At 68.8% G+C, this 108,997-nt stretch carries 113 protein-coding genes, 3 tRNA genes, 1 other RNA gene and 2 pseudogenes (1 of these 119 only partly in view); 51 read left to right on the top strand and 68 right to left on the bottom strand.

Annotated elements, in window-relative coordinates:
• Together IFJ75_RS15285 and IFJ75_RS15280 are read left to right on the top strand one after the other, a co-directional pair.
• A protein-coding gene (locus IFJ75_RS15285; protein ID WP_207869127.1) for a phosphatase PAP2 family protein crosses the window boundary here: on the top strand, window positions 1-343 show its 3' portion. 323 nt of this gene lie to the left of the window's left edge; 343 of the gene's 666 nt are visible here — the last part of the coding sequence; its start codon lies beyond the left edge, outside the window; its stop codon occupies window positions 341-343.
• Window positions 344-611: 268 nt separating this feature from the next.
• Complete coding sequence (locus IFJ75_RS15280) at window positions 612-1,331, top strand: right-handed parallel beta-helix repeat-containing protein (RefSeq protein ID WP_225896855.1); 720 nt, start codon at window positions 612-614, stop codon at window positions 1,329-1,331.
• A 4-nt stretch (window positions 1,332-1,335) separates the two neighbouring features.
• Here IFJ75_RS15280 and IFJ75_RS20230 read toward each other — a convergent pair.
• The 4 genes and pseudogenes from IFJ75_RS20230 to IFJ75_RS15260 form a co-directional block, all read right to left on the bottom strand.
• A pseudogene (locus IFJ75_RS20230) lies at window positions 1,336-2,347 on the bottom strand (cation diffusion facilitator family transporter).
• Between the two features lie 696 nt (window positions 2,348-3,043).
• The gene (locus IFJ75_RS15265; RefSeq protein WP_225896854.1) at window positions 3,044-4,081 is read right to left on the bottom strand and encodes an alpha/beta hydrolase; all 1,038 of its coding nucleotides are present in this window, start codon (window positions 4,079-4,081) and stop codon (window positions 3,044-3,046) included.
• Window positions 4,057-4,197: a hypothetical protein gene (locus IFJ75_RS19785; RefSeq protein WP_225896853.1), complete on the bottom strand. Its 141-nt coding sequence runs from the start codon at window positions 4,195-4,197 to the stop codon at window positions 4,057-4,059. The genes IFJ75_RS15265 and IFJ75_RS19785 overlap by 25 nt, the downstream gene beginning before the upstream one ends.
• A 368-nt stretch (window positions 4,198-4,565) precedes the next feature.
• Window positions 4,566-5,999: an SAM-dependent methyltransferase gene (locus IFJ75_RS15260; RefSeq protein ID WP_207869125.1), complete on the bottom strand. Its 1,434-nt coding sequence runs from the start codon at window positions 5,997-5,999 to the stop codon at window positions 4,566-4,568.
• A 237-nt stretch (window positions 6,000-6,236) separates the two neighbouring features.
• Here IFJ75_RS15260 and rplU point away from each other — a divergent pair, with 237 nt between their 5' ends.
• The 3 genes from rplU to IFJ75_RS15245 all read left to right on the top strand — a co-directional run bounded on the left by rplU (window position 6,237) and on the right by IFJ75_RS15245 (window position 7,912).
• Window positions 6,237-6,782 (top strand): 50S ribosomal protein L21, encoded by a 546-nt coding sequence (gene rplU, locus IFJ75_RS15255; protein WP_207869123.1) that lies wholly within the window; start codon window positions 6,237-6,239, stop codon window positions 6,780-6,782.
• 87 nt (window positions 6,783-6,869) lie between these two features.
• Complete coding sequence (rpmA, locus tag IFJ75_RS15250) at window positions 6,870-7,151, top strand: 50S ribosomal protein L27 (RefSeq protein ID WP_207869121.1); 282 nt, start codon at window positions 6,870-6,872, stop codon at window positions 7,149-7,151.
• A gap of 227 nt (window positions 7,152-7,378) precedes the next feature.
• The gene (locus tag IFJ75_RS15245; protein WP_207932637.1) at window positions 7,379-7,912 is read left to right on the top strand and encodes a GNAT family N-acetyltransferase; all 534 of its coding nucleotides are present in this window, start codon (window positions 7,379-7,381) and stop codon (window positions 7,910-7,912) included.
• Window positions 7,913-7,960: 48 nt separating this feature from the next.
• Here IFJ75_RS15245 and IFJ75_RS15240 read toward each other — a convergent pair whose 3' ends face one another.
• The 3 genes from IFJ75_RS15240 to IFJ75_RS19780 form a co-directional block, all read right to left on the bottom strand.
• Window positions 7,961-8,158 carry a hypothetical protein gene (locus tag IFJ75_RS15240; protein WP_207869119.1) on the bottom strand — a complete coding sequence of 66 codons (198 nt, stop codon included), beginning with the start codon at window positions 8,156-8,158 and terminating at the stop codon, window positions 7,961-7,963.
• A 150-nt stretch (window positions 8,159-8,308) separates the two neighbouring features.
• Complete coding sequence (locus IFJ75_RS15235) at window positions 8,309-8,899, bottom strand: BA14K family protein (protein WP_207869117.1); 591 nt, start codon at window positions 8,897-8,899, stop codon at window positions 8,309-8,311.
• Window positions 8,900-8,962: 63 nt separating this feature from the next.
• Window positions 8,963-9,172 carry a hypothetical protein gene (locus tag IFJ75_RS19780; RefSeq protein ID WP_225896851.1) on the bottom strand — a complete coding sequence of 70 codons (210 nt, stop codon included), beginning with the start codon at window positions 9,170-9,172 and terminating at the stop codon, window positions 8,963-8,965.
• A 445-nt stretch (window positions 9,173-9,617) separates the two neighbouring features.
• Between IFJ75_RS19780 and IFJ75_RS15225 the strand changes: the two genes are divergently transcribed.
• Together IFJ75_RS15225 and IFJ75_RS19775 are read left to right on the top strand one after the other, a co-directional pair.
• Window positions 9,618-10,820, top strand: a complete 1,203-nt coding sequence (locus IFJ75_RS15225; RefSeq protein ID WP_207869115.1) for a threonine ammonia-lyase — start codon at window positions 9,618-9,620, stop codon at window positions 10,818-10,820.
• Window positions 10,821-10,928: 108 nt separating this feature from the next.
• Window positions 10,929-11,504, top strand: coding sequence for an FKBP-type peptidyl-prolyl cis-trans isomerase (locus IFJ75_RS19775; protein ID WP_263972990.1), 576 nt, complete (start codon window positions 10,929-10,931; stop codon window positions 11,502-11,504).
• Here the strand turns inward: IFJ75_RS19775 and queG are convergent.
• The 3 genes from queG to IFJ75_RS15205 form a co-directional block, all read right to left on the bottom strand.
• Window positions 11,389-12,621 (bottom strand): tRNA epoxyqueuosine(34) reductase QueG, encoded by a 1,233-nt coding sequence (gene queG, locus IFJ75_RS15215; RefSeq protein ID WP_207869113.1) that lies wholly within the window; start codon window positions 12,619-12,621, stop codon window positions 11,389-11,391. The two genes, IFJ75_RS19775 and queG, sit on opposite strands and share 116 nt — an antisense overlap.
• A 354-nt stretch (window positions 12,622-12,975) precedes the next feature.
• Window positions 12,976-14,949, bottom strand: coding sequence for a M1 family metallopeptidase (locus IFJ75_RS15210; protein ID WP_207869111.1), 1,974 nt, complete (start codon window positions 14,947-14,949; stop codon window positions 12,976-12,978).
• An 87-nt stretch (window positions 14,950-15,036) separates the two neighbouring features.
• Window positions 15,037-16,323 (bottom strand): multidrug effflux MFS transporter, encoded by a 1,287-nt coding sequence (locus IFJ75_RS15205; protein ID WP_207869109.1) that lies wholly within the window; start codon window positions 16,321-16,323, stop codon window positions 15,037-15,039.
• Between the two features lie 144 nt (window positions 16,324-16,467).
• Here IFJ75_RS15205 and IFJ75_RS15200 point away from each other — a divergent pair, with 144 nt between their 5' ends.
• The 4 genes from IFJ75_RS15200 to IFJ75_RS15185 all read left to right on the top strand — a co-directional run bounded on the left by IFJ75_RS15200 (window position 16,468) and on the right by IFJ75_RS15185 (window position 20,197).
• The gene (locus tag IFJ75_RS15200; protein WP_207869107.1) at window positions 16,468-16,638 is read left to right on the top strand and encodes a hypothetical protein; all 171 of its coding nucleotides are present in this window, start codon (window positions 16,468-16,470) and stop codon (window positions 16,636-16,638) included.
• Window positions 16,639-16,855: 217 nt separating this feature from the next.
• A complete protein-coding gene (locus IFJ75_RS15195) occupies window positions 16,856-17,986 on the top strand; it encodes an HlyD family secretion protein (RefSeq protein WP_207869105.1) in 1,131 nt (376 codons plus the stop codon).
• The gene (locus IFJ75_RS15190) at window positions 17,983-19,602 is read left to right on the top strand and encodes a DHA2 family efflux MFS transporter permease subunit (RefSeq protein WP_225896850.1); all 1,620 of its coding nucleotides are present in this window, start codon (window positions 17,983-17,985) and stop codon (window positions 19,600-19,602) included. The genes IFJ75_RS15195 and IFJ75_RS15190 overlap by 4 nt, the downstream gene beginning before the upstream one ends.
• 1 nt (window position 19,603) lies before the next feature.
• Window positions 19,604-20,197 (top strand): TetR/AcrR family transcriptional regulator, encoded by a 594-nt coding sequence (locus tag IFJ75_RS15185; RefSeq protein WP_207869103.1) that lies wholly within the window; start codon window positions 19,604-19,606, stop codon window positions 20,195-20,197.
• Between the two features lie 7 nt (window positions 20,198-20,204).
• Here the strand turns inward: IFJ75_RS15185 and IFJ75_RS15180 are convergent.
• The 4 genes from IFJ75_RS15180 to IFJ75_RS15165 form a co-directional block, all read right to left on the bottom strand.
• Window positions 20,205-20,289, bottom strand: a tRNA-Leu gene (locus tag IFJ75_RS15180).
• Window positions 20,290-20,356: 67 nt separating this feature from the next.
• Entirely contained in the window at window positions 20,357-21,511 is a 1,155-nt protein-coding gene (locus tag IFJ75_RS15175) for a metallophosphoesterase family protein (protein WP_225896849.1), read from the bottom strand.
• An 80-nt stretch (window positions 21,512-21,591) separates the two neighbouring features.
• The gene (locus tag IFJ75_RS15170; RefSeq protein ID WP_207869101.1) at window positions 21,592-23,958 is read right to left on the bottom strand and encodes a TonB-dependent receptor; all 2,367 of its coding nucleotides are present in this window, start codon (window positions 23,956-23,958) and stop codon (window positions 21,592-21,594) included.
• Window positions 23,959-24,099: 141 nt separating this feature from the next.
• Entirely contained in the window at window positions 24,100-25,641 is a 1,542-nt protein-coding gene (locus IFJ75_RS15165; RefSeq protein WP_207869099.1) for a S41 family peptidase, read from the bottom strand.
• A gap of 97 nt (window positions 25,642-25,738) precedes the next feature.
• Here IFJ75_RS15165 and IFJ75_RS15160 point away from each other — a divergent pair, with 97 nt between their 5' ends.
• From IFJ75_RS15160 to IFJ75_RS15150, 3 genes are all read left to right on the top strand, one after another.
• Window positions 25,739-26,908, top strand: coding sequence for a winged helix-turn-helix domain-containing protein (locus IFJ75_RS15160; protein WP_207869097.1), 1,170 nt, complete (start codon window positions 25,739-25,741; stop codon window positions 26,906-26,908).
• Window positions 26,909-26,971: 63 nt separating this feature from the next.
• The gene (locus IFJ75_RS15155) at window positions 26,972-27,922 is read left to right on the top strand and encodes an ATP-grasp domain-containing protein (RefSeq protein WP_225896848.1); all 951 of its coding nucleotides are present in this window, start codon (window positions 26,972-26,974) and stop codon (window positions 27,920-27,922) included.
• On the top strand, window positions 27,919-28,962 hold the full coding sequence (locus IFJ75_RS15150) for an LLM class flavin-dependent oxidoreductase (protein ID WP_207869095.1): 1,044 nt from the start codon (window positions 27,919-27,921) through the stop codon (window positions 28,960-28,962). Before IFJ75_RS15155 ends, IFJ75_RS15150 begins: the two co-directional genes overlap by 4 nt.
• Window positions 28,963-28,988: 26 nt before the next feature.
• On the opposite strand, the gene IFJ75_RS15145 is transcribed toward IFJ75_RS15150, so the two are convergent.
• The 9 genes from IFJ75_RS15145 to hppD all read right to left on the bottom strand — a co-directional run bounded on the left by IFJ75_RS15145 (window position 28,989) and on the right by hppD (window position 35,567).
• Window positions 28,989-29,795 carry an energy transducer TonB gene (locus IFJ75_RS15145; RefSeq protein WP_225896847.1) on the bottom strand — a complete coding sequence of 269 codons (807 nt, stop codon included), beginning with the start codon at window positions 29,793-29,795 and terminating at the stop codon, window positions 28,989-28,991.
• The gene (locus IFJ75_RS15140; protein WP_207869093.1) at window positions 29,792-30,328 is read right to left on the bottom strand and encodes a CcdC protein domain-containing protein; all 537 of its coding nucleotides are present in this window, start codon (window positions 30,326-30,328) and stop codon (window positions 29,792-29,794) included. The genes IFJ75_RS15145 and IFJ75_RS15140 overlap by 4 nt, the downstream gene beginning before the upstream one ends.
• A 72-nt stretch (window positions 30,329-30,400) precedes the next feature.
• Window positions 30,401-31,408: a fumarylacetoacetate hydrolase family protein gene (locus tag IFJ75_RS15135; RefSeq protein ID WP_207869091.1), complete on the bottom strand. Its 1,008-nt coding sequence runs from the start codon at window positions 31,406-31,408 to the stop codon at window positions 30,401-30,403.
• A 68-nt stretch (window positions 31,409-31,476) separates the two neighbouring features.
• Window positions 31,477-32,223, bottom strand: coding sequence for a hypothetical protein (locus IFJ75_RS15130; RefSeq protein WP_207869089.1), 747 nt, complete (start codon window positions 32,221-32,223; stop codon window positions 31,477-31,479).
• Between the two features lie 134 nt (window positions 32,224-32,357).
• Window positions 32,358-32,624, bottom strand: a complete 267-nt coding sequence (locus tag IFJ75_RS15125; RefSeq protein ID WP_207869087.1) for a hypothetical protein — start codon at window positions 32,622-32,624, stop codon at window positions 32,358-32,360.
• Window positions 32,625-32,658: 34 nt separating this feature from the next.
• Window positions 32,659-32,940 (bottom strand): hypothetical protein, encoded by a 282-nt coding sequence (locus IFJ75_RS15120; RefSeq protein WP_207869085.1) that lies wholly within the window; start codon window positions 32,938-32,940, stop codon window positions 32,659-32,661.
• Window positions 32,941-33,014: 74 nt separating this feature from the next.
• On the bottom strand, window positions 33,015-34,133 hold the full coding sequence (locus tag IFJ75_RS15115) for an isoaspartyl peptidase/L-asparaginase family protein (protein ID WP_225896846.1): 1,119 nt from the start codon (window positions 34,131-34,133) through the stop codon (window positions 33,015-33,017).
• A gap of 137 nt (window positions 34,134-34,270) precedes the next feature.
• Entirely contained in the window at window positions 34,271-34,402 is a 132-nt protein-coding gene (locus IFJ75_RS20020; RefSeq protein ID WP_263972987.1) for a hypothetical protein, read from the bottom strand.
• Window positions 34,403-34,457: 55 nt separating this feature from the next.
• Window positions 34,458-35,567, bottom strand: coding sequence for a 4-hydroxyphenylpyruvate dioxygenase (hppD, locus tag IFJ75_RS15105; RefSeq protein ID WP_207869083.1), 1,110 nt, complete (start codon window positions 35,565-35,567; stop codon window positions 34,458-34,460).
• A gap of 181 nt (window positions 35,568-35,748) precedes the next feature.
• Between hppD and IFJ75_RS15100 the strand changes: the two genes are divergently transcribed.
• From IFJ75_RS15100 to IFJ75_RS15080, 5 genes are all read left to right on the top strand, one after another.
• Window positions 35,749-36,330: a YqaA family protein gene (locus IFJ75_RS15100; protein WP_207869081.1), complete on the top strand. Its 582-nt coding sequence runs from the start codon at window positions 35,749-35,751 to the stop codon at window positions 36,328-36,330.
• 58 nt (window positions 36,331-36,388) lie between these two features.
• On the top strand, window positions 36,389-36,952 hold the full coding sequence (locus tag IFJ75_RS15095) for a disulfide bond formation protein B (RefSeq protein ID WP_207869079.1): 564 nt from the start codon (window positions 36,389-36,391) through the stop codon (window positions 36,950-36,952).
• A 3-nt stretch (window positions 36,953-36,955) separates the two neighbouring features.
• Window positions 36,956-37,537: a demethoxyubiquinone hydroxylase family protein gene (locus tag IFJ75_RS15090; protein ID WP_207869077.1), complete on the top strand. Its 582-nt coding sequence runs from the start codon at window positions 36,956-36,958 to the stop codon at window positions 37,535-37,537.
• Between the two features lie 79 nt (window positions 37,538-37,616).
• Window positions 37,617-37,913 carry a hypothetical protein gene (locus tag IFJ75_RS15085; protein WP_207869075.1) on the top strand — a complete coding sequence of 99 codons (297 nt, stop codon included), beginning with the start codon at window positions 37,617-37,619 and terminating at the stop codon, window positions 37,911-37,913.
• A 120-nt stretch (window positions 37,914-38,033) separates the two neighbouring features.
• Complete coding sequence (locus IFJ75_RS15080; RefSeq protein ID WP_207869073.1) at window positions 38,034-38,342, top strand: hypothetical protein; 309 nt, start codon at window positions 38,034-38,036, stop codon at window positions 38,340-38,342.
• A gap of 14 nt (window positions 38,343-38,356) precedes the next feature.
• Here IFJ75_RS15080 and IFJ75_RS15075 read toward each other — a convergent pair whose 3' ends face one another.
• The gene (locus tag IFJ75_RS15075; protein WP_225896845.1) at window positions 38,357-39,352 is read right to left on the bottom strand and encodes an esterase-like activity of phytase family protein; all 996 of its coding nucleotides are present in this window, start codon (window positions 39,350-39,352) and stop codon (window positions 38,357-38,359) included.
• A gap of 8 nt (window positions 39,353-39,360) precedes the next feature.
• Entirely contained in the window at window positions 39,361-41,256 is a 1,896-nt protein-coding gene (gene cobT / locus IFJ75_RS15070; RefSeq protein ID WP_207869069.1) for a cobaltochelatase subunit CobT, read from the bottom strand.
• A gap of 102 nt (window positions 41,257-41,358) precedes the next feature.
• Between cobT and IFJ75_RS15065 the strand changes: the two genes are divergently transcribed.
• The gene (locus IFJ75_RS15065) at window positions 41,359-44,253 is read left to right on the top strand and encodes an ATP-dependent DNA helicase (protein WP_207869067.1); all 2,895 of its coding nucleotides are present in this window, start codon (window positions 41,359-41,361) and stop codon (window positions 44,251-44,253) included.
• A 105-nt stretch (window positions 44,254-44,358) separates the two neighbouring features.
• On the opposite strand, the gene IFJ75_RS15060 is transcribed toward IFJ75_RS15065, so the two are convergent.
• The 3 genes from IFJ75_RS15060 to IFJ75_RS15055 all read right to left on the bottom strand — a co-directional run bounded on the left by IFJ75_RS15060 (window position 44,359) and on the right by IFJ75_RS15055 (window position 45,403).
• On the bottom strand, window positions 44,359-44,796 hold the full coding sequence (locus tag IFJ75_RS15060; protein WP_207869066.1) for a VOC family protein: 438 nt from the start codon (window positions 44,794-44,796) through the stop codon (window positions 44,359-44,361).
• 74 nt (window positions 44,797-44,870) lie between these two features.
• Complete coding sequence (locus tag IFJ75_RS20015) at window positions 44,871-44,999, bottom strand: hypothetical protein (protein WP_263972986.1); 129 nt, start codon at window positions 44,997-44,999, stop codon at window positions 44,871-44,873.
• Window positions 44,996-45,403, bottom strand: coding sequence for a hypothetical protein (locus IFJ75_RS15055; protein WP_207869065.1), 408 nt, complete (start codon window positions 45,401-45,403; stop codon window positions 44,996-44,998). The genes IFJ75_RS20015 and IFJ75_RS15055 overlap by 4 nt, the downstream gene beginning before the upstream one ends.
• Window positions 45,404-45,552: 149 nt before the next feature.
• Between IFJ75_RS15055 and IFJ75_RS15050 the strand changes: the two genes are divergently transcribed.
• From IFJ75_RS15050 to hisC, 3 genes are read left to right on the top strand one after another with little or no spacing between them, the layout of a single operon-like run.
• The gene (locus IFJ75_RS15050) at window positions 45,553-46,623 is read left to right on the top strand and encodes a DUF2125 domain-containing protein (RefSeq protein ID WP_207869063.1); all 1,071 of its coding nucleotides are present in this window, start codon (window positions 45,553-45,555) and stop codon (window positions 46,621-46,623) included.
• A gap of 15 nt (window positions 46,624-46,638) precedes the next feature.
• Entirely contained in the window at window positions 46,639-47,325 is a 687-nt protein-coding gene (locus IFJ75_RS15045) for a hypothetical protein (protein ID WP_207869062.1), read from the top strand.
• A 10-nt stretch (window positions 47,326-47,335) separates the two neighbouring features.
• Window positions 47,336-48,433: a histidinol-phosphate transaminase gene (hisC, locus tag IFJ75_RS15040; RefSeq protein WP_207869060.1), complete on the top strand. Its 1,098-nt coding sequence runs from the start codon at window positions 47,336-47,338 to the stop codon at window positions 48,431-48,433.
• A 90-nt stretch (window positions 48,434-48,523) separates the two neighbouring features.
• Here hisC and IFJ75_RS15035 read toward each other — a convergent pair whose 3' ends face one another.
• From IFJ75_RS15035 to IFJ75_RS15020, 4 genes are read right to left on the bottom strand one after another with little or no spacing between them, the layout of a single operon-like run.
• Window positions 48,524-49,237 (bottom strand): lysophospholipid acyltransferase family protein, encoded by a 714-nt coding sequence (locus IFJ75_RS15035; protein ID WP_207869058.1) that lies wholly within the window; start codon window positions 49,235-49,237, stop codon window positions 48,524-48,526.
• Window positions 49,234-49,890 carry a YdcF family protein gene (locus IFJ75_RS15030; RefSeq protein ID WP_207869056.1) on the bottom strand — a complete coding sequence of 219 codons (657 nt, stop codon included), beginning with the start codon at window positions 49,888-49,890 and terminating at the stop codon, window positions 49,234-49,236. Before IFJ75_RS15030 ends, IFJ75_RS15035 begins: the two co-directional genes overlap by 4 nt.
• Window positions 49,887-50,837 carry a cell division protein FtsX gene (locus IFJ75_RS15025; protein ID WP_225896844.1) on the bottom strand — a complete coding sequence of 317 codons (951 nt, stop codon included), beginning with the start codon at window positions 50,835-50,837 and terminating at the stop codon, window positions 49,887-49,889. The genes IFJ75_RS15030 and IFJ75_RS15025 overlap by 4 nt, the downstream gene beginning before the upstream one ends.
• Entirely contained in the window at window positions 50,834-51,544 is a 711-nt protein-coding gene (locus IFJ75_RS15020; RefSeq protein ID WP_207869054.1) for a cell division ATP-binding protein FtsE, read from the bottom strand. Before IFJ75_RS15020 ends, IFJ75_RS15025 begins: the two co-directional genes overlap by 4 nt.
• A 71-nt stretch (window positions 51,545-51,615) precedes the next feature.
• Here IFJ75_RS15020 and IFJ75_RS15015 point away from each other — a divergent pair, with 71 nt between their 5' ends.
• Window positions 51,616-52,662 carry an MJ0042-type zinc finger domain-containing protein gene (locus IFJ75_RS15015; protein ID WP_207869051.1) on the top strand — a complete coding sequence of 349 codons (1,047 nt, stop codon included), beginning with the start codon at window positions 51,616-51,618 and terminating at the stop codon, window positions 52,660-52,662.
• Window positions 52,655-53,200 (top strand): phosphoribosyltransferase, encoded by a 546-nt coding sequence (locus IFJ75_RS15010; protein ID WP_207869049.1) that lies wholly within the window; start codon window positions 52,655-52,657, stop codon window positions 53,198-53,200. Before IFJ75_RS15015 ends, IFJ75_RS15010 begins: the two co-directional genes overlap by 8 nt.
• 4 nt (window positions 53,201-53,204) lie before the next feature.
• Here the strand turns inward: IFJ75_RS15010 and lysA are convergent, their stop codons facing one another.
• From lysA to argH, 3 genes are read right to left on the bottom strand one after another with little or no spacing between them, the layout of a single operon-like run.
• Complete coding sequence (gene lysA / locus IFJ75_RS15005; RefSeq protein ID WP_207869047.1) at window positions 53,205-54,491, bottom strand: diaminopimelate decarboxylase; 1,287 nt, start codon at window positions 54,489-54,491, stop codon at window positions 53,205-53,207.
• A 7-nt stretch (window positions 54,492-54,498) separates the two neighbouring features.
• Complete coding sequence (locus tag IFJ75_RS15000) at window positions 54,499-54,738, bottom strand: hypothetical protein (protein WP_207869045.1); 240 nt, start codon at window positions 54,736-54,738, stop codon at window positions 54,499-54,501.
• Entirely contained in the window at window positions 54,735-56,165 is a 1,431-nt protein-coding gene (gene argH, locus IFJ75_RS14995; protein ID WP_207869043.1) for an argininosuccinate lyase, read from the bottom strand. Before argH ends, IFJ75_RS15000 begins: the two co-directional genes overlap by 4 nt.
• Between argH and IFJ75_RS14990 the strand changes: the two genes are divergently transcribed.
• A complete protein-coding gene (locus IFJ75_RS14990; protein WP_207869041.1) occupies window positions 56,164-56,784 on the top strand; it encodes a TlpA family protein disulfide reductase in 621 nt (206 codons plus the stop codon). The two genes, argH and IFJ75_RS14990, sit on opposite strands and share 2 nt — an antisense overlap.
• Before the next feature lie 492 nt (window positions 56,785-57,276).
• Here the strand turns inward: IFJ75_RS14990 and IFJ75_RS14985 are convergent, their stop codons facing one another.
• Together IFJ75_RS14985 and IFJ75_RS14980 are read right to left on the bottom strand one after the other, a co-directional pair.
• Window positions 57,277-57,624, bottom strand: coding sequence for a hypothetical protein (locus tag IFJ75_RS14985; protein ID WP_207869039.1), 348 nt, complete (start codon window positions 57,622-57,624; stop codon window positions 57,277-57,279).
• A gap of 87 nt (window positions 57,625-57,711) precedes the next feature.
• Window positions 57,712-57,788 (bottom strand) — tRNA-Met (locus IFJ75_RS14980).
• A gap of 218 nt (window positions 57,789-58,006) precedes the next feature.
• Between IFJ75_RS14980 and IFJ75_RS14975 the strand changes: the two genes are divergently transcribed.
• Entirely contained in the window at window positions 58,007-59,242 is a 1,236-nt protein-coding gene (locus IFJ75_RS14975) for a PQQ-dependent sugar dehydrogenase (RefSeq protein WP_207869037.1), read from the top strand.
• Window positions 59,243-59,249: 7 nt separating this feature from the next.
• On the opposite strand, the gene IFJ75_RS14970 is transcribed toward IFJ75_RS14975, so the two are convergent.
• From IFJ75_RS14970 to IFJ75_RS14955, 4 genes are all read right to left on the bottom strand, one after another.
• Window positions 59,250-59,326, bottom strand: a tRNA-Ala gene (locus IFJ75_RS14970).
• Window positions 59,327-59,429: 103 nt separating this feature from the next.
• Window positions 59,430-60,293, bottom strand: coding sequence for a TIGR02186 family protein (locus IFJ75_RS14965; protein WP_207869036.1), 864 nt, complete (start codon window positions 60,291-60,293; stop codon window positions 59,430-59,432).
• Window positions 60,290-61,216, bottom strand: a complete 927-nt coding sequence (locus IFJ75_RS14960) for a sulfite exporter TauE/SafE family protein (protein WP_207869035.1) — start codon at window positions 61,214-61,216, stop codon at window positions 60,290-60,292. Before IFJ75_RS14960 ends, IFJ75_RS14965 begins: the two co-directional genes overlap by 4 nt.
• A 119-nt stretch (window positions 61,217-61,335) precedes the next feature.
• Window positions 61,336-64,494: a hypothetical protein gene (locus tag IFJ75_RS14955; RefSeq protein ID WP_225896843.1), complete on the bottom strand. Its 3,159-nt coding sequence runs from the start codon at window positions 64,492-64,494 to the stop codon at window positions 61,336-61,338.
• Between the two features lie 229 nt (window positions 64,495-64,723).
• On the opposite strand from IFJ75_RS14955, the gene IFJ75_RS14950 reads away from it, so the two are divergent.
• From IFJ75_RS14950 to IFJ75_RS14935, 4 genes are all read left to right on the top strand, one after another.
• Window positions 64,724-64,930 carry a hypothetical protein gene (locus IFJ75_RS14950; protein WP_207869033.1) on the top strand — a complete coding sequence of 69 codons (207 nt, stop codon included), beginning with the start codon at window positions 64,724-64,726 and terminating at the stop codon, window positions 64,928-64,930.
• 78 nt (window positions 64,931-65,008) lie between these two features.
• On the top strand, window positions 65,009-65,509 hold the full coding sequence (locus IFJ75_RS14945; RefSeq protein ID WP_207869031.1) for a pyridoxamine 5'-phosphate oxidase family protein: 501 nt from the start codon (window positions 65,009-65,011) through the stop codon (window positions 65,507-65,509).
• Between the two features lie 37 nt (window positions 65,510-65,546).
• Window positions 65,547-65,900, top strand: coding sequence for an MmcQ/YjbR family DNA-binding protein (locus tag IFJ75_RS14940; RefSeq protein ID WP_207869029.1), 354 nt, complete (start codon window positions 65,547-65,549; stop codon window positions 65,898-65,900).
• Window positions 65,897-66,277 carry a glyoxalase superfamily protein gene (locus IFJ75_RS14935; protein ID WP_207869027.1) on the top strand — a complete coding sequence of 127 codons (381 nt, stop codon included), beginning with the start codon at window positions 65,897-65,899 and terminating at the stop codon, window positions 66,275-66,277. Before IFJ75_RS14940 ends, IFJ75_RS14935 begins: the two co-directional genes overlap by 4 nt.
• Here IFJ75_RS14935 and argF read toward each other — a convergent pair.
• The 3 genes from argF to IFJ75_RS14920 form a co-directional block, all read right to left on the bottom strand.
• On the bottom strand, window positions 66,274-67,197 hold the full coding sequence (argF, locus tag IFJ75_RS14930) for an ornithine carbamoyltransferase (RefSeq protein WP_207869025.1): 924 nt from the start codon (window positions 67,195-67,197) through the stop codon (window positions 66,274-66,276). The two genes, IFJ75_RS14935 and argF, sit on opposite strands and share 4 nt — an antisense overlap.
• Window positions 67,197-68,378: an aspartate aminotransferase family protein gene (locus tag IFJ75_RS14925; protein ID WP_207869023.1), complete on the bottom strand. Its 1,182-nt coding sequence runs from the start codon at window positions 68,376-68,378 to the stop codon at window positions 67,197-67,199. Before IFJ75_RS14925 ends, argF begins: the two co-directional genes overlap by 1 nt.
• 170 nt (window positions 68,379-68,548) lie before the next feature.
• Window positions 68,549-69,094: a hemerythrin domain-containing protein gene (locus tag IFJ75_RS14920; protein ID WP_207869021.1), complete on the bottom strand. Its 546-nt coding sequence runs from the start codon at window positions 69,092-69,094 to the stop codon at window positions 68,549-68,551.
• A 186-nt stretch (window positions 69,095-69,280) separates the two neighbouring features.
• Here IFJ75_RS14920 and IFJ75_RS14915 point away from each other — a divergent pair, with 186 nt between their 5' ends.
• Window positions 69,281-69,682: a VOC family protein gene (locus IFJ75_RS14915; protein ID WP_207869019.1), complete on the top strand. Its 402-nt coding sequence runs from the start codon at window positions 69,281-69,283 to the stop codon at window positions 69,680-69,682.
• Here IFJ75_RS14915 and IFJ75_RS14910 read toward each other — a convergent pair.
• On the bottom strand, window positions 69,673-69,891 hold the full coding sequence (locus tag IFJ75_RS14910) for a hypothetical protein (protein WP_207869017.1): 219 nt from the start codon (window positions 69,889-69,891) through the stop codon (window positions 69,673-69,675). The genes IFJ75_RS14915 and IFJ75_RS14910 overlap by 10 nt on opposite strands.
• Window positions 69,892-70,139: 248 nt before the next feature.
• On the opposite strand from IFJ75_RS14910, the gene IFJ75_RS14905 reads away from it, so the two are divergent.
• Both IFJ75_RS14905 and IFJ75_RS14900 read left to right on the top strand, forming a co-directional pair.
• Window positions 70,140-71,345: an acetyl-CoA C-acetyltransferase gene (locus tag IFJ75_RS14905; protein WP_207869015.1), complete on the top strand. Its 1,206-nt coding sequence runs from the start codon at window positions 70,140-70,142 to the stop codon at window positions 71,343-71,345.
• 16 nt (window positions 71,346-71,361) lie between these two features.
• Window positions 71,362-73,563, top strand: a complete 2,202-nt coding sequence (locus IFJ75_RS14900; RefSeq protein ID WP_207869013.1) for a 3-hydroxyacyl-CoA dehydrogenase NAD-binding domain-containing protein — start codon at window positions 71,362-71,364, stop codon at window positions 73,561-73,563.
• 453 nt (window positions 73,564-74,016) lie between these two features.
• Here IFJ75_RS14900 and IFJ75_RS14895 read toward each other — a convergent pair whose 3' ends face one another.
• Window positions 74,017-74,862: an aldo/keto reductase gene (locus IFJ75_RS14895; RefSeq protein ID WP_207869012.1), complete on the bottom strand. Its 846-nt coding sequence runs from the start codon at window positions 74,860-74,862 to the stop codon at window positions 74,017-74,019.
• 69 nt (window positions 74,863-74,931) lie between these two features.
• On the opposite strand from IFJ75_RS14895, the gene IFJ75_RS14890 reads away from it, so the two are divergent.
• Entirely contained in the window at window positions 74,932-75,891 is a 960-nt protein-coding gene (locus IFJ75_RS14890; RefSeq protein ID WP_207869011.1) for an alpha/beta fold hydrolase, read from the top strand.
• A gap of 78 nt (window positions 75,892-75,969) precedes the next feature.
• Complete coding sequence (locus tag IFJ75_RS14885) at window positions 75,970-76,938, top strand: hypothetical protein (RefSeq protein WP_207869010.1); 969 nt, start codon at window positions 75,970-75,972, stop codon at window positions 76,936-76,938.
• A gap of 3 nt (window positions 76,939-76,941) precedes the next feature.
• On the opposite strand, the gene IFJ75_RS14880 is transcribed toward IFJ75_RS14885, so the two are convergent.
• Both IFJ75_RS14880 and IFJ75_RS14875 read right to left on the bottom strand, forming a co-directional pair.
• A complete protein-coding gene (locus tag IFJ75_RS14880) occupies window positions 76,942-77,880 on the bottom strand; it encodes a pirin family protein (protein ID WP_207869009.1) in 939 nt (312 codons plus the stop codon).
• A 25-nt stretch (window positions 77,881-77,905) separates the two neighbouring features.
• Complete coding sequence (locus IFJ75_RS14875; protein ID WP_207869007.1) at window positions 77,906-78,394, bottom strand: Lrp/AsnC family transcriptional regulator; 489 nt, start codon at window positions 78,392-78,394, stop codon at window positions 77,906-77,908.
• Between the two features lie 158 nt (window positions 78,395-78,552).
• Here IFJ75_RS14875 and IFJ75_RS14870 point away from each other — a divergent pair, with 158 nt between their 5' ends.
• The 4 genes from IFJ75_RS14870 to lpdA all read left to right on the top strand — a co-directional run bounded on the left by IFJ75_RS14870 (window position 78,553) and on the right by lpdA (window position 84,102).
• Window positions 78,553-79,785, top strand: coding sequence for a 3-methyl-2-oxobutanoate dehydrogenase (2-methylpropanoyl-transferring) subunit alpha (locus IFJ75_RS14870; protein WP_207869006.1), 1,233 nt, complete (start codon window positions 78,553-78,555; stop codon window positions 79,783-79,785).
• Between the two features lie 2 nt (window positions 79,786-79,787).
• Window positions 79,788-80,909 carry an alpha-ketoacid dehydrogenase subunit beta gene (locus IFJ75_RS14865; RefSeq protein ID WP_207869004.1) on the top strand — a complete coding sequence of 374 codons (1,122 nt, stop codon included), beginning with the start codon at window positions 79,788-79,790 and terminating at the stop codon, window positions 80,907-80,909.
• Window positions 80,909-82,558 carry a 2-oxo acid dehydrogenase subunit E2 gene (locus IFJ75_RS14860; RefSeq protein ID WP_207869003.1) on the top strand — a complete coding sequence of 550 codons (1,650 nt, stop codon included), beginning with the start codon at window positions 80,909-80,911 and terminating at the stop codon, window positions 82,556-82,558. Before IFJ75_RS14865 ends, IFJ75_RS14860 begins: the two co-directional genes overlap by 1 nt.
• Window positions 82,559-82,707: 149 nt before the next feature.
• On the top strand, window positions 82,708-84,102 hold the full coding sequence (gene lpdA / locus IFJ75_RS14855) for a dihydrolipoyl dehydrogenase (protein ID WP_207869002.1): 1,395 nt from the start codon (window positions 82,708-82,710) through the stop codon (window positions 84,100-84,102).
• A 115-nt stretch (window positions 84,103-84,217) separates the two neighbouring features.
• Here the strand turns inward: lpdA and IFJ75_RS14850 are convergent, their stop codons facing one another.
• The 5 genes from IFJ75_RS14850 to IFJ75_RS14830 all read right to left on the bottom strand — a co-directional run bounded on the left by IFJ75_RS14850 (window position 84,218) and on the right by IFJ75_RS14830 (window position 88,029).
• On the bottom strand, window positions 84,218-84,508 hold the full coding sequence (locus IFJ75_RS14850) for a GIY-YIG nuclease family protein (protein WP_207869000.1): 291 nt from the start codon (window positions 84,506-84,508) through the stop codon (window positions 84,218-84,220).
• A gap of 90 nt (window positions 84,509-84,598) precedes the next feature.
• A complete protein-coding gene (thrS, locus tag IFJ75_RS14845; RefSeq protein ID WP_207868999.1) occupies window positions 84,599-86,521 on the bottom strand; it encodes a threonine--tRNA ligase in 1,923 nt (640 codons plus the stop codon).
• Complete coding sequence (yidD, locus tag IFJ75_RS14840; RefSeq protein ID WP_207932629.1) at window positions 86,518-86,793, bottom strand: membrane protein insertion efficiency factor YidD; 276 nt, start codon at window positions 86,791-86,793, stop codon at window positions 86,518-86,520. Before yidD ends, thrS begins: the two co-directional genes overlap by 4 nt.
• A gap of 59 nt (window positions 86,794-86,852) precedes the next feature.
• Entirely contained in the window at window positions 86,853-87,323 is a 471-nt protein-coding gene (locus tag IFJ75_RS14835) for an iron-sulfur cluster assembly scaffold protein (protein WP_207868997.1), read from the bottom strand.
• Window positions 87,324-87,354: 31 nt separating this feature from the next.
• Window positions 87,355-88,029, bottom strand: a complete 675-nt coding sequence (locus tag IFJ75_RS14830) for an HAD-IA family hydrolase (protein WP_207868996.1) — start codon at window positions 88,027-88,029, stop codon at window positions 87,355-87,357.
• A 227-nt stretch (window positions 88,030-88,256) separates the two neighbouring features.
• Here IFJ75_RS14830 and IFJ75_RS14825 point away from each other — a divergent pair, with 227 nt between their 5' ends.
• A complete protein-coding gene (locus IFJ75_RS14825; RefSeq protein WP_207868994.1) occupies window positions 88,257-88,838 on the top strand; it encodes a DUF4168 domain-containing protein in 582 nt (193 codons plus the stop codon).
• Between the two features lie 24 nt (window positions 88,839-88,862).
• Here the strand turns inward: IFJ75_RS14825 and IFJ75_RS14820 are convergent, their stop codons facing one another.
• Window positions 88,863-89,705, bottom strand: coding sequence for a tetratricopeptide repeat protein (locus tag IFJ75_RS14820; protein WP_207868992.1), 843 nt, complete (start codon window positions 89,703-89,705; stop codon window positions 88,863-88,865).
• A gap of 80 nt (window positions 89,706-89,785) precedes the next feature.
• Complete coding sequence (locus tag IFJ75_RS14815) at window positions 89,786-90,430, bottom strand: dihydrofolate reductase family protein (RefSeq protein ID WP_207868990.1); 645 nt, start codon at window positions 90,428-90,430, stop codon at window positions 89,786-89,788.
• Between the two features lie 100 nt (window positions 90,431-90,530).
• Here IFJ75_RS14815 and IFJ75_RS14810 point away from each other — a divergent pair, with 100 nt between their 5' ends.
• Window positions 90,531-91,919: a leucyl aminopeptidase family protein gene (locus tag IFJ75_RS14810; protein ID WP_207868988.1), complete on the top strand. Its 1,389-nt coding sequence runs from the start codon at window positions 90,531-90,533 to the stop codon at window positions 91,917-91,919.
• On the opposite strand, the gene IFJ75_RS14805 is transcribed toward IFJ75_RS14810, so the two are convergent.
• The gene (locus tag IFJ75_RS14805) at window positions 91,904-92,383 is read right to left on the bottom strand and encodes a hypothetical protein (protein ID WP_207868987.1); all 480 of its coding nucleotides are present in this window, start codon (window positions 92,381-92,383) and stop codon (window positions 91,904-91,906) included. The two genes, IFJ75_RS14810 and IFJ75_RS14805, sit on opposite strands and share 16 nt — an antisense overlap.
• Before the next feature lie 167 nt (window positions 92,384-92,550).
• Here IFJ75_RS14805 and IFJ75_RS14800 point away from each other — a divergent pair, with 167 nt between their 5' ends.
• Window positions 92,551-93,345: a C40 family peptidase gene (locus IFJ75_RS14800; RefSeq protein ID WP_225896842.1), complete on the top strand. Its 795-nt coding sequence runs from the start codon at window positions 92,551-92,553 to the stop codon at window positions 93,343-93,345.
• 59 nt (window positions 93,346-93,404) lie between these two features.
• Here the strand turns inward: IFJ75_RS14800 and IFJ75_RS14795 are convergent, their stop codons facing one another.
• Window positions 93,405-94,139, bottom strand: a complete 735-nt coding sequence (locus tag IFJ75_RS14795; RefSeq protein WP_207868983.1) for a c-type cytochrome — start codon at window positions 94,137-94,139, stop codon at window positions 93,405-93,407.
• Between the two features lie 149 nt (window positions 94,140-94,288).
• Between IFJ75_RS14795 and IFJ75_RS14790 the strand changes: the two genes are divergently transcribed.
• Complete coding sequence (locus IFJ75_RS14790; RefSeq protein ID WP_207868981.1) at window positions 94,289-95,011, top strand: 3-deoxy-manno-octulosonate cytidylyltransferase; 723 nt, start codon at window positions 94,289-94,291, stop codon at window positions 95,009-95,011.
• Window positions 95,012-95,182: 171 nt separating this feature from the next.
• Here IFJ75_RS14790 and nudC read toward each other — a convergent pair whose 3' ends face one another.
• Window positions 95,183-96,115 (bottom strand): NAD(+) diphosphatase, encoded by a 933-nt coding sequence (gene nudC, locus IFJ75_RS14785; protein WP_207868979.1) that lies wholly within the window; start codon window positions 96,113-96,115, stop codon window positions 95,183-95,185.
• Between the two features lie 75 nt (window positions 96,116-96,190).
• On the opposite strand from nudC, the gene ffs reads away from it, so the two are divergent.
• Window positions 96,191-96,286, top strand: an RNA gene (gene ffs / locus IFJ75_RS14780) — signal recognition particle sRNA small type.
• 116 nt (window positions 96,287-96,402) lie between these two features.
• Here ffs and apaG read toward each other — a convergent pair.
• On the bottom strand, window positions 96,403-96,810 hold the full coding sequence (gene apaG / locus IFJ75_RS14775; protein WP_207868977.1) for a Co2+/Mg2+ efflux protein ApaG: 408 nt from the start codon (window positions 96,808-96,810) through the stop codon (window positions 96,403-96,405).
• Window positions 96,811-96,906: 96 nt separating this feature from the next.
• Between apaG and IFJ75_RS14770 the strand changes: the two genes are divergently transcribed.
• Window positions 96,907-97,929: a 2'-deoxycytidine 5'-triphosphate deaminase gene (locus tag IFJ75_RS14770; protein WP_207868975.1), complete on the top strand. Its 1,023-nt coding sequence runs from the start codon at window positions 96,907-96,909 to the stop codon at window positions 97,927-97,929.
• A gap of 84 nt (window positions 97,930-98,013) precedes the next feature.
• Here the strand turns inward: IFJ75_RS14770 and IFJ75_RS14765 are convergent, their stop codons facing one another.
• Together IFJ75_RS14765 and IFJ75_RS14760 are read right to left on the bottom strand one after the other, a co-directional pair.
• Window positions 98,014-99,324: an MFS transporter gene (locus IFJ75_RS14765; RefSeq protein ID WP_207868974.1), complete on the bottom strand. Its 1,311-nt coding sequence runs from the start codon at window positions 99,322-99,324 to the stop codon at window positions 98,014-98,016.
• Window positions 99,308-99,814 (bottom strand): cupin domain-containing protein, encoded by a 507-nt coding sequence (locus IFJ75_RS14760; protein ID WP_318781010.1) that lies wholly within the window; start codon window positions 99,812-99,814, stop codon window positions 99,308-99,310. Before IFJ75_RS14760 ends, IFJ75_RS14765 begins: the two co-directional genes overlap by 17 nt.
• 46 nt (window positions 99,815-99,860) lie before the next feature.
• Between IFJ75_RS14760 and dapE the strand changes: the two genes are divergently transcribed.
• Entirely contained in the window at window positions 99,861-101,060 is a 1,200-nt protein-coding gene (dapE, locus tag IFJ75_RS14755) for a succinyl-diaminopimelate desuccinylase (protein ID WP_207868970.1), read from the top strand.
• Window positions 101,061-101,206: 146 nt separating this feature from the next.
• On the opposite strand, the gene IFJ75_RS14750 is transcribed toward dapE, so the two are convergent.
• Entirely contained in the window at window positions 101,207-101,482 is a 276-nt protein-coding gene (locus IFJ75_RS14750; protein ID WP_207868969.1) for a hypothetical protein, read from the bottom strand.
• Window positions 101,483-101,554: 72 nt separating this feature from the next.
• Between IFJ75_RS14750 and IFJ75_RS14745 the strand changes: the two genes are divergently transcribed.
• On the top strand, window positions 101,555-101,896 hold the full coding sequence (locus IFJ75_RS14745; protein ID WP_207868967.1) for an EF-hand domain-containing protein: 342 nt from the start codon (window positions 101,555-101,557) through the stop codon (window positions 101,894-101,896).
• Window positions 101,897-101,900: 4 nt separating this feature from the next.
• Here the strand turns inward: IFJ75_RS14745 and IFJ75_RS14740 are convergent, their stop codons facing one another.
• From IFJ75_RS14740 to ppa, 3 genes are all read right to left on the bottom strand, one after another.
• A complete protein-coding gene (locus IFJ75_RS14740) occupies window positions 101,901-102,782 on the bottom strand; it encodes an AraC family transcriptional regulator (RefSeq protein ID WP_207868965.1) in 882 nt (293 codons plus the stop codon).
• Between the two features lie 72 nt (window positions 102,783-102,854).
• The gene (gene lepB, locus IFJ75_RS14735; protein ID WP_207868963.1) at window positions 102,855-103,661 is read right to left on the bottom strand and encodes a signal peptidase I; all 807 of its coding nucleotides are present in this window, start codon (window positions 103,659-103,661) and stop codon (window positions 102,855-102,857) included.
• A gap of 169 nt (window positions 103,662-103,830) precedes the next feature.
• The gene (gene ppa / locus IFJ75_RS14730; RefSeq protein WP_207868961.1) at window positions 103,831-104,397 is read right to left on the bottom strand and encodes an inorganic diphosphatase; all 567 of its coding nucleotides are present in this window, start codon (window positions 104,395-104,397) and stop codon (window positions 103,831-103,833) included.
• Window positions 104,398-104,531: 134 nt separating this feature from the next.
• Between ppa and IFJ75_RS14725 the strand changes: the two genes are divergently transcribed.
• Both IFJ75_RS14725 and IFJ75_RS14720 read left to right on the top strand, forming a co-directional pair.
• Entirely contained in the window at window positions 104,532-105,281 is a 750-nt protein-coding gene (locus tag IFJ75_RS14725) for a DUF599 domain-containing protein (protein WP_207868959.1), read from the top strand.
• Between the two features lie 381 nt (window positions 105,282-105,662).
• A complete protein-coding gene (locus IFJ75_RS14720; protein WP_207868957.1) occupies window positions 105,663-106,172 on the top strand; it encodes a VanZ family protein in 510 nt (169 codons plus the stop codon).
• Here IFJ75_RS14720 and IFJ75_RS14715 read toward each other — a convergent pair.
• A complete protein-coding gene (locus IFJ75_RS14715) occupies window positions 106,111-106,980 on the bottom strand; it encodes an N-formylglutamate amidohydrolase (RefSeq protein WP_207868955.1) in 870 nt (289 codons plus the stop codon). The genes IFJ75_RS14720 and IFJ75_RS14715 overlap by 62 nt on opposite strands.
• Before the next feature lie 145 nt (window positions 106,981-107,125).
• On the opposite strand from IFJ75_RS14715, the pseudogene cpdR reads away from it, so the two are divergent.
• A pseudogene (cpdR, locus tag IFJ75_RS14710) lies at window positions 107,126-107,484 on the top strand (cell cycle two-component system response regulator CpdR).
• Between the two features lie 55 nt (window positions 107,485-107,539).
• Here cpdR and IFJ75_RS19770 read toward each other — a convergent pair.
• Together IFJ75_RS19770 and IFJ75_RS20225 are read right to left on the bottom strand one after the other, a co-directional pair.
• Complete coding sequence (locus tag IFJ75_RS19770; RefSeq protein WP_225896840.1) at window positions 107,540-107,851, bottom strand: phage terminase large subunit family protein; 312 nt, start codon at window positions 107,849-107,851, stop codon at window positions 107,540-107,542.
• Window positions 107,852-107,876: 25 nt separating this feature from the next.
• Window positions 107,877-108,698 carry a hypothetical protein gene (locus IFJ75_RS20225; protein WP_404822046.1) on the bottom strand — a complete coding sequence of 274 codons (822 nt, stop codon included), beginning with the start codon at window positions 108,696-108,698 and terminating at the stop codon, window positions 107,877-107,879.
• Window positions 108,699-108,997: the final 299 nt, after the last annotated feature.

Here is a 108,997-nt window from a genome sequence, read left to right as displayed (position 1 = left end):
CGGCCGCCGCAGCCCCTCCTATCCGTCGGGCAGCGCCTCGGTCGGGGCCGCCTATGGCGAGGTCATGGCCGCCCTCGATCCCGCCCATGCCGCCGCCGCGCGTGAGATCGGCCATCAGATCGGCGTCAGCCGCATCGTCTGCGCCATGCATTATCCCGCTGACGTCGTCGCCGGCGAGACGCTCGGCAAGGCCGTCGCCGCCGAGGCTGTCGCCACCCCCGCCTTCCAGGCCGAGCTGGAGCCCATGCGCGCCGAGCTGGCCGAGGTCCGCCGCACGGGCCTTACCAATCCGGGCTGCATCGCCGAACGCGCCGCCCTGGCCATGCCTCTGCCGCAGGAATGATCGGGGCGGTCGCCGCCCTCCTGTTGCAGTCGGGAAGTTGGGACCTCCCCGCGACCCGTGCCTGTTCGGCCGAGGAAGTCCGCGACCTCACCGCCGCGCCCGACGCCGCCGATACGCCCTTCCGCCTGACCTGCCGCGCGAGCCTGAACGGCCGCCCGGTCCTGCGTCGCATCCTGATCGAGGGCCGTGAGGCTTCGGGCGCGGGCATCGACTGCGGCGGCGGCGGCATCGGCGGCCGGGCGCCCGCACGACCACCCAGGCGCCGACGGTGGCCATCTGGTCGCGGCGGATCGACGGCTCTGCTCCGGCATGGAGCCGCCCGACCGACGTCTATCTCCGCAACTGCACAATCCACGGCGCGATCCGCATCTGGGGCATGGGGGCGGGCGGGCGCATCGACGACCTGCGAAACTCTTCCCGCACCCCCGGCCATACGGCGGCGGCGCAAGCGGCTGCGCCGTCCCACATCGCCCTGACCAACCTGACCTTCGCCGCGACGGGCTCCATCCCCCTCTATATCGGGCCGGGGGTGACGGCGGTGACGGTTCAGGGCAGCCGCTTCGCCGGGCGTTCGGACTCGACCGCCGTCTATCTGGACGCCGAGAGCGCGGGCAACAGCCTGCGCGACGTCACCTTCGCCATCCGCACTCCGCGCGAGATCATCGCCGTCGACGGCTCGGCCCGGAACAGCATCGTCGGCAACCGCTTCGCCCTCGGCGGGCAGGCCGGAAATGGGGGCGGCGTCTTCCTCTATCGCAACTGCGGCGAGGACGGGGTGATCCGGCACCAGACGCCCTCGGACAATATCATCACCGACAATGTCTTCACCGGCGCCGCCCTGCTCGGGCCGCGCATGGTGGTGGTGGGCTCGCGCGAAGGCGGGCGGCGCTATTGCGGCGACGACCGGGGCTGGCCGTTCGGCTCCAGCCTCGACGACGGCGACCATGCGACCGGCAATACAGTGGCGGGCAACCGCACCGGCCGGTGATCGTCTAGCAGTTGGGGCAGTCCGGCAGGACGCCCGTCTCGAGCTGCAGCGTCGTATGGCCGATGGCGAAACGGCTGCGGGCCAGGGTCTGGGCCTCGGCCAGCAGGGCGGCGCCGTCGTCCCGGTCGTGCACCAGATGGGCGGTGAGCGCCGTCTCGGTGGTCGACAGGCCCCAGACGTGCAGGTCATGCACCGCCGACACCCCTGGCAGGGCGAGGAAGGCCGCCTTGACCGCCGCCACATCGACGGAGGGCGGGGCCGCGTCCAGCGCCAGATTGACCGAGTCCTTCAACAGTCCCCAGGTCCCGATCAGGATCACCGCCACGATCAGGATCGACACCAGCGGATCGAGGATCGACCACCCCGTAACCATGATGATCCCGCCCGACAGCACCACCCCGATCGAGACGGCGGCGTCGGACATCATGTGCAGATAGGCGCCCCGGGCGTTCAGATCGGCGTGCTGGTCGCGCATGAACAGCAGGGCCGTGCCCAAGTTGATGACGAAGCCGATGCCGGCGACGATCATGATCATCAGCGACTGGACGGGCGCCGATCGGTCAGCCTCTGCACGGCCTCGAAGGCGATGGCCCCGCAGGCGAAGATCAGCAGCAGCGCATTGGCCAGGGCCGCCAGAACCGTCGCCTTGCCGAACCCATAGGTCAGCTGCTTGCCGGCCGCGCGCCGCGCCAGAATGGCCGCACCCCGGCCATGGCCAGACCCAGGACGTCGGACAGGTTGTGGCCCGCATCGGCCATCAGGGCGGTCGAGCCCGAGACGATCCCGGCCCCGAACTCGCAGGCCACGAAGGCCAGGTTGACGATCAGCCCGACGCCATAGCGCCAGTCGCCGGTGTCGACCGGCCCGTGGTGATGGCCGGCATGACCATGACTGTGGCCGTGAGAATGCCCCGCGTGGGAATGCCCATGATCGTGACCGGCATGGTCATGCGAATGGTCGTCGTGCGCGTGGTCGGCATGATCGTGGGGGAAGCCATGACCCGTCTTAGTGCTGATGCAGCAGGACGAGAAGGCCCAGTCCCAGAAGGGCGACCCCCAGCACGGCGCCCTCATAGCGGGCCCAGCGTTCGAGCTTGAGCACCGAGGCGCCCATGCGGGCCAGGGCGGTGAAGACCCCATGCCCAGCACCGTGCCGACGGCGAAGGCGGCGGTCAGCAGGCCCAGCGCCATGATCCCCTCCTGGGCCGAGGACATATAGATGGGCAGCAGCACCTCGCCGGGCGAGATGGCCAGCATGGCGACCAGACCCCAGAAGGCGGCGCCGTGGCTGACGGTCGGTTCGGCCAGCTCCAGCGTCATACCGTTGGCGGTGACCGGCGCCGGACGGCGGAGGACGGCTCTGAGCAGATAGAAGCCGCCGAAGGCGAACAGCAGGATGGCCGACAGATGCGGCAGCAGGCCCGTGACCCACTGCTCCAGCGCCACCCCCGCGGCCACGATCAGCCCGCCGACCACCGCCGTGGTAGCGATATGGGCCACACCCGCCGTTGCGACGGCGGCCAGCACCCGCGGCAGGCTCCATTTCTGCGCCCGCCCGACCAGGACGAACGGCAGCCAGTGGGTCGGCAGGGCCGCATGCAGAAACGCCGCCACGAAGCCGCCGCCGATCAGCGACAGCAACACATCATGTTCGAGCGGGGAGGGCGTCATTGATCGCCCTGTATCGTGTTATCTTATAACAGTCGAGTGGTTTTATTCCGTAAACACCAGCGGCGTGCCCGGGGCGGGCAGGCAACTCTGGTCCACCGGCTTGGTCGGATCCCTCAGGAAATCCCGCGCCGCCCTCGCCGCGCAGGGGCTGCCGCCGGTGACGCCGTGGGTGGCGTTGGTCACGATCATCACCTGACTGTTCTTGTAACCCTCGGCGGCCTTGCGGGTCAGGGGCGGCGGGCAGCCGGGGTCGATCTCGGCGGCGATGAACAGGGTCGGGATGTCGGTGTGGACCGGGGCGTTCTCGACCGGGTCGGCGGGGCCGACGTCGACGGTGGCGCAGACGTCGAACAGGCGCGACAGGCTGGGGACCGAGACCTCGGCGACCGGATCGCCCGCCGCGCCGGCGGCCAGCCGTTCCTTCGATTCGAACGGCAGCTCCTCCTTGCACAGATGGGCCATGTGCTGGCCCTCTGTATAGTAGGTGCGGTTCTCGGCGGCCTCCGCGACGACCGACAGGTCGCCCGCGATGATCTTCTCCAGATCGGACGGCAGGCTGCGCACGCCCGACCCCGAATAGGTGGTGTCCATCAGGAAGGAGGCCAAGTCCTCGACGGTAAAGGTCTTGCCGTCCTTCCCCGTCTGCGGACCGGCCAGCCACAGCCGGGCATTGGCCTCGAAACGGGTCTGGAGGTCGGGGTGACGGGCGTTGCATTCGGTCTGGGCCGCGCATTTGGCCAGGATGATCTTCACGGCGGCGGAGACCTGCTCCGGCGTGCCGACGGCCCAGTTGCCCTCGGGCGGCCAGGGGCTGTCCATGACCACCGCGCGCACGCCCTGCGGCGCATGGGTGATGACGGCGGCCTCGATGCGCGGGCCATAGGAGCCGCCGAACAGATCGATCCGGTCCAGCTTCATCGCCGTCTTCAGATCGGCGACGTCGGCGGCGATGACGGCGGCATTATATTGCGACAGGTTCACGCCCGCATCCGCCCAGCCCTTCATACAGGCGATCAGCTTGTCGGCGTCTGCCTTCGACGGCGGGCCGGCGTCGGTCAGCTGGGCGCCCGGGCAGTCCATGGAGGGTTGTCCAGCCCGCCGCCGCGCTGGTCGAAATAGATCCAGTCCTGATCGATGGCGGCCAGAGGCCCGGCCCGGTCCGGATTGGCGGCGTAGAAGGCGAGGCGGCGTCCCACCCCTGCACCAGCGCTCCGCCCGGTCCGCCATGAAAGACCACGACCGGCGGCAGGGTCCGGCCCGAGGCGTCATGATACGGCTGGCTCGCCTTCACCGTCGCGACCGCGATCTCGATGCGGCGGGTGTTCGGATCGCCCCGCGTCTCGTCGACCGTCAGGGTTCCGCACTCCACCGTCCGCGCTGTCTGGGCCGGCCAGTTCGCCGGGCAGGCCTTCACCTCATAGACGGGCGCCCCCGCATGGGCGGCCCCGGCGCCGAACGCGAGTCCGAGCGTGGCCGCGGCGAGGGCGGCGAGCAGTCTGGTCATGGGAAGTCCTCCGCCCCCACCCAACACCCGCAAGGCGGAGGAAGGCAAGCGCGGCGGTTGTCAGGCCGGTTTGGCGCGGCTCTTCTTGCCGGTGACTTTCGCAATCGCCTTCGACACCGCCGCCCTGACCCCGCGCGCGGGCTTTGCGGGGGCCTTGGCGACCTTGGTCATGGCGGGCACGGGCCGGTCGGCATAGAGCGACTTGCGGTCCAGCGGCAGTCCGCTCGGTCCCGGACGGCGCTTCTGGGCCACGGTCTGATAGACCAGCACCGAACCGCGCTCGAAGCTCTTCTTGAACAGGGCGAAATAGATCAGCCACAGCCGGGTGCGGGCCTCGCCGACCATGGCGTAGGCCTCCTCGCGCTTCGCATACAGCCGGTCTTCCCAGTGCTGCAGCGTCAGCTCGAAATGCTCGCGCATGTCTTCGACGTCCAGCGTCTCAAAGCCGAGGCGGCCGAGGTTGGTCACCGTCATGCCGATGGTGTCCAGCTCCCCGCCCGGGAAGATGAAGCGGGTGATGACCTTGGTTGTGTTCGTCGCCTTGATCGGGTCCAGACCGCCCCGGCGCACCGAGGCCTGGTGGAAATACAGGCCGCGCGGCTTGAGCAGCCGCTTCATCTCCAGGAAGTGGCGCTCGTGGTTGGCGAAGCCGACGTGTTCGAACATCTCGACCTGCGAGATGGCGTCATACTCGCCGACGACGTCGCGATAGTCCTTGAGCTCGAGCGTGATCTTGTCCGACAGGCCCTCGCGCTCGACCTTGGCCCGGCCGTAGTCCAGCTGCGCCTGCGACAGGGTCACGCCGTGAACGGTGACGCCATAATGTTTGGCCGCCCAGCAGGACAGGCCGGCCCAGCCGCAGCCGACGTCCAGCAACTTCTGGCCCGGCTGCAGACGCAGCTTGCGGCAGATCCGGTCCAGCTCTTCCTGGGCCGCTTCCAGCGTCGTGTTGTGATCGGTGAAATAGGCGCTGGAATAGACCATCTCCGGATCGAGGAAGAGCCGGTAGAAGTCGTTGCCGACATCATAGTGGAACTGGATGAAGTCCTTGTCGCTGCGTCCGGCCTTGTCGGCGCCGATGCCGTCGTTGCCGGTCTTGTCCCATTCCGGCAGCTGGGTCGCCCCGGCGTCCGAGCCGCTGAGCAGGAAGGGAATCGCCGCCTTGGCAATCAGCATCTTGTCGGCGCGCTTGGCCAGGTGGATGGCGCGGCCGTGATCCCAGCGGTCGGCGGCTTCCAGGGGGCTACCGCCCTCGATGCGCATATCGCCCGTGGCGAACATCTCGAACAGGGTCATCAGGCCGGGCTTGAGCAGCAGCCGGCGCACGGCCGAGGGGCGGGCGATGACGATCTGGATGTCGTCGCGGGCGTTGGGCCCCAGCGGCAGGACCTCGCCGTTCCACAGACGTAAGGAAAGGTCGGCCTGAAGCAGTTCGGCGACATGGGCGGTAATGCGGCGCGCAGCGATGATGCGGCTGTCGGCGTCGGTCGTCATAGGCAGTGAATCCTCTTCCCCTTATCCGTTCATTGCACGGTCGCGTTGCGCGGGGCTAGAGAGGCGTGGTGATTCAAGGCGTCACTGTCGTCCCGGAGGCCCCGGGCGAGCCATTTCGCGCGGTTTTGGGCCGGTTTGGCGTTGACTCAGAGGGCCCGGTCCGTATATGTCGCCGCTCTTCGCCCGCGGGGTCATCCGGCGGGCGCATCCTTTTTTGCGTTACGCTGAGGCTCCAACATGTACGCGGTGATCAAGACCGGCGGCAAGCAGTACCGGGTTCAACCGGGCGACACGATCGTGGTCGAGAAGCTGAACGGCGACGCCGGTCAGGAACTGAAGTTCGACAGCGTCCTGATGCTGGGCGGCGACAAGGGCGTGACCCTGGGCGCCCCGCTGATCGACGGCGCCTTCGTCGGCGCGACCCTGATCGAGACCCGCAAGGGTGAGAAGATCAAGATCTTCAAGAAGACCCGTCGTCAGGGCTACCGCCGCACGAACGGCCACCGCCAGCTGGAAAGCGTTCTGCGCATCACCGGCATCGAAGGCGCCGGCGAATCGGCCAAGTGGGACGGCAAGATCGAGCTGACCACCCGCGCCGAGATCAACCTGCGCGCCCGTGGCCTGGCCAAGCGCGACGCGACGTCGGCCCTGGGTTCGACCGAAACGGTCGTCGCCTCGCACGACGGCGCCTCGGTTGACGCCGTGGTCGTCGAGAAGTCCGCACCCGCCAAGAAGGCCCCGGCGAAGAAGGCTGCCAAGCCCGCCGAGACCGACGAAGCGTAAGAAACAACCGCGCTACCCAGCGCGACCCACGAAGACCGCGCTCATCCAGCCTGAAGGCCGGTAGCGCAAAGGAAAGAGGAGCAACCCATGGCTCACAAGAAATCCGGTGGTTCGTCGCGCAACGGTCGCGACTCCCAGTCGAAGCGCCTCGGCGTCAAGAAATACGGCAGCGAAAACGTGCTGGCCGGCAACATCCTCGTGCGTCAGCGCGGCACCCAGTTCCATCCGGGCGCCAACGTCGGCCTCGGTCGCGACCACACCCTCTTCGCGCTCGAGCACGGCGTGGTGAAATTCACGACCAAAACCAACGGCCGTTGTTACGTGTCGATTATTCCGGCCAACGACCAGCAGGCTATGGCCGCCGAGTAACGCGAAACCCGGAATTTTCGGATCGCGTTGCTCGGAAAAGCAGCCGATCCGGACCAGGGAAAATATTCCGCGGGGAGTCTGGATCACCAGGCTCCCCGTTTGCGTTTCCCCGCCTCGAAGTCCGCCCGAGCCCTGCAAGGAGGCGGACCGAACCAGGCGAATGACAGCCGAAAGTGGCCACCGGTTTCGGCGCCCGTCATTCGCCAAACGAGATCGAGGCCAAGACCATGTGCATCATCGAAACTTCCCCGGTCATCGAGACCCGGCGACTGGTCCTGCGCGCGCCCGCGCCCCAGGACGCGCCCCGTATCGCCGCTCTGGCCAATGACCGCGACATCGCGCGAATGACCTGCCGCATGCCGCACCCGTTCGGGACCGGCGACGCGGAGGACTTCGTCATCGCCGTCGCGGGCCAGGATCCGGCCAAGGCCAACACCTTCCTGATCGAGCATGAGGACCTGGGACCCGTCGGGGTCATCGGGATGTTCGAGGACGGGGATGTGGCGCCCGAGACGGGCTACTGGATCGGCCGCGACTTCTGGGGCCGGGGCTTCGCCACCGAGGCCCTGGAGGGCGCCATGGTCTGGGCGAGCCGCAAGTGGAAGCGCCGGGCCCTGGTCGCGGGCCACTTCGCCGACAATGCGGCCTCAGGCCGGGTGCTGGAGAAGGCGGGCTTCCTGTACACCGGCGAGACCCGCCGTCCGTACAGCCAGGCGCGTCAGGCCCCCGTCGACACCCGCCGGATGGTCTGGATCGCCTGAGCCTCCGCCGGGCGTAGCCTTGGGAGGGTGGCGCCGCGACGGCGGGGGTCAGCCTGCCGCCAGGCTGGGTCCGAACACGGCCACGGCGCCGACCGCGCCGGCGAGAACCGCCATCCCCGCTCCGGCGAGGAAGGCGACGACCGTCCGGTTGCGGCGGCGGCGCATGCCGCCTGTGCGGACCTTGCGGATATAGACCTTGGGCGTGCGGTCGAAGGCTTCCGAACCGCTGATGTTGTGTTGGGACATGAACGCGCTCCCCGACTGACGCGCCCTTCGGGGGACGCGCGATCAGTCAGGCGGGCGCGGTGGGGCCAAACAAAGGCGAACGCCGCTCACCCACCAATCCGTGATCGGACAACTGTGGGTCGATGAACCGCCGGATCAGCGCAGAAGGCTTTACCCGCAGAAGACGGGCCGGCCGCTATAGGCGATGTAATAGCCCGTCCGCGGGTCATAGGAGCGGTACTCGGCGCAGCACCAGTTGATCCTCTGCGGGTCGCGGCCGCCCGTGGCGTACTGGCGATGATCATGGCCATAGCGGTCGGCATAGGCCTGACCCGAGGCATAGCCGCCATAGCCGCCGCCCGAATAGACCACGTCCGGCCGTCCGTATTCGCCGTAATAGGTCTGCGCCCCGCCGTAGCTGTAGCCGCCGCCATAGCTATAGCCCGTGCTGCGCCGCCAGGGCGCGCGCTGGTCGCGCCAGCGGGCGTCGCAGTCGGTGCGTCCGCGATCCCAATAGGCGTCGCAGCGATAGTCGCCCGGCACGTCGCGCTGTCCCTGATAGCTATAGTCCCGGCTGCCGTAGCGCCGGTCGTTACGGCGGTCCCCGCAGCGGTCGCCGCAGACCGCGCCCTGCTGATAGCCGTAGAAGTCCTGGGCCCCGCCGGGCTGGTAGCCATAGACCTGGGCCGAGGCGGGCGCGGCGGAGACGATCACGGTCGCGGCCAGAGAGAGCGCGGCGAGGCGCGACGAAACGGAAAACATGGTTAACGCCTCCAGTCGGCCTCTACCCCCTCCAGGGCGACCCGCCGTGTTGATGGGGTACGCTTACAGGGTGACGGAGATCGCTCGCCCGCCGCGCGTCTCGACGCGGCGCATGAGCACGATACGGTCGCCGCCGGCCGAGACCGGGGCGATGATGAACCAGCCGCCGTCCGGCAGGCCGGTCAGGCTGAACCGGTTGTCGGCGCAGGTCGAGGCGCGCACGAAGGAGCGATAGTCCGCGTTCGGATCGGCGACGGTGCGGGCCCGCACCACGGCCTCGGGGATCGCCGCCTGTTCGGTCGAGCCGTACAGGGTGTTGAAGCGGGCGCGGGTATAGGGGTGTCGGGCGTCAGGGCGACCGAGCCGGTGCAGGCATAGGCCGTGCCGTTGCGGCTATAGGCGATCCGGCCCTCGATCGAGCCCTGGCCCTGGCGGGTCGACCAGCCGAAGGCGTCGGCGTTGAAGGCGGTGGACGGCGGGGGCGGGATCATGACGCCGCCGCCCGTGGTCGGGGCGCAGGCCGCGACGCCGAGCAGAGACAGGCCGGCCAGGGTCGCGAGCGCGACCGGACGGGCGCGTCCGATACGGATCTGATTCGACATGGCATAGCCTTCCTGCGTGGTCTCGCGTGCATGGCGAGACGCCCCTAACCATACGCCTAACGCCCGCCCCATGGTCAAGGTTGCGGGCGTTGACGACCTCAGTCACAACATCGCCGATGACCGTGACATTTTCTGACATCCAGGCCGCCCAGACCCGTATCGCGGGTCAGGTGGACCGGACTCCCGTGCGCCATTCCCGTCGCCTGTCCGAGCTGACCGGGGCCGACGTCTGGGTCAAATACGACAATCTGCACTTCACCGGCTCGTTCAAGGAGCGCGGCGCCCTGAACCGGCTGCTGCTGCTGACGCCCGAGGAGCGCAAGCGTGGCGTGGTCGCGGCCTCCGCCGGCAACCACGCCCAGGCCCTGGCCTATCACGGCGGCCGCCTCGGCGTGCCCGTGACCATCGTCATGCCCGAGGGCACCCCCTTCGCCAAGATCAACGGCACCCGCAGCCACGGCGCGACCGTGGTCATCCACGGCCTCGACTTCACCGCCTCGACGGAAGAAGCCAAACGGCTTCAGGCCGAGCACGGCTATGTCTTCGTCTCGGCCTTCGATGACGAGGGGATCGTGGCGGGTCAGGGCGTCTGCGGCATCGAGTTCCTGGAGGACGCGCCCGAGCTCGAGGCCCTGATCGTGCCGATCGGCGGCGGCGGCCTGATCGCCGGCTGCGCCATCGCGGCCAAGGCGATGAAGCCGGACATCAAGGTCTTCGGCGTCGAGGCGGCCCGCTACCCCTCCTTCACCGCCAAACGCGCGGGTGAACCGCCCATCTGCACCGGCCAGACCATCGCCGAGGGCATCGCCATCAAGGCCGTGGGCGACATCCCCTTCGCCCTCGCCAATGATCTGATCGACGAGGTCTTCGTGGTTGACGAGGCCGATTTCGAACGCGGCGTCTCCTTCATGGTCACCCTGGAGAAGACGGTGTGCGAGGGCGCCGGCGCCGGCGGTCTGGCGGCCCTGCTTCGCTACCCCGAGCGCTTCAGGGGGATGAAGGTCGGAATCGAACTGACCGGCGGCAATATCGACGCCCGGATGCTGGCCGTGGTCCTGAACCGCGAGATGGTCCGTGAACGGAGGCTCATTGTTTACAGGATCCTCGGCGACGACCGGCCCGGCATGCTCTCGGCCATGGCGGCGGTGATCGGCGGCCTCGGCGGCAATATCATCGACGTCGTCCACAATCGTCTGGCCCTCGACGTCCCGGCCAAGGGTGCCGAGTTCGACATCATGGTCGAAACGCGCGATAGCGCCCACGCCGACGAGATCGGCGACGCTTTGAAGGACAAGGGTTATGCGCTTCGGATGGGCTAGGGCCGCGACCGCTTCTGTTTTGGCCGCCACGCTTCTGGTCGCCGCCTGCCATCGCCCCCGGTCAGCCCCGAGGAGCTGGCCAGGAACGCCGCCGACGCCGCCGCCTTCATGGACAAGAACAAGTCCGCCCCGGGCATCCAGACCCTGCCCTCGGGCCTGCAGTACAAGGTGCTGGTCTCCGGCCCGTCCGGCGCCGCCGGCCCCGACCGCAACGACCTCGTCCGCGTCGACTATGAGGGCGCCCTGGTCGACGGCACGGTCTTCGACAGCTCGTTCGAGCGCGGCGTGCCGCTGGCCATCCACGTCGACGAGGTCGTGCCCGGCTGGACCGAGGCCCTGCAGCGCATGAAGGCCGGCGACGAGTGGATGCTCTATGTCCCGCCGGAGCTCGGCTACAAGGACCAGCGCGCCGGCGACATCCCGCCCATTCGGTGCTGGTCTTCCGCGTCAAGCTTCTGGACGTGGCCCCGGTCCCCGGCTCCGGCCGCGCCATCGGGTCAGCGAACGGCTGATCCGCGAGGACTTTCTCCTCACCGCGCGCAGCGTGGGGAGGTGGCGCGTCGCTTCTTCAGCGACGTGACGGAGGGCTCTGGCTTCCTTGCCTCCGCGAGATTGAGCGCGGGTCCGGCGAAGAACCCCCTCCACCCCGGCGCAAGCGGGCCGCGGTCCCCCTCCCCACGCTAGGCGTGGTGAGGAAAAGCCCATTCGCTTCTGACCCCCTCATCCTCTTCCCCCGCCAGCCGCGCGTCCCGCTCTCCCGCCCGAACGCCTCCGCGTCCAGCCGCCCCAGCGCCCAGACCGCCGCGCCCCGTACGATCGGCGACGGATCGTCCAGCAGCCGTTCCGCCGTCGCCACCAGTCCCGCATCCGCGCTGTTGCCGACCGCATAGAGGACGTTCCTCAGGAAACGGTCGCGGCCGATCCGCTTGATCGGGCTCTTCGTGAACAGGGCGCGGAAGGCCGGGTCGTCCAGCGCCGCCAGCTCGGCCAGGGCCGGCTGTTCCAGCGCCCCGCGCGACTGCAGCCGCGCCTCCTTCGAGGCGGCGGCGAACTTGTTCCACGGACAGACCGCCAGACAGTCGTCGCAGCCATAGATGCGCGATCCCGTCGCCGTGCGGAACTCGACCGGCCACGGCCCCGCGAACTCGATGGTCAGGTAGGAGAGGCAACGGCGGGCGTCCAACTGGAACGGCGCCGGGAAGGCTCCGGTCGGACAGGCGTCCAGACAGGCGGTGCACGACCCGCAATGCTCGGTCTCGGCCGCATCGGGCTCCAGCGCCGCCGCCGACAGGATGACGCCGAGGAACAGCCAGTTGCCGTGGTCGCGGCTCAACAAGTTGGTGTGCTTGCCCTGCCAGCCGATCCCGGCGCGCTGGGCCAGGGGCTTTTCCATCAGGGGGGCGGTGTCGACGAAGACTTTCACATCCTCGCCCGTCTTCGCCGCGATCTGGCCCGCCAGGGTCTTCAACCGGCCCTTGATGACCTCGTGATAGTCGTCGCCCCGAGCATAGACGGAGATATATCCGGCCGACCGGTCGGCCATCTCGGCCAGGGGATCGGTCTTCGGCCCGTAGTTCATGCCGAGGACCACCGCCGACCGCGCCCCGTCCCACATGGCGGTCGGGTGGGCGCGGCGCTCGAGCGTCGTCTCCATCCAGCCCATCTCCCCGTGCCGCCCGGCCTCGACGAAATGGGCCAGCTTCTCGCCCGCGCTCCAGGGATCGCTGGCCGAGGCGAAACGGCAGACGTCGAAGCCCAGGGCCGAGGCCTGGCTGCGGATGATGTCGCGGGGATCGGCCATCGGGAGCTGATCTGTCACAGAGGCCCTGCCGAGGACAGTGGCTTCCTGCGGAACAAGACCGCCAGTTCGCATCCCCGCGCGTTCAAAGCGGCTATTGATCAAGGCCTTGCCGTTTCGCCGCCCCATTCGGTCCAGCAGTCCCGTGCGACGGGTTATGCTCCGCCCGGGTCTTTGACATCGCCATCCCCTGACGCGCATCGGGCCGCGCGCGCCTTTGCACTCTCAGTGCACTTGAGTGCAACGAGAGCGGTTCTGAAAAGTCGGGCGAATCCAGCCGTCTGCGGGGCGAACCTGTCGGCCCGCTTTCAGGATTGCACCTTTTGAACCCGCTTTTTTCGAGTGCAAAGCCGGCGGTTACTGCCCTGCCGGCTTGCCGACCAGGGCGTCGACCGAACCCGTCGTCACCGGGTGATAGCCGGGCCGGGCCCGGGCGTAGATGCGCGTGGCCAGAGGCCGGCCCCAGTCGCCCTCCTTCCACAGGCTGGTGAACAGGGGCATCACGAACTTCCGGCGACCCTGCGAGGTCAGGAAGCGCTCCAGCGTCGGCACGGCCAGCTGATAGCGATGGGCCACCGCGATCTGCAGCCAGGCGAAGGTCAGTTCGGAGTTGCCTTCGTGCTCCAGGTTCAGGGTCTGATCGAGGTCCGCCAACTGCTGGTTGGTCATCCAGTCAGCCCCATCCCTCAGGTTGGCCGGACGCCACTGCAGGAAGCGCTGCCGCTGCTGGGTGCTCCAGCCCTTCCACGGTATGGCCGAGGCCGGGCCCCGGTTGGCGAAGAAGGCCGTCGCGGCGCGGTCCACGGCGGCGAAGTCGGCCGAGGTCGGTGCCACGGCGTTCGACGGCAGGCCGGGCTGATAGACCCATTCGTCCAGCTTCAGCTGCTGCTCCAGCGCCTGATCGCCCTTCACGAGGTTGGCCCGGATGTCCTGCAGGAACAGCTCCGAGGTCATCGGCCGGAAGGCGTTGCGGTCGAAGTAGCCCTTGAGCCAGGCGTCGAAACGCTGACGCCCGATGGTCCGCTCGATGGTCTCCAGGAAGGCCGCGCCCTTCTCATAGGCGATGTCGGTCATGCCGTCGTCGGGATCGCGCCTGGTCAGGTCGAGGTGCAGCCGGGTGTCCGCCGCCGGCTGGGTTTTCAGCTGCTCCTGCAGGGAGTCCCACCCCAGCACCCGCTCCTGCTGGGCGCGGGCGGGGCTGTAGACGGCCTCCATGATGCGGTTCTGGAAGTAGGTGGTGAAGCCCTCGTTGAGCCAGAAGTCGGCCCAGACGGCGTGGGTCACCGTATTGCCCGACCAGCTGTGGGCCAGCTCGTGCGCCACCAGCGAGACCAGCGACTTGTCGCCCGCGATGACCGTCGGCGTGGCGAAGGTCAGGCGCGGGTTCTCCATCCCGCCGAACGGGAAGGAGGGCGGCAGGACCAGCACGTCATAGCGGCCCCAGCGATAGGGGCCGTACAGGGCCTCGGCCGCGTCGACCATCTTGCCCATCTCGGCGAACTCGGCCTTGACCGCCTCCAGACGGCTCGGCTCGGTCCAGACCCCGACGCGCCCGCCTTCCGAGGCGAAGGCCAGGTCGCCGACGGCAATGGCCATCAGATAGGGCGGGATCGGGTTGGTCATGCGGAAGCGGTAGCTGTGCATGGGCTGGCCGTTCAGGGCCGGGGCTTTCTCGCCGTTCGGCGTCAGCATCTCGGCGCTCATCACCGCCTTCAGCGCCTCGGGGACGGTGATGGTGGCCGAGTAGGTCTGGCGGATGCCCGGGCTGTCCTGTGTCGGGATCCAGGTCCGGGTCAGGATGGCCTCGCCCTGGCTGAACAGGAAGGGCTGCTTGCCGCCCGCCGTCTGGGCCGGGGTCAGCCACTGCAGGGCCGCCGCGTCGGGCTTCGTCGCATAGTCGATGAAGATCTTGCGGGTCTCGCCTGCGGCAAAGGCCGGGAAGGTCACCGTCAGGCTCTGGCCCAGGATCGGGTCGGCGGCGCCGAGGACGAACGACAGCGGCCCCTTGGCGTCGCGGACGGCCTTGATGTCCAGGTTGCGGCTGTCCAGCACGATCTGCGTCGCGCCCGGCTCGGCGGTGACGTCCAGCGCCGCCGTGCCCGACAGGGTGTGGGCGGCGAAGTCGGCGGTCAGGTTCAGGTCGACGTGCTTGACCCGGGCGATCTGCGGCTGGGCGTAGGAGTGGATGTCCTTCGGATAGGTCACCGGCGCGGTCGCCGAGGCGGGCAGGGGCGGCATGTCCGAGGCCGGGTCGGCGGCGGGCTGCTGGCAGGCGGCGACGGCCAGCGCGCCGGCGAGGGCGGCGCTCAAGGCGAGGATAGAGACACCCATTCTGGTTGGGGCAGTCTTGCGGGACATGGAACGCTCCGTTGAACTTCGGCGCGGACCTGAGACCCGTTGGCGTCGGAGATCAACCCCTTATGCGGCGGGGGCCGGGACCGGGTTGCGCGGGACGAACAGCCGCCCTCGTTCGGCGAACAGCACCGCGACGATGGCGATCAGGCCGCAGCCGGTGAAGCCCACGATCATCGGCGCCACCGTGCCGTTGAACTGCTGGCCGATGGCGAAGCCGGTCAGGGAGCCGATGATGGTCGAGATGAACCCCTGGGCCGAGGAGGCGGTGCCGGCGATATGGCCCATCGGCTCCATGGCCATGGAGCCGAAATTCCCGGCCATCAGGCCGAAGCAGAACATGGTCATGGCCTGCAGGGCGGCGAAGCTCCAGATCGACTCATGGCCGCTCAGAACCACCGCCGCATGGACGGCGGCGATGCCGGTGAAGCCCAGAAGGGCGGTGTGGCTGATCTTGCGCGAGCCCAGCTTCACCACGATCCGGGCATTGACGATCGAGGCGACGGCGATGCCGCCGGCGATCACCGCGAAGACGGTGGTGAACAGGCCCGGGGCCTCGAACACGTCGTAGAAGATCTGCTGCGAGGAGTTGATGAAGCCGAACAGGGCGCCCTGCACCGCCGCCATCGCCAGGGTATAGCCCATGGCCTGACGGTTGGTGACCACCGCCTTGAAGGCCCCGGCGATGCGCTTCGCCTCGATCGGCAGCCGGTCCTCGGGATGCAGGGTCTCGGGCAGGCGCAGCCCGGTCCAGATCATCAGGGCGATCCCGGCGAAGGCCAGGACCGCGAAGATCCCCTCCCAGGGCGCGAACAGCAGGATCAGCTGGCCCAGCGAGGGGGCGAGGATGGGCACGCCCAGGAAGACGAGGAAGCTCAGGGACATCACCCGCGCCATGGTCCGGCCGCTGAAGCGATCGCGCACGATGGACACGGCCAGCACCCGCGTCGCCGCCGAGCCCAGCCCCTGTCCGACCCGTGCGATGATCAGGGTCTCGAAGCTGGGCGCGAGCATGGCCACGACGCTGAAGGCCACATAGATGCCGACGCCGATCATCAGGATGGGCTTGCGCCCGAACCGGTCGGCCAGCGGCCCGTAGACGATCTGGGCCACGCCGAAGCCCAGCAGATAGGCGGTGACGATCCATTGCCGACTGTTCTCGGAAACCACGCCCAGGGCGTCGCCCATGGCCGGCAGGGCGGGCAGCATCGAGTCGATCGCCAGGGCGTTCAGCGCCATCATCAGGGCGATCATGCACACGAACTCGGGGAAGCCCGGACCCTTCGCCGCGACCTTGGCTTCCGCCTCGAGTTCGGCAGCATACGCAGGAGTCTGGTCTGAGGGCCTCGTCATGCCGTGACCCATGCGCCACAGACAGCTTCGCCGCAACCGCATAGGGCCCCAAAATGCTGCGCCGCAGCATTATTTGACTGGCCCATTTTACAATCTGGCCTAGGGTAACGGCGGTTCTTCACTCCTGCAGATCGAGACGGGCGGATGATCGTCCTCGGGGTTCTCATCATCGTGGTCTTCCTGGGCGCCCTCGTCTGGGACTATCTCGGCCAGCCGACCAAGCTGCGCCATCTCGGCCGCCGTCGCGGTTCGATCGGCAAGTCGCGCGGCGTCTCCTCCCGCAACCGCGACAAGAACGCTCCCGAAGCCGACTGAGACGCGGACCGCCACTGGCGCGACCGGCGCCGGATCCCCACATACCGAACGGCGACGGGCCGTCAGCGGGACAGGTAAATCGCCTGTCTGCGACCAAACGGACACAGGCGCCCGGCTGATAAAATTCCTTACAGCTTGTGAGGTTGTTTTCTGGACGATTGGGTCTATTTAACGCGCGTTCCTCCCCGAACGCCCGTCTCCCAACATCTGGTCGTCCATGCCCGCTCCCGCTCTCAAGAACCGCCTGCCCCTGATCGTGGCCGGTGTCGTGGTCCTCGCCCTCATCATCGGCGGCTTCTTCTGGTGGCAGAACAAGCAGCGCTGGGAGGCGACCGACAACGCCTTCGTCCAGGCCGACACCACCCTCGTCAGTCCCCAGATCAACGGTTACGTCACCGAGGTCCTGGTCACCGACAACCAGCGTGTCGAGCCCGGCCAGATTCTGGTCAAGCTGGATGACGCCGACGCCAGGGCCCAGCTGGCCCAGGCCGAGGCCAATCTGGCCGCCACCCTCGCCGCCGTCGGCAATGTCGACGCCCGCGCCGTCCAGGAACAGGCCACCATCGCTTCGCGCGCCGCCGCCGTCCGTTCGGCCCAGGCCAACGCTGCCCTCGCCGACGCCCGCGTCGACCGCTACGGCAAGCTGGCCCAGCAGGGCTGGGTCTCGCAGCAGGGCATCCAGACCGAACGCGCCGGCGCCCAGACCGCCCAGGCCACGGTCGCCGAGGCCCAGGCCGCCCTTTCGGCCGAACAGCACAACATCGGTGTCCTCGGCTCGACCCGCGACCAGAGCGTCGCCGCCGTCGAACAGGCCCGCGCCCAGGTCGAGGTCGCCCGCACCAATCTGGACCGCACGGTGATCCGCGCCGCCACCGCCGGCGTCGTCGGCGCCCGCAGCGTCCGCGTCGGCCAGTATGTCCGCGTCGGCGGCCAGATTCTGTCGATCGTGCCCCTGGGCGACGTCTATGTCGTGGCCAACTTCAAGGAGACCCAGCTGGATCGCCTGCGCATCGGTCAGACCGTCGAGATCAGGGCCGACGCCTTCCCCGGTCAGCACATCACCGGCCGCGTCGACAGCTTCTCGCCCGCCACCGGTTCGGAGTTCGCCCTGATCCCGGTCGAGAACGCCACCGGCAACTTCACCAAGATCACCCAGCGCGTGCCCGTTCGCATCGTGGTCAGCCGCGCCCACGGCGGCGCCGCCCTGCGCCCCGGCCTGTCGCTGGAGGTCAAGGTCGATCTGAAGAGCCCCGGCGGGGTCAGCTTCGCCGAGGCCGCCACCGGCCAGACGCGTCTGGCCGACGCCTCGACCACCCAGTCCGCTGGCCAGTCGGGCGCACACGAGTGACCGACGCAACCGCCTCCGAGGGGGCGGCGCCGGCGGGCGGGGGCAAGCCTGCCGCCGCGCCCGTCGCGGGTCACCCCGAGATCAACTGGACCATGCTGCTGCTCGGCTTCGCGGGCATGGTCATCGGCCAGTTCATGGCCATCCTCGACATCCAGATCGTCGCGGCCTCCCTGCCGCAGATCCAGGCCGGGGTCGGCGCATCCGCCGACGAGATCAGCTGGATCCAGACCGCCTATCTGATCCCCGAGGTCGTGATGATCCCCCTGTCGGGATATCTGTCGCGGCTGTGGGGCACCCAGCGCCTGTTTCTGCTGTCCTGCACCGGCTTCCTGATCATGAGCGTGGCCACAGGCCTGTCGAACTCGATCGACACCATGATCCTGTTCCGCGCGCTCCAAGGCTTCGTCGGCGGGGCCATGATCCCGACCGTCTTCGCCGTAGCCTTCACCGCCTTCCCCCCGGACAAGCGCGTCACGGCCAGCGTGGTCATGGGGTTGATCGTGACCCTGGCCCCCACCGTCGGCCCGACCCTGGGCGGGCACCTGACCGAGTGGCTGAGCTGGCGCTGGCTGTTCTTCATCAACGTCATCCCGGGGATGGCGGTGCTGTTCCTCGTCAGCCGCTACGCCAATTTCGACAAGGGCGATCCGTCACTGGCGAAAGGGTTCGACTGGTGGGGTCTCGGCCTCATGGCGACCTTCCTGATGAGCATGCAGTATGTGCTCGAGGAAGGCTCCAAGAACGACTGGCTGAACGACAACCTGATCCTGGTCCTGACCATCGTCGCGGCGACCGCGGGACCGGCTTTCGTCTGGCGCTCCCTGACCTATCGCAATCCGATCGTCGAGCTGCGCGCCTTCGCCAACCGCAACTTCATGGTGGGGGTCGTCATGACCTTCACCGTCGGCTTCGCCCTGTTCGGCGGCACCTTCCTGCTGCCGCTGTTCCTGGGCCGGGTGCGTCACTATTCACCGTCGGAAGTCGGCACCACCATGATCGTCTCGGGTCTGGCCATGTTCGCCACCGGCCCGTTCGCCGGCCGTCTGGTGCGGGCGCTGGATCCGCGCATCCTGATGTTCGGCGGCTTCATGCTGTGCGCCTGGGGCATGTGGGACGCGCGCCTGGTTACCGACGACTGGGGCTTCTGGCAGTTCGCCAGCGTCCAGGCCCTGCGCGGCGTCGGCGTCATGATCGCCATGATCGCCTCACAGCAGGTGACGATGTCGACCCTGCCGCCGCACATGGTCAAGAACGCCTCGGGCCTCGTGAACCTGTTCCGCAACGTCGGCGGCGCTTTCGGCCTCGCCTTCCTGAACACCTCCCTGACCACCAACACCGCCGCGCACATGAGCGAGCTGACCAGCCGCATCAGCCAGACCAATCTGCAGATGCAGGACATGATGACCGGCATCGCCGATCGGTTCTCGACCTCCATCGATCCGGACGGGGCGGCGATGAAGGCCATTTATGGCATGATGCAGCAGCAGGCGACGACCCTGGCCTTCGGCGACGCCTTCGCGGTGCTGGGCATAGGGTGCGCCGTGGCGGCCTTCGTCACCCTGTTCGCCCGGCCCGTGAGGCCCAATCCGTCCGCCCCGCCGTCGGACGCGCACTGAGATGCCCAGAGCCGCCGGCCAGATCGATCCGCGCAAGAGCGAGGCCATTCTCGAGGCCGCCGCCGCCCTGTTCCACGAACTGGGCGGGGCGGTGTCGATGGAGGCCATCGCCAAACGGGCCGGGGTCTCGAAACAGACCCTCTACAACCGCTTCGCCTCCAAGACCGAACTGGCCCACGCCCTGGCCGAGCGGCGCTCCGAGGCCATCACGGCGCCCCTGCGCACCGACGGGGATCCCGAGGCCGTCCTGACGGCCCTGGCCACGACCCTGATCACCAAGGTCTGCCACGCCCACAAGGGCGAAAGCCTGCGCGGCGTCGCCCTGATGTCGCCGCCCATCCCGGGCATCGCCCAGGCCATCTATGAGGGCGGCCCGGCCGCCAGCCTGCGCCGCATCTCCGCCTGGTTGACCGAACAGGACCGCAAGGGACTGCTGAGGGTGCCGGATCCCGATCACGCGGCCGAGATGTTCTCGTCCATGGCCATCGGCCACGGGCATCTGCGCGCCATGCTGGGTCTGGAGCATCCCGAGGTCGATATCGAAGCCCGCGCCCGCGAAACCGCCCAGCGCTTCATTCGCGCCTTCGCGGTCTGATCTCTGCTGGTGCCCCGAGCCGGGGTCGAACCGGCACTCCTCTCGGAACCGGATTTTGAATCCGGCGCGTCTACCAGTTCCACCATCGGGGCCCGCAGAGGCTGTTGACCTAGCCAGAGGTCGGACCGGTGTCCAGAGAAACCGTCCTTCCGTCCGGGCTCAATGCCGGGTCAGCAGCTGCTCAGGGAAGTCGAGTTCGAACTCGGAGTAGCTGGCCGCGACGCCGAAGGTCGCCTCGCCGTCGCGGCCGGCATAGCGGTCGAGCAGGGGGGAGTAGGTGTAGAAGCGGATCTTCCGGCGTTCGACGTCGAACTCCATGAAGCGCAGCCAGCCGCCGCCGCCGTTGGCCGAGCCCGCCTGACCGTCCGGCCCTACGGTGTTGCCCTGGAAGTCCTGCAGCACCTGATAGACGGGGAAGCCCGCGTCATTGTGGTCGATCCTCAGGTTCTCGCCCAGCGACACCCCCTCGACGGCCGGGGTATAGGCATGGCCGCTCAGGACCATGAAGATCATCGGGTTCTTGCGCACGAACCGGTCCCAGATCTGGTCGGGCGACAGGTGATCGGTCCCGGCGAACAGGCTGGCCGTCCCGTTGGCGCGGTCGGTCGCTCCGGTCTTGGAAGGCGCCAGCCACTCGTGGGTCGAGATAATCACCGGGACGTTCGGGTGGGCGTCGATCACGCCCTGGGCCCAGTCCAGCACGGCCGGCGGCGGGTCCATCTCCAGCGACAGATGCAGGAACGGTTTGCCGTCGCCCTGGAAGGTCTGGAAGCTGTTCAGCCCGTTCTCGGTCGCCCCGCCGTACCAGCTCTTGCCCGCGAAATGGCGCGAGGTCGGGCCGAAGTAGAAGCTGAACGCCCGCCCGCCCGCGAGGGGCCGCGCCGCGCCCGGCCCGCCGTCCTCGGCCCACCAGCTGTAATTGTCGTAGTCGTGGTTGCCCGGGACCATGCCGAAGGCCACGCCCGAGCGGCTCAGGATCGAGACGGCGCGGTTGGCGATGTCCCACTCCGCGCGGGTATCCATGTCGCGGGCGGGCGCCGTGTCCGTGGCTGGCAGGCGGAACTGGCCGTCGCCGTGCTGGATGATGTCGCCGACGAAGGTGACGAAGGCCAGGTTCTTGGGGCCCTTCTGGTCGGCCAGATACTGCATCTCGCGCGCGAAGGTCTCGGCCCCGCGCGGCTGGGGCAGGGCGATGTCGGAATAGTTCTGGGTGTCGGGCACGACCGCGACGGTGAAGGTCTGGGCGAGGGCCGGGCCCGTCGCGGACAGCAGGGCCGCGGCGCCGATCACCGACAGCATCTTGAAGGTCTTCACACGGTCTCTCCCGAAAGCAGAAGAGCCCTCCCGCGCCGTCGCCGGCGCGGGAGGGCCCCGAAGGTCAGCCCGAACGGGGCCTAGAAGTCAAAGCTGATCGTCGCGAACACTTGGCGCGGGGCCGAGGCATGGAAGACCAGGATCGAGCCGGCGGCGTCATCCGGCGCGAAGACGCTCGAGTCGAAGTTCGAGGCGTAGCGGATGTCGGTCAGGTTGGTGATGTTGACCGAGAACTTCGCCCCCGACACCGCAGCGTCGAGGTCGTAGCTGACCCCCAGGTCGAAGGTCGTATAGCCGTCGAAGCCCGCGTCGTTGGTGTAGGTGTAGAAGCGCTCGCCCGTGTACTTGCCCTGCAGCGAGGCCGAGAAGGGCCCGTTGCGCACGGTCAGGACGCTGGCGATCAGCTCCCTGGGCGTGTCCACCTGCTGCTTGCCGGCGGTGGCCTTGACCACGCAGGTGGTGGTGCACCAGTTCAGGTCGTCGTCATAGGTGGTCTCGTTGTACGAGGCGGAGTTGTACCAGGTCAGCCAGGGCAGGGGCTTCCACAGCAGGCCCAGCTCGACGCCGTTCGAGGTCACGCTGCCCGCGTTGTGGAAGGAGTTGCCGCAACCCGGGTTCTGCTGCTGGTTGGTCGGGCAGGGGTTGTACTGCAGCAGGCGGTTGTCGAAGTTGACGTGATAGGCCGCCAGCGAGACCTGCAGCTGACCGCTGACATAGCGGTATCCGGCGTCCCAGCTATTCGAGGTTTCCGGCTCCAGATACCGGCCCTGGGCGTCCCAGACCGTCTGGGTCACCGATTGCGGCCCCAGTTTGAAGCCGCCCTGGTACATGGCCATGTTCTCGGCATAGCTGACGTAGAGCTCATGGCCCGGGGCCAGCTGATAGTGGACGCCGACCTCGGGGAGGAAATTGTCCTCGGCGGTCAGGCTGCCGGTGGCGAACTGGCTGGTGGCCGGCGGGGCGTTGGTCGCGATGCCGCGAATGGCCTCGGCGTCGGACTTCGAGTAGGTGCTCTTGAAGCCGAAATCGATGGTGAGGCGGTCGTCGAGCAGGCGCACGGTGTCCTGCACGTAGAACTGGCGCGTCTCCCAGTCCGTCTCCTGCACCCACTGGGCCGTCGAGGGCGTGCCGCCGAAGAAGCGGCCCAGATCGATCGGGCCCTTCACATCGGTGCGGATGTAGCGGGCGGCGCTGGAAGTGTTCTCTTCCAGCCAGAAGCCGGCCTGGATCTCGTTGAAGCCGATGTTCCACTTCAGGCTGCCGACCACGCCGTCACGGTCGATGGTGTAGCGGGTGTCGCGGATCTGGACCGGCAGGTCGTCGGCGGTGGTGGTCGTGCCCTGGTTGGACAGGCCGGTGATGAAGTTGTTCCCGGCGCCCTTGTCGGTGTGTTTGTAGACCTGCAAACGGGCGGTCAGGGCGCTGGTGATGTCGAAGTCGCCGGCCAGATAGTAGAGCTCGTCGTTCCGCAGGATCTGGCCGTTGGTATAGGTCACGTCCGACAGCTTCTCGGGCGCGGTCGAGGTCACGCATTTGGCCGCCAGCGAGGCCACCGAACAGGAGGCGCGGCTCAGATAGTCGGCCCAGTTCGGCGCATAGCCGGCCCAGTCCCAGCCGAGGCGGCCCAGCATATCCTTGGACAGATAGGCGTCGTCGGCCTGGTTGGTGCGCGAGATGTCGGCGAAGGCGGTGATCTTGCCGCGGCCGAAGTCGTAGATCGCCTTGGCGTTCAGCTGGGCGCCCGTCGAGGTGTTCTGGTCGCCCTGGTTCACGAACAGGTCCTGGCGGGCGTACTGGCCCGAGACATAGGCCGACAGGCCGTAGTGCTCGCCGGTGTCGAAGCGCAGGAAGGAACGCAGCGAGGACTCCGAACCCATCGTCTGGGCGGCCCGGAAGCCCATGTCCTTCGTCGGGTCGGACGAGGTGTAGATCATCGCGCCGCCCAGGTTGCTGGTCGACGGGATGCTCAGGCCGGCGATGCCGGTGGCCAGGTCCGCGCGGCCCAGGTTGTCCGAGATCAGGGCGCGGCTGATGGTCAGGCCGTTGTAGTTGTTATAGGCCCCGTCGCCGAGCGGCATGCCGTCCAGCGAATAGCCGAGGTGGGTGGTCGAGAAGCCGCGCACCTGCAGCGACAGCGACTGCTCGTTGACGCCGAGGGCGTCGATCGACTGGGCCATGACGCCCGGCAGGATGTTCAGCGCCTTCTGGATGCTGGTTCCCGGCGGCAGGGTGTCGAGGTTCTGCGGCGTCAGGGTCGAGACCGACCGGGTCTGGCCCGCGCCGATGACGACGATCTCGTCGACCGTGTCCGGCCCGGCTTCGGGCGCGGTGGCGGTCGCCGTCTCGGGCGCGGCGGGCTCGCCGGCGAAGGCGGCGCCGGCCGCCGTGGCCAGCATGGTTCCGGCCAGAAGCCCGGCCAGACGAGTGTATCGAATGTGTGACAACATGACGCGGTCCCCCAAAAGTCGGGGGAGGCTCTAGGCCCAGCCCGTAACGGCTCCGCTTCGTTTGCGTGACGGCAAGATGACTTTTGTGCTGTGGCGCCGCCTGTGCCGCGAACCGTGTCGCCGCTGCATCCCTCGGCCGGACTATCGGGGCCGTGTCGGGTTGTGCGAGGCCTTCACCCGGGCGACGACCTGTTCCAGAACAGGGTCGTTCAAGCCTTCCAGGATGGGGGTCTCGACGGCGATGTCCGGGGCCACGCCGCGCGCGTCGCGATCGCCGTCGGGGCGGACGATGAAGGCCTTGGGATAGCCGACGACGAGGCCGGTGCGGGGCAGGGTGAAGCTCTCCATCGCCCCATAGGTGGTGGCCAGGTCAGAGGTCTCCTCGCCGATCAGGGTGGCGAAACCATAGTCCTGCAGGGTCGCCGCCATGGCCACGGTATTGGAATAGGAGCGGCGGTTGATCAGGGCGTAGACGCGGCCGTTGAAACGCCGCCCGGCGCGCGGTTCGACGAGGGGGATGGGGAAGTCGATGGCGGTCCCCGGCGTCGCGCCCGCATAGGCCCGGGCCATCGACGCCGAGATGCCCGTAGGGTCGTTGCCGGCGGCCGTCAGCCGCGCTGCGTTGGAGGCGGTGGTCTGGCTGCTGACCCTGATGGTGAAGGACGAGGTGAAGCGGAACGGCCGGGTCGCGAACCAGGCCAGCAACAGGTCGCTGAAGCTGTTGTCGCCGCCGGGATTGTCGCGCAGATCGAGGATCAGATCGGTCGCTCCGGCGTCGAGGAAGTCTTCGAACGCCTTGTCGACGAAGGCCCGGAAGGCGGTGTTGTCATAGGCCGTGGCCTCGGTCTGGGCCTCGACGTTGTAGGTCGGGCCGGGGCGCAGATAGGCCACGCCGTCGCCCAGCATCCGCGCCTCGCGGGCGGTCCAGCTCAGCTCGAGGCGAGTTGGCTGTCCGGCCTGGGCGGCGGTCAGATCGGCGGCGCTGAGCGACGGAACCGTGACCGCGAAGGACGGACCATCGCCGCGCTTCAGGACCAGGTCGAACCCGGCGACGTCTCCGAACGTGCTCCACAGGAGGCGGCGAAACCCGCCCTCCATCATCGTCCCCAGCATATAGGAGGTGTCGGCCGACATCAGGGTTGCGGCGCGGGAGAACCAGTCGGCGGCCGTGATCCCGTCGATGGACACGATTTCGTCGCCCGGCGCGATCAGGGTGGATCCGGACCCGTTCAGGGCGACGAAGAACCTTTCACCGCGGATGCGGACGTCCAGGGGGAAGGCCCGCCCCCCGGCCTGCCTGTACGCCCCATAGGCCTCGGACGCGGCGTCGACGCGGGCGTGGGCGATATGGCCGAAGGCCATGAAGCGCTGGAAGAAGGCGGCGGCCTCGGCCCGGCTCATGGGAGCGAGGATTTGGGCATTCATGTCGGCGAACAGCCGGTCATAGTCGGTGCGGGAGGTGCGGGCATAGAGGTCGTAGTGCGCCAGCTTCAGCGTCGCATAGAGGTCGGCGAAGTCCTGACGCATCGCCTCCGCCGGGACCGCCGTTTCCGCCGCAACCGCCGTCGTCTGCAGAGGGCGGGCGACGGCCGCGTCCACCCCGCCGACGGCCATCGCCACCGCCAGTCCCATCGCCGCGCCAAACGTCTTGATCCGCACGTCCATACCCCTGAAGCTGGTCACCGAAGCTGACCGAAAGAGTAGGAGCGTCGGACCGTGGACGGAATGACGGCGACCTCCCCTTTCCCTGACCTTTTTCTGACCGGGACGCCTTTTGACGATGTCCGCCATCCCTTCTGACGTCGTCGAGATCGGCGGTTGGCGCGCCCATCGCGACGAGGGCCGGCTGCGGCGCGGCGACGAGAGCCGGATGCTGGAGCCCAAGGTAATGGACCTGCTGTTCCTGCTGGCTTCTCGCCCGGGCCACGTCTTCTCGCGCGAGGTTCTGAACGCGACGCTCTGGCCCGACACGACCGTCGGCGACGACGCCCTGTCGCGCTGTGTCTTCAAGCTGCGCAAGGCGCTGGAGGGGCCCGCCGGCGCCGGGCGTCCCGCCGGGCGGATCGAGACCATTCCCAAGCGCGGCTACCGGCTGGTCGCCGCCCCGCCGGACGCCGGGGCGAAGGCCGGGAGCGGGGCTCGTCGCCTCTCGTCGCGAAAAGCCGCCGTGGGGGCCGTGGCCGTCTGTGCGGCGGTAGGCGCGGCCGCGCTCGCGCTCGCGATAGTCCGGTCTGCGCCGCCGACGGCAGAGGACGCGACGGTCGCGCGGGCGACCGACAGCTACTACCAGTTCACCCGCACCGACAACGAGGCCGCCATCGTCCTCTATGAGCGGGCGTTGAAGGTTGATCCGAACGCGCCGGAGGCCCAGGCGGGTCTGGCCGGCGCCCTGGTCCAGAAACATATGCGCTGGCCCGACGGTCGAGACGCGCCGCGCCCGGCGGGCAGTGCTCTGAGGGCGGCCCTGGCTTCGGGGCGCCTGGCCGAACCCGCCGCCGCAGCGGATCTCCGGCGAGCGGTCGAGCTGGCTGGACGCGCGGCCGTCGCGCGGCCTCGCGACCCGGAGGTCCAGCGGGCATTCGGCCTGGCCCTGTCGGCGAGCGGACGTCTGGCGGAGGCCGCCCGCATCTATGACCGGGCTCTCGCCGATCATCCCGAAGACTGGGGCCTTCTGATCAACCGCGCCGATCTTCTCGATATCGAGGGCCGGACGGGCGAGGCCCTGTCGATGCTGGAACGCGCCTACGAGGGCATGGATCGCGCCTATGCCGCGGAGCCGGCCCGGGTGCGCCCCTGGCAGGCTGAAGTGGGAGTGGAAATCGGCCGCCGGTACGAGGCGCGGTCGGACCCTGCCAGGGCCCGGGCCTGGTATCGACGCACCCTTGTCGACGCCCCCTCAGCCTCGGCCGCCGCCGAACGGCTGGCGGCGCTTCCGCCCGAACCGGCCTGATCCCGAAAGGAATTCGCCGGGCCCCACTTGCGTTTCAGCGTGGTGTAACGCATCTGCCCTGCCATGACCGATACCGAACTGCCCGACCTCGCCATCGTCTATGAGCATCCGGAATGGTTCGAGCCGCTGTTCGCGGCGCTGGACCGGCATGGCGTCTCCTACGTGAAAGTCCCGCTGGCGGGGAATACGTTCGACCCGGCGGCTTCGCCCGCGCCGGCCAGGGTGGTGTTCAGTCGCGTGGCCATGTCGTCCTTCCTGCGCGAGCCCGAGCATCCGATCTTCTACGCCCAGAGCCTGTTCGAGCATTGGCAGGGGCAGGGGACGCGGGTGGTCAACGCCTCGGCCCTGAACATCGACACCTCCAAGGCGCGGCAGATGTCCCTGATCGCCCGGCTGGGGCTGAAGGGTCCCGCGACGCGCGTGGCGCACCGTCAGGCCGACATTCCCAAGGCCGCCGATGGGCTGCGCTATCCCGTTCTGGTCAAGGCTGACATCGGCGGCGCCGGGGCCGGCATCACCCGCTATGAGACGCCCGAAAAGCTGGCCGAGGCGGCGGGCGAGAAATGGTGCCCCGTCGGGGTCAACGGCCTGTCCCTCATTCAGGAATACGCCCCGCGCCGCGACGGCAAGATCACCCGGGTCGAGACCTTGGGCGGCAAATACCTCTACGCCATCGATATCGAGAGCCCGGGCGACGCCTTCGACCTGTGCCCCGCCGACGCCTGTCTGGTGCGGCCCGGCGCCCCGACCCTGACCATGACGAAGACCACGCCCCCGCTCGAGATCATCGAGGCGGTCGAACGGCTGGCCGTGGCGGGCGAGCTGGAGATCGGCGGCATCGAATATCTGGTCGACGACCGCGACGGTTCGGTCCTGTTCTACGACATCAACGGCCTGTCGAACTTCGTCGCCAAGCCCGTCGAGGTGCTGGGCTTCGACCCCCACGACAATCTGGTCGAATGGCTGAAGGGCATCGTCGCCGAACAGTCGATCAAGGCGGAGAAGGCGGCATGAGGTACGGCTATTGGGCCCCGGTCTTCGGCGGCTGGCTGAGGAATGTCGCCGACGAGCCGCGCGCGTCCTGGGAGCATCTGTCGGCCATCGTGAAGCGGTCCGAGGAGATCGGCTATGACCTGACCCTGGTCGCCGAGCTGAACCTCAACGACATCCAGGGGATCGACGCCCCGGCCCTGGACGCCTGGTCCTCGACGGCGGCGCTCGCGGCCGTGACCTCGAAGATCGAGCTGATGACGGCGGTGCGGCCGAACTTCCACCAGCCGGCCCTGTTCGCCAAACAGGCGGCCAATATCGACCGGATCTCGGGCGGCCGTCTGGCCCTGAACGTCGTCTCGTCCTGGTGGGCCAAGGAGGCGGAAAGCTACGGCCTGCAGTTCGACCAGCACGACGACCGCTATGCCCGCACCACCGAATGGCTGCAGGTGCTGGACAAGCTCTGGTCCGATCCGCGCACGGACTTCTCGGGCAGCTACTACGAACTCAAGGACGCCATCGTCGAACCCAAGCCTCTCGACGTCCCGGGACGGCGGCGGCCGGTCATCTATGCGGGCGGCGAGTCAGAGGCCGCCAAGACCCTGATCGCCCGTCACTGCGACGCCTATGTCATGCACGGCGACACGCCCGAGGTGATCAAGGACAAGATCGCCGACATGAAGGCGCGCCGCGAAAGCTTCGGCCTGCCGCCGATGCAATTCGGCATGGCCGGCTACGCCATCGTGCGCGACACGGAGGCCGAAGCCGAGGCCGAGCTGGCGCGCATCACCACCGTCCCCGGCCTGGCCGAAGGAACGCCGCCTGCCGGCTTCGCCAATTTCGACCAGTGGCTGTCGGGCACCCAGCTGGAGCGGGAGCTGAAGATCCGGGAGTATTCGGTCTCCAACCGCGGCCTGCGCCCCGGCTTCGTCGGCACGCCAGAGACCGTCCGGGAGCGCATCGAGGCGTTCGAGGCCGCCGGTCTCGATCTCGTCCTGCTGCAGATGTCGCCCCAGGCCGAGGAGATGGAGCGCTTCTCCGCCCAGGTGATCAAGCCGAACTGAGGGCCATCCGGGCAGGCGCGACGAGATCAGTTGCCGGCCAGGTAGAAGTTGGTCCTGAAGCTGACCAGGGCGTCGGCGGCGACGGGCGGCGAATCGTCCGAGGCCGGACCCAGTCTCGCGCGCCGGGCGCCGTCGATCGCCGCCTGGCCGAAGCCGGCGCCGGCCGGCCTTTCGGTCTCGACCACGCAGTCGTGGAGGCGACCGTCCGGTCGAACCAGGCAACTGAGATTGGCCGAGCCGGTATTCGCCTTCTCGCGCAGCGCGCGGGACGGGAACTCAGGCCGAGGCTGGATCACCCAGCGATAGCCGCCCTCCACGCCAGCCACCCCCGTCGCTGGAAGGCTGGAGACGAGGTTCACATCGTGGGGATCGGACAGTGGGCGGCCACAGGCCGTCAGGGTCTCGTCGATGGCGTGCTCCGACCGGGGCAGATCCAGAACGAATCGTTTGGCGGGCTGGCCGTCCTGGGCCGGCACGGTCACCTCGACCCGCCCTCCCGCGCGCAGCCTGCGGGCCATGGGCGCCGGAAAGTCGCTGAAAGCCGAGGTTCCATCCGTGCCGACGGACCAGCTGGTCTCCCGCGCCGGTCCGCCGTCATGGGAGAAGTTGAGGGTCCGCAGGCGGGTCATCACCGGCGGCAGGCCCGAGAACAGCAGCTCATAGGCACCGTCCACGCAGCGGGCGCCCAGACCGATGCCGCTGTCGAAGGTCAGGGCGGCGATCACGGCCTTCTGGCGGGGGGCGCGCATCAGGTCCCAGTCGTCTCCGGCGTCCTGGGCCAGGGCGGGGACGGCGATCAGGGCGAGGGCCAGGCCGGCGAGGAGGTTCCTCACGCCGTCGCCTCGACGTGGCTGTCCGTGCCGCCGTGCTGGACGCGACGGGCGCGGATGTACATCTCGATGCGCTGGACCACGATGGTCCCGATCACGAATACCAGGAAGGCGTCGGCGACGGCCGTGCCGTTCAGGCCGATGGAGGCGGCGTGCGGCTCCAGCCAGGCACGCAGCATGTTGCGGCCCAGCAGCAGGACGACGATCAGGATCATGCCGAGGGGCGAGGCCTTGGCCTTCAGCGTGCCGTCCTCGTGCTTCTCGATGGTGGTCATCTTGCCGCGCCACCAGCCGGTCGCTCCGCCGAGGATGAGGCCGACGGCCAGAACCGCCCAGTCCTGAACGGCGAAGGGCGCATGGCTGGCGCCCGGCTGCAGGCTGGTCCCCCAGATGGCGAGGCCCATCAGCGGAATGATGATGGCGGGGGCGACCCACAGATACTGCGGCCGCAGCGTCCGGGGTGCGCGATTGCGCAGCAGGATGATCAGCAGGGCCACGCCCACGCCGATGAGCGGGCCGTATTGTTGCGGCGTCATGAACTCTGTCCCCCTGCGGCAGGACGCCGCAGGGCGCAGACTAGGCCGGGAAACCCGGTTCGGGGAAGGGGTCTAGAGCTTCTGAACCGTCTGTTCGATGGCGCCGAAGATGGAGTGATGTCTGTCGTCCAGCATCTCGATCCGGACCGTGTCGCCATAGGTCAGGAACGGGGTTTCCGCCGCGCCGCGCAGGATGGTCTCGACCGTGCGGACCTCGGCGATGCAGCTGTAGCCCAGGCCGCCTTCGGACACCGGCTTGCCCGGACCGCCGTCCGCGTCCTTGTTGGACACCGTGCCCGAACCGATGATCGTGCCGGCCGTCAGGGGGCGGGCCCTGGCCAGATGGGCGATCAGGGTCCCGAAGTCGAAGGTCATGTCGACCCCGGCGTCGGCCTTGCCGAAGTCCTGGCCGTTCAGCTGGACGCTGAGCGCGCCCGACAGCTTGCCGGCCTTCCAGCGGTCGCCTAGGGCGTCGGGGGTCACGAAGACCGGCGACAGGGCGCTGGCGGGCTTGGACTGGACGAAGCCGAAGCCCTTGCCGAGCTCGGCCGGGATCAGGTTCCTCAGGGAGACGTCGTTGACCAGCCCGACGAGGCGGATGTGCTCCAGCGCCTCTTCCGCCGTCACGCCCTGGGGCACGTCGCCGACGACCACGACGATCTCCGCCTCCATGTCGCAGCCCCAGGCCTCGTCGGCCAAGGGTATGGGATCACGGGGGCTGAGGAAGCTATCCGAGCCGCCCTGATACATCAGGGGATCGGTCCAGAAGCTGGCGGGCATCTCGGCGCCGCGCGCCTTACGCACCAGTTCGACGTGGTTCACATAGGCCGAGCCGTCCGCCCACTGATAGGCGCGGGGCAGGGGGGCGGCGGCGTCGTGTTCGCGGAACCGACCCTGCGGCACGGCTTCGTGTTCGAGGCTTTCTGCCAAGGCCCGGAGCAGGGGTTCGCAGCGCTCCCAGTCATCGAGCGCCGCCTGCAGCGTCGGGGCGATCAGGAAGGCGTCCGTGAACCAGTGCAGGTCGTTGGAGACGACGACGAGACGACCGTCACGGCCGTGCTTGAGCGAGGCGAGCTTCATGCCTTGAGGCTTAAGCCGATTTTTTCGGAGGGGAAACCGGGGAAGACGCCTGATCAGCGATCACGTGGTCACGACACCCGGGTCAGCTGTTTGCGCGCCGCCTGAAGCTCCTTGATCCGCGCGCCCTTGTCGCTCCAGTGATCGGAGAGGTTGTGGATCGCGGCGCGCACCGCCTCGATCTGGGCTGAGGCGCTCAGGGTCTTCGGCGGATGGTCGCCGCCATGACCGCCACGGCCTCCGGGGGCGGGCTTGTCGCCGTGTCCCTTGTCGTCCTTGCCGTGGCCGTTCCCATGACCATCCTTGCCGTGGTCGTCGTCGTGACTGTCGGACGCGGGCGCGTGGCTGATGAAGACGTCGCGGGCCTTGATGATGACCTTCTCCACGCCGGACTTCTCGGCGTGGGTTTCGGGCTTGTGGTCCGGCTTGTGGTCGCCTTTGTGCGGGCTCTTGTCGACGCCATCCAGCGCCGGGCCGAGCGCGCCGTAGGGACCGGCCAGCCCCTTGGCGAGGACGAGGACGTCGCCCAGCTGGTCCTTGATCACCGTCTGGGCCTTGCGGGCCGCCGAGATGACGCTGTCGCGCGGCGCGCCGGTCGCCTCGGCCAGGGCCTTCCTGATGGCTGTGTAGATGGCCTCGGACGGATCGTCGCCCGGGCGTTTGCTACGGCCCCACAGCCAGCCCAGCAGCAGGGCCAGACCCAGAAGCAGGATCAGGGTCGCCGTCATCATCGGCGACAGGCTGAACAACAGGCCCCCCGCTTCCGGCGTGTAATAGCCTTCTGGCGCGGGAAAGTCGGTCGGCGTCGGGGCTGACATCAGGCGATCCTCCTCCGGGCGGCCGGGCGTTGAAGGGACATCATGGCGGAACGGCCGCGCTTCGCAATGAAAAGGTTAACGCCGTTGTGCGAAGTTTTTCCGGATGTTGCCCGCCAACTCCTCAGGCGCGCCTTTTACGCCGGAGGGGCGAGTATGGCCCGGGTCTCGACCCCGGTGCGGGCGGCGGCGTCGCGCACCTCGACCTCGACGACGATGGCGCCCTCGGGCTCCAGCGCCCAGAGGTAACGGCGCTCGACCTCGACCGTGCGGCCCGAGGGCGCGAACCCCTCATAGCTGTCGCCCCAGGGGGTGATCCGCTTCAGCTCCGGCCAGGTCAGGTCGCAGGCGGCGGCCAGCTCCTCCTCGGCCATGGCGGTCAGTTCGTGTTCGGCGAAGCTCATCGGCTCATCCAGAGGGCTTTTGGCAGGGCGACCGTCATCCATACCGGCCGGGAAGAGGGTGTTGAGCAAACCAGAGGCCGAAATGCGACTGGAAGAGCACGAAAAACCAGAACACGGCGACCCAGGCCGGGACTTCCCACAGGCCACGAAGAAAGGCCCGACCGCGCGTCACATAGCCGCTTCTGATCATCCCCACGCCTGTCCAGACAGCGAAGACGAGTGCGAGTCCGAGCATCATCGCCAAGGCGAGGAAGACGCTCCACCGGTCGAAATAGAGTGCCATGGCGGGCGCGATGAGGGAGATCAGGATCAGCATGCCGCGGCGATAACTGCGGTCTTCCCGGCCAAGAACCTCCTCATAGGATTCGGAACCGTCCGGCGGGGCCGAGCTCATCGCGGTTGCTCGTCGGCGTAGATGGCGACGCGGGCGGGCTCGCCCGGGTGGATCTCGCCGCGATACATGCCCGAGGTCGACATGGCGAAGGCCGGACGGCCCTGCAGATCCAGAGCCACGACGCCGCCCTTGCCGCCCAGCTGTTCGGCGTCGGCGACCTCGGCCTGGGCGGCGGGCTGGATGGCCGAGCCCGTCGCGGTGCGGCCGCAGATGTCCCGGGCCACCGAGGCGCGGATGTAATACTCGCCGTCGCCGGTCGCCGAGACCGCGCAGCCGTCGCGGTTGGAGGCATAGGTGCCGGCGCCGATGACCGGCACGTCCCCGACCCGGCCCCAGCGCTTGCCGTTGGTCCCGCCGGTCGAGGTGCCGGCGGCCAGGTGGCCCTGACTGTCGAGGGCGACCGCGCCGACGGTGCCGAATTTGCGCTCGTTCAGCGGCGGGGCGGACGGATCGTTGGCCGCCATGCCCTGCGCGGGCGGCGGCGGTGCGCCTTCGGGACGGTCCGGGATAGGCTGGTGCTGATCGTTCAGCAGCTTCACCAGCCCCTGCCAGCGGCGCTCGGTGAAGAAGAAGGACGGCGGAACCTGCTCCAGCCCCACCGAGGCGGCGAAGGCGTCGGCGCCCTGGCCGATCAGCATGACGTGGGGGCTCTGTTCCATCACGGCGCGGGCGGCGGCGATCGGGTGGCGGGTCGTGGTCAGGCCGGCGACCGAACCGGCGGTCAGGTCGGCGCCGTTCATGACCGCGGCGTCCAGCTCGTTCTTGCCGGCGGCGGTGAAGACCGCGCCGCGCCCGGCGTTGAACAGGGGATCGTCCTCCATGATCTCGATCGCCGCCTGAACAGCGTCCAGGGCCGAGCCACCGCCGTCCAGCACCTTGCCGCCCGCCTCCAGCGCCTTCCTCAGCGCCGCACGGTAGGCCGCGTCCTGCTCGGGAGAGAGATTGGCCCGCTCGATCACGCCTGCCCCGCCGTGGATGGCGAAGGACCAGCGCGGGGCGGCTTCGGCGGTCGGGACGGCCGTCTGGGCGGCGGCTCCGGACCCCGAAAAACATAGTCCGAAGAGTCCGATGAGGCCGATGAGACCGGATCGTCGCGATGTTCTGGCTTCTGGCACGGTGCTCTCCGGAGGGGCTCGAAAGACTATAACCCGATCCGCCGGCGGGTATGGTCGAAGGCGTCGAAATTCCGCTACGAACCTGAATCGCCTAAAATAAAATCCTGAGATCGTGCGCGTTCGCTGCGGGTGAGGCCTCACCGCCGGTGATGCAGCCGCTTCCACAGCCGATAGATCACGATCGGGGCGAAGCCGCAGACGATCCCGGTTGTGAACACCATCCAGAACCCCCCGCCCAGCCAGAACTCGCCGGCCAGCGCCCCGGCCACGGCCGCGAGGACCGGGCCGAGAAACGGCAGCCAGGACGGGGGTTTGGCCGGGAGCTTAATGGGCGTCGACCTTGATCACGCCGCGACGGATCTGGTCCAGCTCGATGGAGTCGAACAGGGCCTGGAAGTTTCCGTTGCCGAAGCCTTCGTTGCCCTTACGCTGGATGATCTCGAAGAAGATCGGGCCGAAGACGTCGGTGGTGAAGATCTGCAGCAGCAGGCCTTCCTCGTCCGAGCCGTCGATCAGGATGCGGTTCTTGCGCATCCGCTCCACGTCGTGCCCGTGGTTGGGCAGGCGTTTGTCGATCAGTTCGAAATAGGTCTCGATGGTGTCCTGGAACTCGACGCCGCGCTCGCGCATCGCCTCGACGGTGGCGAAGATGTCGTCGGTGGCCAGGGCGATGTGCTGGATGCCCTCGCCGTTGTAGCGCTTCAGGAACTCCTCGATCTGGGAGTTGTCGTCCTGGCTCTCGTTCAGGGGGATGCGGATCGCCTTGTCGGGGGCGATCATGGCCTGGGAGAACAGGCCCGTCGCCTTGCCCTTGATGTCGAAATACTTCTGCTCCTCGAAGGCGAAGACGTCGCCGTAGAAGCCCGACCAGGTGCGCATCTGGCCGCGTTTGACGTTGTGGGTCAGGTGGTCGAGCAGGTGCAGGCCGACATTGTTCTTGCGCTCTTCCTCTTCCCAGCCCTCGATCTCGTCCCAGGCGTCATAGAGGGAGCCGGTCTCGCCATAGGCGTCGATCAGATAAAGCAGCGAACCGCCGATGCCGCGCAGGACCCAGGCGCCTTCGCCGAGGGCGCCGCCCCCATGGGCTTCGGCAGGGTGGGCGCCACGCGCCACGGCGCTGTCGTAAGCGGCTTTCGCATCGTTGACGCGGAAGGCCATGCCGTTGGCCGAGGGGCCGTGTTCGCGGGCGAACTCACCGGCCTGACCGGTCGGGGTGCGGTGAACGAGGAAGGAGATATCGCCCTGCTTCAAGCGCACGACATTGGTCTTCGGATTCACATGGGTCTGGACGAAGCCCATGGTCTCCAGCTGCCTGATCATGGCCTCGGGCTCGGGGCCGGTGAACTCGACGAACTCGAAGCCGTCGACGCCCAGGGGGTTCTCGGCGGCGGGAATGGTGGCGTCGGGCGTAAGGGTGGTGGCTGCGGTCGTCATGCGGCTCTCTCCACGGAACGGGTTGTGCGGCGGTCGCCGCGATTGGGCCGGAACCTAGTGGGGGAAGTCGGCTTCGCCAAGGCGCGCGATATTTCAGCGGCATTCGCCGCACTGCGGCGCCGACGCCGATGGACCGCAGCCGCCGCCGTTGCTAGGGCTGGCGGGCTTTCCGGGGAAATCCATGCTGCGCAAACTCTACGACTGGGTCTTCGAACAGGCGCGCAAGCCCTATGCCGAGAAGACCATGGCGGCGGTCTCCTTCGCCGAGGCCTCCTTCTTCCCCATTCCGCCGGACGTCATGCTGGCGCCGATGATCCTGTCGCGGCCGGACCGGGCCTATCGCTATGCGGCCATCTGTTCGATCGCCTCCCTGCTGGGCGGGCTGCTCGGCTATGCGATCGGCGTCTTTCTGGAACCCCTGGCGGTCAAGCTGCTGCACATCTTCGGGCATGGCATGGACATGGCCGTCTACCAGTCCTGGTTCGCCCACAACGGCTTCCTGGTCATTCTCGGCAAGGGGCTGACGCCGATCCCGTTCAAGCTGGTGACCATCGCCGCCGGTCTGGCTCACTTCAACCTGGGTCTCTTCGTCCTGGCCGTGGCGATCACCCGTTCGGGCCGCTTCTTCCTCGAGGCCTGGATCCTCAAGACCTGGGGTCCAGCCATGCTGGCGGTGGTCGAAAAGCGGCTGGCCCTGTTCTTCGTCATCGGCCTGGTCGTCCTGGTCGGCGGCTTCCTCGCCCTGAAACTTCTGAGGCACTGACGCCCTTACGGTCTGGGCTGTTGGAGCATTGAGCGGGGCGGGTTAGAACCGTCGTCTGATGATCGAGATCTATCGCCTCCTGACCCGCTGGTGGACCGCCTTCGCCCTGGCGATTTCCCTGGCCATGCTGGGCGCGGCCCATGCGTCCGAGCGCCTGTGGGGCCTGACGCCCTGCAACCTCTGCCTCAAGCAGCGCGAGGTCTTCTGGGGCGCGGTCGCCGTCTCGGCCGTCGCCACCCTCTGGGCCATCATCAGCCGGGCCAGCCGGGGCACGCCGCGCATCGCCGCCTTTCTTCTGGCCGCCATCTTCCTGACCGGGGCCATCACCGCGACCTTCCACACGGGCGGCGAGATGAAGTGGTGGCACCTGCCCGCGACCTGTTCGGGCGCTGGCGGCGCGGCCAGTCTCGAAAGCCTGACGGCGCTGGCGCTGGGCGCCGGTCCCGCGCCCAAGGTGGTGATGTGCGACGCCGTCACCTGGCGGTTCCTGGGCCTGTCGATGTCGTCTTGGAACGCCCTGATCTCGGCCGCTCTGGCGGTGTTCAGCCTGCTCGCCGCCAAACGGCCCAAGGACGCCCGCGCGCCCAAGAACGGCGCCGAGACCATGCTGAAGGCGACCTGAGGGATGAGCGGCGCCGAAACCCGTATCCCCCGTCCGCCCCTGCCGCGACCGGGCCGGGGCGCGTCGCGGGCGCGGATGGCCGAGATCCTGCGCGTCGACCACGCCGGGGAATATGCCGCCGTCCAGATCTACCGCGCCCAGCGCGCCGTCTTTGAGGCGGCGAAGGGCAAGGGCGCCATCGCCGCCGACCTGGCCCATATGCAGGATCAGGAGGCGGTGCACCTGGCCCGGTTCGACGCCCTGCTGAACGACCGCCGCGTGCGCCCGACCCTGATGGTCCCGGCCTGGCGGCTGGCGGCCCAGGCCCTGGGCGCCGGCACGGCCCTGATGGGCGAGAAGGCCGCCCACGCCTGCACCGAGGCCGTCGAGAGCGTGATTGAGGAGCATTACGCCGACCAGATCGCCGAGCTGAAGGACCGCGACCCGGATCTGGCCGCCGAGCTGGAACGGTTCCGCGCCGAGGAGCTGGAACACCACGATCACGCCGTCGCTCACGGCAGTCGCGAGGCGCCCGGCTATCGCCTGCTCAGCGCCGTCATCAAGGCCGGCTGCAAGGTCGCAATCAAGGTCAGCGAACGCGTCTGAGCAAGTGCAACATTTTTATGTTGCGTATGCGAAGGTTTGAGGCATCATCGGTATTCCAGTCTTTAGAAGGGATGCCGCCATGCTGTTCGCCCTGCTGACTTTACTGGTGGCTGTGCAAACACAGTCGCCCAAGACGCCTGAACCCGCGCAACCGGTCGCCGTTGCGATGATCGCCCCGGTCGCCCCGACGTCGGCCTCGGCCCCTGCCGTCGCTGTCTCCGAGGCCGCCGCGCCGGAGCCCGAGGCGGAGCCGGAACCCGAGGTCGAGGCGCCCCTGCCGACCCGTCAGGTCTGCCGCTATGTCGAGGTCACCGGCCAGCGGTTCCCGGTTCGCCAGTGCCGCACCGTGACCATCTACCCCGACGAAAGCCACTAGCCGGCCGCTCCGTGATCCGGGTCCGTTCCTGTCCGTACACGCCCGTGTTGCACGGCGGAAAAACTCGGGCATGATGGGATTTCAGGCCTTCCCCCGCCAGCTTCATTTCCGAGTACAAGCATGATGTTCGCCGTTCTCGCCTTCGCCGCCGCCCTCCAGACCTCGCCCGCCCAGACCGGCGGTCAGGTCGAAGCCGCCACGACCGTTCAGACCCCTGGCGTCGAGGCTCCGGCCGGAACCGCCAGCGCCGCCGCGCCGACGCCCGCCGAACCGGCGCGGGAGCGACTGATCTGCACCAACGAACAGGTCACCGGCACGCGCTTCCCCATCCGTCGCTGCCGCACGGCCGCCCAGATCGCCGCCGACCGCGTCGAAAGCCAGGAAATGCTGCGCCGCCAGCAGGGCTCCCGCACCCCGCCCGCCGGCTGATCGTCAAACCCGGCTCAGCGTCCTGACGGCGTTACGTCGAAGGCCAGCATCAGGGTCCGCTGGGCCGCGCTGAAATTGTCGTCCGACAGGATGTAGATCCGCGTCCGCTCGCCGTGCGGGCCGGTACGGGTCTCGGCGGCTATGCCTTCGAAATTGTCGGTCGTGCCGGGCAGTTTCAGCTCGACCAGAACGGGGCCCAAGGTCCCGTCTGCCGCCATGCGCCGCACCCGCGCCCGGGCGTCGATGGGCGGGGCGTAGGAACGCTGGACCACGAACCATCCCCCCTCCGGACCTGCCGCCGGGTCACGGTCCATGCCGGTGATCCGGTAGTCGCTGTCGCGCAGCAGGGGCGTCGGCGGCGCCGTCACCACCGTGCAGCCGCCCGGCGTGCAGCCCCAGACCCCGCCGCTCTCGCCATTGACGCGCCAGCCGTGCGGCGCGGCCGTCAGCCCCTCCATCCCGTCGTTCTCGGGGAAGGGGAAGTCAGGCCTCGCGACCGGAACGGGATCGCGCAGGGCGGCCAGGGGGCCGTAGTTCCAGATGCGGTGGTCGCGCTCGAAACTGACCAGAAGCTCGCCGTCGTCCAGCAGGGCCAGGCCTTCGGCGTCGCCCTCGAGCTTGTCCTGGATCGGGGCGCCGTCGGTCAGGGTCAGGCGGCGGGCGCGGGCGCCGTCGATGCCGGTCAACCGCCCCTGCGCGTCCAGCCTGAGCGCGCCCCGGACCAGGTCGCCGGCGTCGGACACGGTGACGAAGCCGCCGTCGCCGGTCAGCTTCAGGTCCGACAGGCTGTGCAGGGGCGATCCGACCGGGGCCACGATCTCGATGCCGCCGGCGAAGGTCACGCCGGGCGCCAGGGCCGCGCCGCCGGGCACGCCCAGCCCAACCGGCTTGATCGTGACCTCTTCCGGGATCCAGCCGTCGATCGCCGGGACATAGGGGCGCGGCACGCCCATCGACCCCGAACAGGCGGTCAGGGTCAGGACGCCCCAGACCAGCAGCAGGCGCTTCATTTGAGGATTCATGCCGCCCGTCGTGCAGGATCGCGGCCAGCCCCGCCGGTCTTGCGCGTCGCCGCCTTCGGCTCGGTCTCGAACAGTTCGGCCAGCTTCTCGATCATGACTCCGCCCAGCTGTTCGACGTCGACGATAGTCACGGCGCGGCGGTACCAGCGGGTCACGTCATGGCCGATGCCGATGGCGATCAGCTCGACCGGGCTCTGTGTCTCGATCCGCTCGATCACCTGACGCAGGTGTTTGTCCAGATAGAGGGCGGCGTTGGCCGACTGGGTCGAGTCGTCCACCGGCGAGCCGTCGGAGATGACCATCAGGATCTGGCGCGCCTCGGTGCGGCTGCGCAGCCGGTCGTGGGCCCAGGTCAGGGCCTCGCCGTCGATGTTTTCCTTGAGCAGCCCCTCGCGCATCATCAGGCCGAGGTTCTTCTTGGCCCGGCGCCAGGGCGCGTCGGCGGCCTTGTAGATGATGTGGCGCAGGTCGTTCAGACGGCCGGGCAGGGCGGGCTTGCCGGCGGTGATCCAGGCCTCGCGCGACTGACCGCCCTTCCAGGCCCGGGTGGTGAAGCCCAGGATCTCGACCTTGACCCCGCACCGCTCCAGCGTCCGCGCCAGGACGTCGGCGCAGACCGCCGCCACCATGATCGGCCGCCCGCGCATCGAGCCGGAGTTGTCCAGCAGCAGGGTCACGACGGTGTCGCGGAACGGGCTCTCGCTCTCGGCCTTGAAGCTGAGCGGGCTGGTCGGGTCGGTGATCACCCGGGTCAGGCGGGCAGTGTCCAGCACGCCCTCCTCGAGGTCGAAGGTCCAGGTGCGGTTCTGCTGCGCCATCAACCGCCGCTGCAGCTTGTTGGCCAGCCGCGCCACGATCGAGGACAGGGTGGTCAGCTGCTGGTCGAGCAGGGACCGCAGCCGCTCCAGCTCGTTCGGGTCGCACAGGTCGGCGGCGTCCACCGTCTCGTCGAAGGCGGTGGTGAAGACCTTGTAGGTCTCGACGTACCGGCCGTCGTCGGCCGTCTGCTGGCGGTTGGGCAGGTCGCCCTCGGACAGTTCGGGACCGTCGTCGGTGGCGTCGCCGTCCATCTCGGCCGGGGCGCCGTCCGGACGGCTGTCACGCTCTTCTTCGGCGGTCTGGTCGTCGGAGGAGCCGTCCATCGACTGGCCGCCTTCGCCGCCGCCGTCGTCCTCTTCCTCATCCTGATCGTCGTTCGCGTCGGGCTCCTGCGGATCGGGCTCCTCGTCGCCCTGATCGTCGGAGGCGTCGTCGCCGCGGCCGTCGCCGGGGTCCAGTTCCAGCGCCCGCAGCACGTCCTTCAGCGCCTTGCCGAAGGCGGCCTGATCGTCGGCGACCTCGGCCAGCTTGTCGAACTGGGCCCCCGCCTTGGCTTCCAGATTGGGGCGGACCAGATCCAGCATGGCGCCCGCGCCGTCAGGACTGCGCTGGCCGGTCAGCCGTTCGCGGACCAGCAGGGCCACGGCTTCGGCCATCGGCACCCGCTCGGCCTCGGCGCGCAGGGCGCCCATTCGCTCCAGCCGGGTCAGCAGGGCCGCGTTCATATTGGCCCGCACCCCGGCGAGGGCGGTCGATCCCACCGCCTCGACCCGCGCCTGTTCGACCGCGTCGAAGACTTCCGCGGCCTGGCTGTCGGCGGGGCGCAGCTTCGCGTTCAGGGTCTCGTCGTGATTGGCCAGCCTCAGGGCCAGCCGGTCCGCCTGGCCCCGGATGGTGGCGCTGTCGGCGCCCGACGGATCGCGCGGCGGATGCGGGAGGGTCAGCAGGCCGTTCGACAGCTTGGGCCCGTCCGAGCCGAACACGACCTCCAGCTCCGACTGCTCGGCCAGGGCCCGGGCCGCATGGGCCAGGGCGCGCTTGAAGGTTTCGGCGGGAGTTTCGGGAGCGGCCATTTCGATCCGTCATAGCAGGGGGGCGCGGCGAGGAAAGGGCGCGCGTGTTCGTCGTTGCGTGTTCCCGTTCCGTTTCGAGGCCGGAATGGCTATCTAGGAGCCGTGCCCGGCGAATCCGTCATCACCCATCCGTCCGTGACTGGCGCCGAGGCCTGGCTGGCCCTGCCGCCGGCGCTCGCCGTGCCGCCGGGGGCGGGGGCCATCTGCGACGACGAGGGGGCGCGAAAGATCGGACGCGGCGCGGCCGAGGGGGCCTTCACCACCGCGCCGGTCATGGTCGCCCACGCCAGCCTGACCGCACGGCGTCTGGGCCTGGCCCCGCCGCCGCGCTCGTCCGACATCCTCGATGTGCTGGAGCTCTACGCCTTCGTCCGGCCCGCCCGCTTCTGCGCGCCCTCGCCCAGCGGCCTGGCCCTCGCGCTGGGCCTGCCCGAGCCGAAGGGGGCGGAGGCCCAGGCCGAGGCCCTGCGTCACGCCGCCGGCGCCCTGCTGCGCGAACTGGCCGATCCCGCCTATCCGGGCCGCGAGGAGGCCTTCACCTTGGTGGAGACCTTGGGCCGCGCGCCGTCCGGCGCCTGGGGTTGGGCCTGGCGCGTTTCCGGGGCGTTGCAGCACAATCCGATGCGCGACAGACGGTATCGGGGTTCGGGCCTCGACGCCTGGTCGCGTCTGCCGGAGTGGGAGGAGGAGGCCCCGCGCGGCGACGCCGGTTCGGCCCCGGTCGACTCGGAGAGCGCCCGCATCCGTCTGGCCAAACTGCTTCAGGCCTCGGGTCTGGACGAGACGCGCCCGACCCAGTCCGACTACGCCGCCGAAGCCGCCTACGCCTTCTCGCCGAGGAATGAGGAGGGCCGTCCGCGCGTGTTGCTGGCCGAGGCGGGCACCGGCACCGGCAAGACCCTCGGCTATCTGGCCCCGGCCTCCGTCTGGGCCGAGCGCAACCAGGGCGCCGCCTGGGTTTCGACCTATACCCGCGCCCTGCAGCGCCAGATCGACCGCGAGAGCGCCAGCCTCTGGCCCGACCCCGTCGAGCGCAAGCGCAAGACCGTGGTCCGCAAGGGGCGCGAGAACTACCTCTGCCTGCTCAATCTTCAGGACATGGTGCAGGCGGCCCAGCTGGGCAACGGCGACCTGATCGGCCTCGCCTTGACCAGCCGCTGGGCGCTGCACACCCGCGACGGCGACATGACCGGCGGCGACTTCCCCGGCTGGCTGCCCGGCCTGTTCGCCACGCCCCAGAGTAATCAGGCGAGCGCGGCCAACCTCGTCGACCGGCGCGGCGAATGCGTCCACGCCGCCTGCCCCCACTACCGCACCTGTTTCGTGGAAAAGACCATCCGCGCCAGCCGCCGCGCCGACCTCGTCGTCGCCAACCATGCGCTGGTCATGACCCAGGCCGCCTTCGACGGGGCCCGGTCGGCGCGCGGTCTGAAGCAGGACGGCGAAACGGCGGCCCTGAAGCGCATCGTCTTCGACGAGGGCCACCATCTGTTCGACGCCGCCGACAGCGCCTTCTCCGCCTGTCTGTCGGGGCAGGAGGCCGCCGAGCTGCGCCGCTGGATCCGCGGTCCCGAGGGGCGTGGCCGTCGCGGGCGAGGTCTGGAACAGCGTCTCGGCGATCTGGTCGGCGACGACTCCGCCGCGAGGAAGGCCCTGCAGGACGCCATCCGCGCCGCCGCCGCCTTCCCGGGCGAGGGCATCTCGGGCCGCATCGCCCCGCCCTCGGGTGAGGTGAACCCGGTCGGACCCATCGAACAGTTCCTGATGGCGGCGCTGGAGCAGATCCGCGCCCGAACGTCGGAGGCCGCGTCTTCGGCCAGCTCGGAGTTCGGGACGGAATGCGCCGTCCGCCCGGCCACCGAGCCCCTGCTGGAGACCGCGCGCGGCGCCGCCCAGGCCATCGCCGCGCTCGAGGCGCCGCTGCTGGCCCTGGCCCGACATCTGGAGGACATCCTCGACGAGGAATCGGCGGAGCTCGAACCCTCGGCCCGGGCGCGGATCGAAGGCGCCCTGCGCGGCCTCGACCGGCGTGCCCGCATGACCCTGCCGGGCTGGCGCTCCATGCTGGCGGCGCTTCAGGACGGCGGCGACGAACCCGATCCCGATTTCGTCGACTGGCTGTCGGTCGAGACCGCCTTTGGCCGCATCCATGACGTGGCCCTGCGCCGCCACTGGATCGACCCGACCGTGCCGCTGGAGGCCGCCGTCATCCTGCCCTCGCACGGGGTGCTGGTGACCAGTGCGACCCTGTCGGACCCTATCGCGGCGGCGGCGGGCGGCGACCAGTTCGACATGGCCCGGATGCGGACCGGCTCGGCACGGCTGATCGAGGCCCCGCGCACCCTCAAGGTCGAGAGCCCCTTCGACTATGAGGCCAACAGCCGGGTCATCGTCGTCACCGACGTGGCCAAGGACGACCCGCGCCAGACGGCGGCGGCGATGCGCGAACTCTTCCTTGCGGCGGGGGGCGGATCGCTGGGCCTGTTCACCGCCATCCGGCGTCTGAAGGCGGTCTATGAGCGGCTTGGTCCGGACCTGGCCAAGGCCGGCTATCCCCTCTACGCCCAGCACGTCGATCCGTTGGAGGTCGGCGCCCTGGTCGATATCTTCCGCGCCGAACAGGACAGCTGCCTGCTGGGCACCGACGCCGTGCGCGACGGGGTCGATGTGCCAGGCCGGTCCCTGCGTCTGCTGGCCTTCGACCGGGTGCCGTGGCCGCGTCCGGACCTGCTGCACAAGGCGCGGCGCCTGAAGTTCGGCGGGGAGAGCGCGGCCGGTCGCGGTTATGACGACAGCCTCGCCCGCGCCCGTATCGCCCAGGCCTTCGGCCGCCTGATCCGCCGCGCCGACGACAAGGGGGTCTTCGTCATGCTCGACGCCGCCACCCCCACCCGCCTGTTCGCCAGCCTGCCGCCCGGCGCCGAAGTCATGCGCATGGGCCTCGTCGAGGCGGTGGAGCTGACGAAGGGGTTTCTGGGGGAGAGTGGGGCGGAGTGATTAGTGATTAGTGATTTGTGGATGTCGCTTCGCTTGCCGCGGCTGCCGCTCAATGATGGTCGGGGCTCCAGCAATCACTAATCGCAAACCACTAATCACCCGGGCTCACGGCGCTTCGAAGGTCACCACCACGCTGTCCGCCGACCGTTCCGCCGCGCCGTGGAACACCGCCTCGATATTGTTGCCGTCGGGGTCCAGCAGGAAGGCGGCGTAATAGCCGGGGTGATAGGGCCGCTCCCCCGGGGCGCCATTGTCGGCGCCACCCGCCGCCAGTCCGGCGGTGTAGAAGGCCTCGACCGCCGCCCGGTCCTTGGCCTGGAACGCCAGATGGTGGCGGCCCGTCAGCTTGCCGAGGGCGGCCGGACTGTCCGCCGAAGAGACGAACAGCTCGTCGGCCCAGAAGAAGGTCGGGCCCTCGCCGCCGATGGGCACGCCCAGAACGTCGAGCAGGGCGCCGTAGAATTTCCGGCTGGCGGCGAGGTCCTTCACCACCAGATGCAGATGGTCGATCAGCCGGCCCCGGTGCAGCGTCTGCGCTTCCATATCGGTCTCCCGCGATGAACTCGCAGGGAAACGGATGCGACCGGCGGGACGTTCCTTGACCAGTATCGGCGCGACTATTCTTCCGCGGTTCCGGACAGGCCCGCAACCGGCCGTCCCCGTTCGATGCGGATCAGGTCCAGCACCCCGATCATCTGGCGCGACCGCCACTGGCTCATCAGGAAGGTCAGAGGCGCCACCGTCACCAGGCCCACGATCTGATGACCGTCGCCGAGTTCGCGCGGATGAAGGCCGCGACGCTGTCGCCCTCGATGTCCGCGATGATGGCGATGATCGACAGGGGCAGGGTCAGATAACCGATCACCACCGCCTTCAGCATCTGGTCCTGCCGCCGTCCGTTGAGCCCGGCCAGCGCGTAGAGGGCGTCGAACATCTTGTCATCGACGCCGTCGAGGAGGTCGAAGGTCTGACGCGTGGACGTGTTTCGCCGGAATCCGCTGATGAAATCCACGCCGATATAGCCCCAGGCGCCGGGGGTGTAGAGGCCGGACGGCAAGAGGCTCCAGGCCGGGAAGTTGTGCTTCAGCCGACGCCACAGGTTCCAGAGCTCGGCGACGGTGTCCGGCGCTTCGCTGGTCTCTTCGGTCATGGCAGCGCCCCCCGCTCGAATCGGCGCCGACTGTCGGCGCAATCCCCGGTGGCAGGGGCAAGCCTGGCTGGCAAGTGCGGCCGGTGTTCCTGAAGCCGCACGGTCAGTCGTGCGTTCATTTCCGGGCGCCTCTGCTGTAACAGGACCTCATGAGCGACACCGCACCCAAGAAGAAGCCCCACTCCAGACATGGGCGCGCCGGTCTGTTCGGCCCCTTCGTCCTGCTGCTGATCGTGGTGGCGGGCTGGAGCGTCTGGTGGTTCTACCTCGCCGATCAGGTGAAGACCCGGTTCGAGGCCCAGGCGCAGAGCCTGCGCACCGCCGGCTGGCAGGTGACCTATACGAAGCTGGGCATGAGCGGCTGGCCGTTCCGTCTGCGGGTCCAGGCGGATCACGTCTCCTTTGATGCGCCCTCGGGCCACGGCGTCGCCGGGCCGAAGCTGGTCGCCCAGGCCACGGCCTGGAACCCCGACAAATGGGTGCTGATCGCGCCTGACGGCCTGACCGTCACCCGGGCGGGCAAGGGCAAGGTCGCCGTGCGCGGCGAGGCCATCCGCATGAGCGTCCACGGCCTGACCCAGCGCTGGCCCAATGTGGCGATCGAACTGGCGAAGCCGGAGTTCACCATCCTCCCGGGCGCCGAACCCTTCCCGATTTCGCGCGCCAGGCTGATCCAGCTCTATCTGCGGCCGCATCTGGCCCCGGCGGGCACGCCCGGCGTGGAGAACAGCGTCGACATGCTGTTCCGCCTGGTGGAGGCCGAGGGCCGTCCGCACGGCCCGGTCGAGGGCATGACCCGCAACGGCATGCTCAGCGCCCAGATCGAGACCGTCATCGAACACGCCGACCAGCTGTCGGGCGCGGACGCCGCGGGCGTCTTCGGCGCCTGGACCCGGGGCGGCGGCCGCTTCACCCGGGTGCGCGGCGAGCTGCAGGCCGGCGACAGCCGCGCGGTCCTGTCCAGCGATCTCCTTTCGGCCCAGCCCGACGGTCGCCTGCAGGGTCAGCTGGCGCTCAAGGCCGAGAAGCCCCTGCCGGCCATCGCCGGTCTGGCGCGGTCCAACTCCGGCGCGGTCAATCAGGCCGGCGCCATGGGGGCGGCCGCCGCCACCGCCGTCGCGGGCGGGGCGGGCGACAACATCGACCTGACCCTGGTGTTCAAGAACGGCCGCACCTTCCTCGGCCCCTTCGCCCTGGCCCCGGCGCCGAAGCTGTTCTGAGGTGCTGCCCTCCCCATGATGATCGAGCCGGAACTGGACGGGGAGACGGCGGCCCTCGACGCGGCCCTCGCCGAGGCGCTCAAGATGCGTCTGGAGGCTGGAGGCCGTTCTCGCCCGGACGCCGAGGCCCTGGCCCTGCGCGGCATGCTGGACCATGTCGACACGAACGATCAGGCCGCCCTGATCAAGGCCGTCTGGGGCCGGATTTCCGCCGACACGGGTCCGGTTCTCTTCGCCGCCGGCCCGACTGCGCATCTGCTGGCCGCCGATCGGTTCGGCTTGCCGGTCCGTAGTTCAGCCGACGCCGAGGCCGCCATGGTCGAGGCCGGTCGCGGCGCCCGGGCCCTGATCGATCTCGACGGTCCGCGTCCCTGGTGGGGCAGGCTGCTGGCCCGGCCCGACCTGAGGATCGTCGCCGCCCTGCCCGACGACCGCTACGGCCGCCCGCAGGCCGTGATGATCTCCAACGAGACTTCCGGTCCCACGGGCGAGGACCGCACCTTCTGGATCACCGACAGCCGCGAGCCGGACGGCCGGATCGCCGATGCCCTGGCCGCCTCCGGCTTCCTCGCACAGGGGCTGGTTTCGGCGGGCGGCTTGAAGCTGTTCATGCTGGCGGGCTATGTGCAGCCAGAGGACGGACGGCTGGGCGACGCCCCCGGCTCCCTCAAGGGCGTGATCGGCGCCGCACCTGTATTCTGAGATTGCCTCTATGACCGACGTGAACGCTCCGGCCCCCAAGCCCGGCATCCTCGACATCGCCCCCTATGTCGGCGGCAAGTCGGCCATCGCCGGCGTCGCCGAGCCGATGAAGCTGTCGTCCAACGAGAACGCCCTCGGCGCCGGCGAGAAGGCGCGCGCGGCCTATGTAGAGGGGCTCAAGAACATCCACATCTACCCCGACGGCCGCGCCACCAAACTGCGCGCCGCCGTCGCAGAACACCACGGTCTGGAGCCCGAGCGGCTGATCTTCGGCAATGGCTCGGACGAGGTCTTCGCCCTTCTGAACCAGACCTATCTGACGGCGGGCGACAATATCGTCTGCGGCCAGTACGGCTTCCTCGCCTATCAGATCAGCGCCAGGGCCTGCGAAGCCTTCGTGAAGCAGGCCCCCGAGCCCGGTTTCAAGGCCGAGGTCGACGCCCTGCTGGAACAGGTCGATGAGCGGACGAAGATCGTCTACGTCTCCAACCCGTCCAACCCCACCGGCAGCTACAACACGGGCGAGGAAATCCGCCGTCTTCACGCCGCGCTTCCCGCCAATGTCCTTCTGGTCATCGACGAGGCCTATGCCGAGTTCGTCACCGAGAGCGACTGGGAGACGGCCCTGCCGCTGGCCAGGGAAGCGCCCAACGTCGTCGTCACCCGCACCTTCTCCAAGATCCACGGCCTCGGCGGCCTGCGCATCGGCTTCGGCTATGCCCCGCTTGAGGTTGAACAGGCGGTCGACCGCATCCGCCTGCCGTTCAACGTCTCGGTCGCCGGCCTCGCCGCCGCCGAGGCCGCCCTCGGCGACGAGGCCCACCAGCAGGCCTCGCGCGATCTGGTCCAGACCTGGCGTCCGCGCCTGACCCAGGCCATCCGCGGCTTCGGCTTCGACGTCCTGCCCTCGGCCGGTAATTTCGTCCTGGTCCTGTTCAACGACGGCAAACACACCGCCGCCGCCGCCAACGACTGGCTGAATACGAAGGGCATCATCGTCCGCCCCGTCGGCGGTTACGGCCTGCCCAATGCGCTCCGCATCACCGTCGGCACCGAAGACCAGAACCGCGCCGTCATCGACGCCCTCAGCGAGTTCGCGGCATCCTAGTGCGCTAACGCGAGCGACGCGGTCGCTCGCTGCTTGAGCGCGAAGCGTGAGCGCTGGCGGGAGTGTGAGAGCCGCCCGCCATTCCCGTTCTCAGCGCAACCGTTCCAGCAGCGCCTGGGACGCCGGTTCGATCCGGCCTTCCACCATGGCCATGAAGGCCGCGCGCTTCAGGCCGGCCGGGGCGGGCGGCAGGAATTCGAACACCACCTTGCCCGGGATGCGCTTGAAGCCGTGGGCCGGCCAGTGCTCGCCCGAGTTGGTCGCCACCAGGGCGCAGCTGGCCTCCAGATCGCGATAGATGGCCGCGACCCCGGGCTTGTACTGGCCGGGCTCGCCCGGCGCGGTGCGGGTGCCTTCGGGGAAGATGATAATCTGGCGGCCCTCGGCCAGTCGGGCCTTGGCCTGACGCGTCATGTCGCGCAGGGCCGTGGCGTGACCCTCGCGGTTTACGGCGATCATCTTCGTCTTCCAGGCGAACCAGCCGAAGAAGGGAAGCGGCATCAGCTCCTTCTTCAGCACGAAACAGGGCTCCGGCAGGATGGCCAGAAGGGCGACGACGTCCAGCATCCCCTGATGCTTGGACGCGACCAGGGCCGCGCCCTTCGGTCGATACTCAAGCCCCCGCACCTCGACCCGCACGCCCGCGATATGGCGCAGGCCGAACAGCACGAATTTCGCCCAGGCGCGCACGACCTTCAGGGCCACCGGCACCGGCATCAGCAGGGCGGGCGACAGGCCGACCGCGAACAGCGGCATCGACAGATAGAGCCACAGGGTGAACAGCAGCGAACGCAGGGTAATCAACCAGCCGTCTCCGGAGACGCTTCAGAAGTCGCGGACGGATCGGGGGCGATCGGGTTCCGCTCGGGATGTTTGCCGGTCAGGCGATGTAGCGCCTCGCGGCCCAGGACGGCGAGGTATTTCATATATTCCAGCGTCATGCGCCGCGCGGTGACGGCGGCCTTCCACCATCGGGAATTGTCCAGCGACGGAGTTTCCACCGCATAGGGGACCAGCTTCAGCTCAGGGGCGACGCTGTGGATCTCCAGCAGGGAGCGCGGCATGTGATAGTCCGAGGTCACCACGATCAGCCGCTTGTACTGATGCGACCTGGCCCAGGCGCCGATCTCCTGGGCGTTGCCCACGGTATTCTCAGCCTCGAAGCCCAGGTCGACGCAGCAGTTGAACAGCTTGTCCGAGCCGGGCGTCAGGGCGCGCAGCTCCTGACGGCGGACTGACGGATTGACGCCGGAAATCAGAAGCCGGTCGCCCTTGTCGTGCTCCAGCAGGCGGACGGCCGCATTGACCCGCTCGGCCGAGGGGCCGGTCAGGGCGACGATGGCGTCGGCGCGCTCGGGCTCGGCCGCCGGGGTCAATCCGCGCACCCGGTCGGCGAACACGAACAACCCGACCAGCCACAGCAGGGCGATGGTGGCGATAAGCGTCAGAAACCTCATCTGAACCTCCTATCGTCGTGAACGGCGTCCGCCAAGCGTCCCCGGATTCGGCGCGGCCCGCGCCAGGGTCCCCTGTCCCCCAAGGTGGCCTGGGCCGCGATTCTGGCCGCGACAAGCGCCACCGTACCCGCCAGCAGCGGACATGGCGAGAGCAGCAGGATGTCGCTCCACGCCAGGGGCAGGGCGGCCGTCAGGCCTCCGGCCCCGCCGAGCGTCCTCAGCGCCCCCAACAGCAGGGCCGCCGCGACCGCGCCCGCGGCGCCCGCTCCGGCGGCCAGCAGGCCGAACCGGGTCTGGAACAGGCCGGCGATATAGCCCTCGGTCGCGCCCGACAGGCTCAGGGTCTCGATGACCCCGCGCTGGGCCGCCAACCCCGCTCGCGTCGCATAGACGATGGCCGCCGCCGCCGCGCAGGCGATCAGCAGGAAGCCGGCCAGGCTCAGGGCGGTGATCAGGGCCGCGGAGCGCTCGACCTCGCCGCGCCACAGGGAATGGTCGTCGACGCTGGCGTCCAGCCCGGCCTCGGCCAGGGCGCGGCTCAGCACCACGGTGCTGGCGGGCGCCTTCGGATCCAGTCGCACGGTCACCAGGAAGGGCAGGGGCAGGTCGGGCAGGACGGCCTCGCCCAGCCAGGGCCGCAGCAGGTCCTCGGCTTCCTTGCGGTCCATGACGGCGGCCTCGGACACGCCGGGCACGCTGGACAGGGTCTCGGCGGCCCGTCCGGCGGCGGCTAGGCCGGTTTCGCCGACGCGCGGCCGCACCTGCACCGTCGCCTCGGCCCGCAGCTGGCGCGCCCATCCGTGGGCGGCGCGGTCGGCCGCGACCGCGCCGACGCAGGCCAGGCAGGCGATGAAGCACAGGACGGCGATCACCGCCGCCAGCCAGGTCTCGCCCGCGGCGTCGCGCGGCAGCAGGCCCGTGGATTTCCCGGAGAAGGGCGACTTCATCCCGCGCTCCCCGTCAGCCGTCCGCGATCCAGCCGCAGCCGCCGCGCGCCGGACTGTTCGGCCAGGGCCTCGTCGTGGCTGGCGATCAGGACGGTGGCGCCGAGTTTGTTCAGGGACTGGAACAGGTTCAGCAGCTTGTCGGCCATGGCCTTGTCGACGCTGCCGGTCGGCTCGTCGGCGATGATCAGTTCGGGCCGGCTCATCACCGCCCGGGCGATGGCCAGCCTCTGTTTCTCGCCGCCCGACAGGGACGGCGGCCGGGCGTCCATTCGCCCGCCCAGCCCGACCCAGCGCAGCATCTCCTCGACGTCGGCGGCGTATTCGGCGCGCTTCTTCCCGGCCAGCCGCAGCGGCAGGGCCGCGTTCTCGAACAGGTCCAGATGGTCCAGCAGGCGGAAGTCCTGGAACACCACCCCCATCCGCCGCCGCAGGGGCGGGGCCGCCGCCCGGCCCAGATCGGTGACGTCCTGTCCGAAAAGGGCGATCCGGCCCGAGGTCGGCCGCTCGGCCAGGGTCAGCAGCCGCAGCAGCGACGACTTCCCCGCCCCGGACGGCCCGGTAAGGAAGTGGAAAGAGCCGCGCGGCAATATGAGGTTAACGTCCCGAAGCACGTCGGGCGAATCGGCATAGCCGAAACCCACGCCGGTCAGGCGGACGGTTTCGGGCGCGGATTCGGCAGCGGCGGCGCGGCGGGACGGAGCAGGCATCGATTTTCTTTGGGACCGGGGCGCGCGCGCCTCGACAGGAGGGGGCGGATCACGCCCCGCAGTCAGACCGCATGATACTGACCTGTCCGTCCTGCGCCACCAGCTATTTCACGCCCGACGAGGCGATAGGCCCCACTGGCCGCAAGGTCCGCTGCAAGACCTGCGCCCACGTCTGGCATGCGTCTCTCGCCGACGAACCGCTCGAACTGACGGCCCCGCCCGAGGCCGCCCTGGTCGAGATGGTCGCCAACGGCATGGTGGGCGCCTCCGCGGACGGCAAGGGCGGCGGCTTCGGCAAGCGCGACGACGGTCCCGAAAGCCTCGCCGAGACCCCCGCCCCCGAACTGCCCAAGGCCTTCCGCGCCCGGGCCGAGGAACAGCGCCGCGTCCGCCGCGCCGCCACCCACGGCGCCGTCTGGGCCGGCCTGGCCAGCGTTTTCGTCGGCATTCTCGGCGCCGCCTGGCTGTTCCGTGTCGAGGTCGTCGACCTCTATCCGCGCGCCGCCGCCGCCTATGCCGCCGTCGGCTCGCCGGTGAACGCCACGGGCCTGAATTTCGAGGCCATGGCCATCAAGGTCGCGCCCTGGGATCCCGGCAAGGTGATCGTCTCGGGCTCGGTGCGAAACATCCGCGACCATGAGATCGTCAGCCCGCCCGTCCGCATCGCCCTGCTGGACGCCCACGGCGCAGAGATCGGGTTCCACATCATCACCATCGACGCCGCCCCGGTCCTTCCGGGCGGGGTCCAGGGCTTCGCCGCTGTCATCCCCGATCCGGGCGCGAAGATCTCGGGCATCGGCGCCGACTTCGTCGCCACGCCCAAGGCGAAGGCCAGGGCCGAGAACGGGCACGCCGCCGAAGACCCGCATGGCGAACCCGCCCACGGCGACGACCACGCTCCGCCTCAGGCCGAACACGGCGCCGACGCCGGGGCTGACCATGCGACCGCGCCCGCGCCGACAGGCCACACCTCCGGCCCATTGATGGGCCAGGCGGCCGAGAGCGGTCTGCGCCCGGCCATCGACCATGAGATCCGGGCCCCGGCCCTGGCGCCCGTCGACGCTCACCCTATCGACAGCGGGCATGGCGAGGCGGTATCCGCTTCGCATCATGGCTGACTCCTCCTCCCCGACGTCTTCCACACCCGAAGTCCTGCTGTCCGAGGCCGAGATCGCCCGGATCGTGGCCCAGCTCGCCGAGCGCATCGCGCCGGTGATCGACGACGACACTGTCGCCGCCGTCCTTCTGACCGGGGGGCTGTGGTTCGCCGCCGACCTGACCCGGGCCCTGTCGCGTGTCGGCCGTCACGTCCGCTTCGACGCCCTGTGGCTGGCCTCCTACGGCGACGAGAAGTCGAGCCGGGGCCGGATCGATGTCCACGCCCCCTTCCAGCGCTCGCTGGAGGGCCGCAAGGTCCTGATCCTCGACGACGTCTTCGACACCGGCCTGTCCCTGGCCGAGGCGGTGCGGATCGCGAAGGAGAAGGGGGCGACCGAGGTCCTGACCTGCGTCTTCGCCCGCAAGCCCTTCCCCCTGCCGCGCGCGCCCGAGCCCGACTTCTTCGGCTGGCAGGCCCCGAACCGCTTCCTTGTCGGCTACGGCCTCGACAACGCCGGCGCCCTGCGCGGCCTCCCTGACATCTGCGCGCTGGATTAGGCGGCTAAAGCCAGTCCGCCATCGGTTCGCGGGCCAGCATTTCCTCATAGGTCGGGCGCGGGCGGATGACGGCCCAGCGGTCGCCGTCGACCAGCACCTCGGGGACCAGGGGTCGGGTGTTGTACTCGCTCGACATCACCGCCCCATAGGCGCCCGCGCCGGTGAAGACGACCAGATCGCCCGCCTGCAACGGCGGCAGGTCGCGACCCCGGGCGAAGGTGTCGCCGGTCTCGCAGATAGGGCCGACCACGTCATAGGCGGTCGGCGCATTGTGGCCGCCGGCTTCACGCGGCCGCACCGCCTTGATCTCGTGGAAGCTGTCATACATGGCCGGGCGGATAAGGTCGTTCATGGCCGCGTCCAGAACCAGGAACCGCCGCCCGTCGGCGCGTTCGGTGATCTGGATCACCCGGCTCAGCAGCACCCCGGCATTGGCGGCCAGCAGCCGCCCCGGCTCGAACGCCGCCTCGACGCCGAGACCGTCCAGCACCCGCGCCGCCATGGCCACATAGTCGGCGGGAGAGGCGGTCGGCGCGCCGCCGACGTAAGGAACGCCCAGGCCGCCGCCGAGGTCGAGCCGGGTCACGGTCTGGCCCTTGGCCCGCAGCTCTTCGGTCATCGACCGCAGCAGCCGGAAGGCGGCTTCCAGCGGGGTCAGGTCGGTGATCTGGCTGCCGATATGGCAGGCCAGGCCCACGGGCGTCACATGCGGACTGGCGGCGGCGCGGACATAGAGGGCCATGGCCTCGTCCGCCGGGATGCCGAACTTGTCGCCCTCGCCGCCGGTGGTGATCTTGGCGTGGCCGCCGGCGCCGATCTTGGGGTTCACCCGGATGGCGATCTCCGGGACCTTGCCCAGCCGCTCCGCGATGGGAATCAGCCGGTCCAGCTCGGCCGGGCTCTCGACATTGATCTGGCGCACGCCCTGCTGGATGGCGAAGGCCAGTTCGCCGTCGGTCTTGCCGACGCCGGAGAAGATGATCTTGCCCGCGGGCACGCCCGCCGCGAGCGCGCGACGGATCTCGCCCTCGGAGACGGTGTCCGCGCCGCAGCCCAGCCGCGCCAGGGTCGCCAGCACCGACAGATTGGAGTTGGCCTTGACCGCATAGGCGATCAGGGCGTCGCCCCAGGCTTCACGATGGGCGTCCGCCGCCTCGCGCAGCACGCCGTAGTGCCGCGTCAGGGTGGCAGTGGAATAGACATAGGCGGGCGTCCCGACCGCCTCGGCCAGGGCTTCCAGAGACACGCCCTCGGCCTGGAGGGCGCCGTCTTTCAGGTCGAAATGATGCAAGAGGTCTCTACTGGGGGTCGCGTCCCGCGGCAGGGGCGCCGAGGGGATTGGAAGGGCCGCCGTCGATCGGCACCTGGCTGGACGGCCGGTTGACCGTGGCGGGATCGGGCAGATGGGGGGCCCAGGCGTCGCGCGGCGCGCGCTCGGTCTCGCGGGGCTTCGGCGCTTCCAGATCGGCCATCCGGCCACAGGCGGCGGCCGAGGCGGCCATCAGGGCGAGAGCGCTGAGAACGATAAGCTTTTTCATTTGAGACGCGACTTCCAATCGGCGATGCGCGCGCGGACCTGTTCCGGGGCGGTTCCTCCGAAACTCTGGCGGCTGGCGCAGGAGGCCTCGGGAGAGAGCACCTTGTAAATGGCTTCGGTGACGCCGGGTTCAAGCGACTGCAATTCGGACAGCGACAGTTGCGCCAGACCCACGCCCTTGCCCTCGGCCATCTTGACCGCCGCCCCGGTCACATGGTGCGCCTTGCGGAACGGCAGGTTCAGTTCGCGCACCAGCCAGTCGGCCAGATCGGTGGCGGTCGAGAAGCCCGCGCCGGCCGCCGCCGCCATACGTTCCGTGTTCGGAATAAGGGCCGCGACCATGGCCGTCATGGCGGTCAGGGCCAGATCGAGGGCGTCGAACGCCTCGAACACCGGCGGCTTGTCCTCCTGCATGTCCTTGGAATAGGCCAGCGGAAGACCCTTCATCACCGTCGACAGGGCGACGAACGATCCCAGGATCCGGCCCGTCTTGGCGCGAACCAGTTCAGCGGCGTCCGGATTGCGCTTCTGCGGCATGATCGAGGAGCCGGTGGTCAGGTCGTCAGGCAGGGAGGCGAAGCCGAACATCGGCGTCATCCACACCACGATCTCCTCGGCCAGACGCGACAGGTGGCCCGCAGTGATCGAGGCGGCGGCCAGGCTCTCCAGGGCGAAGTCGCGGTCCGAGACGGCGTCCAGCGAGTTCGCCATGGGCCGGTCGAAGCCGAGGTCGGCGGCCGTCGCATGGCGGTCGATGGGGAAGGGCGAACCGGCCAGGGCGGCGGCGCCCAGCGGATTCTCGTTCATCCGTTTACGTGCATCGGCGAAGCGGGAGGCGTCGCGGCCGAACATCTCGACATAGGCCATCAGATGATGGCCCAGGGTCACCGGCTGGGCGGTCTGCAGATGGGTGAAGCCGGGCATCAGGTCGCCCGCATGCTGTTCGGCCCGGCCCAGCAGGGCCTTCTGCAGGGCGACCAGCTGATGGCCGGTGCGGTCGCAGGCGTCGCGGACCCACAGGCGGAAGTCGGTGGCGACCTGGTCGTTGCGGCTGCGCGCCGTGTGCAGCCGGCCCGAGGGTTCGCCGATCAGTTCCGACAGGCGCGCCTCCACATTCATGTGGATGTCCTCGAAGCTGTCGCGGAAGGGGAAGGAGCCGCCCCTGATCTCGCCCTCGATGGTCTCCAGCCCGCCCAGAATGGCTTCGCCGTCGGCGGCGCCGATGATCCCCTGTTTGATCAGCATGCGGCAATGGGCGCGCGATCCGGCCAGATCCTGGGACCACAGACGCTGGTCCACGCCGATGGAAACGTTGATCGCCTGCATGATGTCGGCGGGCTTCGAGGAGAAGCGGCCGCCCCACATGTCTTGACCTGCGGGCTTTTGATCCGCTTTGGTCTTTTCTTCGGGGGTGGAAACGTCGGTCATGAGCGGCTCGAAGACGGCGATCGGGATCATTGCGGGGGTGCTGCTGATCGGTGCGATCGGCGGCGGCGCGTTCCTATACGCCAAGCCTGACGCCGTCGCCAAAGGTTCTGAGCCCGCCGAGGCGCCGAAAAGCGCGCTGGCCCGGTTCGCGACCGGTCCGCTGGCCACGCTGGAGACGCCCGCCGCCACCCCGGTCGCGCCCGACTATGTGTTCAAGACCGCCGACGGCGCCGATGTTCGCTTCAACGCCTTCCGGGGCAAGGTGGTGCTGGTCAACCTCTGGGCCATGTGGTGCGTGCCCTGCCGCACCGAGATGCCGACCCTGGCCGCCGCCGCCAGGACGTACGAAGGCAAGGACCTCGTCGTCCTGCCCATCAATGTCGACGTCGAGCCCGACAAGGTCGCGGACGCGAAAAGCTTCATCGGCGTCCACGAACCCCTGCCGCTCTACAGCGATCCGAAATTCCAGCTGCCGTTCGAATTCCCGGGCAAGGGCAAGATGCCCCAGACCATCCTGCTGGACCGTCAGGGCCGCATCCGCGCCACCTTCGCCGGAGAGGCCGACTGGAACAGCCCCGAAGCCCGCGCCCTGATCGACGCGGTTCTGGCGGAGGGTTGAACGCCTGATCCTCCCCCACCAAGGGGGACCGCGAGGCGGTGATGGGATACCGGCGCCCAAATCCCCGAAGCACATACAATTCGCCGAAGTAATCCTCGGGATTCCATTAGATTGACGAAATCCCACCGTCCCGAACCCGCCCTACCCACGACCCCGCCTATAATCCTCCCGTTCCGTCGCGGGGGAGGCGCAGAGGCCTTGCGACCGTCTGGCGGCGGAATGCGGAGAAGCGGGAGTCCAGTTCGCTGGAGGTAGGGGCCAGGGGGATACTGAGCCCGGTCCGGGGAGCCTGTCGCAAGCAGGCCCCGCCCGTGGGTGGCGCTGCGGTAAGGCGTAAAGATCGCCACCTGACGCAAGCTGCTCGAAAATCCTCGCGCGGGGCCGGAAGGCGGCGTCGAAACGGTATCTCTCTCAACACTCCCGGGCGTCGCCCGGCGGCCCCGCTCGCCTCCCAACCGCTCCGGTCGCCCGGAGCGGCCGAAGAGCCGTGTCTTAATGCTCCGCCGGCGCCGGCACGCGCTGGTCGGTGTTCGGATTGACGGCGCCGGGCTTGCCCTCGGCGGCGGCCTCGGCCTGGTTGGCTTCCAGATGGTCGGCGACCTTGCCCGCGCCCTTCTCGACGGCCTGTGCGGCCTTCATGGCGCCGCTCTCGGCGATCTCGCCCGCCTGGGCGGCGACCTCTCCGGCCCGGTCCCCCGCCTGGGCGGCGGCGACCTCGGCCTTGTCGCCCGCGACGGCGGCGTCCTGTTTGGCCTCGGCGGTTTCGTTCTGGGTGCAGGCGGCGGCGCCCAGAGCCAGGGCGGCGACTGCGATCAGGGCGGTGGGGATGCGAACGGACATGGAAAATCTCCGGCTGAGGTGAACCTTGGCTGGAGAAACGCGGGCGACGAACGCGGGTTGCGCGGCGCTCTTCGTCGCAGGAACCGATGGTGGCTGGAGGCGGGCTCGAACCGCCGACCTGTGGGTTATGAATCCACCGCTCTAACCAGCTGAGCTACCCAGCCACGCTATCGGTCGCCCGGCGGAGCCTGACGGCCGCGCGCGGGAAGAGGCGTGCCTATATAGACGGCGGGGCGGCGGTTCAAGTCGCTTCGCAAAAAGCCTGTGGTCTGGTGAGGACGATCGGTCGCAGCGACAGGGTCGGCCCCGGCTGGAACGGTTGAGTCAGGCCCCCGTTTTCTCGCCGTCCGTTCTGATTCCTCCGCCTGAAAGGTTCACCCCGATGCGCACCCTCGTCCTCGCCTCCAGCGCCTCCCTGATGGTTCTCGCCGCGGCCTGCGGGGCGCGGGGCGAGAACGATGCGACGGCGAGCGGGGCTGCGGGCGCCCAGGTCGAGACCCGACCCGCCAACGGTCAGGGCCAGACCCCCGCCTTCGCCGGCCAGACCCGTGCCCCGGGCGTCGTCAGCGATGTGAAACTGGCCTCGACCGTCGTCGCCGCCGGCCTGGAGCATCCCTGGGGGCTGGCCCTTCTGCCTGACGGCCGCTGGCTGGTGACCGAACGGCCGGGCCGGCTGCGCATCATCACCGCCGAGGGCCAGAAGGGCGAGCCGATCGCCGGCCTGCCCGCCGTCGCCGCCGTGGGGCAGGGCGGCCTGCTGGACGTCGCCGTCGGCCCGACCTTCGCGACCGACCGGCTGATCTACTGGGCCTATGCCGAGCCGCGTGACGGCGGCAACGCCACCTCGGTCGCGCGAGGCCGCCTGTCCGACGACGGATCGAAGGTGGAGAGTGTTCAGGTCATCTTCCGCGCGATGCCGACCTATGAGGGCAACAAGCATTTCGGCGGCGCCCTGGCCTTCGCGCCCGACGGCAAGCTGTTCCTGACCCTGGGCGAACGCTCCGACGCCCCGATGCGGCCCCAGGCCCAGGATCTGGGTTCGCACATGGGCAAGGTCATCCGCATCAACGCCGACGGCTCGGTCCCGGCCGACAATCCGTTCGTGAACACCGCCGGGGCCCGGCCAGAGATCTGGAGCCTCGGCCACCGCAACGTCCAGGGCGTGGCCATCACTCCGGAGGGGCAGGTCTGGACCATCGAACACGGCACTCGCGGCGGCGACGAGGTCAATCACGACCGCGCCGGGGTCAACTACGGCTGGCCGGTCGTCGCTTACGGGACCGAATATGCCGGCGGTCCGATCAACGGCGGCGTCACCGCCCGCGAGGGTCTGGAGCAGCCCGTCTACTACTGGGACCCGGTCATCGCCCCGGGCGGCGCGACCTTCTATGAGGGCGCCATGTTCCCCGGCTGGCGCGGCAATCTGCTGGTCGCGGGCCTGAAGGAGAAGCACATCGCCCGGCTGGTGCTGCAGAACGACCGCGTCGTCGGCGAGGAGCGTCTGCTGACCGATTTGGGCGAGCGCGTCCGCGACGTGGCGGTTGGACCGGACGGCGCCCTCTGGGCCATCACCGACGAGACCGACGGCAAGCTGGTCAGGCTGGCCAAGGCGCCCTGATTTCCGATGGAGGCCTGGCCTCCGAGTCGAACGGAGGGTCCTCGGGCTTGCAGGCCCGCCGCGTCGCCACTCCGCCACCAGGCCAATGAAGAGCATCGGCGCGACCAGGCGAACGGCCGCCAAGCGTCACTGCAGGGCGATGGCGGCCAAACGAGGGTCCCTCTGTTTCAGCTCTGAAGCCTTGACGCTAGTTCCGCCGGAACAGCCTTGAGGCGCCATAGCCCGTCGCGGCCGCCAGCAGGACCGAGAGGATGCCGTACAGCCACGGACGGCGATGGGCGAACTCATAGACGTCGCGCTCGAACCCGACCTTCTCGACGGTCAGGGTCAGGTTGGACACCGACTGCGGCTCCCCGTCCCGGAACAGCCAGACCTCGGCGTAATACTGGCCGGTGGGGGCCACGGCGGGCAGGTCGATCTCGGCGCGGAACAGCCCCTTGTCGACGAACTTCACCCCTTCGGGATCGGTGTCATAGAGGGCGGCGGCCTCCTTCAGCCGGATCACCGCGCGCCGCCAGTCGAGGTAGTCGTCGCCGAGGCGCGACACGACCACGTCACGCACGCCGTAGCGGGTCACGGTGCGCTGCTCGTCCGGCGCACCGATCCGCAGGTGGTCGACCCCGACGCCCAGCCGCCGCAACTGGCCGAAGTCGGCGATGTCGCTGAGCGGCCGGGTCGAGGCGGTCATGTAAAAGCCGGGCGCCCCCTCGAACAGCACGGGCCGGCTGTTCAGCCAGACGCCCATGTTGCGAGTCTTCTTCACCAGACGGACAGGCGCGTCGGGGCCGCGCACCACCACGACCACGTCGGTGGGGCTGGTCGAAGGGTTGAACACCGCGCCGTAGAGGACGATCGAGGCACCCCGGAAGCTGGAATCGACCCGGATCCGGGCGTCGGTCAGGGCGGCGGCGACGCGGAGTTCGCCGTCGGTGGCGACCGACTGCTCCGACGGCAGGACGACGGGCGCCGGCGCCGCCCCCTCGGGGACCAGGGGTGCGGAGATCGCGGGCGGAGGAGGAGGCAGGATCGGAGGCGGGGGGGCGCTGATCATCGGTCCGCGATCCCCGGGGCCAGCAGGAAGATGTCGTGCGGCTTCACGAACAGCTCCAGCCCCATATAGACGCCGACGCCGAGGACGATCAGCCCCAGCAAAGCCCTCAGCTCCTCGGCGCGGAACCGGCTGGCGAACCGCGCGCCCAGCTGGGCCCCCACGACCCCGCCCAGCAGCAGGATGGTCGACAGGACGATGTCGACCGTCTGGTTGCGCCCGGCCTGAAGGATCGTCGTGACGGCAGTGGTGATGATGATCTGGAACAGGCTGGTCCCGACCACGGCCCCGGCCCGCATGCGCAGGACATAGAGCATGGCCGGCACCAGGATGAAGCCGCCGCCGACGCCCATGATGGCCGACAGGATGCCGGCGAAGATCCCCAGGGCCAGAGGCGGAACGGCCGAGATATAGAGGCCCGATTTCGGGAACCGCATCCGGAACGGCAGGCCATAGAGGAACAGGGGGCGGCGGCGGTCCTTGTGCGGAGGCGTCTCGCCGCGCCGCCGACGGATGATCTCGGTCAGGCTCTCGTTCAGCATCAGGGTGCCGATGGCGCCCAGGAACAGCAGATAGGACAGGGCCACCACCAGATCGGCCTGACCCAACAGGCGCAGGTAGCGGAACAGCTCGACCCCCGCGAGGGCCCCGATGGCCCCGCCCGCCGCCATGATCCCGCCCAGCTTGAAATCGACCGCCTTCTGGCCCGAGTAGCGGATCACGCCCGAGGTCGAGGAGGCGACGACGTGGCTGGCCTGGCTGGCGACCGCCACGGTCGGGGGGATGCCGAGGAAGATCAGGATCGGCGCCATCAGGAAGCCGCCGCCCACGCCGAACAGGCCGGACACGAATCCGACCGCCGTTCCCAGCAGAACCAGGATCGGCCAGTTCACCGAAACCTCGGCGATCGGCAGGTAGATATCCAAAGGACGCGCCTTCGGCTGACGGACAAAAACAAGCGCCGGGAGGCGTGGGGAGGGTCTAGCGTCCGGGCGGCGGCTTCACCACCCGGTGCGCGTCATTGGGGCGTTTCTGAGCGGATCGCTCAGCCGAGAGGCTCGGTCTGGAAGGCTTCGACGGCGGCGCGGGCCGAGGTGCGGCCCGCGGCGGACAGGGTCGGGGCCAGCCGATCGGCGGCCGTCTTGGCCTCCTGGTCGCCCTGACGCGCGGCGATCAGGTACCATTTATAGGCCTCGGTCGGGTTCGGGGCGACGCCCTGGGTCCCGAACTCATAGATCTTGGCCGCGTTGAACTGGCCGTTGACGTCGCCGCGGCCGGCGGCCTTGACCAGCCAGTCCAGGGCCTCGGCGCGGTTCTGGGCGCCGCCGACACCGTCATAGAGATACATGCCGTAGGCGCGCATCGCGACGGGATCGCCCGCGCCGGCCGCGCGACGGGCCCAGAGCCGGGCCTCGGTCCGGTTGCGGGCGACACCGCCCTCGCCGCTCTCGTACATCTCGACCAGCTTCATCTGGGCGGCGGGCAGGCCCATGTTGGCGGCGCGGGTCAGGGTGGCGACGCCTTCGGGCTTGCCGCCCGACAGCTCCTCGGTCGCCTGGTCGAACAGGGACTGGGCTTCGCTGGAGGGCAGGGGCACGGCGTCGGTCGGGGTGGCGTCTCCGGTCAGGGCCACGGCGGCCAGGGGCGTGGTCTCGTCGGTCAGGTCGGTGTCGGCGGCGGCCGGAGCCAGTCCCAGAGCCTGGCGCACACCGTCCATGCCCGGCAGTTCGAAGCCTTCGCCGCCGGCCAGACGGTTGGTCGTGTAGAGGGCGCCGACCAGGGCCATGCCGGTCACCGAGGCCAGAAGCCCCTTGCGGATGGTCGAGCCGCTCTTGGCCTGTTTGTCGAGCCGCTCCTGCAGGCGCGACTTGCCGCCGCGCTTCAGGCCAAAGCCGGCGCGGGGCTCTTCGGCCTCCGGGGCGACGGTCATGGCGGCGCGGGCGGCGTCGATGGCGCTGCGGGTCGAGGCGACGCGGCCGCCCGCGGCGCCGGCGGACAGGCCCGCGCGCATCGCGCGGGCGTCGACGAAATCGGTCTCGGCGGAGAATTCGTCCGGTCCGGCGTCGAAGGCGTCGGCCGGGTCGAAGGCGGGGGGCGCGCCGAAGCCGGCCGACATCTTCGGCGCTGCGGCGGGTTCGGGCTCGGCCGAATAGGCCTCGGGCGCAAAGACGTCCGGGGCGACGGCGGCCGTGGCCTCCAGGGCGTCCTCGACGTCGGCGCCGCCGAAGCCGCCGAAAGCGGGTGCGGCGAAGGGCTCGGGCACGACTTCCGGCGCGGCGACCGCCTGGGCGGGCTGGGCGAAGACCGGGGTGGAGAAGCTGGGTTCGATCACAGGCTCGGCGGCGGCCGGCTGGGCCAGACGCGGCGAGGCCAGAATCTCGGCGACCGCGCGGGCCGGGTCGAAGGCGGTGTCGGCCGCGGCCTCCGGCTCGCCGAAACGGCCCGGGAAGGGCGCCGGCGCGCGCTCGTCCGAGCTCAGGGGGTCGGTCGACCAGATGTCGTCGGGCGCCGCGCCGAAATCATCCTCGGGGAAGGCGGCGGCGCGCCAGTCGGGCTGGCTCAGATCCGAGGCGGCCGCCATGGACGACGACAGGGCGGAGGGGGCGGCAGGCGCGGCGTGCGGCGCCTCGACCGGCTCGGGCAGGTCGAACGCGCGGCTGGAGCGGTCGACGCGGCTCTCGATCCGCTCGCGGGCCTCTTCCAGCAGGCGGGCGGTGCGTTCTTCCGACAGGCGCATCCGCTCGGCCAGTTCGCCCGAGGCGCGGTCGTAGGTCTGTTCGATCCGCGCCGAGCTGTCCGTCAGGCGGCGACCGATGTCTTCCAGGGCCTGGGCCGACTTGCGCTCGGACTGGGCGATACGGTCGGCCAGACGGTCCGAGATGCGGGTGATCTCGCCGCCCAGCTTTTCCAGCGCCAAGGCGTGCTGGTCGTCGGTTCGGTTCAGCCGGTGCTCGACGGCCTGGGCGTAGCGGCCCATGTCGCGGTCGAGCTTGTCGCCGAGGCTGGAGTTCAGGTCGGCGGCGATGGCCTGGCCGGCGCGGGCGATCTTGTCCGAGACGCCGCTTTCGACGCGCTGGATGGCGGCGTCCAGGGTGGTGGCGCGGGCGTCGGCGGCCTGCATCCGCCCGTTCAGGTTCTGGGCGATGCGCAGGACCTCGCGGCCCATGGCGTCGATGCCCTGGGCGGAGCGCTGCTCGGCCGCACGGGCCTGCTCATTGATCGCCGCCATGGCCCGCTCGATGCGGTCCATTCGGCCTTCGCGCTCGGCCGTGTCCAGCCGCTGGATCATCTCGGCGCGGTTGGCGTCGACCTGGCGGGCCAGGGTCTCGGCCAGTTTCTCGAAACGGGCGGCCTCGCGCGAGCCTTCCGGTTCGACCCGGCCCTCGGCGGCGCGCAGCCGCTGGTCCAGGCCGGCGAAGGAACGCTCCAGACCGCGCAGGGCCTCGGTGGTCTGAGCCTGGGCGGTGTCCAGACGCGCGCTGACCTGGGCCATGGCCTCGGTGCCGACGCCCTGGCCGTGGGGCAGGGCGCTGACCGACTTCTCGGCGGCGTCCATGCGCTGGCGCAGCTCGTTCAGGCTGGTCCGCTGGCGTTCCTCGATGTCGTACAGGCGCGCGGCGATGGCGCCGATGCCGTTCTCGACCTTGCCGAAGGTGGCCTTGGTGTCGGGGCCGACCTCCTGTTCGAAGCGGCGCAGGCGGCGGTGGCCTTCCTTGAGCTCTTCGGAGATGTCGTCGATGCGACGGCCGTAGGTGCGGGTTTCCGCGTCGGCGCCGTCGAGGCGGCGCACCAGGCCGGCGACGGCCTGATCCACGCCCTGGATGGCCACGGTCGAGCGGCGCTCGGCGGCCTCAAGCCGGGCGGCGATGGCGTCCACCGAGGCGGCGACGCGCTGCAGGGTGTCGTCGGAATGGGAGGGGGCGGAGAAGGAAGGAGAAGAGGCGGCGTAGCTTTCGCGCGAATAGCCGGGCTCGCGATCATAGGCGTCGTCGAGGCGGCGCGAGCGGCTGCGGCGTTCGAAGGAATCGGCGGCGTGAGCGCGGCGCGACAGGGGCACAACGATTTCCTCGTCCTCCCCGTCGTCCATGATCATGGTGTTGAGCCACTCGCCCAGGGTCATGCCGGAGCGCCGCGCGAGGTCCTTTGCGACTTCGCGTGCCTTGGGGTCGATACCCTTGACGCTCCAAGGCGCAGCTGCGCTCACCGATTCGCTCCCCGACCTACGAGAGGCCACGCTAGTCGCCCATATCCGGGGTGTAAATCTTACGTTAACCCCAAGATGTTGGGGGCAACCGATCTTCCTGTGGAAATCATCGGTCCCCAAGGCGTGTGTGGCTTAATCATGGTTAACCACCCGTAAAGATTAACGCCCGGGCAAGGAATTCGAGGCGTTCGGACTTGTTTCCGGCCGTCGCCGCCGCCAGTTGGTCCGCGTGCCCCTGACCCCCACCCTGATCCTGCTTGTCGCCTGTCTGGTCGTGACCGTCTTCACCGGCTGGCGCGGGCAGCGTCCGCCAGATCTGATCAAGGGTCCGCGCATGGCCCCCTGGCGGTTTCTGATGCTGCTGTTCGGGGCGATCAGCGTCCTGCTGGCCATCCATCTGGCCGCCCTGTTCGGGATCACCCACCCGGGCGGTTGAACAAGCGGGGCCGCAGGAACTTCAACAGCTTAAGTCGGTTCAGTCTCCACCCCGAACATGAGAAACAGGAGACGACCCATGGCCGACGATCTGACCGCCGCCGAGGCGGAAAAGGAATTCTGGAAGCATCTGAAAAGCTCGAACACGGGCATGCTGGGCCTCGACAAGCCCGGCTATCACTCGCAGCCGATGACCGCGTATCGCGAGGAGGAGACCGGCACCATCTGGTTCTTCACCCTGGACACCACGGATCTGGCGCACGACGTCGCCACCGGCGGCCAGAAGGGCATGTTCACCTATGGCTCCAAGGACCAGGAAGTCTGGGCCTGTTTCCATGGCTCGCTGTCGATCAGCCGGAACCAGGAGGTCATCGACAAACACTGGAACCCGATTCTCGCCGCCTGGTATCCGGAGGGCAAGGACGACCCGCATCTGACGCTGATCCGCTTTGACGGCGATGACGGTCGCGTCTGGGTTTCCAAGAAGGGCGCCGTCGGCTTCTTCTTTGAGGTGGCCAAGGCCAATCTCACCAAGACCCAGCCCGACGTGGGCGGGGTGGCGGACGTCAATCTGGCCTAGGCTTGCCCTGAGGTCGAAATGGGCGTGGTCTGTCGTCATGGCCACGCCCGCCGACCTCGCCCGCATCGCGCTCGCCCTGCCCGGCGTCTCCGGCGAGGGCGTGGGATTTGGCGTCGGAAAGAAGGGTCTGTGCTGGAGCTATCTGGCGCGGGCCACTCCGAAAGCGAAACGGGAGGTCGTGCCCGGTGTTGTGGCCATCCGCTGCGATCTCGCCGCCAAGGAGATGCTGATCGAGACGGTGCCCGACCGCTTCTTCGACGATGATCACTATCGCGGCTATCCTGCGGTCCTGGCCCGGCTGGAGACGCTTGAGGTTTCCGAGCTGGAAGGCCTGATCCGGTCGGCCTGGATGATCCAGGCGCCGAAGTCGCTGAAAAGGGGCCTCGCATGAGCACGGTGACGGGGCTGGTCCCCATCCTTCTGGTCTCGGACGTGCCGCGCTGCGCCGCCTTCTTCACCGATCAGCTCGGCTTCACGACGGATTTTCTCTACGGCGAGCCGGCCTTCTACGGCGCGGTGTCGCGCGACGGCGTCGTGATCCACATGCGCCATGTGGACGACCCGCCCTTTGCGGCGGCCGCGGCGAAGGAGGAGCAGCTGATCTGCGCCTCCTTCTCCGTCACCGATGTGAAGGCCCTGTACGCAGAGTTCATGGCGCGTGGCGTCGCCTTCGCCCATCCGCTGACAGTCCAGCCCTGGGGCGGGACCGACTTCCACGTCGCCGATCCCGACGGCAACGTGGTGTCGTTCGTGACCTACGGCGCCTAGAAGGCCCCGAAGCACCAGGCCAGGACGGCCTTCTGGGCGTGGATGCGGTTCTCGGCCTCGTCCCAGACCAGCGACTTGGGCCCGTCGATGACGGCGTCGGTCACCTCCTCGCCGCGGTGGGCGGGCAGGCAGTGCAGGAAGACCGCGTCCGGATCGGCCAGGTCCATCAGGGCCTCGTCGACCGTATAGGCCTCGAAAGCCTGCAGGCGCTCTTCATAGTCGCTGTCGCCCATCGAGACCCAGGTGTCGGTGACCACGACGTCGGCGCCCTTTACCGCCTCGCGCGGGTCGGCGGTCAGGGTGACGGCGTTGCCGCCCTTGGCCAGATCGTGCAGGTCCGGGTGATACTCGGCCGGGCAGGCGACGTTCAGGTGGAAGCCGAACTTGGGCGCCGCATGCATGAAGCTGTGGCAGACGTTGTTGCCGTCCCCGACCCAGGCGATGGTCTTGCCCGCGATCGGCCCCTTCTGCTCCTCGATGGTCTGCAGGTCGGCCAGGATCTGGCACGGGTGCGAGCGGTCGGTCAGGCCGTTGATCACCGGCACGGTCGAGACGCGGGCGAAGCGCTCGACGTCCTCGTGGTTGTTGGCGCGGATCATCACGGCGTCGACCATGCGCGACAGGACCTTGGCGGTGTCCTCGACCGGCTCGCCGCGCCCCAACTGCATGTCGCTGGCCGTGGCGATGATGGACGAGCCGCCCAGCTGGCGGATGGCCGCGTCGAAGCTGAACCGCGTGCGGGTCGAATTCTTCTCGAAGATCATGGCCAGGACGCGGTCCTTGCCCGGCGCGTCGGCGTCGGCGCGGCCTTGGGGCCAGCCCTTGCGGGCGGCCTTGCGGGCGTGGGCGTCGTCGAGGATGGCGCGCAGGTCGGCGGCGTCCAGCCGGTGGATGTCGAGGAAATGTCTGACCTGAGCCATTACGCCACCGCCTTCATTTGCTCGCGCGCCGTCTCGCAGGCGCCTTCGAAGCGACGGATGGCCTCACGGGCCTCGTCGAGGGTCAGGTTGAGCGGCGGCAGGATGCGGCAGCAGTTGTCGCCGCCGCCGGCGACCAGCAGCTGCTGGTCATCGCGGGCCAGGGCCATGAAGTCGCGGTTGTTCGGGACCAGCTTGACGCCGATCAGCAGCCCCTTGCCGCGGACGTCGACGATGACGTCCGGGAAGCGGTCCTGCAGGCCCGCCAGCTGCTGCTTCAGATAGGCGGCGATCTCGTTGACGTTCTGGATCAGCTCGGGCTTCACCAGTTCGCCGAAGGCCGCCAGACCCACGGCCATGGCCAGGGGGTTGCCGCCGAAGGTGGTGCCGTGGACGCCCGCGACCATGCCCGAGGCCGCCTTTTCGGTGGCCAGACAGGCGCCGATCGGGAAGCCGCCGCCGAGCGCCTTGGCGATGGCCATGATGTCCGGGCTGACGCCCGCCCATTCGTGGGCCCACAGCTTGCCGGTCCGGCCCATGCCGCACTGGACCTCGTCGAAGATGATCAGGACGCCATTCTCGTCCGCCATCTGACGCATCCAGCGCAGGTCCTCGTCGGAGGTCACGCGGCAGCCGCCCTCGCCCTGAACCGGCTCCAGCACGATGGCGCAGGTGGTCGGATTGGTCAGGGCCGCTTCCAGCGCCTCGCGGTCGCCCCAGAGCAACTGGTGGAAGCCTTCCATCTTCGGGCCGAAGCCCTCGACATAGGCCGGGTTGGCGGCGGCGTTGATCGCGCCATAGGTCCGGCCGTGGAACGAGCCGTCAAAGCCGTAGATGTCGATCCGCTCAGGCGCGCCGTTGGCCCAGTGGTAGCGGCGCGCGGTCTTCAGGGCGCATTCCACCGCCTCGGTGCCCGAGTTGGCGAAGAAGACCCGGTCGGCGAACGAATGTTCGCACAGCATGTCGGCCAGCTGCTCCTGGCCCGGGATCCGGTAGATGTTGGAGACGTGCCAGAGCTTCTCGGCCTGGTCCTTGATCGCCTGAACCAGCACCGGGTTGGCGTGACCCAGGGCGTTGGTCGAGATGCCGGAGACCATATCCAGATATTCCGTGCCGTCCGTCGACCACAGACGCGCGCCTCGCCCGCGATCCACTTCCAGCGGAGCACGATTGTAGACACCCATCAGATGGTTTGTGGACACGGGACCAGTACCTCCAAAAGCAGAAAGCCCGCGCGCGGAATGCGGCGGGACTTTTCCGGAGCGGCGTTGTCGGACGGGGGAGGGGGTGTGTCAACACCGGGCGGAATGGCGGGGACCGACGGCGAGGGTCGGTGTCGTCGATCCCCGGACAATCAGCGGGCCTCGACGGCCGTGAGGGGGGCGTCTTCCACGCCCTTGTCGCCGGCCATGGTGCGGGTTTCTGCGGGCTTCCCGGCCTGAAATTCTTCCATCGCCGTCTTCTTGCGGGCGCGCATGGCGTCGGCGAGGGCATCCATGTCGAGGCCAGCCGCGCGGGCCTGGGCGAACATGCCCTCGACGCGCTCTTCCTCTTCCTTGACGTGGTGTTCGATCTCCTCGGACAGCACCTTGACCTTGGCGTCGTAGAAGTCGTCCTCGGGGCTCGAAGCCTCGATCTCGTTGATCAGCACCTTGGCGCCGTCGTGCTCGACATAGGCTTCCTTGAGCAGGTCTTCCTCGATCTTGCCTTCGCAGGCCGGATAGAAGACCTCCTCCTCGATGGTGGTGTGCACCTTGAGCTCCAAGCAGGCTTCAAGGGCGAGCTTCTGTTTTTTCGCAGGGCTGGTGGCGGCCTCGAAAGCGGCGAAGATCTCTTCCACCTTGCGGTGGTCGGCCTTCAGCATCGCGATCGCGTCCATCTCTTCGTAGGTCTGGGCCATGACGTCTTTCCTTCTGACAGCGGGGCGTGTCTGGCGGGAGAAGGCGCGGAGAGCGGCGGATGTTCCTACGGCTCAGCTAGGTGCGAGTCGTTAGCGCGAACAAGGGTTTGCGGGTGTCGGGAGGCCGACACAACGGGCGCCTTTCCACGCTTTCCGCGTTCGATTGACGACACAGGGAGACGTCTCATGATCGACCATATCGGATTGGCGGTGACCGACATCGCCCGCTCGCGCGCCTTCTACGAGGCGGCGCTCGAACCCCTTGGCTATCGGTTGATCCATGATGCGCAGACCGAAGCCGGCGGCACGGCGGTGATGTTCGGGGTCGGCGACGAGGTCGATTTCGTCATCGCCGACAAGGAGCGTCCGGGGGAGAGCAATCACGTCGCCTTTCGCGCCGAAACGCGGGCCGAGGTCGAGGCCTTTCACGCGGCGGCCCTGGCGGCGGGCGGGCAGGATAATGGTGGGCCGGGCCTGCGCCCCCGGTACGGCGCCGCCTATTATGCGGCCTTCGTCCTCGATCCTGACGGGTTCAACGTCGAGGCGGTCTGCCATGCGCCGGACGAGGCGTCCTCGCGTCAGGCCTGATGCGACGCCGGGGCCAGCAGGGGTTCGATCCAGGCGATCAGCGGGTTGCTCAGCCAGGCGACCGTACGGCGGGCGCGGCGCAGCGCCGAGGCCTGCGTCTGGGCGTGGCCGGAGCGCAGTTGGTCCCCTTCCTCATCGAAGACGACCCACAGCCAGTCCGTTCGACCACCATGGACTTCGATCTCATAGCCATGATGGCCAATCCTCATTGTCCCCACCTGTCCCGATCAGGCCCGTTTCGGGCCCGTTCGCCCCGTCTCCGCAGGGTTCATGCCAAACGACGATACACGAAGGGGGTGAGGGAACGGCTAACGCGAACCGGTTGGCGCGGGCGCGCCTGTCGCGATCACGAATGCAGGACTACCCTTCCGCCACGCGCCTTCTTACTTGACGTTGACGTAAACGTAGGGTTCATGGCGCCAACGCTTCGAACCGTCCTTATTGGAGACTGACTCCCATGGCTGACGCCTACATCTATGACGCGGTGCGCACCCCGCGCGGCAAGGGCAAGAAGGACGGCTCCCTGCACGAGATCACGGGCCTGGACCTGGCCACCCAGGTGCTGCAGGCCCTGCGCGACCGCAACGATCTGGACACCTCCAAGGTCGACGACGTCATCCTCGGCTGCGTCACCCCCGTGGGTGAACAGGGCGCCGATATCGCCCGCACCGCCGTGCTCAACGCCGGCTGGTCGCAGTACACCGCCGGCGTCCAGATCAACCGCTTCTGCGCCTCGGGTCTGGAAGCCGTGAACATGGCCACGGCCAAGGTGAAGTCCGGCGAGGCCGACTTCGCCGTCGGCGGCGGCGTCGAGGCCATGAGCCGCGTGCCGATGGGCTCGGACGGCGGCGCCTGGCCGGTCGACCCGACCTCGGCCTTCGCCACCTATTTCGTGCCCCAGGGCGTCTCGGCCGACATGATCGCCTCGAAGTACGGCTTCAGCCGCGACGACGTCGACGCCTATTCGATGGAAAGCCACAAGCGCGCCGCCGCCGCCTGGGCCGACGGCCGCTTCAACAAGTCGGTCGTGCCGGTCAAGGACCAGCTGGGTCTGGTGCGTCTGGCCCATGACGAGACCATTCGCCCGAACACGGACATGCAGTCTCTGGGCGGTCTGAACCCGTCCTTCGCCATGATGGGCGAGATGGCCTTCGATGCCGTGATCAACCAGCGCTACCCCGAGGTCGAGCGCGTCAACCACGTCCACACTCCGGGCAACTCCTCGGGCATCGTCGACGGTTCGGCCGGCGTCCTGATCGGCACCCTGGAAGCCGGCCAGGCCCTGGGCCTGAAGCCGCGCGCCAAAATCCTGGGCGGCGCCTCGATCGGCTCGGAGCCGTCGATCATGCTGACGGGTCCGGAGTATGTGACCCGCAAGCTGCTCGGCAAGCTTGGAATGACCCCCGACGACATCGACCTGTGGGAGCTGAACGAGGCGTTCGCGGCCGTCGTCCTGCGCTACATGCAGGCCCTGAACATCGACCATTCGAAGATGAACGTGAACGGCGGCGGCATCTCGATGGGTCACCCGCTCGGCGCCACCGGCGCCATGATCACCGGCATCGCCCTGGACGAGCTGGAGCGCTCGAACAAGTCGACCGCCCTGATTACCCTGTGCATCGGCGGCGGCATGGGCACCGCCACCGTCATCGAACGCGTCTGATCCGGAGATCCCGACCATGAAAACCTTCGAGAACTTCAAGATCGACGTCGACGCCGACGGCATCGCCGTCATCGCCTTCGACGTCCCGGGCCGTTCGATGAACACCCTGACCTCCGGCGTCATGGCCGAGCTGCCGGAACTGGCCGAGCTCATCAAGACGGACGAGTCCATCAAGGGCGCGGTCATCACCTCGGGCAAGGCCTCGGGCTTCTGCGCCGGCGCCGACCTCGGCGACATGGCCGGCGGCATGGTCGGCGGCGCCTCCCTGCAGGACGCCTTCGACGCGGGCTGGAAGATGAACGGCGCCCTGCGCGCCATCGAGACCTGCGGCAAGCCGGTCGCGGCCGCCATCAACGGCCTGGCCCTGGGCGGCGGTCTGGAACTGACCCTGGCCTGCCACTACCGCGTCGCCGGCGACAATCCGAAGATCCAGCTCGGCCTGCCCGAGATCAAGGTCGGCCTGTTCCCGGGCGGCGGCGGCACCCAGCGCCTGCCGCGCCTTATCGGCGTCCAGGCGGCGATGATGGCCATGACCGAGGGCAAGTCCTTCCGTCCCAACGACGCCAAGGGCGCCGGCATCATCCATGAGGTCGTTGCGGCGGGCTCCGAGGTCGAGGCCGCCAAGGCCTGGATCAAGGGCGGCGGCAAGGCTGTCGCGCCGTGGGACGACAAGGGCTTCAAACAGCCCGGCGGCGGCCCCTACCACCCGGCGGGCATCCAGAACTTCCTGGTCGGCAACGCCATGATCAAGAAGCAGACCTACGGCAACTACCCGGCCGCCCTGAACCTGATGAAGGCCGTCTATGAGGGCATTCAGGTGCCGATCGACGCCGCCCTGCGCATCGAGACCCGCTACTTCATCAAGACCCTGATGACGCCGCAGGCCCAGGCCATGATCCGTTCGCTGTTCCTGTCCAAGCAGGAGCTGGACAAGGGCGCCGTGCGTCCGGCGGGTGTGCCGAAGTCGGATCCGAAAAAGGTCACCGTCATCGGCGCCGGCATGATGGGCGCGGGCATCGCCTACGTTCAGGCCATGGCCGGCATCGAGACCATCCTGATCGACCAGACCCAGGAAGCCGCCGACAAGGGCAAGGCCCACGTCGAGGAACTGCTGAAGAAACGCCTGTCGCGCGGTCAGCTGACCCAGGAGAAGTTTGACGCCCTGCTCGGCTCGGTCACCGCGACCACCGACTACGACCTGATCAAGGGTTCGGACCTGGTCGTCGAAGCCGTGTTCGAAAACCGCGAGATCAAGGCTGACGTGACGAAGCGCGCCGAGGCCCAGCTGGCCGAAGGCGCGATCTTCGGCTCCAACACCTCGACCCTGCCGATCACCGGTCTGGCCGAAGCGTCGGTGCGTCCCGAGGACTTCATCGGCATCCACTTCTTCTCGCCGGTCGACAAGATGATGCTGGTCGAGATCATCCTCGGCGAGAAGACGGGTGAGGCGGCCATCGCCAAGACCCTCGACTACGTCCTGAAGATCAAGAAGACCCCGATCGTCGTCAACGACAGCCGCGGCTTCTACACCTCGCGCTGCTTCTCCACCTTCCTGATGGAAGGCATGGCGATGCTGGAAGAGGGCTGGGCCCCGGCCCTGATCGACAACGTCGGCCGCATGACCGGCATGCCGCGGGGTCCGCTGGAAATGCACGACGACGTCGCGCTGGACCTCTCGTACAAGATCGCCAAACAGACGGCTCTGGACCTGGGCGACAAATACGTCCCGGCCGAGGGCGCGGACATCGTGGCGAAGATGGTCGAGGGCGGTCGCTTCGGTCGCAAGAACGGCATGGGCTTCTACGACTACGCCTCCAAGCCCAAGACCCTGTGGGCCGGCCTCGCCGAACTGGCGCCGGTGACCAAACACATCGACGGTCCGGAAGAGCCCGGCGCCTTCGGCCAGATCGACGAGCTGAAGACCCGCCTGCTCTACCGTCAGGCCGTGGAAGTGGCCCGCTGCTGGGAAGAGGGCGTCATCGACGACCCGCGCGAAGCCGACCTCGGCGCCATCCTGGGCTGGGGCTTCGCGCCCTGGACCGGCGGCCCGATCACCTTGATCGACCAGACCGGCCTGGCGAAGTTCGTGGAAACGGCCGACCGTCTGGCTGCGACTTATGGCGACCGCTTCAAGGTCCCGCAGCTGCTGCGCGACATGGCCGCCAAGGGCGAGACCTTCTACGGAAACTTCGCCGGCTCGCAGAAGGCCGCCGCCTAGGCGGACTTCCAACGGGAATGAAAGGCCGCCGCCTAGGCGGACCTCGAGCCTCAAATGCAGAACGGCCCCGGGAGCGATCCCGGGGCCGTTTCTGTTTGGTCTGAAAATAAGAACGGCGGCCCTGTCCCCCGACAAGGCCGCCGCTCGCTCGACCGGCAGGAGCCGGCCGTCAATCAAGCGGTCTTCCGGTTACGTCCCCCGACGCTTCCGGTCGCTTGACCGATGCTAATGCGTAGCGTTCCGACTTTCCCTTAAAACGCGTTTGGGATCAACCGGGCCGTGCGCTGGATGCATGCATGGGTTTCATCGCGTGAAGACCGTGTGAACGTAAAGCGGGTGAGCGCTCTCAACCGACTGTTGTCTCAAGATTGGGACAAATTTCACGCGTGATTCCAGTCGGAAAGATAGTTTCCGGCCTCCGGCGCCACCCCAGATGGGCGCCCCCGCTGTGCGTCAGATGATGTCCAGAGGTTGTGCGGTCGAGGGCGGCGGGAAGGCCCGGTCCAGCACCGCCAGATCCTCGGCGTCCAGCTCGATCTCCAGCGCCTCGGCATTGGCCTCGACATGGGCGACGGTCGAGGCCTTGGGGATGGCGATGATCCCCTCCTGACGCAGGACGGCGGCCAGGGCGATCTGGGCGGTGGAGGCGTCGTGCCGGTCGGCGATCTCGATCAGGGCCGGATGCTCCAGCAGGCCGCCCTTCCCACCGCGTCCGAGCGGCGAATAGGCCATCAGCGGCATGTTGCGCTCCTGCGCCCAGGGCAGGAGATCGAACTCGATGCCGCGCGAGCCGAGGTGATAGAGGACCTGGTCGGTCTGGCAGCCGACGCCGCCGTCCAGCGCCTCCATCCGGTCCATGGTCTTGAGGTCGAGGTTTGACACGCCCCAGCGGGCGATCATCCCCTCGTCGATCAGCTCCTCGAAGCCGGCGATGATCTCGTCCATCGGGAAGCGGCTTTCCCAGTGCAGAAGATAGAGATCCAGCCGGTCCACCCCGAGGCGCTCAAGGCTCCTTTCGCAGGCCAGCATCATCGACATTTCGCCGGCGTTCTCGGGCCGGACCTTGGACACCAGAAAGGCCTCGTCACGGCGGCCCCTGATCACTTCCCCAACCAGCCGTTCGGACTTGCCGTTTCCGTAGAGTTCGGCGGTGTCGATCAGGCTCAGGCCCAGATCCAGCCCGCGCGACAGGGCGGCCTGTTCGGCGTCGGCGGTCTTCGGATCGTCGCCGATCTCCCATGTGCCTTGGCCGAGCACGGGGACCAGAGTACCGTCCGGAAGCGAGGTCATGCGGGTCATGACCCTTCAATGCACGACGCCCGCCAAGGGTGCAAAGGGCGGCGTCGGACGGGCCGCGGGAGAGACGCCATGCAGACCCGGATCGTCAGGACGGACGGCCTGAACCAGCAGATCCTCGAGGCCGGCGACGGCCCTCTGGTGCTGCTCATTCACGGCTTCCCCGAACTCGGCGTCAGCTGGCGGGCGCAGGTTCAGGCCCTGGCCGAGGCGGGCTATCACGCCGTGGCCCCCGACATGCGCGGCTATGGAGGGACCGACAAGCCGGAGCGGCGCGAGGACTATACGATCCTGAAGCTGGTCGGGGACATGGTCGATCTGGTCCGGGCGCTGGGGGAAGAGACCTGCGTCGTCGTGGGCCACGACTGGGGCGCGCCGGTCGCCTGGCACTGCGCCCTCCTCAGGCCCGATATCTTCAGGGCGGTGGCGGGGCTGTCGGTGCCCTTCCAGCCGCGCATCCCCAAGGGGGCGCCGACGCCGATGATGGCGGCCCTGGCCAAACGGGCAGGGCTCGGCGACCTCTACATCAGCCGTTTCCAGCCCGACGACGCCCACGCCGATTTCGACGCCGACCCGGCGACGGCGCTGAAGAAGATGTTCTGGTCCTATGACGGCGCGACGCCGGACGAGGGCCTGTCGAGCGGCTTCCTGCCCCCGGGCGTCTCCCTGCTGCAGAGCATCGACGACGGCGCGACCCTGCCGCCTTGGATGAGCGAGGCCCATTTCGCCGAATATGTGCAGGCGTTCAGCGCGGGCGGCTTCCGGGGCCCGATCGACTGGTATCGCTGCATCGACCTGAACTGGAGCCTGACCGCCTTCCTGCAGGACAGAACCATCGATCAGCCGTCCCTCTTCCTCGTCGGCGAGCGCGATCCGGTGCGGCGTTACGCGGGGCAACACGAGGCGGGGCTGTCGAAATGGCTGACCGACCTCCGCGGCCAGACCGTCCTGCCCGGCGCCGGCCACTGGCTGCAGCAGGAACGGCCCGATGAGGTCAACGCCGCCCTGCTGGGGTTCCTGAAGGGGCTTTAGGACCGCGTCTGCGACCTTACCGCCCTTGAGGGTCCAGCGGGCTGTGTTATCGTCTGGGTTGCACGCGGGAGCCGATGAATGAAGTTAGGATTGTTTTCGGCCCTGACGGCCCTGGCTCTCGGTCCAGCGGGCGGTGCGCTGGCCCAGACCGCGCGGGCCCAGACGGCGCCGGTCCCTGCCGCGGCCTCGTCCGACCCGGACGGCGACCGGGTTGGCGACATCGACGTGGTCGCGGCGACCCGGCGGGCGATGGGGACCTATGCGCGAGAGGTCGGCTCAGGACCAATGGGCCGGCTCAGCCCGCGCTGGGACGACCGCATCTGCGTCCATGTCGCCTTCATGGACGCCGAACACGCGACCTTTCTGAGGGACAGGGTCGGGGCGGTGGCCAAGGCGATCGGCCTGTCTCCCGACCCCTCGCCGGACTGCCGCCCGGACATCTCCATCTTCGCTTCGGATGATCCCGATGCTCTGGCCGACGAACTGATGGTCGCCTCGCCGATCAGCTTCCGACCCGCCCGGCGCGCGGTGAGCCTCGGCGACGCCGCTCTGGAGGCGTTCCGCACGTCGGACGCCCCGGTGCGCTGGTGGCAGGTCAGCTTGCCGCTGATGTCGGATTCAGGTCAGGTGGCCATTCCTCTTGGCGCGATGGAGCCCGATATGATGAGCCGTTCGGTCACGGTGCGGAACGGCTCGCGTCTGCGCGGCAATGTTCGCGACGATCTGGTCGGGGTGACCATCATCCTGGACATGAAGAAGCTGGAGGGCGTGCCCTTCAATGCGGTCAGCGACTATGTCGCCTTCGTCGCCCTCGCCCCGGCGGACCCGCGTGTCGAGACGGACGGGTTCGACACTGTGCTGAACCTGTTCGAGCGTCCGGGCGTGACGGGTCTGACCCTGACGGACGAGGACTATCTGTTCGCCCTGTATTCCGCCTCGCGCGATCCGATGAACGCCTCGATTCAGGCGTCCGAGATCGCCGACCGGATGACGACCGAACGCCGGCGCCGTAGCGCGGAGCAGAGACGCGTCGCCGCGGCGGAGTGAGGCCTAGACCGGATCCGTCGGCTTGGGCGTCACCTCGGCGGGCGCCGGTTCGGGCGTCGCGGGGACGTCGGGCAGGGGGATGAACTCCAGATCGTCCTCGGTCGGCAGGGCCATGCGGCCGGCCTTCCAGTCGGCCTTGGCCTGGTCGATCCGCTCCTGCGAGGAGGCGACGAAATTCCACCAGATCAGCCGCTCGCCGACCGGCTCGCCGCCCAAGGCCATGACGGTCGATGGAGTCAGGGATTTGACGGTGGGTTCGGCGTGGGGCTCCAGCACGATCAACTGGCCTTCGTGGAAGGTGCGCCCCGCCACCTCGATCTGGCCCTTGGCGACATAGAGGGCCCGTTCGGACATGCCGCCGGCGCCCTTGCCCGGAGGCGGGGCGGTGCGCACCCCCTCCTGCATTTCCCAGTGGACGTAGAAGAGGGGGGAGGAGGTCTTCACCGCCGACGACGCCCCATAGGCCTCGCCCGCGACCAGACGCGCGAACAGGCCGCCGTTCTCATAGGCGGGCAGGTCGGCCTCGCCGTGGTGGAAGAAGCCGGGGTCCATCTCCTCGGCCTCGTTCGGCAGGGCGATCCAGGCCTGCATCCCGTGCATGGGGCCCCCTTGCGCCTTCTTCAGCGGATCGGTGCGCTCGGAGTGGACGATGCCCTTGCCGGCCGTCATCCAGTTGACCTCGCCCGGACGGATGGCCTGGGTGAAGCCCAGGTTGTCGCGGTGCATGATCTCGCCCTCGAACAGATAGGTCAGGGTCGACAGGCCGATGTGGGGGTGGGGACGGACGTTGATCGATTCCGACCCCGGCGCGAACTCCGCCGGTCCCATCTGGTCCAGGAAGATGAAGGGGCCGATCATCCGGCGCGAATGGAAGGGCAGGACGCGGCCGACCTCGAACCCGCCGAGATCCTTGCGCCGCGCGTCGATCACCATCTCGATCATGTCGTATCCCCTCTGAACTCTTACCTTATCGCACGTGGGGGGTGATGATGCCGAGGGGAAGGGCGGTCACATTCTTCACGCCGCGGGTCACGATATGGCTCTCGCAGTCCGAGACGATGGCCAGGGCCAGCAGTTTCTCGCGCAGGAATTTGTCGAAGGCGTGCATGTCGGAGGTGACGATCCGCAGCACATAGTCCTCGCGGCCGGTGATGGTGGCGCACTGGACCACCTCGGGCCAGTCGCTGACGGCGGCCTCGAAGGTCTGCAGATTCTCGGACGAGGGCAGCATCAGCTTGACGATGGCATAGACCTCGAAGTCGAGGCCCAGCAGCTTGGCGTCCAGCAGGGTCACGCGCTTGCGGATCAGGCCGGAATCTTCCAGTCTCTTGATGCGCCGCCAGCACGGCGAGGCGGACAGACCGACCCGATCGGCGACCTCCGCGACGGACAGCCCCGCGTCCTGCTGCAGGATGTCCAGAATTCTCGCGTCGATGGGATCGAGTTCGTCCGCCAAGGCGTTTCTCCGTTTGTCGTTATGACGCAATAAAATACCCTTGAACCGCCATATGCAAGGCGAAATTCGGTAAGTCTTGATACGCCGCGTCTGCTATCAGGCGCTATAAAGGCAAATGCGGCCGGATCAACCAGGCGCAGGCCAACAGGCAGGACCAAATGACCAGGAACACCCAGCCCTTGTCCCTGCGCGTTCCGGAGCCTTCGGGCCGCCCCGGGGACGCCCCGGACTTCAGCGGACTGAAGCTCGACGTCGCCGGCGCCGTCGATCGGCCGCCGGTCGATTCGCGGCCCGTGCAGATGACGGACCTGGCCTTCCGTCTTGTCCGGGTGCTGGACGACGAGGGCAATGCGGTCGGCCCGTGGAACCCGCGCCTCGATCCGGATACGGCGCGTCGAGGCCTCAAGGCCATGATCCTGACCCGCGCCTTCGACGACCGGATGCATCGCGCCCACCGTCAGGGCAAGACCAGCTTCTATATGAAGTGCACGGGCGAGGAAGCCATCGCGGTCGCCCAAGGCATGATCTTGTCCCGCGAGGACATGGGCTTCCCCACCTATCGCCAGCAGGGCCTGCTGATCTCGCGCGGCTATCCGCTCGCGACGATGATGAACCAGATCTATTCCAACGCCGCCGACCCGATCAAAGGGCGTCAGCTGCCGATCATGTATTCGGCCAGGGATTTCGGCTTCTTCACGATCAGCGGCAATCTCGGCACCCAGCTGCCCCAGGCCGTGGGCTGGGCCATGGCCAGCGCCTACAAGGGCGACGACAAGATCGCCATCACCTGGATCGGCGACGGCTCGACGGCCGAGAGCGACTTCCACTCGGCCCTGACCTTCGCCAGCGTCTACCGCGCTCCGGTGATCATCAACGTCGTCAACAACCAGTGGGCCATTTCGTCCTTCCAGGGCATCGCCGGCGGCAATGAGACGACCTTCGCCTCCAAGGCCATCGGCTATGGCCTGCCGTCCCTGCGCGTCGACGGCAACGACTTCCTCGCCGTCTGGGCCGCGACCCAGTGGGCCGAGGAGCGGGCCCGCACCAATCAGGGTGCGACCCTGATCGAGATGTTCACCTACCGCGGCGCCCCGCACTCGACCTCGGACGATCCGTCCAAATACCGCCCGGCCGACGAGCATGACCAATGGCCGCTCGGCGACCCGATCCAGCGCCTGCGCCAGCACCTGACCCTGATCGGCGAATGGGACGACGAGCAGCACGAGGCCGCTCTGAAGGAAGCCGTCGAACAGGTTCGCGCCGCGGGCAAGGAATCCGAGGCCATCGGCACCCTGGGCCAGTCGCGCCCGTCGGTGAAGGAGATGTTCGAGGAGGTCTATGCGACCGAGGACTGGCGCATCACCGAACAGCGTGGCGAAGTGGGGATCTGATCATGAGCGAAGCCTATTCCCCCGCCGATCAGCACGACGGCATCGATCCCGACATGGCCGATGCGACCGAAACCCCCGCCTCCATCTCTGAAGGGACCGGCGTGGTCCCGATGAACATGATCCAGGCGCTGAATTCGGCCCTGGCCGTCAAGATGACCGAGGACCCCAACGTCCTGTCGTTCGGCGAGGACACGGGCTTCTTCGGCGGCGTCTTCCGCGTCACCGACCAGCTGCAGCAGAAGCACGGCCTGACCCGCAGCTTCGACGCCCCGATCAATGAGAGCGGCATCGTCGGCGCCGCCATCGGCATGGCCGCCTACGGCCTGCGTCCGGTCGTGGAGATCCAGTTCGCCGACTACATCTATCCGGCCTACGACCAGATCGTCTCCGAAGCGGCCAAGATGCGTTACCGCTCGGGCGGCCAGTTCTCGACCCCGATCGTGGTCCGCAGCCCCTATGGCGGCGGCATCTTCGGCGGCCAGACCCACAGCCAGTCGCCGGAAAGCCTGTTCACCCACATCGCCGGGCTGAAGGTGGTGGTGCCGTCCAACCCCTATGACGCCAAGGGCCTGCTGACCGCGGCCATTGAGGACGACGATCCGGTCATCTTTTTCGAGCCTAAACGCCTCTACAACGGCCCCTTCGACGGCTGGCACCAGAAGCCGATCTCGCCGTGGAAGTCGCAACCCGAGGCCCAGGTTCCGACCGAAAAATACGTCGTGCCGATCGGCGAGGCGAAGATCGTCCGCGAAGGTTCGGACGTGACCATCCTCGCCTGGGGCACCATGGTCTGGGTCTCGCTGGCGGCCGCCGAGCACGCGGGCGTCGACGCCGAGGTCATCGACCTGCGCACCCTCGTCCCGCTCGACATCGCGACCATCGAGGCCTCGGTGAAGAAGACCGGCCGCTGCGTCATCGTGCATGAGGCGCCGAAAACGTCCGGGTACGGAGCGGAGCTGTCCGCCCTGGTCCAGGAGCGCTGCTTCTACCACCTCGAGGCGCCCATCGGCCGCGTCTGCGGCTGGGATACGCCCTATCCGCACGCCTTCGAGTGGGAATATTTCCCCGGGCCGGAACGGGTCGCCACCGCCCTGAAAGCCGTCATGACCGGAGGCGCACGCTGATGGGCCGTTATGTCTTCAAACTGCCCGACGTGGGCGAAGGCACCGCCGAGGCCGAACTGGTCGCCTGGCACGTCAAGGTCGGCGACCGGGTCGAGGAGGACCAGGTCCTCGCCGACGTCATGACCGACAAGGCCACCGTCGAACTGACCTCCCCGGTCACCGGCGTCGTCACCGCCACCCACGGCCAGCCCGGCGTCATGTCCGCCGTCGGCTCGCCCCTGGTCGAGTTCGAGGTCGAGGGGGCGGGCAATGCGTCGGACGCTCCGGAGCCCGTTGCCGAGATCGTCGCACCGGTCGCCGCCGAGCCCGAAGCCGCCGGCGAACCGGAAGTCGCGCCGGAGGCTGAACCCGTTGCGGCCGCCGCCGGCAACTACGTCTTCAAACTGCCCGACGTGGGCGAAGGCACGGCCGAGGCCGAGCTGGTCGCCTGGCACGTCAAGGTCGGCGACACGGTCGAGGAAGACCAGCTGCTGGCCGAGGTCATGACCGACAAGGCCACCGTCGAACTGACCTCGCCCGTCGCCGGCGTCGTCGCCTCCCTGACCGGCGAACCCGGCCGTCAGGTCCCGGTCGGCGGCCCGCTGGTGACCTTCAACGTCGAGGGTGCCGGCAATGTGACCGCCGCTCCGGCGTCGGCTCCGAGGGCGATCGAAAAGCCCGCACCCAAGGCCGAAACGCCAAAGCCTGCTCCAGCCAAGGCTGCGGCGCCGGCCAAGGTCGTCGCCGAGGCCGCCCCGGTCGCCCGCACGGCCCAGATCCCGGGCGTCCGCCCCCTGGCTTCGCCCGCTGTGCGCAACCGCGCCCGCGAACTGGGCATCGAGCTGCAGTTCGTGCCCGGCTCCGGCCCGGCCGGTCGCATCGAGCACGGCGACCTCGACGCCTTCCTGGCGCGCGGTTCGCAGGCCCCGGCGGCGCCCGCCGCCACGGGCTCGCTCTATGCCCAGGCCGAAGGGACCACCGAGGTCCGCATCATCGGCCTGCGCCGCAAGATCGCGGAGAAGATGGCCGAGAGCGTGCGTCGCATCCCGCACATCACCTATGTCGAGGAAATCGACATGACGGTGGTGGAGGAGCTGCGCGCCCATCTGAACGCCCAGGCGAAACAGACCGGCAAGGCGAAGCTGAACGTCCTGCCCTTCATCGCCCGCGCCATCATCGTGGCCCTTCGCGACCAGCCGCAGATCAACGCCACCTATGACGACGAGGCCGGGGTCCTGACTCAGCACGCCGCCGTGCATCTGGGCATCGCCGCCCAGACGCCGAACGGCCTGATGGTGCCGGTGGTCCGCCACGCCGAGGCGCGCGACCCCTACGACACCGCCGCCGAAATCGCCCGCGTCTCCGGCGCGGCCAAGGACGGTTCGGCCAAACGTGAGGAGCTCAGCGGCTCGACCATCACCATCACCTCGCTGGGGACCCTGGGCGGCGTCGTCCACACCCCGATCATCAACCACCCCGAGGTGGCCATCGTCGGCCCCAACAAGATCATTGAACGGGTGGTGGTGAAGGACGGCCAGATGGTGGTCCGCAAGATGATGAACCTGTCGTCCAGCTTCGATCACCGCATCGTCGACGGCCACGACGCGGCCGTCTTCGTGCAACGGATCAAGGGCCTGCTGGAGCATCCCACTACGCTGTGGATGGGGTGAAGCCTGTCCCCATTCCGCTCATCCCCGCGAAGGCGGGGACCCAGCGCTTTGGGCGATGACCCTCTAGGAGACGGCGCGTTATCGATCCTGAGCGCGCCCACTGATTTAAGGACTGGGTCCCCGCCTTCGCGGGGATGAGCGGTAAAAAGATGCAGCAGATCAAAACCAAAGTCCTGATCATCGGCGCCGGCACCGGCGGCTATGTGGCCGGCATCCGTTGTGGCCAGCTGGGGCTGGACGCCGTGCTGGTCGACGGCGGCGACGGTCTCGGCGGCACCTGTCTGAACGTCGGCTGCATCCCGTCCAAGGCCATCATCCATGCGGCGGGCAAGTATGAGACGGTGCTCAAGGCCGCCGGCGACGGCACGCTGGGCATCACGGCGTCCGAACCGGCCATCGATCTGTCGAAGACGGTCGCCTGGAAGGACGGGATCGTCCGTAAGCTGAACAACGGGGTCGCCGCCCTGCTGAAAAAGGCGAAGGTCAAGGTCATCAAGGGCTGGGCGACCTTCGCCGACGCCAAGACCTGCGTCGTCACCACGGACGACGGCGACATCCGCATCACCGCCGAACACGTCATTCTCGCCACGGGCTCCGAGCCGGTCGAACTGCCGTTCCTGCCCTTCGGCGGCGACGTCATCTCCTCGACCGAAGCCCTGTCGCTGGACACCGTGCCGAACAAGCTGGTCGTCGTCGGCGGCGGCTATATCGGGTTGGAGCTGGGCATCGCCTATCGCAAACTGGGCGCCGAGGTGGCCATCGTCGAGATGGCCGACCGCATCCTGCCGCTCTACGACAAGGCCCTGACCGACCCGGTCATGAAGTGGCTGACCAGCCACGGCGTCGAGATGCACCTCGGCGCCCGCGCGGGCGGCTTCGGCGACGGCAAGCTCTCGATCACGACCAAGGACGGCGAACCCCTGCAACTGGACGCCGACAAGGTGCTGGTCACGGTCGGCCGCCGCCCCCGCACCAAGGGGTGGGGCCTCGAAAACATGGGCGTGACCATGGACGGTCCGTTCGTGAAGACCGACAACCGCTGCGCCACCAATATGAAGAACGTCTGGGCCGTCGGCGACCTGACCGGCGAACCCATGCTGGCCCACAAGGGCTCGGCCCAGGGCGAGGTGGTCGCAGAGATCATCGCGGGCCATGACAAGGTCTTCGACCCGGTCACCATCGCCGCCGTCTGCTTCACCGAACCCGAGATCGTTTCCGCCGGCCTCGGGCCGAACGACGTCGAGGGCCGCGACGACGTCATCACCGCCGTCTTCCCGCTCGCCGCCATCGGCCGCGCCTTGGCCATCGAGGCCGGCGAGGACGGCGGTTTCGTCCGGGTTCTGGCGTCGAAGGACGACCACCGCCTGCTCGGCGTCCAGGCCGTCGGCCAGCACGTCGCCGAACTCTCCAACAGCTTCGCCCAGATGCTGGAAATGGGCGCGGTTCTGGAAGACGTCGCCGGCGTGATCCACGTGCATCCGACGCTCGGCGAAGCCTTCCACGAGGCGACCCTGCGGGCCTTGGGCCACGCGATACATATTTGACGAAGGGCGGGAAGGCGCCCTTCGCAGAGCGCTACCGCTCGCGACGCGGTCGCTCGCTGCTTGAGCGCGATCTAAAATCCGCTCATCCCCGCGAAGGCGGGGACCCAGGTTTTAGCTACGGCTGCAGTCTCTCAAACAGGTCGTGCCACCCAGGGTTCATCTCTTCGATGAGCCGGAGCTTCCACAGTCGGTTCCATTTCTTGAGCTGACGCTCGCGTCGGAAGGCCGTCGCGCGGGTCTCGTGGACCTCGAACCAGACGAGAATGTCCACGTCGTATCTGGCGGTGAAGCTGTCTGGCCGCGCCTTTTCCCTATGTTGGGATATCCGAACGATCAGGTTGTCGGTCGAGCCGATGTAGAGCGTGCCGTTGCGCTTGCTGGCGACGATATAGGTGAAGAAGGCCAATGGCGGAGACCTTGGCTAAAACCTGGGTCCCCGCCTTCGCGGGGATGAGCGGAATAAAATCCGATCATCCGCACAAGTCAAACGTGTATTCTAGACTCGCAGATCCGGTGGCGTCGCCTCTTCCGTCAGCAGCTGTATCGCCTCTTCCACCGAGACGATGGTCTGGGCTTGCGACCCGAGCCTGCGGATGGCGACCTTGCCTTCCTCGGCCTCCTTGCGGCCGACGACGGCGATGGCGGGGACCTTGCCGACCGAGTGTTCGCGGATCTTGTAGTTGATCTTCTCGTTGCGCAGATCGGTCTCGACGCGCAGCCCGGCCGCCCGGAATTTCGCCGCCACCTCTTCGGCATAGCCGTCGGCGTCGGAGGTGATGGTCGCCACCACCGCCTGCACCGGCGCGAGCCACAGCGGGAAGGCCCCGGCGTAGTTCTCGATCATGATGCCGATGAAGCGCTCGAAGCTGCCGAGGATCGCCCGGTGCAGCATGACCGGCCGGTGCTTCTGGCCGTCCTCGCCCGTATATTCCGCACCCAGACGTTCGGGCAGGACATAGTCAAGCTGGATCGTGCCGCAGGTCCATTCGCGACCGATGGCGTCCTTGACGATGAAGTCCAGCTTGGGCGCGTAGAAGGCGCCGTCGCCCTCGGTGACGACCGGTTCGGTCCCGGCGGCGCGGGCCGCCTCGGCCATCAGGCTTTCGGCCTTGTCCCAGAACTCGTCCGTGCCGGCGCGGTTCTCGGGGCGCGTGCCCAGGCTGATGTAGGCCGTCTCCATGCCGAGGTCGGCGTGGACGCTGCGCGCCAGCTTGATGAAGTCCGCCGTCTCTTCGACGATCTGGTCCTCGCGGCAGAAGATGTGGGCGTCGTCCTGGGTGAAGCCGCGCACCCGCATCAGGCCGTGCAGCGAACCGGACGGCTCATAGCGGTGACAGGCGCCGAACTCGGCCATGCGCAGCGGCAGTTCGCGGTAGGACCGCTGGCCCTGGTCGAAGATCTGCACGTGGCCCGGGCAGTTCATCGGCTTGAGGCTGAGCTCCTCGCCCTCGACCGTCTCGCAGACGAACATGTTGGGGCGGTACTTCTCCCAGTGGCCCGACTTCTCCCAGAAAGTGCGGTCGAGCACCTGGGGCGTCTTGACCTCGACATAGCCGGCCCTGTCCAGGCGGCGGCGCATATAGGCCTCCAGCACGCGCCACAGCACCCAGCCCTTGGGGTGCCAGAAGACCATGCCCCGGCCCTCTTCCTGCATGTGGAAGAGCTCCATGGCGCGGCCCAGCTTGCGGTGGTCGCGCTTCTCGGCCTCCTCGATGCGGAGCAGATAGGCGTCCAGATCGGCCTGGGTCGCCCAGGCCGTCGCATAGATGCGCTGGAGCTGCTGGTTGCGGTGGTCGCCGCGCCAGTAGGCGCCCGCCAGCTTGGTCAGTTTGAAGGCCTTGCCCACGAACCTGGTCGAGGGGAAGTGCGGACCCCGACACAGGTCCTGCCACTCGCCCTGGTGATAGACGCTGATGTCCTCGCCCTCGGGCAGGTCGCGGATGATCTCGGCCTTGTATTTCTCGCCCATGGCCTCGAAGCGGGCGATGGCCTCGTCGCGCGGCAGGACCTCGCGGCGGATCTTCTCGTCGCGGTCGACGATCTCGGCCATCCGCTTTTCGATCTTCGCGAAGTCGTCCGTCGAGAAGGGCTCGTCGCGGGCGAAGTCGTAATAGAAGCCGTCCTCGATGGCCGGGCCGATCGTGACCTGGGTGCCGGGGAACAGCTGCTGCACCGCCTCGGCCATGACGTGGCTGGCGTCGTGGCGCAGGGTGTCGAGCGCCTCCGGGCTGTCGCGCATGATGATCTTCAGCGCGCCCGAGCCGCCGATGGGGGCATCGAGGTCCAGAAGCTTGCCGTCCAGCTCGACCAGGGCCGCCTTCTTGGCCAGCGAGGGCGAGATGGAGGTCGCCACGTCACGGCCCGTGGCGTCGGACGGGTACTGGCGCACGGCGCCGTCGGGGAATTTCAGGTCGATCATAGGTCTGTCGTCGTCTTGCTTCTTGGTTCGCTCGCCGCTGGAGCGGTCTCGCGCGGCGGAACCGGGTCGTATCCCGACCCGCCGAAGGGATGGCATTTACAGAGGCGTCGCACGGTGAGCCATCCCCCTTTGACCGGTCCGTGCTGGATCAGCGCGTCGCGGCCATAGTCGGAACAGGTCGGCAGGAACCGGCACGACTGCCCGAAAAAGGGAGACAGCGTCAGCTTGTAGCCCCGATGGGCCGCGCGGACGCCGCGTTCGTAGAGAGTGATGCCGGTGCGGGCCATGATTGAGACGCCTTACCCCGGTTTGCGGGTTCAGGCACCTCCTGTCAGGCGGCGCCGGCGAGGCTAGTTCGTGTATCGGCCGTGTCGCGCTGGGAGGCTTGCCTGACGGCGTCCAGCGTTGCCTCGATGGCGACCATGGTGGAGGCATGGCGCGCCGGATAGTCGGCGACCAGTTTCAGGGCGCGCAGGCCCTCGAAGCGGCCTTGCGGGCCTTCGCCGCCTGACTTGAGCATGGCCAGCATGGCGTCTCGCGCGTCAGCGATCTCTTGCGACGTCGCGCCGATGACGCTCTCGCCCACCACCCCCGCGGCGGCCTGACCGAGGGCGCAGGCCTTCACATCCTGGGCGAAGTCGGCGATGCGACCTTCGGCGTCCAGCACCACATCCACGATGGCTTTGGAGCCGCACAGCTTGGCCACCCGCTCAGCCGTCCCCTGCGGGGCAGCCAGGCGCCCGCTGTGCGGCAGGTTGGCCGCCAGCGACAGGATGCGCGCGCTGTAGAGCTCGTCGATCATGGCTTGAAGATAGGCGGTTCGGCGGCGCGATTCAAAGGGTCAGGCTCAACCGCCCGTCAGCCCCCACCACGCACCTCACCCCCTCATAGCCGTCCAGTGTCGGATGGGGCGTTTCCAGCGGGTGCTGGTGGGCGGCGGTGATGACGACGATGTCGGCGGGCGCGGCCTCGGCGGCGGTGATCCCGGCGGTGGCGTCCTCGAACACCAGACAGTCCTCGATGGCGAAGCCCAGCCGTTCGGCGGCCAGACGGAAGCCCTCCGGATCGGGCTTGCCGCGCTGGATGTCGTGGGCGGTGATCACGAGGGGCGGCGGGGCAATTCCGGCCGCGCCCATCCGCGCCTTGGCCAGATCGGGCGTCGCCGAGGTGACCACAGCCCAGCGGTCGGGCGGCAGGGACGCGAGGAAGGCGATGGCGCCGGGGATTTCCTCGACCCCGTCGGTGTCGGCGATTTCCCCGGCCGTGACCCAGGCGGCCTCGGCCTCCAGATCGATCCCGGGCAGGTTCTGGTTGCGAATGGTGTCGGGCGCGCGAACACCGTGGATGGTCGGGATGAAGGTCGCCAGATCCAGCCCGTGGCGTCGGCCCCAGGCCGTCCAGACCCGCTCGGCGGCGGCGATGGAGGACAGCAGGGTCCCGTCCATGTCGAACAGGAAGGCGTCGTAAGACCGTGTGGGGAGGGTGGGGCCGGTATCGGGGGAGGACATGGCTCCATCCAGCACGGGCATCCGCCGGAGGCAATCACGACCGTCTGACGCGGGGTTGAACATATGTGACCGCCCCGAACGTGGAACCCTTCGGCGACCTTGGCGATATGTCAGGTTCCGAAAAGGTCGTTCTCCCCGGCCTCAGTAATCTCGCGCCCGTTTGGGGGCCGGAGGGTCGTGGCTTCAGTCGTGGCGCAGCCGGTCGGGCGCGTCCTTCAGGAGTGACCATGCGTCTTCAACTTATCGCCGCCGTTTCCGCACTCTCGCTCGCCGCCGGTCTGGCCGGCGCCACCGCCGCCTTCGCTCAGGAGGCTCCCGTCGCAGCGGCGCCCGCCGGTGACGTCACCGACGCCCAACTGACTGCCTTCAATACGGCTATGCAGAAGGTGAAGACCGTCACTGCCGCAGTTCAGGGCGGAACGCCCACCGCCGAACAACAGGCCGAGATGGCCGCCGCCGTCGAGGCCTCGGGTCTGGGCGTGGAACAGTTCAACGCCATCAGCGGCAAGGTCTCGTCCGATGCCGTCCTGCGCGCCCGTCTCGCCGTGCTGGACGCTCCGGCGAGCAGCGGCGTCGCGGCCGCCGTGACCGACGAAGAGGTCAGCCAGTTCGCCTCGGCCATGGTCAAGCTGCGCGAGCTCGCCCCGGCCGGCGGTGCGACGCCGACGCCCGAGCAGCAGACCGCCATGGCCGCCGCCGTAGAGGAGTCCGGCCTCAGCCGCGAACGCTTCAATGAGGTGGCGACAGCCGTGTCCGCCGATGCGCGTCTGCGCGCCCGGGTCCAGCTGGCCGACGCGCGTCGGGGCTGATCTTCAGGGTCTGAAAGGCGGCCGCTATTGGCCCTGGAGTGAATTCCAGGTCCGGGCGGTCGCCGATCCGGCAGGCAGCGACGCCGGCGTCGCCTGGGGCGCCGACTTGTCGCGCAGCCATTGCAGATTGCGATCGGCCTGTTCCGGCGGCAGGTCGCGGCGGATGATCTGTTCGGCCTCGGGCGTCTTGCCCTGCAGGCCCAGCACCAGGGCGAGGTTCAGCCGCATCCTGGTCGTGGCGCCCGGCTGGATCACCGCGCGGCGCAGCAGGGCTTCGGCGCCCGGCAGATTGCCGTCGGTCATCAGGGCGACGGCGGCGTTGGTCAGGATCTCGGGATTGTCCGCCGACAGTTGCAGACCTTCGTTCCAGACCGCGCGGGCGTCCTCGGCGCGGCGCACCTGATTATAGGCCACGCCCAGCAGGGACAGCGCGCGCCAGTCGCCGGGCGTCAGCGCCCTGGCCTTTTCCAGCGCCGCGATGCCGTAGAAGCCCTGACCGCGCGAGATCTGGTCGCGGCCGAACTCCAGCAGGGCCTCAAGATTGTTGGGCTGGACCGTCAGCACGGCCTGGGCGGCGTCGGCGGCCTGTTCGTACTGGCCCAGCTCGCGCAAGGACGCGGCCAGTCTTACCCCGGCAACCGGGTCGGCCGGATTGATGTCGCGCTCGCGATTCCAGAACACCGACCGCGTCAGGGGGTCCAGCCGCTCGATCGCGGCGCGCTGTTCGGCCGAGGCAGGCAGGGGCGCGGTGGCGACCGGGGCCGGTTGCGCTTCGGGCGTGCGGTCGCCGGCCAGCGCGGGGGCGCCGATCAGGCCGGTCAGAAAGACGGCGGAGGCGAGGATGGAGGCGGGGGCGAGGCGCGACATGGGGCGATCCCACTACGAATGAGCGGCCCCCAGAATCGCCTTTCCGCGTCAATCAGTGGTTAACGGTCGGCGGGTCCGTCTCAGGTCTTTCGTACGATCACATGGGTCGCGGCATCGGTCGCCGTATGGCTCGCGACCTCATAGCCGAGCGTCGCCAGGTCCAGGCCCGCCAGCAGGGCCTCGCCCGAACCCAGCAGCACCGGCGACACCGCCAGATGCATCTCGTCGATCAGTCCGGCTTCTAGGAAGGCGCGCACGGTCGAGACCCCGCCGCCGATCCTCACATCCTTGCCGTTCGCCGCCGCCACGGCCTGTTCGAGCACCGTGCGCACGTCGCCCGAGACGAAGTGGAAGACGTTGTCGCCCTCCATCACCAGCGGCTCGCGCGGATAGTGGGTCAGGACGAAGATCGGCACATGATAGGGCGGATTGGGGCCCCACCAGCCCTTCCACTCGTCGTCGGGCCAGTCGCCGCGCACCGGCCCGAACATGTTGCGCCCCATGATCCAGGCGCCGACGTTCTCGAACCCCTTGATGGCGAAATCATTGTCCGCACCGGTCGAACCGCCCTCGGCGCCGACCATGTCGTGGAAGGTCTTCGTACCCCGCAACCAGCCGTGGAGCAGGCCGCCGCGCCCGCCCATCGGCTCCTCCAGCGTCTGGCCCGGCCCGGCGCCGAAACCGTCCAGCGAGATGGTGAAGCCGTCCACCCGAACCCTGGTCATGACGCCGTTTCCCGCACATTGAAGCCGGGGCGATGCTGGCGCGGGCGGATGAAAAGCGCAATGTAGGACGCACCTTACCAAAGCCTTCCGAGACTGCCCGATGTCCGCCTCCTCCACCGCCGCCCTGATCGCCTCCGCCGAAACCGCCGTTCCCGTGCGGCTGGTCGCCAAGGATGCGGCGCTGGAGGGGCCGGTCGCCGCCTGGGCCGCCGCCAACGCCTTCACCGGCAAGTCGGGCCAGTTGCTGCTGGTCGCCGGGGCCGACGGCGCCCTGTCGGAGGTTCTGTTCGGCGCCGGCGCGAGCTTCGAGGCCAAAGGGCTGCGAGCGCTCCCCGCGAAGCTCCCTGCCGGGACCTATCGGCTGGACGGCGTCCCCGCGGCAGAGACCGGCGCCGCCGCGCTCCAGTTCGCGCTCGGAGCCTATCTGTTCGACCGCTACAAGGCCCGGCCCGAGCGCGGCGCCGTTCATCTGGTCGCGCCTGACGGCGTCGATCTCGACGAGACCCTGACCATCGCCTCGGCCTGCGCCCTGGCCCGCGAAATGGTCGATACCCCGGCCGCAGACATGGGGCCGCTGCAGATCGAGACCATCGCCCGCGAGATCGCCCAATCGGCGGGCGCGACGATCACGGTCACCGAAGGCCAGGCCCTGCTCGAAGACAACTATCCGGCCGTCCACGCGGTCGGTCGCGCCGCCGCTCCGCATCGCCAGCCGCGCGTGATCGAGATCGGCTGGAATCTCGACAGGACCGACCTCCCGCTGGTCGCCCTCGTGGGCAAGGGGGTGGTGTTCGACACCGGCGGCCTCGACCTCAAGCCCGCCGCCGGCATGCGAAACATGAAAAAGGACATGGGCGGCTCGGCCCATGCCCTCGCGCTCGGCCGGCTGGTCATGGCGGCGGAGCTGAACGTGCGGCTGGTGGTTCTGGTCGCGGCGGTGGAGAACGCCGTCTCGGCAGACGCCTTCCGGCCCGGCGATATCCTGTCGAGCCGCAAGGGCCTGACCATCGAGATCGGCAATACGGACGCCGAGGGCCGGTTGATCCTCGCCGACGTCCTGACCCGCGCTTCGGAGCATTCGCCGGATCTGACGCTGGATTTCGCGACCCTGACGGGCGCGGCCCGCGTGGCGCTCGGCCCCGAGCTGCCGCCCCTCTACACCGACGACGAGGCCCTGGCCGCCGACCTGCTCAGCGCCTCGGCGGCGGTCGACGACCCCCTGTGGCGGATGCCGCTCTGGGCCGGCTACAAGGCCTCGATCGACAGCGAGATCGCCGACGTCAAAAACGATTCCGCCGCCTGGGCCCAGGCCGGATCGGTGACCGCCGCCCTCTTCCTGCAGAAATTCGCGCCCACCACCGGCGCCTGGGCTCACATGGACATCTTCGCCTGGAACAGCCGGGGTCGCCCGGGTCATCCCGAAGGCGGCGAGGCCCAGGCGATGCGCGCCTGCTACGAAATGCTCAAGCGCCGCTACCCGAAGGCGTAGGCTCCAAACGGGTCCGGATCGTCGGACCGCGTCGGACGCGGTGCTGTCGGCCGGACCTTCGGCGAGCGCCGTCGTCCCCGGGCCCGGACCGTCCGGACCGTGGTCACGGCCTGACCCGCCATCGCCAGCACCCGATCCCTGACCGCCCGGAACCGCGTCGTCGCGGCCATGGCGACGGCCACGGCGGCGAGGTCCAGCACGGCGGCGGCGTCGAACATGGCCAGCCAGCTCACGACCTCGGGCGCGGCCATCCCGACGAGCCTGACCCCCTCCCATTCGAACAGCAGGATCAGGGCGGTCGCCAGGGCGATCAGCGCGCCGGCGAAGATCAGATGGCCCGGCCGGACCCGGTTGAGCCGCGCCGCAAGGGGCGCCACCAGAACGCGGCAAAGGGCCCGCGCCATCGGGGTTTCGGGGAAGACGATCAGGACCGCGAGAACTCCCAGCATCAGGCTCAGCAGCATCGGAAATCGGTCCCCTTCGGCGTCCCTACAATCTGGGAAGCGAACGGCGACGCTTCAAGCCGCGCAAATCGCCTGGGGAAAAATCGTCCGCCGTTAACGCCGCTTTCGCCTTCCATGCCCAGACTATGCGCTCGGGTCGTCAGGGACCCGGTTTCGTCGGGATTTGCGTGACCGCAGCCGCCGCCATCGAGGAACGCAGCTGGCTCCTTCGGCCCGATCTGGCCGAACTGGGGCTGGAAGGGCGCGTGCGCGCCCCGCTGTACCGCGCGGTCATCCCGATGCACGGCCGCCTGCCGGTCGCCGATATTTCGCTTTCCGCCGACCCCGCTTCCGAACGCGTAGACCAGCTGATCTTCGGCGAGGTCTTCGATGTGCTCGACGCTGACGGCGACCGCCTCTGGGGGCGCGCCCGCCGCGACGGCGTCGTCGGCTGGATCGACCGCGCCGCGCTCGACCGGGGCGCGCCTCTGGCCACCCATCGCGTCGCCTCGACCACCGCCGGCCTGCCGCTGAACGCCCTGATCCATCACGCCTGGTCCGGCGTCGCCGCAGATGACCTGATGCCGACCGGCACGTTCGAGCGCGACCCCGTCGCCGTCGCCGAACGGATGCTGGGGACCCCCCACCAGCTGGGCGCCCGCACATCGCGCGCCACCGACTGCTCTGGTCTGGTCCAGTCCTGCCTCTATGCCTGCGGCCTCGCCGGCCCGCGCCGCACTGACGAACAGGCCGAGCTCGGGTACGCCGTCGACCGCGCCGACCTGAAACGCGGAGACCTCGTCCTCTGGCTCAAGCCCGACAGCGGCGAGAGCTGGACGGGTCATTCCGCCTTCGCCCTGGACGGCGACCGCCTGATCCACGCCACGGGCCACGCCGGAGCGGTGGTCATTGAGGATCTGGCCGAGGCCGAGGCGCGCTACGCCGCCGATGGTTTCTCGGCGCCGGTGTTCCGCCGCCTCTAGCGCGCAAACGAAAAGGGCGGCCCGAAGACCGCCCTCTCAAACTTCAGATCGATCGAACCCTAGTGGTTCGCGGGCGCCGGGCTGGTCGAGGCCGGCGGAGCCGCGGGGGTGGCTTGGGTGGTCGCAGCGCCGGCGGGACCGGCGGCCGGGACCGCGGCGCCTGAGGCCGGAGCCCCTTCGGTGGTCGCGGGGGCGGCGGCGCCCTCTGCGGCCGGAGCGGCGGCGGCGCCCGGCTGACGCGTGGGATCCGGCGCCGGAATGGCGAAACCGGCCGAACCCTGGGAGCGCAGATAGGCGATCAGATTGATCCGGGTCGCGGTGTCGCGCAGGCCGGCGAAGGACATCTTGGTGCCGGGGACGTATTTCTGCGGTGCGGTGATGAAGGCGTCCAGCTCGTCATAGCCCCAGGTCGGATGCTCGGCCTTGTGCTTGGCCATGGCGTCGTCATAGGCGAAGCCGGCGCGGTGCATGACCGGACCGCCGACCACGCCGTACAGGTTCGGGCCGATGGCGTCAGGGCCGCCCTGGGCGTTGTTGTGGCAGGCCTTGCAGCGGGCGAAGGCGGCCTCGCCGGCGGCCAGGTCGGCGGCGGGCAGGACCGTGCCCCAGTCGGGCTTCAGCGCCGGGGCGTCGCCGCCCTCCGCCGCTTCGTCAGGGACGTTGACCGCATAGCCGGGCTTCTCGGGGGCGTGGGTCGCATAGACGTGAACGCCCACCTGCTGAACCACGATAATCACGAATGCCGTCGCCAGACCGGCGCCGAGAATCTTGTTCCACTTCAGATCGCCGCTCATCCGTGTCGTCGCACCCCGTTTTGGGCCCCGTCGCTTGAATGGACGAGGCGAATTCTTGCGTGGGCGTCTCTGACACGCTAGCGCCGCAATCGCAACCGACCCACAACGCAGTTAGAAACGTCCCGCCGCAACAAGGCAACACCTGCACGATGAACCCGCTCATATTGATACCCGCTCGCATGGCGGCGACCCGTCTGCCGAACAAGCCGCTGGCCGATATCGGCGGCAAGCCGATGATCGTCCGGGCCTATGAAAGCGCCCTGAACTCGGGTCTGCCGGTGGCCGTGGCGGCCGGAGATCAGGAGATCGTGGACGCCATCGTCGACATCGGCGGCCAGGCCGTCCTGACCGATCCGGACCTGCCTTCGGGCTCGGACCGGATCCGCGCGGCGCTGGAGGCCATCGACCCCGACGGCGACTATGATGCGGTCATCAATCTGCAGGGCGACATGCCCTTCGCCGATCCGGGTCTGGCCACCGCCTGCGCCGCCCTGCTGCACGGCGAACCGACCTGCGACATCGCCACCCTGGTCGCCTCCGAATCGGATGCGTCCGACCGCACCAACGTCGATGTCGTGAAGGCGGTCCTGGCCCTCGCCGAGGGCGAACGTCAGGGCAAGGCCCTCTATTTCACCCGCTCGACCCTTTACGGCGACGTGCCCGTCTGGCGTCACATCGGCGTCTACGGCTACCGCCGCGAGGCCCTGATGCGCTTCTGCGCCGCCCCGCCGTCGTCGCTGGAGAAACGCGAAAAGCTGGAACAGCTGCGCGCCCTGGAAATGGGCCTGTCGATCTGGGCCGCCGTCATCGCGGAAGCGCCCCTGTCGGTCGACAACCCGGCGGATCTGGAAGCGGCGCGGAAATTGGCCTGAGCTCACCTCCCCATCGCCGAAGGGCGATGGGGAGGACAGATCGCGAAGCGATCAGGAGGGGGCGACGCGATCTTTCCAGTGAGGGACTTTCAACACCGTGTCGCCCTCTCCTGATCGTCGCTGGCGCGTCGATCTGTCCTCTCCCCGCGCCTTCGCGCGGAGAGGTGAACTTCAAACCTCAAACCCCTCCACCCACGCCTTGATTAGCGTGTGCGCGATCGCAAAGGGCGGCGGGGCCTTGATCGTCGGATGAACGCCCGCGATGACATCCGCCGCCTCCGCCCGCGTCAGCCATCTCACTTCTTCCAGCTCCGTTTCGTCCGGCGCCGCCTGATCGTCGGACACCTCAGCGATCAGGCCGATCATCAGTTGGGACGGGAAGGGCCAGGGCTGGCTGGAGTGGTAGCGGACGGCCGTCACCGTCAGGCCGCTCTCCTCCTTGATCTCGCGGGCGCAGGCCTCCTCGATGCTCTCGCCGGGCTCCAGGAAGCCGGCAAGAGCTGACATCCGCCCCGCCGGCCAGGCCGCCTGACGGCCCAGCAGGCACAGGGGCTCGGCCCCGCCCCGGTAGACCGGCAGCATGATGGTCACCGGATCGACGCGCGGGAAATGCTCGGTCCCGTCGGCGGAGCAGATCAGCTTCCAGCCGCCGTTGGCGATGCCGTTCTTCTGGCCGCAGGCGGAACAGAAACCGTGCCGACGTCGCCAGTCGAACAGGGCCTTGGCCGTGCCCGCCATGGCCGCCTCGTTCCCCGGCAGGACGGCCGCCGCGTCGCGCATGCCGGTGAACTGGCCCAGACCCCGCACCGGCCCGGTCGTCGGATCGTCAGGCGTCTCATATTCGATGGCGAAGACCGGCGCCTCTTTCCAGAGACCTAGGAACAGCTCGCGATCCTTCACCAGATCCCGCGCATGGCCCATCGACAGCCAGGCCAGACGCGGCCCCTCGGGGCCTTGCTCCAGCAGGGGCTGACCCTCCCACAGCACCATGGCCAGGGCCTCCGGATGCGTCGCCTGCGCCTCGATCCAGCTGGGGTCGTTTCGGAGATCGCCCGCCCGATCGAGCGGATTGCCGGCGAAGGTGTTGAGGACGGGCAGGGACATGTCCTGCACATAGCCCTCCGCGCGTCTTCAGGGGAGGGGCCTTGATCTCGCCATCGGGATTCGCGATATGGGCCTCGGAGATCGGTGCGGGCGAAGGCTTCGCCAACCTGGTCAGGGCCGGAAGGCAGCAGCCACAACGAATTCCCCTTCGGGTCGTGTCGGTCTCCACTTTCATGACATTTTGGGTGCGCTAACGCTCGCAACGCGGTTGCTCGCTGCTTGAGCGCGGTCCCGCTCTCCGCTCATCCCCGCGAAGGCGGGGACCCAGAACCTGGGAAAGAGGGACCCTAGTTCAGCGTCCGCCTTTTATCCGGAATATCCAGGCTGAACGCCGGGATCGCCGCCTCGAACACCCGGCCCTCGCCGTCGGTCATGGAATAGGCGCCGACCATCGAACCCGAGGGCGTCGTCAGCGGGCAGCCCGAGGCATAGGAATAGCTGTCGCCCGGCGCGATGACCGGCTGTTCGCCGATCACGCCCGACCCGCGCACCTCCTCGACATGGCCGCGCGCGTCGGTGATCACCCAGTGGCGCGCCACCAGCTGGATCGCCGAGGTCCCCAGATTGACGATCTCGACCTGATAGGCCCAGACCCAGCGTCCCGCGTCCGGATCGGACTGGCCGGCCAGATAGCTGGGCCGGACCTTGACCAGGACCCCTTCGGTTTCCGCGATGTAGGGCTGCGTGTCGTGCATGGGTCCACAGTCGCGCGCTCTGGCTGGCCCTTCAACCCTCCTCGCTTTTCGGGGAGGCTCTCTCGCTTTTAAGGCGCAACGTGTATGGCTGTCGGAATGACATTCGACATTTTAAAAGCGGGCATCCTGCCCTGCCAGTCCATCGAGACGCTGATCGCCACGGGTGCCATCACCTCGCAGACTCCCTTCGACGCCGATCAGGTCCAGCCGGCCAGTCTCGACCTGCGCCTGTCCGACCGCGCCTGGCGCGTCCGCGCCTCCTTCCTGCCGGGCCAGCGTCTGGTCGCCGACCGCATCGCCGACGTCTCCATGCATCCGATCGATCTGTCGGGCGGCTATGTGCTGGAAAAAGGCTGCGTCTATATCGCCGAACTTCAGGAGCGGCTCAGCCTGCCAAAAGGCCTGATCGCCCGCGCCAATCCCAAATCCTCGACCGGCCGCGTCGACGTCTTCGTCCGCCTGCTGACCGATCGCGGCGCCAGCTTCGACGACGTCGCGGAGGGCTATGAGGGGCCGCTCTATATGGAGATCGCGCCCCAGACCTTCTCCATCCTGGTCCGCCCCGGCACCCGGCTGAACCAGCTGCGCCTCAAGGCCGGCGAACCGCCGAAGCTGGAGACCCGCTCTGTCGGCGTCGACCTGCGCGGCGGCGACATCGTCGGCTTCCGCGGCCGTCGCCACGCCGGCGTGGTCGATCTGGAGAACATCGACGGCCACGACCCGCGCGACTACTGGGAGCCCCTGACCCTGCGTCGCGGCGAGCTGCTGCTGGACCCGGGCGAGTTCTACATCTTGGCCTCTTCAGACGAGGTCGAGATCCCCGTCGATCAGGCCGCCGAAATGACCCCGATCGACCCCTCGGTCGGTGAGTTCCGCGTCCACTACGCCGGCTTCTTCGACCCGGGCTTCGGCACGGATGAGGCCCACGGCGCGGGCTCCAAGGGGGTGCTGGAGGTCCGCACCCACGATACGCCCTTCCTGCTGGAGCACGGCCAGATCGTCGCGCGGCTCGTCTATGAACCCCTGACCGAACGCCCCACCCGCCTCTATGGCGAAGGCGGCAGCCACTACCAGCGGCAGGGGTTGAAGCTCAGCAAGCACTTCAAGGTCTGGGGCTGAAGGCGGGTGGTTGGTGATTAGTGATTAGTGGTTTGGCGCGGCCCGGCGCTCGCGAACCACAAATCACAAACCACTAATCACTCTCTACTCCAGCCGATCCGCCTTCCTCAGGCTCGGGAACATCTTCGCCCAGGCGCCGGTCGCGGCCAGGGCCCCGACGCCGCCGAACACCGCGGCGCCGACCGGACCCAGGATCCGCGCCATCAGGCCGGTGAAGGCGTCGCCCAGTTCGTTCGACGCCCCGATGAACAGCATGGAGACCGAGGACACCCGGCCGCGCATCTCGTCGGGGGTGGCCAGCTGGATCAGGGTCTGGCGGATGTTGACGCTGATCATGTCCGCTGCGCCTGCGATGGCCAGGGCCACGCCAGAGACCCAGGCGATCCGCGACACCCCGAACACCAGAGTGCAGACCCCGAACACGGCGACCGCCCCGAACATCCAGATCCCGCCCCGGCGCACGATGGGGAAGCGCGCCAGATAGAGGCCCATCAGGAAGGCGCCGACCCCGAACGAGGCGCGGAACAGGCCAAAGCCCTCCGAACCGACATGCAGGATGTCGCGCGCGAAGACCGGGATCAGCAGGGCCATCCCGGCCAGCAGGACGACGACCAGATCCAGCGAAATCGCCCCGATCACCACACCCGTCTTCCAGATGTAGCTCAGCCCCTCGCCCACGGCCGTGATCCGGTCGCGCAGGTCGCCGCCCTCGCGGGCATTGGCCGGCTTGCCGCTGGTCTTGACCAGAAGGATGCAGATCAGGGCGATCACGAACAGGGCCGCCGATACGCCATAGGCGACATTGATCCCGAACCGGCCGATCAGCAGGCCGCCCGCGGCCGGGCCGGCGATGGCCCCGACCTGAAACGCCAGGGCCTGGGCGACGATGGCGCGGGGCAGGGCGGCGCGGCCGACGACCATGGGCAGATAGGCCTGGCTGGCGGGGGCCAGGAAGGCGCGGCTGACCCCGAACAGGGCGGCGACGGCCAGCAGGGCCCAGAGCGGCACGGCGCCGAGCAGGGCGAGGATCAGGAACAGGACCGCGCAGGTCAGCTCCCCCGCGACCGAAAAGGCCACGGTGCGGCGGCGGTCGCGCCGGTCGGCCATCTCCCCGGCCGGCAGGGTCAGGATCAGCAAGGGAATGAACTGCACCAGTCCGACCGCGCCCGCATAGAGCGCCGCCTCGCGCACTGTCGCCCCGCCCACGCGCGCCAGATCCAGCACCTGCCAGATAACGGTCGTCGACTGGATCTGGATCGCCAGCCCGGCCGCCACCCGCGTCACCCACAGATAGCGGAAGTCGGGGATCCTCCACGGATTGGTCCCGTGGGCGGCCAGGGCCGCCTCGGCGACGGGTTTGGTGATCGGCTCGGGGGCGTCAGGTGCGTCGGTCATACTTGGGGTAGGGCGTTCCGTCTCGGTGATGGTAGCGGTCCGCGCCGAGCGGCAGGACCATGTCGATGTCGGGGTAGTCGCAGCCGTCGCCGGTCGGGTTGCGCGTCCCGACCTCCAGCAGGACGGCCAGGCTGTCTGACCGGTTCTCGATCTTGTGGCCGTTGGGGACCCCGGCCTTGAAGCCCGCGCACTCGCCTGCGCGGAGAACGGTCTCGACCAGGGTTTCACCCGAGCCGTCGGGGTTCGGCTGCCCCTCGACCAGGACCACCTCGCCCGAGACGACCCAGACGAATTCGTCCTCGGTGAAATGCCAGTGGCGCTGCGAAGACCAGGCCCCGGCTGGAAGATGCAGCAGATTGACGCCGAACTGGTCCAGCCCGGCCGCGTCGCCCAGCGGCTGTCGACGCCGCGGCAGGCACTCGGCCGCATATTCGTCGGGGTAGGTAGTTCCGCTGATGGTCGGGACCTCGGCGTTAACTATCTTGGGCACGGCCATCCCTTCTCGCAGTCGCACAAGACCCGTAAAGCATAGAGCCATGAGCCGCGCATCAACTCCTGTGATCGATCCTGTCGAACTGACCCGCCTGCTGATCCGCCGGCCCTCGGTGACCCCCGTCGACGCCGGGGCCATGGAGGTGCTGGAGACGGTGCTGACCGAGCTGGGCTTCACCTGCCGCCGCATGCCGTTCGAGGGGCCGGGCGGCGCGGGTGTCCACGCCCGGATCGAAAACCTCTACGCCCGGCGCGGCACGGCCTCGCCCAACCTCTGTTTCGCCGGCCATACCGATGTGGTGCCCACGGGCGCCGAAAGCGGCTGGTCCTCCGATCCCTTCCAGGCCGAGGTCAAGGACGGCATCCTGTTCGGGCGCGGGGCGGTGGACATGAAGGGCGGGATCGCCGCCTGGGTCTCGGCCGTCGCCGAGGTTCTGGCCAAGGGCGAACCGCACGGCTCCCTGTCCTTCCTGATCACCGGCGACGAGGAAGGTCCGGCCCTGCACGGCACCAAGCGCGTCGTCGAGGCCCTGATGGCCGAGGGCGAGATCATCGACGCCTGCATCGTCGGCGAGCCGTCGTCACAAGGGCTGCTGGGCGACATGATCAAGATCGGCCGCCGCGGTTCGCTCAACACCTGGATTACCGTCCACGGCAAACAGGGCCACGTCGCCTATCCGCAGCGCGCGGCCAATCCGGCCCCGGTGCTGGTGCGGCTGCTCAGCAGCCTCGACGCCCACGTCCTCGACGACGGCTATGAGGCCTTCCAGCCGTCGAACCTCGAGATCACCACCATCGACATCGGCAACGGGGCGACCAATGTCATCCCGTCCGAGGCCCGGGCCCGGCTGAACATCCGCTTCAACCCGAGCCACACCGGCGACGAACTGATCGACTGGCTGAACCGCGAGGCGGGCAGGATCCAGGCCGAGACCGGCATGCAGATCACGCTGGAACATATGTGCTCCGGCGAGGCCTTCCTGACCCCCGTCGGCCCCTTCGTCACGCTCGTTCAGGACGCGGTCGAGGCCGAACTGGGTCGCCGTCCGGAGGCCTCCACCACCGGCGGCACCTCAGACGCCCGCTTCATCCGCGCCCTCTGCCCAGTGCTGGAGCTCGGCCTCGTGGGCGTCACCATGCACCAGTTCGACGAACGGGTTCCCACCACCGAACTCGACGCCCTGACCTCGGTCTATCGCCGGGTGATCGAGAACGTCTTCGCCGCCGCCCGCCCGGCGGAATAGGGTTGTACCCACGCGTCGCGTGGGGAGGCCGTGAGGCGTGGCGAGTTGGCGGAGGATGTGTTTCGGGGTCTGCCACCCGCTGGCGAGGGTCCGCTTCCGGGCTCGCTCGCGACAGCTGCTTCCGACCCGCTGTCGTCGTCTGGCCTTCAGGAGTTGGACGCCATTGCGGACTGATTGTCCCGCATCGCCGCATCCTGCCCGTTTCGATATCCCGAAATGAAGAACAGCGCGTAGACCATGGCGAGCAAGAACACGAAGGCCGTGCCAAGCCCGATCCATCCCTGTCGGCTCTGACGCATCGAACGTCCTCCCAGCCGCAATGATTGTTTAAAGTTGAGGTGCGAGCAAGGGCCGCTTTCCACCCTTCTCGGACACTCGACATGTCTGCGGGTTGGGCCTTCGGCGCTGATCGCGTCGCGCATGACCGATTTTAAACTGGCGGCGCGTCACGATCGGAGCTTCACTCCGCGAAAGCCCGCCACAGGACGCACCCGATGACCCGCCAGTTGTCGCCGAAGAAGAGCGAGACGCTCGAGATCCGGCTGCCTCACCAGACCAAGACCGCCTTCATGGCGCGCTGCCAGACCGAAGGCCGCACGGCCTCGGAGGCCGTTCGTCGCTTCATCGACGGCGAGATCGCCGGGCCATCGCGCCGTCCTCGCGTCAGCCTGTGGCAGGCCTTCGCCGCCGCCGCCGCAGGCCTCGCCATCGGCGCCGTCGCCGCCCCTTCGCTGGCCCAGACCTCGCATGCCGCCACCGCCCCCCGCGCGGCCTTCGATCGCCTCGACCGCAACCACGACGGCGTGGTCAGCTATGCGGAGTTCCGGGCGGGTTAGCGCCTCACCGCAACGGCAGATGCACCTCCGCCGCCGTGCCCTGTTCCGGGGCTTCGAGGAAGAAGCGTTGGCAGTAGACGGGGAAGTCGCGCATCTCCTCGCCGCTGTCGGGCAGCCAGTCGCGGTACAGGAACAGGGCGGCGGGCTCCAGGTTGTGGGTGTCGCCGGTGACCCTCAGCACGGCGCAGCGGCCGCCGGGGATTTCGCCCTCGCGCACACCCTCTCCAGCGATCGCGATGTCGCTTCCGGCGGGAAGGCCGACGCACAGCTCCATGCGATAATCGGCCGGGTTCGCCGGTCGGCGCTCGGTGTGCCAGATGTTGAAGGTGGTGCTGTTGGCGGGCGACAGCCCCTGCGACTTCCGCCAGGCGATGAAGCGCTGGATGGTCTGGTCCAGGGTCTCCGGGTCGCCCCGGTGTTCGAAGATCGCGACCCGGGTCGGGGCGACCTCGCGGATGACGACGTCGGCGGCGGTGAAGGTCTGGGGCATGATCTGGCTCCGGGCTGAGTTGAGCGGCGAAAAGGCCGCGAGCCACGGCTCCCAGGCGGGAGATTTCCGGAAGTCCGACGGCGACTGTCCCAGCCTCTGGCGAAAGGCGCGGGCGAAGGCGTCGGGCGTCTCGTAACCGGCGTCCAGGGCGATGTCGGTGACGCTGGCCCCGCCCACGTCCGCCAGCCGTTTCGAGGCCTGTCTCAGGCGGGCCAGCTGGACGTAGCGGTGAAGCGACAGGCCGAAGGTCGCCCGGAACTGCCGATGGAAATGGAATTTGGAAAACGCCGCGACGGCGCTGACGCTCTCCAGGTCCAGATCGCCGTCCAGGCGCCGGTCGATATGATCCAGCACCCGGGCCATCCGGGCCATGTATGGGGTCAGCGTCGCCGTCATCGTCCTCGCATCCTCGTGACGATGCTTACCTGAACGACGGCGGCCGCGCGCGCTCGACCGATCTTGCTGACTTCAGTGGATCGGTTTGAAGAACCGGTTCCCGCGCAGGTTCAGCCAGGTCCAGGGCTTGATCAGGGCGGCGCCCTCGTTCCACGAGCCGACCACGATCTCGGCCTTGCCGATGATGTTCTTCGCCGGCAGCAGGCCGACGCCCACCGTTCCCGGCCAGCGGCTGTCCAGCGAGTTGTCGCGGTTGTCGCCCATCATGAAATAGTTTCCGGCCGGCACGAGATAGACGCCCGTGTCGTCGCCCGGCAGGCCCGACCCGCCGTCGTAGGTGACATAGGTCTTGCCCGACGGCTGGGTTTCCCGCACCTGCAGCACCTCGCGCAGCGGCGCGTCGAAATCACGGGTCAGGCCTTCCGCCGTCTGGGGGATGACTACGCCATTGACCGACACTGCGCCGCCCGTCACCTGCACCCGGTCGCCGGGCAGGCCGATGACCCGCTTGACCCAGGTCTGCTTCGGATCGCGCGGCAGGCGGAACACCACCACATCGCCGCGCGCCGGTCCGTGGCCCAGCAGCCGCCCGTTCCCGGGGATCAGCGGCAGGTTGAAGGGCAGGGACGCCCGGCTCCAGCCGTAACTGAACTTGGACACGACGATATAGTCCCCGGTCACCAGCCCCGGCTCCATCGACGACGAGGGGATGGTGAAGGGCTGGAACAGCAGCACCCTCAGCACCATCGACAGGGCCAGGGCGATGGCCACGGTCTTGACGATCTCGGTCCATTCTGCGCGCGCGGAAGCGCCCGGAGCGGAGGAGGGAGCAGGGAAGGGGCCAGAGGACGGGCTGGTGGGTTCGGTGATCTCGGTCATGGCCGCATCGGGTCCCTCGCCGGCGCTTCACGCAATCAATAGCCTGTCCGGACAGTCCCGAAATCGTGTCCGGACACGCAGAGTCAGCCAACAGGGCCCCGCGGCGGATACGAAAGCGCCCCCGGAGCGGAACTCGGGGGGCGTCGATCTCGTCAGGCTGAAAAAGGGATCAGGCCGCGTTGGCGGCGCCGCTCTTCTTGGCCTTCTGGGCCTCGTCGTGGGCGCGCATGCCCTCGGCGATCAGGGCGGCGGCCTCGCCGGCGTCGCCCCAGCCCTTCACGGTCACCGACTTGTTCTTCTCCAGATCCTTGTAGCGGGTGAAGAAGTGCTCGATCTGCTCGACCAGGATCATCGGCAGCTGACGATAGCTGGCAATGTCGGTGTAGTAGGGGTTCAGCTTGTCGACCGGCACGGCCAGGATCTTGTCGTCGCCGCCAGCCTCGTCGACCATGCGCAGCACGCCGATGGGGCGGCAGCGGATCACGCAGCCCGGCACCACCGGCGAAGGATTCAGCACCATGACGTCGCAGGGGTCGCCATCGTCGGCCAGGGTGTGCGGCACGAAGCCGTAGTTGCCCGGGTAGTACATGGCGGTGTGCAGGAAACGGTCGACGAACAGGGCGCCGGAGTCCTTGTCCATTTCGTACTTCACCGGCAGACCGCCTTGCGGGATCTCGATGATGACGTTCAGGTCCCAGGGTGGGTTCGGGCCGACGGGAATGGCGTCGATGTTCATGATGTGCTCGGATTGTGCATCTGCGAAGTGTCGGGCGTCATAGTCCGACCGGCCGTTTCGGGCAAGTCGGCATCCCTGACAGGACGTTCCACTTGCGGTACGGTTCCTCGCTAGGCTGCGCGGACGAGACCTGAATGACCACCACTGACTGGGCTGCGCTTGCGCTCTTCATCGTGTGCTGGCTGGGCTATGACCCGCTGCTCAAGCTTCTGGCGCGGCGAAGCGGCGCCCTGAACGAGGATATGCTGACCATCCGGCGCGCCTGGATGACGGCCATGACCCATCGGGATCTGCGGCTGCTGGACAGCCAGCTTCTGGGCCATTCGATCAACTCCGGTTCCTTTTTCGCCTCCTCCAACCTGCTGCTGATCGCGGCCGTCGGCGGGGTGCTGTTCGGCGGCGAGAACGCGCTTCGGGCCTTCGCCTCGGTCGGGGCCGAGGCCGTGCCGGTCCGGCTGCTGGAGGCCAAGCTGGCGCTGATCCTCGCCTGTCTGGCGCGCGGTCTGCTCGATTTTATCTGGTCCCTGCGCCAGATGAACTATGCGCTGGCCCTGATCGGCGCCGCGCCCGAGATCCATCAGCCCGGCGACAAGGTCGCCTTCGGCGAGGCCACGGCCCGGGTGCTCAATCCGGCCCTGGCCTCCTTCAGCCAGGGCGTGCGCGGCTATTACTTCGCCCTCGCCGCCGGGGCCTGGCTGTTCGGCCCGGTGTGGCTGGCGGCGGCGGTGGTCTCGGCCTTCAGCCTCCTGGCGTGGCGTCAGGCCGCCTCGCCCGCGGCCCGGGCCATTCGCGAGGCCCGACGCATGCTTGAGGCCGAGGAAGCGCGAGCGGGCGGCTTCCCCGGTGCCCTTTCCAGCATCCCGGGCGAAAACGATCCCCGCTGAACGGCACAGCTATTTTGCGCTGCAGCATCACGCATCGCGTGATCCCACCCGTTTCGGGTCCGATTCGTGCATGGACACCGGTTACCTTACGTCAGGTGAGGCAAATTACGGTAACAACCCGTGATCCGATGCGCGGATTGAATGGTTGACGCATTGTGCATCGCAACCTAGATTGACCTTCGACGCCTCCGGGCGTCTTGCCCTTCCTGGGCGTTTCCTCCCTATAGACTTTCATGGCCGCGCCGGTATGGCGCGGCCTTTTTTTCGTTCCGCGCCCGGCGTTTGGGTGCGTTTTAACGTCGAATTCACCACGCCGCTTCATGGCGCATTGGACATCGCTTGCGTAACCTGAGGTTCGGTCTTCAGGATTTTACCCGCGTGTTGACGCCGTCTCTCCTTACCCCCAACCGGGTCCTCCGGATTCTGCGTCCGACCGCCGCCGTCTGCGGGCTCGGTCTGGCGGTCGTGATCCTGGGGCCTTTCCACGGGCTGGAGCGGGTGTTCGGCCTGACCGACGGTCCGGCCCACGCCATCGCCTTCTTCTGGATCGTCACCGGCCTGTTCGCGATCGCCCCCGGATGGCGGCGCGGCGACATCGCCCTCGTCGCCCTGCTGATCGCGGTCATGTCCGAGACGCTTCAGGCCCTGACCGGCCGCAGCCTGTCGCTGCTTGAACTGGCCGCGGATGCGGTCGGGATCGTGGTGGCCATGATCCCCGGCTGGGTCGAGCGGCTGCGGTTCCTCGCCCGCACCGCGCCCGACGCGACCTTCGCCGAGATCCGCGCCCAGGACCGCCGGGGCCAGCCCGACGCCGAGGCCGCCCTTGACGTCACTGCCCTCGTTCGCTCGCCCGCCACGCGCCATCGTCGGCGGCGCAAAGAGCCGCGATGACCCCGTCCAGCACGGCCTTGCAGCGGCCGTAGCCCGGCCCCGGCTCCAGCGTCGTCTCGTCGAGGTAGAGCGCCCGGTTCAGCTCGATCTGGATCGCCTGATACCCCTCGTCCGGCCGGCCCCAGATCTGGGTCGTATAGCCTCCCGCATAGGGCTGGTTCAGCCCGACGCGCCAGCCCGCCGCTTCGAACAGCGTCCTGAGCTTGCGGGTCAGCCCGCTGGCGCAGGCCGTGCCGTGCCTGTCGCCCAGGATGACGTCGGGTCCGGCCGCGCCCCTCGCCCCGCCCCGCACCGCCCGCGACGGCATCGAATGCCAGTCGACCAGCACCGCCAGTCCATGCCGCGCGTGCGCCGCCCGCATCAGCTCGCCCAGGGCCGCATGATAGGGCGTATGGGCCAGGGCCAGCCGGGCCCTGGCCTCCGCCAGCATCAGCCGCCGGTCGTACAGGGCCACGCCGTCGCCGGCCTTTCTGGGGATCACCCCGAACCCCGCCGCCGTCTTCGCAGACACCTCACCGGCCTCCAGTCCCTCGATCAGGGCCGGATCCAGCTCCTCGGGCGCGCGGTTCAGGTCAACCCAGGAGCGGCTGAACCGCCCCGCGATCAGGGGCGCGCCCCGCCGGGGCCCCGAGGCGACCAGCCGGTCCACCCCCACGTCCTCGGCGCTCCTCAGCGAGGCCTCCGACAGCCCCGCCGCCGCCCCCATGTCCTCCGGAACCCCCGCCCCCGAATGCGGCGAGGCGAAGACGAACGGCCCCCGCTCTCCTTCGGGCAGGCTCAGGCTGAAGGGGAGGGCGTCCGGCGTCATCCTTCCCGCATAGCCGATTTCCCCGCTCGTCCACAGCCCGTCCACCGGCCCGTCCCCTGCCTTCGTTCGCCCCAACGGTGATTTTCATGGGCGGTTTACGCTTGGGGGCATAAGGTCTGCGTTCTCGAACGTGGGGAAGGCAACGATGGCGCGCATACTTCTGGCGGAAGACGACGCCTCCCTGCGCGGCTTCCTGACCCGGGCGCTCGAGCGCGCGGGCCACACGGTGGTCGATTGCGAGAACGGCGACGACGCCATCGACGCCCTCGAGCACGGCCCCTACGACCTCTTGCTGACCGACATCGTCATGCCCGGCGCCGACGGCATCGAGGTGGCCCGCGTCGCCGCCGCCCGCATGCCCGGCCTGCGCATCATGTTCATCACCGGCTTCGCCGCCGTCGCCCTCTCGGCCGCCCAGGCGTCGCCGCAGGCGAAAGTGTGCTCTCGAAACCCGTTCACCTGCGCGATCTGGTGAACGAGGTCGACCGCATGGTCGCGGCATAACCTCTCCACGAAGTGGGGAGGGGGACCGCCCGCGTCTTCGCGGGTGGTGGAGGGGTCAACCCCACGCCGGTCCTGCCGGCCACGTTTGCGGCGCTGAAATCCCCCTCGGCGTCACGCCGAAGTCCAGCGACCGTATCCTCGGCCCCTCTCCGCGCTGCCCCAGCAGCAGGGCCGTCACGCCCCAGACCAGGGCGTCCGCGCGGTCCAGGTCATACCGCCCCTCGTCCTCCGAGCCGAAGGCCATCAGTTCCTCCTCCAGGGCTGAAAACACCCCCGCGTGCCGCACCCGCCCCTGTTCGTACAGCGCCGCCACCGGCTCGGCCCGCGCCCGCTTGCCCGAGGTCGCTCGCACCGGCCGGAACCGCAAGCCTGACCCCGCAACCCTTCAGAGTTTAGGCCCGCCGCCTCCAGCACCGCCCGCACCATCTCCCCGCCCTGATTGACCTCGGCGACGATCTCGCCCGCCCCGAACTCGCTCGCCGCCGCCAGAGCCCTTCGCGCCCAGCCCTCGGGCGACAACCCCTTGCCGACCGGTCCGCCAGCACCACGGCCCGCTCTCCGGCCCGCGCCACCACCACGATCCCGCAGGCGTTGCCCGACATCGTTGCCGTCGGATCGACGGCAACGACGATCTTTTCGTAGGGGCTACCGCCCTTCGGGCTACTTGAGCCCCGGGAGGTGGTCGTCTCCTCCCTTGCCGCGCTCATCATCTCCGCCGTGAAGAGCCCGCCCTCCGGCTCCACCACCAGCCCCTCCAGCTCCTGCGCCGCCCGCCGCGTCCCGCCATAGAGCGCCTGCAGCCCCTCCAGAAACGCCGGCGCCAGGTTCGCCGCATTGTCCTGCGTCGGGGCGTGGCTCTGCCTGCACGAGGCCTCCGCCCGCAGAGCCTTCAACGCCGCCGTCGGCCGGGGCGTGGTGGTGACGCATAAGCGAGGGGCGCAATCCTCCCCGTCGCTCTCGCGACGGGGAGGGGGACCGCCCGCGTCTTCGCGGGTGGTGGAGGGGCCGGCCGCACGCGCTTCCTGCCCCTCCACCGCTTCGCGGTCCCCCTCCCCATCGCCAAGCGGCGACGGGGCGGATCGCAGCGGCAACCGCAACCCCATCCGCACCATGGCCAATACCTCGCCCCCGTCCCGCCAGGCGCAGAACTCATCCGCCCAAGCCGCCGCGAACTGCGGGCCTCTCAGCGAATCCGGGTCCTCGGCCGAAAACACGAACGCCTCCGCCCCGCCGGGAAACACACCAGCCGCCGCCGCGACGCCTGATAGACGGGCCACTCCCCTTCACCCGCCACCGCGGCAGGCTCAGTATCCCCGACGGCCCCCGATCATCACCTCGCGCGCGTCATGCAGCGTCGCCCCGATCAGGGCCAGCCGCCCGCACCGCTCCGCCATGTCCGAGATCCATGACGCCCCCGCCAGCGTCTTGCCCGCCCCGCGCCCGCCCAGAAACAACCACGTCGACCAGTTCCCCCGGCGCCCGCTGCTGGGGTCGCAGGATGAGCTGCGTCGTC

The sequence above is a fragment of the Brevundimonas goettingensis genome (assembly GCF_017487405.1).
In the GTDB taxonomy this organism is placed as follows: Bacteria; Pseudomonadota; Alphaproteobacteria; order Caulobacterales; family Caulobacteraceae; genus Brevundimonas; species Brevundimonas goettingensis.
The sequence above is the reverse complement of the archived record's forward strand: the minus strand, read 5'-3'. Positions and strand labels throughout refer to the sequence as shown.

Coding starts and splice junctions, on each gene's coding strand:
- IFJ75_RS15265 (WP_225896854.1), bottom strand. CDS start 4,081: ATGGACTGCCCGGGCGCCCAGCTGACCGACGCCGGCCCGCCGTCGAAG.
- IFJ75_RS15260 (WP_207869125.1), bottom strand. CDS start 5,999: ATGACGACCGACGCCGACAGCCGCATCATCGCTGCGCGCCGCATTACC.
- rplU (WP_207869123.1), top strand. CDS start 6,237: ATGTACGCGGTGATCAAGACCGGCGGCAAGCAGTACCGGGTTCAACCG.
- rpmA (WP_207869121.1), top strand. CDS start 6,870: ATGGCTCACAAGAAATCCGGTGGTTCGTCGCGCAACGGTCGCGACTCC.
- IFJ75_RS15245 (WP_207932637.1), top strand. CDS start 7,379: ATGTGCATCATCGAAACTTCCCCGGTCATCGAGACCCGGCGACTGGTC.
- IFJ75_RS15240 (WP_207869119.1), bottom strand. CDS start 8,158: ATGTCCCAACACAACATCAGCGGTTCGGAAGCCTTCGACCGCACGCCC.
- IFJ75_RS15235 (WP_207869117.1), bottom strand. CDS start 8,899: ATGTTTTCCGTTTCGTCGCGCCTCGCCGCGCTCTCTCTGGCCGCGACC.
- IFJ75_RS15225 (WP_207869115.1), top strand. CDS start 9,618: ATGACCGTGACATTTTCTGACATCCAGGCCGCCCAGACCCGTATCGCG.
- IFJ75_RS19775 (WP_263972990.1), top strand. CDS start 10,929: ATGGACAAGAACAAGTCCGCCCCGGGCATCCAGACCCTGCCCTCGGGC.
- queG (WP_207869113.1), bottom strand. CDS start 12,621: ATGGCCGATCCCCGCGACATCATCCGCAGCCAGGCCTCGGCCCTGGGC.
- IFJ75_RS15210 (WP_207869111.1), bottom strand. CDS start 14,949: ATGGGTGTCTCTATCCTCGCCTTGAGCGCCGCCCTCGCCGGCGCGCTG.
- IFJ75_RS15205 (WP_207869109.1), bottom strand. CDS start 16,323: ATGACGAGGCCCTCAGACCAGACTCCTGCGTATGCTGCCGAACTCGAG.
- IFJ75_RS15200 (WP_207869107.1), top strand. CDS start 16,468: ATGATCGTCCTCGGGGTTCTCATCATCGTGGTCTTCCTGGGCGCCCTC.
- IFJ75_RS15195 (WP_207869105.1), top strand. CDS start 16,856: ATGCCCGCTCCCGCTCTCAAGAACCGCCTGCCCCTGATCGTGGCCGGT.
- IFJ75_RS15185 (WP_207869103.1), top strand. CDS start 19,604: ATGCCCAGAGCCGCCGGCCAGATCGATCCGCGCAAGAGCGAGGCCATT.
- IFJ75_RS15170 (WP_207869101.1), bottom strand. CDS start 23,958: ATGTTGTCACACATTCGATACACTCGTCTGGCCGGGCTTCTGGCCGGA.
- IFJ75_RS15160 (WP_207869097.1), top strand. CDS start 25,739: ATGTCCGCCATCCCTTCTGACGTCGTCGAGATCGGCGGTTGGCGCGCC.
- IFJ75_RS15155 (WP_225896848.1), top strand. CDS start 26,972: ATGACCGATACCGAACTGCCCGACCTCGCCATCGTCTATGAGCATCCG.
- IFJ75_RS15150 (WP_207869095.1), top strand. CDS start 27,919: ATGAGGTACGGCTATTGGGCCCCGGTCTTCGGCGGCTGGCTGAGGAAT.
- IFJ75_RS15140 (WP_207869093.1), bottom strand. CDS start 30,328: ATGACGCCGCAACAATACGGCCCGCTCATCGGCGTGGGCGTGGCCCTG.
- IFJ75_RS15135 (WP_207869091.1), bottom strand. CDS start 31,408: ATGAAGCTCGCCTCGCTCAAGCACGGCCGTGACGGTCGTCTCGTCGTC.
- IFJ75_RS15130 (WP_207869089.1), bottom strand. CDS start 32,223: ATGTCAGCCCCGACGCCGACCGACTTTCCCGCGCCAGAAGGCTATTAC.
- IFJ75_RS15125 (WP_207869087.1), bottom strand. CDS start 32,624: ATGAGCTTCGCCGAACACGAACTGACCGCCATGGCCGAGGAGGAGCTG.
- IFJ75_RS15120 (WP_207869085.1), bottom strand. CDS start 32,940: ATGCTGATCCTGATCTCCCTCATCGCGCCCGCCATGGCACTCTATTTC.
- hppD (WP_207869083.1), bottom strand. CDS start 35,567: ATGACGACCGCAGCCACCACCCTTACGCCCGACGCCACCATTCCCGCC.
- IFJ75_RS15100 (WP_207869081.1), top strand. CDS start 35,749: ATGCTGCGCAAACTCTACGACTGGGTCTTCGAACAGGCGCGCAAGCCC.
- IFJ75_RS15095 (WP_207869079.1), top strand. CDS start 36,389: ATGATCGAGATCTATCGCCTCCTGACCCGCTGGTGGACCGCCTTCGCC.
- IFJ75_RS15090 (WP_207869077.1), top strand. CDS start 36,956: ATGAGCGGCGCCGAAACCCGTATCCCCCGTCCGCCCCTGCCGCGACCG.
- IFJ75_RS15085 (WP_207869075.1), top strand. CDS start 37,617: ATGCTGTTCGCCCTGCTGACTTTACTGGTGGCTGTGCAAACACAGTCG.
- IFJ75_RS15080 (WP_207869073.1), top strand. CDS start 38,034: ATGATGTTCGCCGTTCTCGCCTTCGCCGCCGCCCTCCAGACCTCGCCC.
- IFJ75_RS15075 (WP_225896845.1), bottom strand. CDS start 39,352: ATGAAGCGCCTGCTGCTGGTCTGGGGCGTCCTGACCCTGACCGCCTGT.
- cobT (WP_207869069.1), bottom strand. CDS start 41,256: ATGGCCGCTCCCGAAACTCCCGCCGAAACCTTCAAGCGCGCCCTGGCC.
- IFJ75_RS15060 (WP_207869066.1), bottom strand. CDS start 44,796: ATGGAAGCGCAGACGCTGCACCGGGGCCGGCTGATCGACCATCTGCAT.
- IFJ75_RS15055 (WP_207869065.1), bottom strand. CDS start 45,403: ATGACCGAAGAGACCAGCGAAGCGCCGGACACCGTCGCCGAGCTCTGG.
- IFJ75_RS15050 (WP_207869063.1), top strand. CDS start 45,553: ATGAGCGACACCGCACCCAAGAAGAAGCCCCACTCCAGACATGGGCGC.
- IFJ75_RS15045 (WP_207869062.1), top strand. CDS start 46,639: ATGATGATCGAGCCGGAACTGGACGGGGAGACGGCGGCCCTCGACGCG.
- hisC (WP_207869060.1), top strand. CDS start 47,336: ATGACCGACGTGAACGCTCCGGCCCCCAAGCCCGGCATCCTCGACATC.
- IFJ75_RS15030 (WP_207869056.1), bottom strand. CDS start 49,890: ATGAGGTTTCTGACGCTTATCGCCACCATCGCCCTGCTGTGGCTGGTC.
- IFJ75_RS15025 (WP_225896844.1), bottom strand. CDS start 50,837: ATGAAGTCGCCCTTCTCCGGGAAATCCACGGGCCTGCTGCCGCGCGAC.
- IFJ75_RS15020 (WP_207869054.1), bottom strand. CDS start 51,544: ATGCCTGCTCCGTCCCGCCGCGCCGCCGCTGCCGAATCCGCGCCCGAA.
- IFJ75_RS15015 (WP_207869051.1), top strand. CDS start 51,616: ATGATACTGACCTGTCCGTCCTGCGCCACCAGCTATTTCACGCCCGAC.
- IFJ75_RS15010 (WP_207869049.1), top strand. CDS start 52,655: ATGGCTGACTCCTCCTCCCCGACGTCTTCCACACCCGAAGTCCTGCTG.
- IFJ75_RS15000 (WP_207869045.1), bottom strand. CDS start 54,738: ATGAAAAAGCTTATCGTTCTCAGCGCTCTCGCCCTGATGGCCGCCTCG.
- IFJ75_RS14990 (WP_207869041.1), top strand. CDS start 56,164: ATGAGCGGCTCGAAGACGGCGATCGGGATCATTGCGGGGGTGCTGCTG.
- argH (WP_207869043.1), bottom strand. CDS start 56,165: ATGACCGACGTTTCCACCCCCGAAGAAAAGACCAAAGCGGATCAAAAG.
- IFJ75_RS14985 (WP_207869039.1), bottom strand. CDS start 57,624: ATGTCCGTTCGCATCCCCACCGCCCTGATCGCAGTCGCCGCCCTGGCT.
- IFJ75_RS14975 (WP_207869037.1), top strand. CDS start 58,007: ATGCGCACCCTCGTCCTCGCCTCCAGCGCCTCCCTGATGGTTCTCGCC.
- IFJ75_RS14965 (WP_207869036.1), bottom strand. CDS start 60,293: ATGATCAGCGCCCCCCCGCCTCCGATCCTGCCTCCTCCTCCGCCCGCG.
- IFJ75_RS14945 (WP_207869031.1), top strand. CDS start 65,009: ATGGCCGACGATCTGACCGCCGCCGAGGCGGAAAAGGAATTCTGGAAG.
- IFJ75_RS14940 (WP_207869029.1), top strand. CDS start 65,547: ATGGCCACGCCCGCCGACCTCGCCCGCATCGCGCTCGCCCTGCCCGGC.
- IFJ75_RS14935 (WP_207869027.1), top strand. CDS start 65,897: ATGAGCACGGTGACGGGGCTGGTCCCCATCCTTCTGGTCTCGGACGTG.
- argF (WP_207869025.1), bottom strand. CDS start 67,197: ATGGCTCAGGTCAGACATTTCCTCGACATCCACCGGCTGGACGCCGCC.
- IFJ75_RS14925 (WP_207869023.1), bottom strand. CDS start 68,378: ATGGGTGTCTACAATCGTGCTCCGCTGGAAGTGGATCGCGGGCGAGGC.
- IFJ75_RS14920 (WP_207869021.1), bottom strand. CDS start 69,094: ATGGCCCAGACCTACGAAGAGATGGACGCGATCGCGATGCTGAAGGCC.
- IFJ75_RS14915 (WP_207869019.1), top strand. CDS start 69,281: ATGATCGACCATATCGGATTGGCGGTGACCGACATCGCCCGCTCGCGC.
- IFJ75_RS14910 (WP_207869017.1), bottom strand. CDS start 69,891: ATGAGGATTGGCCATCATGGCTATGAGATCGAAGTCCATGGTGGTCGA.
- IFJ75_RS14905 (WP_207869015.1), top strand. CDS start 70,140: ATGGCTGACGCCTACATCTATGACGCGGTGCGCACCCCGCGCGGCAAG.
- IFJ75_RS14900 (WP_207869013.1), top strand. CDS start 71,362: ATGAAAACCTTCGAGAACTTCAAGATCGACGTCGACGCCGACGGCATC.
- IFJ75_RS14895 (WP_207869012.1), bottom strand. CDS start 74,862: ATGACCCGCATGACCTCGCTTCCGGACGGTACTCTGGTCCCCGTGCTC.
- IFJ75_RS14890 (WP_207869011.1), top strand. CDS start 74,932: ATGCAGACCCGGATCGTCAGGACGGACGGCCTGAACCAGCAGATCCTC.
- IFJ75_RS14885 (WP_207869010.1), top strand. CDS start 75,970: ATGAAGTTAGGATTGTTTTCGGCCCTGACGGCCCTGGCTCTCGGTCCA.
- IFJ75_RS14880 (WP_207869009.1), bottom strand. CDS start 77,880: ATGATCGAGATGGTGATCGACGCGCGGCGCAAGGATCTCGGCGGGTTC.
- IFJ75_RS14870 (WP_207869006.1), top strand. CDS start 78,553: ATGACCAGGAACACCCAGCCCTTGTCCCTGCGCGTTCCGGAGCCTTCG.
- IFJ75_RS14865 (WP_207869004.1), top strand. CDS start 79,788: ATGAGCGAAGCCTATTCCCCCGCCGATCAGCACGACGGCATCGATCCC.
- IFJ75_RS14860 (WP_207869003.1), top strand. CDS start 80,909: ATGGGCCGTTATGTCTTCAAACTGCCCGACGTGGGCGAAGGCACCGCC.
- lpdA (WP_207869002.1), top strand. CDS start 82,708: ATGCAGCAGATCAAAACCAAAGTCCTGATCATCGGCGCCGGCACCGGC.
- thrS (WP_207868999.1), bottom strand. CDS start 86,521: ATGATCGACCTGAAATTCCCCGACGGCGCCGTGCGCCAGTACCCGTCC.
- IFJ75_RS14835 (WP_207868997.1), bottom strand. CDS start 87,323: ATGATCGACGAGCTCTACAGCGCGCGCATCCTGTCGCTGGCGGCCAAC.
- IFJ75_RS14830 (WP_207868996.1), bottom strand. CDS start 88,029: ATGTCCTCCCCCGATACCGGCCCCACCCTCCCCACACGGTCTTACGAC.
- IFJ75_RS14825 (WP_207868994.1), top strand. CDS start 88,257: ATGCGTCTTCAACTTATCGCCGCCGTTTCCGCACTCTCGCTCGCCGCC.
- IFJ75_RS14820 (WP_207868992.1), bottom strand. CDS start 89,705: ATGTCGCGCCTCGCCCCCGCCTCCATCCTCGCCTCCGCCGTCTTTCTG.
- IFJ75_RS14815 (WP_207868990.1), bottom strand. CDS start 90,430: ATGACCAGGGTTCGGGTGGACGGCTTCACCATCTCGCTGGACGGTTTC.
- IFJ75_RS14810 (WP_207868988.1), top strand. CDS start 90,531: ATGTCCGCCTCCTCCACCGCCGCCCTGATCGCCTCCGCCGAAACCGCC.
- IFJ75_RS14805 (WP_207868987.1), bottom strand. CDS start 92,383: ATGCTGCTGAGCCTGATGCTGGGAGTTCTCGCGGTCCTGATCGTCTTC.
- IFJ75_RS14795 (WP_207868983.1), bottom strand. CDS start 94,139: ATGAGCGGCGATCTGAAGTGGAACAAGATTCTCGGCGCCGGTCTGGCG.
- IFJ75_RS14790 (WP_207868981.1), top strand. CDS start 94,289: ATGAACCCGCTCATATTGATACCCGCTCGCATGGCGGCGACCCGTCTG.
- nudC (WP_207868979.1), bottom strand. CDS start 96,115: ATGTCCCTGCCCGTCCTCAACACCTTCGCCGGCAATCCGCTCGATCGG.
- apaG (WP_207868977.1), bottom strand. CDS start 96,810: ATGCACGACACGCAGCCCTACATCGCGGAAACCGAAGGGGTCCTGGTC.
- IFJ75_RS14770 (WP_207868975.1), top strand. CDS start 96,907: ATGACATTCGACATTTTAAAAGCGGGCATCCTGCCCTGCCAGTCCATC.
- IFJ75_RS14765 (WP_207868974.1), bottom strand. CDS start 99,324: ATGACCGACGCACCTGACGCCCCCGAGCCGATCACCAAACCCGTCGCC.
- dapE (WP_207868970.1), top strand. CDS start 99,861: ATGAGCCGCGCATCAACTCCTGTGATCGATCCTGTCGAACTGACCCGC.
- IFJ75_RS14750 (WP_207868969.1), bottom strand. CDS start 101,482: ATGCGCGACGCGATCAGCGCCGAAGGCCCAACCCGCAGACATGTCGAG.
- IFJ75_RS14745 (WP_207868967.1), top strand. CDS start 101,555: ATGACCCGCCAGTTGTCGCCGAAGAAGAGCGAGACGCTCGAGATCCGG.
- IFJ75_RS14740 (WP_207868965.1), bottom strand. CDS start 102,782: ATGACGGCGACGCTGACCCCATACATGGCCCGGATGGCCCGGGTGCTG.
- lepB (WP_207868963.1), bottom strand. CDS start 103,661: ATGACCGAGATCACCGAACCCACCAGCCCGTCCTCTGGCCCCTTCCCT.
- ppa (WP_207868961.1), bottom strand. CDS start 104,397: ATGAACATCGACGCCATTCCCGTCGGCCCGAACCCACCCTGGGACCTG.
- IFJ75_RS14725 (WP_207868959.1), top strand. CDS start 104,532: ATGACCACCACTGACTGGGCTGCGCTTGCGCTCTTCATCGTGTGCTGG.
- IFJ75_RS14715 (WP_207868955.1), bottom strand. CDS start 106,980: ATGACGCCGGACGCCCTCCCCTTCAGCCTGAGCCTGCCCGAAGGAGAG.